The organism is Microbacterium sp. 2MCAF23 (assembly GCF_052115565.1).
Lineage (GTDB): Bacteria > Actinomycetota > Actinomycetes > Actinomycetales > Microbacteriaceae > Microbacterium.
Genome location: NZ_JBFRGY010000009.1, coordinates 57,672 through 171,465 on the forward strand (window position 1 = coordinate 57,672; position 113,794 = coordinate 171,465).

Here is a 113,794-nt window from a genome sequence, read left to right on the forward strand (position 1 = left end):
TCATCGCCGCCGCACTGGTGTGCGTGGTGTGGGTGCTCATCGGCGACCAGCAGGGGCTGATCGGACGTGCCTTCCTCACGATCGTGCTGCTCGCCGCCTTCGCGGCGATCGCGATCCTCGAGGCCAGCCTCGCTCCGAACCGCCAGGACTGGCTCGCGCTGCTCAGCATGATCACCTGGATCCTGGCGCTGCTGGTCGGCGCGGTGAAGATCTGGCTGCCCGAACAGACCGTCGGCTACTCCTCCTCAGCCTTCGAGGGCCCCGAGCGCTTCTTCCAGTTGATCCTCGTGGTCGGCATCCTGCAGCTCGCGCTGCTGCACGTGCGGCTGTTCCAGAAGGCAGCGGCCCGTCACGACACGGCGTTCACCCGGGGGATCGTCTGGGCGACCTATGCATTCCTCGCGTCTCTGGTCGCGATGCTGGTGTTCTACCTGACCTTCCCGCACACGTTCGACTACCAGGAGCTGTACTGGCGGATCGTCGTCGCGCTCACGATCCTCACCGCAGTCGGCACGATGCTGGTTCCGCTGCTGAACGCGTTGTTCGCCCCGAAGCGGCCCGCGCCCGGCGCGCCGGCCCTCGTGGCTTACGCCGCTCCGGCCGCGGTCGCGTACCCGGCGGCCGAGCCGCAGCCGTGGCCCACCTACGCCGACGGCCGCACGCCGCTGCCGATCTTCGCCGACGGCAGCCCCGACTGGAACGCCTACTACACGGGCGTGCCCTCGCCGGGGGCGACGATCCCGGGCCAGCCGGCCGCGGCCACTCCGTCCCAGCCCGTCCCGCCCACTCCGGCTCAGCCCGCGACGCCGACTCAGCCCGCGATGCCCGCGCAGTCCGCGGCGGAGGCTGCCGCGGCGGCTCCCGAGTCCATCGCGGGTGGCCATGGCCTGACGGGCGCACTGCACTCGGAGGTGCCCGCGGCTGAGACGGATCCGGCTGCTCCGTCGGCACCGGCGACTCCGGCGTTCCCGCCCGCTCCGCCTGCGCCGTCTGCCGGGTCGACGCCGCCGGCCGCCTCGTGACCGCGGTCGAGCTCCGAGATCTCGCGATCGACATCGCGCGCGAGGCGGGGGAGCTGGCCCGGCGTCGCCGGGCCGAAGGCGTGTCGATCGCGGCGAGCAAGTCGACGCTGGCCGACATCGTCACCGAGGCCGACCGCGAGGTGGAAGCGCTGATCCGTGCGCGGCTGGATGCCGAGCGTCCGGGTGACGGCTTCCTCGGCGAGGAGACCGGCGGTGGCGAGGGGACCACTGGTATCACCTGGGTCGTCGATCCGATCGACGGCACGGTCAACTACGCATCGGGGATCCCGCTGTACGCGGTGAGCATCGCCGTCGTCGAGGGCGGCAGCGATCCCGACCGCTGGACGCCGCTTGCCGGCGTCGTGCAGTCGCCGGTGCTGGGGGAGACGTTCTCCGCGGTTCGCGGTGAAGGTGCATACCTGAACGGCGAACGTCTCCGCATCGCCGAGCCCGGTCCCGCCGGCGCCCTGCTCGCCACCGGCTTCGGGTACGACCCGGGCACGCATGCGGGGGACCTGGCCACGGTCGGCCGTGTCATGCCCGTCGCTCGCGATCTTCGCCGCGGAGGCAGCGCCGCCACCGACCTCGCGTACGTGGCGGCGGGACGCCTCGATGGCTACTTCGAGCGTGGCCTGAGCCCGTGGGACTTCGCCGCGGGAGGGCTTCTCGTGCAGGAGGCGGGCGGCGTGTTCGCCCGCCCTGAGGGGCCCGATGTCGCACGCCGTCTGAACCTCGCGGGCAGTGTGGATCTCGTCGCGGAGCTGCAGCGACGGATCCTCGAACCCCGCTGAGATCGGTCTCTGCGGACGCGGACACGCCCGTGTTACGGCGGGGGCGCCTCGATTCGGCCACGCGCCGATTCTTTGGTATTCTCGTCTGGTTGCCCTCTGAGGGCAGCACGCCCCGATAGCTCAGTGGCAGAGCACTTCCATGGTAAGGAAGGGGTCGTCAGTTCAATCCTGACTCGGGGCTCGCAGTATCCATCGGATGCCGTGCGGCAGGGTAGCTCAGTTGGTGAGAGCGCACGACTCATAATCGTGAGGTCGCGGGTTCAAGCCCCGCTCCTGCTACAGACAAAAACCCCCGGTTGCCCCGGGGGTTTTCGCGTACTCGGCCACGCGGCTCGGCTGCGCGGGGACGGCTGGTCGCGCTAATGGGAGATCACGCCCGCCGCGCCGTCGACGGTCACCTCATCTCCGGTCGAGATCAGTTCGGTCGCGCGGGCGACGCCGACGACCGCGGGGATGCCGTACTCGCGGGCGACGACCGCGCCGTGGCTGTTCGCGCCCCCCATCTCCATGACCAGGCCGCCGGCCGTGAGGAAGAGTGGCGTCCAGCCGGGGTCGGTCGACGGCGCGACGAGGATCTCTCCCGGCTGCAGCTCGGCGCCGACCGGATCCACGATGACGCGGGCGATCCCCGTGACTGTTCCTGCCGATGCGGGCGTGCCGCTCAGCGCGCCCTCCGCGACCGCTGCGGCGGTGCCGACCGCTTCAGGCTCTGTCCCATCCGACAGCAGCACGCGCGGCACATGCCTGCGCTGCAGTTCAGTGTCGTAGCGGGCGCGACGCTCATGGATCACGGCGCGCAGATCGTCGCCCGCGGCGACGCGCTTCGTCTCCTCGAAATCGAGGAAGAACACGTCCTGAGGGTTCGCGAGCGTACCGGTCGCCGCGAGCTCGCGCCCGATCCCGAGCATCGTCTCGTGCGCCCGCCGCAGCGCCAGGATCACCAGATACTTCGGCGCTTCCCGCATCCCCACGAGTGCGCGCGCCCGCCGCAGGCAGCCGCGCGCGACGCGGGCGCGAATCCGCCGGTGCGGGCGCGCACGACGGTACAGCGTCTCGATCATGGCTGTGGCCTCGGCTGCGCCCTCGGCGAAGTGCTGGGCCGGGGTGTCCGCGTCTGCACCGAGGCGGAGATAGCCGGACAGCACGCCGAACAAGTGCGCGGGATCGTCGGCCCATCGCGGCATCCCCAGGTCGATCTCGGCGACCGCGCGATGACCGAAACGATCGAGGAAGGCGGCCATCGCGTGCTGCAGCACGGGTGGCAGCACGCCGTCGAGGAAACCGTCGGCGAGTTCTCGCGCAGAACTGGTCTCCAAGGCGACGGCCGAGTCGGCGTCAGCACGCGCGCGCACGGCGAGTTCCCACAGGTCGAGATCCATCTGCGTCGTCACGTTGTCCGGTGCACTGCGCAGTACGGCCTGGATGTCGCCCGGCCGGATCGCCGGGCCCAGCAGGCGCTGTGCGAGGCCCAGCATCGCGAAGCCGGCGGCTGCGCCGGGAAGGCTGCGCGGTGCGTACGGCATCGCCCGGAAGATGAGGTCGACCACGCCGTCGACACGATCCGCGATCGTGCCCGATGGGGCGTCGAACGCGCGCACTTCGGCCTCGAGACGGCGCACGCGACGCTGTGCCGCACGCGGTTCGGCGAGCGCCTGTGCGACCACGAACGGAGCACGGATACGGGCGGCGGCATGGAGGAACGCGCGCAGGAAGCGCCGGCGCGAACCGGGGGCGACGGCGAACCGCGGATCCTCGAACAGGCCGCGCAGCACGACCGCAGACCGCGCCTCCATGACGTCGAGGGCCCGCGGAAAGATCGCGCGCCCCGCCGCAGAGCGGACGATCGGGGTCGCGTCGACGAACAGGCGATCGCCGCCCACGGCGAGGCCTCCGGGGCCGTCGACGATCCGTGCCGGACGGCGGCCGATGAGGTCCAGGAAGCCGGCACCGATCACGCGGAACGCCGCGATCCCCATCGGCGTGATCGGCCGACGCAGCCCTTGGGCCAGGCTGATGCAGAAGAAGGCGCGGATCTCATCCGGCGGCTTGGGCGCATCGCGCACCGGAACCGGATACAGAGTCGTGATCGGCCGCGACTGCGTGAGCCACAGCTTGCCGTCGCCGTCGGTGGCCCACTCGATGTCCTGCGGTGCCCCGAACGCGCGCTCCACGCGATCGCCGAGGGACGCGAGCGCCACGACCTGCGCGTCGGTGACGCTCACGGCATCGCCGCCACCGCGCCGGCGTTCGAGGATACGGCCCGTGGCGGTGTCGATCACGAAGTGATCCGGATCCACGGATCCGGAGACGACCGACTCGCCGAGCCCGCGCGCCGCATCGAGCACCGCTTGGCGATGCCGGCCTGTCACGGGGTCCGCGGTGAAAAGCACTCCGGCGGACTCGGCCTCGACCATCGTCTGCACCACGACAGCCAGGGCAATGCCCGCGCCGCCGATGTCGTGCGCATTGCGGTACGCCACGGCGCGGTCGGTCCAGAGCGATGCCCAGCAGCGCTGCACGGCGCTGAGCACGTCGTGGATGCCCGTGACGCCGAGGTAGGTGTCCTGCTGGCCGGCAAAGCTCGCGCCGGGGAGGTCTTCAGCGGTGGCGGACGAGCGCACCGCGACCGCCCCGGCACCGAGCCGTGAGTACGCCGCGCGGACGACGCTCTCCACATCCGCCGGCATCGGTGCCGCCATGACGGCGGCGCGTGCCGCCGAGGCGTCGGTCATCGTTCCCTCCTCGACGACGGTGCCGCGCACCGCGCGGCGATACGCCTCGGTGGTGATGCAGAACCCCGGGGGTACGTCGAAGCCGGCCCGGATGAGTTCGCCGAGATTGGCCGCCTTCCCGCCCACCGCGACGAACTCGGCGGCCGAGAGCTGCGCGAGATCGAGGATGAGGGATGCGCCCCGCTGGGCTTCGTCGCGGTCCACAAGCGATCCTTCCATTAATTCATCAGATGAGGAATTAAATGAAGGATCGCACCTCGCGGGCCGGACCGCAAGACACCTGGAGCGCTGATCCTACTTGCGACCGCCCGCTGGGGAATCTCGGCGGTCGATGCGTCCTCGTCGGCTATGACGAGCTGCTGCTGCGTTCGGGCGTCGGTGCCGCGGGATCTCCGTCCTGGGATGACAGAGCGGCTGAGGGAATGTCGCTGGGGAGCGCTTCGTCCACGATCACCTCTTCTGGCTTGCGCAGGCGCGGTGGGGCCGCGGACCAGTCCTTGAGATGCTGCCCAATGAGGTCATACGAATTCACGACTCCCTCCATCACGGAATCGATCAGGCCGTTTCTGCCTGCGAGCCTGTGCGTTCCCATCTTGCCGATGAGCGTGACGGTGAAGGACTTGAGTTCCTTGCTGGGGTCGGTGACGAGGACGTTCGGGTTTTCGCGCACTGTTCGCAGCAGCTCGGCATTGCCACCGCGCTGGCGCGCCGCGAACGCTTCGATGCGGAGGCTGTCGGGTGCTTCTTTGAGCTGGCGGAGTAGCCAGTTGACCCGCGTGGTGGGCTTCCCTTCGCCAGGCGCCGCGATTGTGAAGGAGCCGGTGACCTGGCTTGCTCGAACGTCGATGGTCAGCGTCAGGGGCGAGACAGTATTAGGGATGCGAATGGCGCCGGAGAGCTTGCCCTCGTTCACGAGCATCTCCGTCAGCGTCGTGATGCGAAGCGCGGGGTTCGTGGTCTCCGCCTTGCTGAGAGCGTGGGTTACGTCTGCGCCGAGACGTTGCCCGAGCTTGAGAGTGGCGAATCGCAGAAGGGCATCGAATCGAGCTGCGAGCTGGGCGGCGTCCTTGTCGGTTCGTCGAAGGGTCCCTGCGACGACGGCCTCGCGGACGGGGACCCAACTCGGCCCCATGTCGCTGAGCTCCACAGCACCGGACTTCGGGTGCTCAAGGTAACGAATCAGCTCACCCAGAATCCAGGCCTGGTCAGGGTCTGCAACCCCTCGGACTTCCTTTTGCATGACTGCCGCGACGAGAACTTCGGTCCACGAGAGGTGATGAAGCGAGACGGACTTGAGCTTGCGCTTGTCGACGACCGTCGGATGGACGCCGGCAGCCGGAGGAATCTCGTTCGAGATTGTGATCAGCGCGTCGAACCGATGCTCACGCGCGACATCGAGGTAGTTCTCCAACTGCTCGCGCTGCAATTCGTTGCCGCCTGTCTTGACCTCGACAAGGGCGGTCCAGAGCTTCTTGCCCCATTTCACTCGGATCAACCCATCGGGGAAGATCTTCTTCTCACCGAGTATGAAGGGGACTTCGATGAACGTCTCCATCCCGCCAGACGGTGCGCCGAAGCGGGCAGTGATCGCGCGACCATATTCCTTCACCGAACTCATCACCGCTAGAAGTGCCGACGTGGCTCGGCGCTCTTGCTCTTCGGCTCCGTTAATGCCGGACGTCGGGATGAGCCGGGCCGCGTTCCACGGATTCTCTTCTGCCATTTGCGACTCCATCGTCGAGTGTTCTTGCACGAACGCTATCGGCAAGACACGATCGGGCCGGACGACACGGCCCTCGGCGTTGCGCCAGCTTGCTCCTTGATGGCACCGGTGCCGCGACGGTCACCGGTGCGCGGTCGCCACGAACGCACGGATCGGCGTGCGGATCGGACCGGTGCCGAAACGTCGTTCCAGAAGCTCCGCCGCGATCGCCTCGATGCGGTCTCGGATCTCGTCCCCGTGCGGCTCGAGCTCTGCGCGCATCGGTGAGCCCTGCGGGATCGCGGCGGCCGCAGCTGCAGCCGACTCCGCCGCGCCGATCAGGTCGACCGCCTCCACGGCGTCGATGGTGAGGCCGCCGGCTTCGGCATCTCGGCGGATGGTCTCCGGGTCGTGATAGCCGTGCGCGACGCGCGTGATCACGTTCGGCGGTGCATCCGGGAGCACCTGGCGGTAGGCCTCGTCGACTGCGAGGGCGACGGCGTTGGTGGCGATCGAGTCCCAGGTCGAGAACAGATATGTGCCGCCCGGTCGGAGCACGCGCCGCGCCTGCGCGTGTGCGGCCGGCCGATCAGGGAAGAACATGACCCCGAACTGGCACACGACGAGGTCGAAGGACGCGTCGTCGAAGGGGAGCGCCTGCGCGTCGGCCAGCTGCCAGGCGACGTCCGGCGCGCCCGCGGACCGGGGCGCGCCGTGCGCCTCGGCGACGGCGAGCATGCCCGGATTGAGATCCGTGGCGACCAGCGTGGTCGCGCTCGGCAGTGCGGCCGCGAGCCCGCGGGTCACCACCCCCGTCCCCGCGGCGAGCTCGAGCACCGTGGAGGGTCTCCGAGCCACTGCCCGGGCCACCATGTCGTCGGCATAGGGCTGGAACATGAGCGGAACCATGAGCTGCTCGTAGGCGTTCGGAACCCCGCCCTGGAACAGCTTCGCCGCGGCGTCGTCGGCCATGTCGGCCCCCATCCTCTGCCGACCGTTGTACGCCGCTTGCGCGGTGCTGTCCAGCGCGGGCGAAAGGCTCCGGCGCTCCTCAGCTCTGCCAGCTCTTCCCGGCCCAGGGGTCGTAGTCGGCGAGCAGCGGCTCCTGCGCCGGACGCTGGTCCTCGGGCACGTGCTGCAGATTGACCCGCACGCGGTACCAGAGCGAACTCGACCCCCGCATCCCATCGACCAGGACGTCGGCGGGGTGCAGCATCGACGCCACGGGCGCATGCGTCTCGCGCCATTGCTCGAGCGCGGCGAGCGCCTCGGGCTTCGTCTTCGTGCGCGCGATCTCGATGAGCGGCATGCTCGAGGCGCGCCGGCCGGATCCGTCGGATCCGCGCGGCGGCTTCTCGGCCGGGCCCAGCTTCTCGGCCAGGGCGAGCAGCGCCGACAGCGATCCCACCGCATCGTCGATGCCTTGATGCGGGTCGCCGATCTCGGCGAAGCGGGCGCGCACGGTCGGCACCGTGAACTCCTCCGGGCGGCGCAGGCGCACTTCGTCCCAGGCGAGCGGCGTCGACACACGCGCGTCCGGCAGAGGTCGGACCGAGTACGCGGAGGCGACGGTGCGGTCCTTCGCGTTCTGGTTGAAGTCGACGAACACGCTCTCGCCGCGCTCCTCCTTCCACCAGCGCGCAGTCGCGAGCCCGGGCGCCCTGGCCTCCACCTCGCGCGCCAGCGTCTCGGCGGCAAGACGCACGGCGGCGAAGTCCCACTCGGGCCGGATCCGGACCAGGATGTGCATGCCCCGGGATCCACTCGTCTTCGGCCAGCCGACCAGACCGCAGTCATCGAGGACCTCGCGCACGACGAAGGCGGTGTCGACGATCTGCGACCATTCGACGCCCGGCATCGGATCCAGATCCACCCGCAGCTCGTCGGGGTGCTCGAGGTCGGCGGCGCGCACGGCATGCGGGTTGAGATCGAGACAGCCGAGGTTCACGATCCAGGCAAGCCCCGCGGCATCGGTGAGGACCGCCTCCTCCGCGGAATTGCCGGACGCGTACCGCAGCACCGCTGTGCCGATGTAGTCGGGATGCTCGGGCACCCGCTTCTGGAAGAACGGTTCGGCGTCGATGCCCTTCACGAACCGCTTGAGCACCATGGGACGCCCGCCGGCTCCGCGCAGCGCGCCATCCGCCACCGCGAGGTAGTACTCGACGAGATCGAGCTTGGTCAGCCCCGCCTGCGGGAAGACGACCTTGTCGGGGTGCGACACGCGCACCTCGGCGCCGTCGATCTCGAGGAAGGTCTCGGCTCTGCCTGCCATGGGTCCACGTTAGATCGTGAGTGTCGTCGCGGCGAGAGCACCGGACGATCCGAGGCCCGTCGATGTGCTCTTGCGGTTCTTCCTCACGCGCCGTAATCTACAACCAATCAGTTGTATTTAATCTCGAGGAGGAAGCATGTCGGACAGCGCAGCACGGACCGTCGTCACCCGCACGGTCGGCGAGGGCGATGACGCGATCACGTACGACATCCACGGCGATCTCGCCACGGCGACCGTCGAGCGGCCGGCGCTGTTCCTGTTCGGCGCGCCGATGGATGCGACGGGATTCCAGATCCTCGCCTCGCATTTCGGCGATCGCCCGGTCATCACCTACGACCCGCGCGGCGCCGGGCGCAATCCGGTCGGCACCGCGGACATCGCGGTGCAGCGGCATGCGGACGACCTGCACCGCGTGATCGCCGCGCTCAGTGTCGGACCGGTCGACGCGTTCGGCAGCAGCGGCGGAGGCGTGAACCTGCTCGCCCTGGTCGCTGCGAATCCCGACGATGTCCGCGTCGCCGTCGTGCACGAGCCGCCCGTGGCGGACTTCCTGCCCGACCGGGATGCCGTGCTCGCGGTGACGGCCGACATGAAGCGCACCTTCGCGGCGGAGGGGAGCGGTCCGGCGCTGGCGAAGTTCATCCAGTTCGTGATGCTCGACGGCCCGGTGCCGCAGGGCTACCTCGACGGCCCGGCCCCCGACCCCTCGATGTTCGGACTGCCGACGGCCGACGATGGCAGCCGGACGGATCCGCTCTTCCGCAACATGCCGGCGACGCTCGCCTACCTGCCGGAGATTGCGGCGCTCCAGGGCCTCGGTGAACGCCTCGTGATCGCTTTCGGTGCCGAATCGGGTGAGACGATGCCGGCGCGCGCGGCCCGGTCGGTCGCTGCGGCGCTCGGGATCGAGGCGACCGTCTTCCCGAGCAACCACGGCGGCTTCACCGAGCAGCCGGGGTTCCCCAGCGATCCGGCAGGGGTCGCCGCGCGCCTGCGCGAGGTGCTGGACCAACGAGGCTGACGTCGCGGAACGGCGCGCGATCGCGGGGCCCGCGATTGCGCGCCATTCCCGTGTCAGGAGGCCTGGGGCAGGATCCGCAGTGCGACGAGCATCTTGGTGAGCGCGCCCTCGCGGCGGGCCGGGATGTGGAAGTCGGGGTCGACGTCGATGAGCGGGTAGATCGCCGCGCGTCGTGCGACGTCGCCCTGGCGCTCGGGGCGGTGGTTCTGCGTGCCGGGGGTCTGGGGCATCATCGCCTCTTCTCTCGCTCTTGATTCCGAATGGTGGAATTGATCTATCGAATAATGAAAGAATATGATGATCCGGCTCGAGGGTCAAGAGTTTTCCGCCTGGATCCGTCGGAATGTTGCTCCGGTTCCCAGCTGATTGACAGGAACCCGGTATTCTGGCTCGGCAATCCAGGGTGCGCCGGCCGGCGTGCGGGAGACTCCGCCCTCACCCTCGACCTGACAGAAAAGGCATTCAAAATGACTGGTACTGCTGGAAAGGCGCTTACTGAGGCGATCTCGACGTTCCTCTTCGTGTTCAGCATCATCGGCGCGGTCAACAGCAAGAGCCCGCTGACGCCGCTGGCGATCGGCCTCGCGCTGACGGTTCTCATCTACGCCTCGGGGCACATCTCCGGCGGCCACCTCAACCCCGCCGTGTCGTTCGGCGCCCTCATCCGTGGTGCCATCGGCGTCACGGACTTCGTCGCCTACATCGTCGCCCAGTTCATCGGCGGCGCACTCGCAGCACTGGTGAGCTTCGCGGTCTGGCCGCACGCCGACAAGGCGACCGAGATCAAGGTCGGCCCGGCCTTCCTGGTCGAGGCGCTGTTCACCCTCGTCCTCGTCTGGGTCGTGCTGAACGCCGCAACCTCGAAGGACAACGACAACAACTCCTTCTACGGCCTGGCCATCGGTGGCACCGTCTTCGTCGGCGCCGTCTCGGTCGGCGGCGTCTCCGGCGGCGGGTTCAACCCCGCCGTCGCACTCGGCCTCTCCATCAGCGGCCAGTTCGCCTGGAGCAACCTGTGGCTGTACATCGTGGCTCCGCTGGTCGGCGCGGCGATCGCGGCACTGCTGTTCCGTGTGCTGAGCAGCAACGACAAGAAGGCCGCTGCCTGACCCGCACTCCTTCTGGAACGCCCCGCGCTCGGTGAGCGCGGGGCGTTCTGCTGTCCGAGGTCGAGTCGATCGAGCCCGGGCGATCTGTGCTTGCGGGGTGGGCTCTGCAGGACGATTGCAACTTGGCAGGACGATCCTGCGGATCCTGTCCTGCAGAGTTGCAGGGATCCTGCAGAAGTTGGGCGAGACGAGCTCGAGCCCGCGACCCTCAGTGCGCGCGCAGGCCGTCGAAGATCACGCGGGTGACGTCGTCGACCAGTTCCTCGGGGGTGAGCGAGGTGTGCGCGGGGCGGTACCACTCGATGATCGAGTTGATCATGCCGAACATGAGCCTCGTCGTCACCGAGGGGCGGATGTCGCGGCGCAGGGCGCCCTCCTGCTGCGCTTGGCCGACCAGGTGCGCGACGCGCTGATCGAAGATGCGGCGGCGCTCGAGGGCGGCGCGCTCGATCTCGCTGTTGCCGTGCACGCGCAGCAGCAGCGTCACCTGCGGCAGCTTGCTCGTGAGCACGCGCACGGCGCCCGCGATCACTGTCACCAGCCGCGTGGCGGCCGTGCCCTCGTCGGCCAGCGCCCCGTCGAGCACCGACTCGAGCCCTCCGAGTGCGTCGTCGAGGGCGATCTCGAGGATCTGCTCCTTGGATGTGAAGTGGTGATACAGCGCGGCCTTGCTGAGGCCGAGCGCGGTCGCCAGCGATGACACGCTCGTGGCGTCGTAGCCCTGCTCATTGAAGAGGCGCACGGCGATCTCGAGCACCTGCGCGCGGTCGTAGCCGGGGCGTCCGCGGCGCGCACGCGGTGCGGCCTCCTCGGCGCTCGCGACCTCGGGCGCATCGGCGACACTCGACTCGTCGGCGGCGTGCGCGGATCCGGTGCTCATCCGCAACATTCTCCCTCATCGGCCTCGCTGGCGGACTTGCCCGCCCGGGATCCGTCTGACATCCTTTTACTGAACGATCGGTCGGGAAACTGTTGGATTCTGACCCCGAAGCACCCTGTCGACGACGACCCCGGGAGGACGAGCATGTCGGAGGCCTACCTCATCGGCGGTACGCGCACGCCGGTCGGACGCTACGGCGGCGCTCTCGCCGGTGTTCGTCCCGACGATCTGGCCGCGCTCGTCATCCGCGAGGCCGCGCAGCGCGCCGGCGTGCCCGATGACGCGTTCGACGAGGTGATCCTCGGATCCGCGAACCAGGCGGGGGAGGACAACCGCAACGTCGCGCGCATGGCCGTGCTGCTCGCCGGCTTTCCCGACGCGTTGCCGGCCTTCACGGTGAACCGGCTCTGCGCCTCGGGGATGACGGCCACAGCCCTCGCCGCGCAGGCGATCCGAGCCGGCGACGCCGACGTGATGATCGCGGGCGGAGTGGAGTCGATGACGCGCGCTCCCTGGGTGCAGGCGAAGCCCGAGCGCGCCTGGGCGAAGCCGGGCGAGGCCTTCGACACCTCGATCGGCTGGCGCTTCACGAACCCGCGCCTCGCCGCGCGGGACAAGGCCACCTACTCGATGCCGGAGACCGCGGAGGAGGTCGCGCGCGTCGACGGCATCACCCGCGAGGACGCCGACGCCTTCGCCCTGCGCAGCCACCAGCGGGCGATCGCCGCGATCGATGCCGGCCGCCTGGCTCCGGAGATCGTGCCGGTGCCGACGCCGCGCGGTGGGCTCGTCGACACCGACGAGGGCCCGCGCCGCGACACCACGCTCGACGTGCTCGCGGGTCTGCGGCCCGTGGTCGCCGGCGGCAGCGTGGTCACCGCGGGCAACGCCTCCTCGCTGAATGACGGCGCCTCGGCGATCGTCGTCGCCGGATCCGCCGCGATCGAACGGCACGGGCTGACCCCGCGGGCGCGCATCGTCGCCTCCGCCTCGGCCGCACTCGCCCCGGAGATCATGGGGCTGGGGCCGGTGCCGGCGACGGAGAAGGCTCTCGCGAAGGCGGGGCTCACCGTGGCCGACCTGGGCGCGGTCGAGCTGAACGAGGCGTTCGCCACGCAGTCGCTCGCCTCGATCCGAAGGCTCGGCCTCGACCCCGAGATCGTGAACGCCGACGGCGGCGCCATCGCACTCGGCCACCCACTCGGCTCCAGCGGCAGCCGGATCCTGATCACGCTGCTCGGCCGGATGGAGCGCGAGGGGGTCCGGTACGGGCTGGCGACCATGTGCGTCGGCGTCGGACAGGGCACCGCGATGATCGTGGAGCGGGTCTGATGGCTGACGCATCGACGGCTCGACGGCTGCGCATCGAACGCACGGAGACGCGGGTCACCGCGATGCTCGACCGGCCCGAGACCCGCAACGCGATCGACCAGGCCATGATCGACGAGCTGCACGCGCTGTGCGCCGAGCTCGAGGAGGATCCGCGGACTCTGATCCTGACCGGATCCGGCGGGACCTTCGCCTCCGGCGCCGACATCGCCCAGCTGCGCGACCGCCGTGCGCAGGACGCGCGGGCCGGCATCAACACGACCGCCTTCCGGCGCATCCGGCAGCTGCCGATGCCCGTGATCGCGGCGATCGACGGCTACGCCCTCGGCGGCGGTGCGGAGCTGGCCTACGCGGCGGACATCCGCATCGGCACCCCGTCCGCGCGCATCGGCAACCCGGAGACCGGGCTCGGCATCCTCGCCGCGGCCGGAGCGACCTGGCGGCTGCCGCAGATCGTCGGCGAGGCGCGCGCGTCGGAGCTGCTGCTGACCGGACGTCAGCTCGGAGCCCAGGAGGCGCTCGCCTGGGGGCTGCTGTCCTCGCTGCACGAGTCGGAGGATCTGCTCGCGGCGGCGCACGCGATCGCCGACCGCATCGCCGCGAACGATCCGCTCGCCACCCGGCACACCAAGGCTGCCCTGCTCGCCCCGGCCGACCGGCATCCCGCGATCGAACTGGAGCTGCAGGCCGAGCTGTTCGAGAGCCCGGAGAAGCACCGTCGGATGACCGCCTTCCTGGAACGGAGGAGCCGCCGATGAGCGGACAGGATCCCCGCGCGCTCGAGCTGACGGCGGCTCCCGACCGGGTCGGCGTGCTCGGCGGTGGACGGATGGGCGCCGGCATCGCGCACGCGTTCCTGCTCGCCGGATCCCAGGTCGTCGTGGTCGAGCGGGACGAGGCCGCAGCGGCAGCGGCGGGGGAGCGGATCCGCACGAGCCTGCAGCGCTCCGTCGACCGCGGGAGCACCGAACGCACGATCGCCGCGCTCGAGGGAGCGCTCGAGACGAGCACCGACGCCGCCGCGTTCGCCGATGCCGGACTCGTCGTCGAGGCCGTTCCCGAGGACCGCGCCCTCAAGGCCGAGAGCCTGCGCCGCATCGAGGCGATGGTCGAACCGCGCGCCGCGATCGCGTCCAACACGTCCTCGATCTCGATCGACGACCTCGGCGCGGAGCTCGCCCACCCCGAGCGGTTCCTCGGCCTGCACTTCTTCAACCCCGTGCCCGCCTCTTCGCTCGTCGAGGTGGTCGTGGGAGCGTCCACGAACCAGGAGCTCGTCGACGACGCCCGGGGCTGGGTCGCCGCCCTGGGAAAGACCGCGGTCGTGGTCGCCGACGCACCGGGGTTCGCGTCGAGTCGGCTGGGCGTGGCGATCGCGCTGGAGGCCATCCGGATGCTCGAGGAGGGCGTGGCGACCGCCGCCGACATCGACGCTGCGATGGAGCTCGGCTACCGGCATCCGACCGGCCCGCTGCGCACCACCGACATTGTCGGCCTCGACGTGCGGCTCGGGATCGCCGAAGAGCTCGAGGCGAAGCTCGGGGCGCGGTTCGCGCCGCCGCAGCTGCTGCGCGACCTGGTCGCCGATGGACACCTGGGCCGCAAGACCGGCCGCGGATTCTACGAATGGAGCGAATGACATGACCGAGCTGCTGCCCAGCTATCTGCAGGGAGCCTGGTGGACCTCTGCGTCCGAGGCCGGCACGATCGTGCGCGACGCCTCGACGGGCGAGGAGATCGTCCGCGTCGACTCTGCGGGCATCGACCTCGCCGGCGCCGTGGAGCACGCGCGCACCGTGGGGCAGCAGAACCTCGGCGCGCTCACGTTCCACCAGCGGGCGATGCTGCTCAAGCAGATGGCCGTGGAGCTCACCGCGCACAAGGAGGAGCTGTACGAGCTCTCCAAGCGCAGCGGATCCACGGTCCGCGACTCGTACGCCGACGTGGACGGCGGCATCGGCGTGCTGTTCACGTACTCGTCCAAGGGGCGTCGCGAGTTGCCGAACGCGAAGGTCGTCCTGGACGGCCCGGTCGAGCCGCTCTCCAAGGACGGATCCTTCCTCGGCCGGCACGTCTACACGCGCCTGCCCGGTGTCGCCGTGCAGATCAACGCCTTCAACTTCCCGATGTGGGGTGCGCTGGAGAAGTTCGCCCCGGCCTTCCTCGCCGGCGTGCCCTCGATCGTGAAGCCCGCGACCCCGACGGGCTACATCGCGGAGGCATGGGTGCGGATCCTCGTCGATTCCGGACTGCTGCCGGACGGCTCCCTGCAGCTGGTCAGCGGATCCCTCCCCGGGATCTTCGATCTGCTGCGCCTCGGCGACCTCGTCGCCTTCACCGGAAGCGCCTCGACCGCTGCGGGCCTGCGCGCCCAGACCGCCGACGGGGTGCGCTTCACGAGCGAGACCGACTCGATCAACGCCTCGGTGCTCGGTCCCGATGCGACGCCGGACACCCCGGAGTTCGAGGCCTATGTGAAGCAGCTCATGATCGAGCTCACCACCAAGGCCGGGCAGAAGTGCACGGCGATCCGTCGGGCGATCGTGCCCGCCGCCTCCGTCGGCGCCCTCGTGGACGCGCTGCAGGCGAAGATCGCCGAGCGCGTCGTGATCGGCGACCCGCACGCCGAGTCCGTCACGATGGGTCCGCTCGTCTCCACCGCGCAGCGCGACGAGGTGCTGCGCCAGGTCGCCGCCCTGCGCGAGGCCGGTGGCGAGTTGCTCCTCGGGTCCGTCGACGCACCGGACGTCGTCCACGCCGACGGCACGACCGGGCCCGCCCCGGAAGGCGCCTTCATCGCGCCGATGCTCGTGGGCTTCGCGGACACGACGTCGCCTGCCGTGCACGAAGTCGAGGCGTTCGGCCCGGTCTCGAGCGTGCTCGGGTACACGACCGTCGCGGAGGCCGCGGATCTCGTCGGACGGGGTGGCGGATCGCTCGTGACCTCGGTCGCGACCAGGGATCCGGAGGTGGCGACCGAGCTGCTCACCCGTATCGCCGCGTACAACGGACGCGTGCTGTTTCTGAACCGCGACGACGCGAAGACCTCGACCGGGCACGGCTCCCCAGTGCCGCACCTGGTGCATGGAGGGCCGGGGCGCGCCGGCGGCGGCGAAGAGCTCGGCGGGATCCGCGCGGTCATGCACTTCATGCAGCGCACCGCGATCCAGGGCACTCCGGAGATCCTCACCGCGATCACGGGCGTCTGGCACACGGGTGCTGGCACCGACCGTGCTGTGCATCCGTTCCGGAAGTCGCTCGCGGAACTGCGTCTCGGCGACCAGGTCGAATCCGGGCTGCGCGAGCTGTCGCTCGAGGACATCGAGGCGTTCGCGTCCTCGACCGGCGACACGTTCTACGCGCACATGGACGAGGAAGCAGCCGAGGCGAACCCGTTCTTCGGCGGCAGGGTCGCGCACGGCTACCTGCTGGTGTCGTGGGCGGCCGGGCTGTTCGTCTCGCCCGAGCCGGGGCCTGTGCTCGCGAACTACGGGCTGGAGAACCTGCGCTTCGTGGCGCCGGTGAAGCCCGGCGATGCGATCCGGGTGACCTTGACGGCGAAGCAGATCACCCCGCGGGAGACCGACGAATACGGCGAGGTGCGCTGGGATGCGGTGATCCACAACCAGCGCGACGAGATCGTCGCGACCTACGACGTGCTGACCCTCGTGGAGAAGGAGCTGGCCCCGGCCTGACGAGGGTTTCCCCCCCGGGGTCGTTGAGCGAGGACGGCGGAGCCGACCGAGACGAGACGCGGTGCTCTCACGAGGGCGCCGCGTTTCGTCTCGCTTCGCTCGCTCAACGACCCCAGGTGGGGTGTCCGTGGCTCGGGCTAACTTTCGCTGGATGACGGGTTACGCGTACATCCTGAGGTGCAGTGACGGCACCTTCTACGCGGGCAGCACGAACGATCTCGAGCGCCGAATGGAGCAGCACGCCGCGGGGGAGGGCGCCGCATACACACGCAGACGACTGCCCGTGACCTTGGTCTGGCACGCCGAGTTCGAGCGCGTCGACGAAGCATTCGCCTGGGAGAAGCGGATCCAGGGGTGGAGTCACGCGAAGCGTGCCGCCTTCATCGAGGGCGGTCTGGATGCGATCCGCGGCTGGAGCGCCAGAACCCGGGGTCGTTGAGCGAGGACGGCGGAGCCGACCGAGACGAAACGCGGTGCTCTTGCGAGGGCGCCGCGTTTCGTCTCGCTTCACTCGCTCAACGACCGGGGGTGTGGTGTCCTTGCGGGGTGCCGCGTTTCGTCTCGCCTTCGGGTCGCTCAACGACCCGGGGGGCTCAGCGCAGGTCGTACAGGCGCTTGTACTTGCCCTCGCTGCGGGGGAGGGATCCGGGCTCCTCGACCTGCACGTCCACCGACGTGCCGATCGACGTCTTGATCCGCAGCTTCAGCACCTCGGCGGCTGCGACAGCGCTCGTCGCATCGATCTCCGGATGACGCTCGATGCGCACCTTCAGCGCATCGAGGTGGCCCTGCCGGGTCAGCTCCAGGATGAAGTGCGGCGTGAGGGTCTCGATGCCGAGGGCGATCTCCTCGATCTGCGTCGGGAAGAGGTTCACGCCGCGCAGGATGATCATGTCGTCGTCGCGCCCCGTGATCTTCTCCATCCGCCGCATCGCCGGGAACGCGGATCCGGGCAGCAGCCGGGTCAGATCCCTGGTGCGGTAGCGGATCACGGGGAAGGCCTGCTTGGTGAGCGAGGTGAACACCAGCTCGCCCGGCTCGCCGTCGGCGACGGGCTCGCCCGTTTCGGGGTCGATGATCTCGGGCAGGAAGTGGTCCTCCCAGATGTGCGGGCCGTCCTTCGTGGCCGCCGCCTCCATCGCGACGCCCGGGCCCATGACCTCGCTGAGCCCGTAGATGTCGACGGCGTCGATGTTCAGCCGCTGCTCGATCTGGTGGCGCATCTCATTGGTCCAGGGCTCTGCGCCGAGGATTCCGACCTTGAGTGACGTGGAGCGCGGATCGATCCCCGCCGCCTCCATCGCATCCGCGATCGTGAGGAGGTAGGTCGGCGTGCACATGATCGCGTCGGGCTCGAAGTCGCCGATGAGCTGCACCTGCTTGGCGGTCTGCCCGCCCGACATCGGGATCACCGTCGCGCCGAGGCGCTCGATGCCGGCGTGCGCGCCCAGGCCGCCGGTGAACAGGCCGTAGCCGTAGGCGTTGTGCACCTTCCAGCCGGGCTGGACTCCGGCGGCGCTCAGCGAGCGGGCGATGAGATCGGCCCAGTTGTCCAGGTCGGTCTCGGTGTAGCCGACCACCGTCGGACGGCCCGTGGTTCCCGATGAGGCGTGGATCCGCCGCACATCGGCCATCGGCACCGCGAACATGCCGAACGGGTAGTACTCGCGCAGGTCGTTCTTGGTGGTGAACGGGAGACGCGCGATGTCGGCGAGGGTGCGGACGTCATCGGGATGGATCCCGGCGCTCTGAAAAGCCAGGCGGTAGAACGGCACGTTCTCATACGCGTGGCGCACGGACCACTGCAGGCGCTCGAGCTGCAGCGCGCGCAGCTGCTCGGGATCCAGCCGTAGCGCGTCGGCGTTCGTGACCCGGTCCGTCGCGATCTCGGTCATGCGTTCTCCTTCGGGAAAGGACGGTTCGTAGTGAGGGAGCGGCCGCGGAACTCGGCGACGATGTCGCCGGTCTCGTCGGTCACCGTGATGTCGTACAGGCCCGTGCGGCCGTTGCGCGCGCGGCGCGACCCCGTGGCGGTGAGCACCTGGCCCTCCCTCGTGGACTTCAGGAACGTGATGTCCGCACCGGCGGCGACGGTCACCTGCTCGTCCTCGTTGCAGACGATCGCGAATGTCGTGTCGGCGAGCGCGAAAACCAGCCCGCCGTGCGTGATGCCGAAGCCGTTCAGCATGTCGTCGCGCACGGTCATCGAGACCACGGCGCGGCCCGGCTCATCCACCTCCACGCGCATGCCGAGAGCGGTCGACGCGCGATCGCGTCGCATCATCGGGCGAAGTTCGGTGACGGGCTCTGCCATCGGTTCTCCTTCGAACGGGCGGGCATGGATCCGGTTCGAGAAGAGCCGTTCTTCTGCGAACGTTTCGAGTGTGCCATAATTACTGTACGAACGGTAGGTAATTCACACACTGTTGAACCAGCACAGGGAGTCGACGATGACTGTTCCACCGGTGGCCGAGGTGCGGGACCTCGACGCGCAGGCCCTCTTCGACGAGCTCGTCGAGAACGAGCAGCGCATCGAGCCGCGCGACTGGATGCCGGAGGCGTACCGCAAGACGCTGATCCGGCAGATCTCCCAGCACGCGCACTCCGAGATCATCGGGATGCAGCCCGAGGGCAACTGGATCACGCGCGCTCCGAGCCTCAAGCGCAAGGCGATCCTGATGGCGAAGGTCCAGGACGAGGCGGGGCACGGGCTCTACCTCTACTCCGCCGCCCAGACGCTGGGCATCACGCGCGATCAGATGATGCAACAGCTCATCGACGGCAAGGCGAAGTACTCCTCGATCTTCAACTACCCGACGCCGACCTGGGCCGACATGGGCGCGATCGGCTGGCTCGTCGACGGCGCAGCGATCTGCAACCAGGTGCCGCTGTGCCGTGCGTCGTACGGGCCGTACGGGCGCGCGATGGTGCGCATCTGCAAGGAGGAGTCCTTCCATCAGCGGCAGGGGTTCGAGATCCTGCTCACCCTCATGCAGGGTTCCGAGGAGCAGCGCGCCATGGCGCAGGACGCGGTGAACCGCTGGTACTGGCCGGCGCTCGCGATGTTCGGCCCGCCCGACGACCAGTCGCCGAACTCCGCGCAGTCGATGCAATGGAAGATCAAGCGCTTCTCGAACGACGACCTGCGCCAGCGCTTCGTCGGCATGCTCGTGCCGCAGGCCGAGATCCTGGGCGTGACGCTGCCGGATCCCGAGCTCCGCTACGACGAGGAGACCGGGCAGTACGCGATGGGCGAGATCGACTGGGACGAGTTCTTCGAGGTGGTGCGCGGCAACGGCCCGTGCAACGCCGAACGGCTGCAGCGTCGCCGCGACGCGCACGAAGAGGGCGCGTGGGTGCGCGAGGCAGCCGCGGAGTACGCCCGCAAGCAGGCCCTGCGGCAGGAGGTGGCGGCATGACCACTCCCGGAGCATCCCCCGAGGAGACCTGGCCCATGTTCGAGGTCTTCGTGCGTGCGAACCGCGGACTCAGCCACGTGCACGTCGGATCCCTGCACGCCCCCGACGCCGACATGGCGCTGCGCAACGCGCGCGACCTGTACACCCGGCGCAACGAGGGCACGTCGGTCTGGGTCGTCCCGGCCGACGCGATCACCACCAGCGACCCCGACGACAAGGGCGCGTTCTTCGAGAGCCCCGCCGGCAAGAACTACCGCCACGCCGTGTACTACACGGCCTCCGAGGGGGTGCCGCACCTATGAGCGCCCTTCGACAGGCTCAGGGACCGGATCTGGACGGCGCGATCGACCCGCACGGCGACGTCTCGGTCGACGAGCTCGCGCTCGCCGAAGAGCTCGCCGGTTCGGGGGAGCGCGCCGGATCCGCCGACATCGCGGAGTACGCGCTGTGGCTGGGCGACGACGCGCTGATCCTCTCGCAGCAGCTCGGCGCGTGGATCACCTACGCGCCCGAGCTCGAGGAGGACGTGGCTCTCGGCAACATCGCCCTGGACCTGCTCGGGCACGCCCGCTCGTTCCTCCGGTACGCCGGATCCTGGGACGGGCGCAGCGAGGACGACCTCGCCTACTTCCGCGACGAGGCGGAATTCCGCAGCTGCTGGCTCGTGGAACAGCCCAACGGCGACTTCGCGCAGACGATCGCCCGGCAGCTCCTCGTCAGCACGTACATGCTCGAGCTGTACTCCGCTCTGCGTGCCAGCACGGATCCGACGTTCGCCGCGATCGCAGAGAAGGCGGTCAAGGAGGTCGACTACCACCGTGACCACGCCGTGCAGTGGACGCTGCGCCTGGCCGGTGGCACCGACGAGTCGCGCGCGAGGATCATCCGCGCGGTCGCGGACGTCTGGCCCTACGCCGCCGAGCTCTTCCGCGACGATGCGCTGACCGACCGCCTCGGCGACGCCGCGGTGCGGCCCTCGTCCCTGCGGCCGGGCTTCGACGCGGTCATCGATGCTGTCTTCGCCGAGGCCGAGCTGGAGATCCCCGAGGGGTCCGCCTCGGCCGGCGGCGGACGGCACGGATCCCACGCCACGCCGCTCGGGCACCTGCTGTCCGAGATGCAGGTGCTCGCACGCCGCCACCCGGGGGCGACATGGTGACCACCTCCGCCCCTCGCTCCACTCCGCTCGCTGGTCGCGAATTGTCGCCATCGGTGCAGAATGACGGCAATATGCGACCACCGAGCGGACGCGGCGGCCCCGGACTCGGCGACCCCGGACTGCGCGAGCGCGCCTGGGAGGCGGCGGCCGCGGTGAAGGATCCGGAGGTGCCGGTGCTGACCATCGAGGACCTCGGCGTGCTGCGCGATGTCGTCGTCGACGGCGACCGGATCCGCGTCGACATCACCCCGACCTACAGCGGCTGCCCGGCGATGGATGCGATCCGGGATGACGTCGAGCTCGCCCTCGTCCGCGCGGGTTTCGACAGCGTCGAGGTGCGCCTGGTGCTGGCTCCCGCCTGGACGACGGACTGGATGAGCGATGAGGGCAAGCGGAAGCTGACCGAGTACGGCATCGCGCCGCCCAGCGGCCGTGCAGCCCTGCGACAGGCTCAGGGACCGGTCCGCATCACCCTCGGCGTGCGATGCCCGCGCTGCGGATCCCTGGACACCCGTGAGATCTCCCGCTTCGGCTCCACGTCGTGCAAGGCGCTCTATGAGTGCGGCGCATGCCTCGAGCCCTTCGACCACTTCAAGGTGATCTGATGACGCTCTGGCACCTCGACACCCCGTCGCCCGCCCGCGCCACCGATGCCGCCGCCACCGAGCGGGTCGCCGGCGCGCTCCTCAACAGCGTGGTCGGCGGCTCGTCAAGCTCAGGGGCCGCGGCAGCGCCCCGCCGCCGCACCCGCTTCCACACTCTGGCCGTGCAAGAGGTGCGACCGCTCACCGATGAGGCCGTCGAGGTGACCTTCGCAGTGCCGGAGGAACTGGCAGGTGAGTTCGACTACCTCGCCGGACAGCACGTCGCCCTGCGCGCCGCGCTGGATGGGCACGAGGTGCGACGCTCCTACTCCTTGTGCCGACCGCCGGCGCCGGGCCCTTCGACAGGCTCAGGGACCGAGATCAGCGTCGCCATCAAGCGCGATCGCGGCGGCCGCTTCTCCACCTGGGCCCAGAGCGAGCTGCACGCGGGCGACCGGATCGACGTGATGAGCCCGCAGGGCACCTTCACCTCGGCGCTCGCCGCGCTCGACGAGGCGCACGTCGTCGGCATCGCCGCGGGGTCGGGGATCACGCCGCTCATGGCGCTCGCGGCCACCGTGCTGGCGCGCTCCGACACCAGCCGCTTCACCCTCGTCTACACGAACCGGCGGGCGACCGACGTGATGTTCCTGGACGACCTCGCGGACCTCAAGGACCGCTACCCGGCGCGCTTCGCGGTGCACCACGTGCTCACGCGCGAGCAGCGCTCCGCTCCGCTGCTTTCCGGCCGCATCGACGAGGAGCGCCTGCGCGGTATCCTCGATGCGCTCGTGCTGCCGGCGACCGTCGACGAGTGGTTCCTGTGCGGCCCGTTCGATCTCGTGCAGCTGTGCCGCGACACCCTCGCCGACATCGGCGTCGAGTCCGCGCACGTGCGCTACGAGCTGTTCACCACGGGCGAGCCGGGGCAGGAGCGGCCCGAGGCCGGGCGCCCGATCGAGGTGCGCGAGGACGAGCCGGTGCGCACGATCGAGTTCACCCTCGACGGCCAGTCCGGATCCGTGGACACCCCGGTGTCGGCCAACGAGTCGATCCTGAACGCCGCGCTGCGTGTGCGCCCCGACGTTCCGTTCGCCTGTGCGGGCGGCGTGTGCGGCACCTGCCGTGCGCGGCTCGTCGACGGATCCGTCACGATGACCGAGAACTATGCGCTCGAGCAGGAGGAGCTCGACCGCGGCTACGTGCTCACCTGCCAGTCCCACCCCACGACGGAGCGGGTCGTCGTCGACTACGACGTCTGAGCGCCGCCGCCCAGACCCTTCGACAAGCCCAGACCCTTCGACAAGCTCAGCGACCAAGGAGGAACCATGATCGACCTCGCGATCGACGGCGCCGTCGCGCACATCACGCTGAACAATCCCGACAAGCTCAACGCCCTCGACGAGCAGGCCGTGCGCGACCTCGGAGACGCGTACGCCGAGGCGGAGCGCGCCCAGGTGCGCTCGCTCGTGCTGACCGGCGAAGGCAGGGCCTTCTGCGCGGGGCGCGACATCTCGGGCGTCGACCCGCGCGACGACGATGTGATGGGCTACCTCGACGGGATCGTCACGCCCGTGCTGCAGCGCATGTCCTCGTTCCCCGCGCCGACTTTCGCGGCGGCCCAGGGCGCCTGCCTCGGGGTGGGCCTCGGCCTGCTCATCGCTACGGACGTCGTCTATGTCGCCGATACCGCGAAGATCGGATCCCCGTTCGCCGCCCTCGGCGCGACGCTCGACTCGGGCGGGCACGCGCTGTTCGTGGAGCGGCTCGGCGCCCATCGCACGCTCGACCTCATCTACTCCGGCCGCCTCATGAGCGGATCCGAAGCCGTCGCCGCGGGGCTGTTCTCGCAGGCGATGCCACCCGAGATGGTGCACGAGGCCACGCTCGAAGCCGCCGCGCGCGCGGCCCGGGGTGCGACCGCGGCTTTCGTCGCGAGCAAGCGCCTCGTCGCCGCCCTCCGGGACGAGCGGCTGGGGCTCTGGGACTCGATGCGGCAGGAGAACGCGGCCCAGGCGGCGCTCTGCGACACGGACGACTACCGCGAGGGCTTCGCCGCGTTCCAGGAGAAGCGACCGCCGCTGTTCGAAGGGCACTGAGCCGGGCCCATCCGCCGTGGGTGCGACGATCTGCACGCAGTGCGACGATCAGCACACGTGTTGACGTGGATCCACAGGCGGATCGTCACGACGTGTGCAGATCGTGGCGCGCGGTCAGCGGTCCGGCCCGTCCGACTACGCTGGACCGTGCTGCTCCGCCTGGAACGGCGGACAGGAGCGAGTGTGGGCGAGGGCGCCGTCGAGCGGATGCGAGGGCCGCGCGCCTACGCGTCGTTCGTCGGGATCGGCCTGGCCGCGGGCCTCCTCTCCGGGCTGTTCGGCGTCGGCGGCGGGACGATCATCGTCCCCTTGCTCGTGCTGCTGCTCGGCTTCAATCAGCGCCTCGCGGCGGGCACCTCGCTCGCGGCGATCGTCCCCACCAGCATCGTCGGCGTGACCAGCTACGCGCTGCACGGAGCCGTGGCATGGATCCCCGCGCTGATCCTCGCGGCGGCGGCTGTCGTCGGTGCGCAGGTCGGCACACGGGTGGCGACGCGGATCTCGCAGCCGGTGCTGCGCTGGTGCTTCGTCGGGTTCGTGGTGATCGTGGTCGTGAGCCTGTTTCTGGTGATCCCCTCCCGTGACTCGCGGTTCCTGCTGAGCTGGTTCGCCGGCGTGGGCCTGGTGGTTCTGGGGTTCGGCACCGGCGTGCTGGCGGGTCTCATCGGGGTCGGCGGCGGGGTGATCGTCGTACCGATCCTGATGCTGCTGTTCGGGTTCAACGATCTCGAGGCCAAGGGCACGTCGCTGATGATGATCATTCCGACGGCCATCTCCGGAACGGTCGGAAACCTGCGCCACCGCAACGTCGATCTCCTCGCCGCGACGATCATCGGGCTCTCCGCGTGCACCATGACCGCGCTCGGCGCCTGGCTCGCGACGCAGTTCGATCCGAAGGTCGGGAACATTCTCTTCGCCGTCTATCTCGCCGTCATCGGCGTTCAGATGGGGCTCAGAGCCGTTCGAGACCGCCGGAAGGCCTGAACCGCGGTGCGTTGCGGTTTCCTCCCGGCTGGGCCGGGACGACAGTGCGGCGATCGCATGCTTCCGGCGGCATACTGGCTCCATGGCGTTGGATGAGATCGACCGCCGAGTGATCGGCGCATTGCAGGTCGACGGTCGCGCCTCGTGGCGGCGCATCGCCGGCATCATCGGCGTTCCCGTCAGCACAGTGGTGCGCCGCGGCAACGCTCTGCTGGAGTCGCAGGCTGTTCGCATCGGCGTGGTGCGGTCGACGCGCACGGTGCTGCTGGAGGTGCAGGCGAACGCCGCCGATGTCGACGCGATCGCGCGCGCTCTCGCCGCACGGGAGAGCAGCATCTTCGTGTACGTGCTGGGATCCCCGCTGCGCATCCTCGTCGAGGAGCAGGCGCCCCCCGAGTACGCCGATCTGATCCTGCGCGACATCCCGTCGATCCCCGGCGTGACCGGCATGGCCGTCATCCCCATGCTGGAGTACTACCGCACCCTGTCGGGCTGGATGCCGGGCCAGCTGACCGGGGACGAAGCGCACGCGCTGAACCCGGACTTCGGGCGCCCGCCGCTGATCGATCAGCCTCTCCTCGAGCTCGACGACGGCGACGAGGCGATCCTCGCCGCGTTGGAGCGGGACGCCCGTGCGTCGGCGATCGACATCGCCGAGATCGTCGGACTCAGCGAGTCGGCCGTCCGGCGGCGGTTGAGCGTGCTGATCGGCGGCGCCGTCGACGTGCGCGCGATCATCGCCCCGTCCACCCTCGGGCTCCCGATCGCAGGGTTCGTCTGGCTGCGCGTCCCTCCCGCCGCGGTGGCGTCCGTGTCCGCCGCGCTGCAGGCCTCGCCGTTCGTGCGGTACGCGGCGTTCATCCTCGCCGACGAGCAGATCCTGGTCGACGTCGCGGTTCCCACGGTGACTGAGCTGCGCCGATTCCTCACCGAGAGCCCGTGGTCGACCCAGGTGGACGGCATCCGCGCGGCCTCCGTCGTCGCTGCCTACAAGCGCAGCGGAGTGCTGGTCCGCGAGGCCTGATCGCCGCTCCGCCGGATACGACGATCGCACCGGCGTGCGATCGTGCGCGGATGACGCATTCCGTGCGTCGAGATCGATGATCTGGTGCGTTCCGGTCGTTATTTTCCGATCTCTTCTTTACTTCGCTCGTCGAGTCCGTTACTTTGGCCCAAACGATGCATCAAGGCATCGAATCTGGCACAGAGCGGTGCGAAATGGAGTTGAAGTGGTTGAATCCGGCGAGCTCGTGGGGCTCAGTGCCAATGAGCAGGCCCGTCTGACACGCAGCGGCGAGCTCACGGCGGTGGAGTTGCTCGACGCGCACCTCGCCGAGGTGTCCAGGCGCAACGGTGAGATCAACGCCGTCGTCGCCCTCGACGAGGAACTGGCGCACGAGCATGCCCGCCGCGTGGACGGCCTGGCACCGGAGCGTCGCGGCGTGCTGCACGGTGTGCCGACCGCGGTGAAGGACTTCGGGCACGTCACCGGTTTCCCGAACACCCTCGGACACCGCCATTTCGCCGGCAGCATCTCGGACCATGACGATCTGCACATCGCACGGATGCGCGAAGCCGGAGCGGTGTTCTACGGCAAGACGAACATCCCCGAGCTCGCGGCCGGATCGCACAGTTCCAACGAGGTCTACGGTGTCACCCGCAATCCGCATGATCCGTCCCGGTCGGCCGGCGGTTCGAGCGGCGGAGCCGCCGCCGCGCTGGCCGCGCGGTTCACGGCGATCGCCGACGGCAGTGACATGGGCGGATCCCTGCGCAATCCCGCCGCGTTCTGCGGCGTGGTGGGTATGCGTCCGACGCCCGGGGTCGTCCCGAACGCGGACAGCCCGAACGTCTTCGACCCGCTGGCGACCGCGGGGCCGATGGCGCGCACCATCGACGACACCGCACTGCTCCTGTCGGTCATGAACGGCGAGACGCGGGACGTGCCGTGCGCTCCGGAGCTCGATCGTGCCCGCCTGCGCGAGCTCCGTGAGCGCGATCTCGCCGGTGTCCGCATCGCCTATGCCGCCGACCTCGGCGGTCGCGTGGTCGTGGAGCCCGCCGTGCGCGCAGTGCTCGACGAGGCGGCCCGTGCACTGGAGGCGGCCGGGGCGATCGTCGAGATCGGCTGTCCCGATCTGAGCGGCGCGGATGAGGCGTTCCGCACCCTGCGCGCCGCGGCGTTCAACGCCGGCTGGGGCGCGCTGCTGGAGGCCGAGCCCGAGAACTTCAACGACTTCGTCGCCGGCAACATCCGCGAGGGCGAGAAGGTGAGCGGACCGGACGTGATGCGCGCCTACGGCGAGGTCACGCGTCTGACCAGGGCCGCGGCGCGTTATTTCGCCGACACGGATGTGGTCCTCGCCCCCGTCACGCAGATGCTTCCGTTCCCCGTCGAGCGGGACTGGCCCCGTGAGGTCGCGGGCACGCCGATGACCGACTACCTCGACTGGATGCGCGCCGCCTGGCTGTTCACGCCGCTCGGCGTTCCTGCGCTGTCTCTCCCGGCCGGCTACGCCGGTCGCCTGCCGGTCGGCGCCCAACTGCTCGCGGGCCCCCGCCAGGACGTCGAGCTGCTCGAACTCGCGAAGGCCATCGAGACGCTGCTCGCGGTTCCCGCCGCAGCATCGGCATCGCACGCCGCCTCCTGACGTCCGACTCATCCCGATCCCTCAGATCCTCAACCCCACCCGACCGTTCCACCGTTGTTCGAAGGAGAACACCCATGACCCCGTCTACCTCCGGCGCTGAGACGCCGGATACGCCCACCGGCGCGATCCGCGTCACCGGGCGCATCGCGACCCCCGCCCGCGTGGCGGTCGCCGGCATCCCGGTCCTGCTGATCCTGATCACGCCGTTCCTGCCGTTCGCCGTGACGCCCACGCTGTGGTGGGGTGTGCCCGCCGTACTGGTGTGGATGGCCTTCAACGTCGTGCTCACCGTCGCCCTGCTGAACGTGGTCGACGCCGGCATCCGGCGTCAGGTGCGCGAGCACGGTGAGTCGACGCCCGTCGAGTCCGCGATCGGTGGTGAGCACGCATGATGACCGTCATCATCGTCGCCGGCATCGTCTTGATCGGTCTCATCGGCGTCGCCGGGCGCCGCCGGGAGAAGAGCATGTCCGGGTGGTTGGTCGCCGGGCGCAAGCTGCCGGTGTGGACCTCGTGGTTCCTGCAGGCGGGAGAGTCGCTGACGACGTTCAGCTTCCTGGGCCTGGCCGGGCTCGCGTTCGTCGGCGGCGTGAGCGCGACCTACGCGATCGGCTACCTCACCGCGTGCCTGTCGATCCAGTACTTCGTCTCACCGCGGATCCGCAACATCGCCGCGTCGCGCGGCTATCTCACGATGGCCGACTTCTTCCGCGACCGTTTCCGCTCGCGGACGCTGAGCGTGATCGTCGCCGTCGTCGGTGCGCTGTTCCTGATCCCGTACCTGGAGCTGCAGCTCACGGGTCTCGGACTGATCGTCCAGCTCGCGACCGGCTCCGCCTCGGCCCGTGGGCTCAGCATGGTGCTCGCCAGTGCCCTGGTGATCGTGTTCGTGCTGTGGGGCGGCATCCGCGGCATCGCCCGTGTTTCGATCTTCAAGGACTTCGGGATGCTGATCGCGCTGGTCGTGGTCACGGTCGGCGTGGTCGCGGCAGCCGGCAGCTTCCCCGAGGTGTTCGCGCAGGTCGCGAAGGCGAACGACACCCTGCTCACCACGCACGCGCCCGGCTTCGACGCGATCTGGTGGGTCACCTCGGTCGCGATCACGGTGATCGGTGCCGGCTTCCAGACCTTCCCGCACCTGTGGCCGCCGATGCTCGCGGCGAAGAGCGGCAACGTCGTGCGCAGCAACGCCAAGTGGCTCGCCGTGTACCAGCTGCTGCTGTTCCTGCCGGTCACCGTCGGCATGGTCGCGGTGCTGAAGATCCCGGCCACGACGATCCCGAACCAGGTGCTGTTCACCGCCGCGCAGCAGGCGTTGCCCGAGTGGCTCGTGGCAGTGGTCGCCGTGTTCGGAGCTGCTGCCGCGATGGTGCCCGCTGCTGCGATCTCGATGGGCATCGGCTCCCTCGTCGCCAACAACGTGACCTACCGCCTCTCCGAGCGCGGCCGGTTCATCACCACTCGGGTCGTGATCGTCGCGGCGATGGGGCTCGCTCTCGCCTTCGGCTTGATCAAGAGCGACATCGGCGCACTGCTGCTGCTCACGTACGGAGGGCTCGCGCAGATGGCTCCGGCGGTGGCCGCCGGTCTCGGCCGACGGGTGCGCGTGAGCACCGTCGCGGTCTCGTCCGGTCTCGTCGCCGGCACCCTGTTCGTCGCCGTCACCACGTTCGCGAACATCCCGCTGGGCTCCTGGGACAACGGCTTCCTGGGCCTCGTACTCAACGTCGTCGTGTTCGGCGTCGTCGAGGCGATCGTACGGATCACTCGTGGGCCGCGTGCGGGCATCGCGACCGACGAGATCCCGGCGGAGGAAGTCGAGGTCGGTTCGTGAGCGGTCCCCTGGACGGGATGCTGGTCGTGGATCTGTCCCGTGCGCTCGCCGGACCGCACGCGGGCATGATGCTCGGCGACCTGGGCGCTCGGGTGATCAAGGTGGAGCGGCCGGACGGCGGCGACGACTCCCGGGCCTGGGGTCCGCCGTTCGTCACGGCAGGGGAGGAGCAGGTGTCCACCTACTTCCTCTCCTGCAACCGGAACAAGGAGTCGGTGGCCCTCGATCTCAAGGACGACGCCGATCGGGCGATGCTCACCGAGCTGGTCCGACGCGCCGATGTCCTGATCGAGAACTTCCGGCCCGGAACGCTGGACCGGCTCGGCTTCGATCCGGCCCGGCTGGAAGAACTGAACCCGCGGCTCGTGCTGCTCTCGATCAGCGGATTCGGCCACGACGGCCCCGAGGCGCGTCGTGCCGGGTACGACCAGATCCTGCAGGGGGAGGCGGGGCTGATGTCGCTGACCGGTGCAGACGCCGCGACTCCGCAGAAGGTGGGTGTACCCATCGGGGATCTCCTCGGCGGGATCCACGGCGTGGTCGGCGTGCTCGCCGGCCTCGTCGAGCGCGAGCGCACCGGCCGGGGGAGTGTCGTGCGCACCTCGTTGCTGTCGTCGATCGTCGGAGTCCTGGCGTTCCAGGCGACCCGATGGACCGTGGGCGGGGAGTCTCCCCGAGCGATCGGCAACCAGCATCCGTCGATCGCGCCGTACGGCGCCTTCCGCTGCAACGACGGCGTCGTGCAGATCTCGGTCGGATCGGACGCGCTGTGGCGGGCGTTCGCACCGATCGTCGGCGTGGATCCCGAAGAGGAGCGCTGGGGGACGAACGGCCGGCGGGTGGCCGACCGGGACGCCCTGATCGCCCACATCGAGGCCGCGTTCTCGAGCCGCTCGCGTGATGAGCTGCTCGAGACGCTCGGCGCCGCGGGCGTGCCCGCGGGCAAGGTGCGCACGGTCGACGAGGTGTTCGCCTGGGATCAGGCGCTCAGTCAGGGCCTCGCCCTGGGCGTGCACCACGACGTCCTGGGGGACCTCACCCTGCAGGGCGGGCCGTTGCGGATGTTCGACTTCGACGGCACCGAGACCGGGCGCGTTCAGCACGATGCGCCGCCGCTGCTCGGCGAGCACACCCAGTCGATCAGGGAATGGCTCGCGTCGTGAGCACGGCGGACGGCTGGCTCGACGACGTCCTCGACCCCGGGTCGTTCCGCTCCTGGGATATCGCGATCGGCGTGCCGGCCGACGCGGATTACCGCGACGTGCTCGCGCGGGCAGCCACGCGGACCGGCGCGGACGAGGCGGTGCGCACCGGCAGCGGATCCGTCCGGGGCCGCGCGGTCGCGGTGATCGTGAGCGAGTTCGGGTTCCTCGGCGGCTCGATCGGCGTCGCGACGGCCGAGCGCATCGTCGCGCTGTTCGACCGCGCGCGCCGAGAGCGGATCCCGGTGCTCGCCGGGCTCGCGTCGGGTGGCACCCGCATGCAGGAAGGCGCCGCTGCCTTCCTGACCATGCGCACGATCACCACCGCGGTCGGGGCCTACCGCGCCGCAGGCCTGCCCTACCTCGCTCATCTGCGGCACCCCACGACGGGCGGCGTGTACGCGTCCTGGGCGTCGCTCGCACACGACGTGAGCGCGGAGCCCGGCGCGCTGGTCGGGCTGCTCGGCCCCAGGGTCGTCGCGGCACTCGCCGAACACGGCGGTGCGCCGCCGATCTCCGAGGGCGTGCAGACCGCGGAGAACCTCCGGGCGCACGAGCGCCTCGACGCGGTTGTGGACGCCGCCCGGTTCCGCGACCGCGCCGCGCGCCTGCTCGCGGTCTTCGAGACCGCGGACGGTGCGGTCGCACCAGACCCTGTCGGCGCCGCCGTCTCGCCGGCCGCAGCCACGAGGACAGGGGTCCCGTCCGGCGCGGATTGGGCGGCGGTGCAGAACGCAGCGCGTCCCGGCCGGCCTGCGCTGGGGGAGTTCATCGCGGCCTGCGACGAATTCGTCGGCCGCCGCGGCGGACCGGGTGAACTCATCACCGGGTGGGCGCGATCGGGGAAGGCAGCCTTCCTCCTCATCGGGCAGGATCGCACCCGCCGCACGGCGACCACGGTCGCGGACGTCGTCGCCGCACGCCGGGCCATGGCGCTCGCCGCCGCCCTGGGCGTCCCGGTGGTCGCCGTCGCCGACACATCCGGTGCCGAAGTGTCCACCTCGGCAGAGGAGGAAGGGATCGCCCAGGAGATCGCGCTGACCCTCGCCGCATCCGCATCGCTGCCGGTGCCCTCGGTCACGCTTCTGCTCGGCGAAGGCACAGGGGCGGCCGCCATCGCGCTCTGCGGAACGGATGCGCTGGTGGCCGTCGAGGACTCCTGGCTCGCCCCGCTCCCGCTCACAGGGGCTGCGGCCCTCCTCGCCGGGGACCGGGCAGGCGGTGAGCAGGCCGTGCGTGCGCAGGTCGCCGGGCAGCAGCGGATCGGCGCGGCGTCGCTGTTCGCAGACGGCCTGATCCAGGGGATCGCCGGTCGTGACGGCGTCACGATGTCGGCGCTGCTGGACGGGTGCAGGGCGCGTCCGCTGGCTGCGCGCGTGCTGGCGATCGCGGCCGGTCTCGTCTCGTCCGAGCCTCAGGCCACGCCGCGTGGTGCTCCGATCTCGCCTGCGCTCATCGGCGGCCGCGGCTGAGGCGCCCCTGCTCGGCGAGGGATCAGCCCCGCTCGGTAGGATCGAGGGGTGCCCGTGAATCCTGAACTGGTCGGCCGGGAGTTCCCGCCGACGGCCCCGTACCTCGTCGGTCGTGAGAAGGTGCGCGAGTTCGCGCGCGCCGTCTTCGCCGATGCTCCGCAGCACACCGACGTCGACGCAGCTCGGGTGCTCGGGTTCGCCGACGTCGTCGCTCCGCCCACCTTCGCGATGGTCATCCAGGACCTCACGCTGCAGCAGCTGCTCGGTCTGGAGGACTCCGGGATCGTGCTATCGCGCACGATCCACGCCGAGCAGCGCTTCTCCTACACGCGTCCGATCGTCGCCGGGGACGAGCTCACCGCGCAGCTGACCGTCACCGGGATCCGTGCGATGGGCCCTGCGGCGATGATCACCAGCGACGCCGAGATCCGCGACGCCGCGGGCGAGCATGTCGTCACCGCCACGTCGGTGCTGCTCGTGAGCGATGCGCCCGCCGAGGAAGAGGAGGCCGCCGCGTGAACGTCGGAGACATCATCGCGGAGCGCACCGTGCACCTCACGCGCGAGTCGCTGGTGCGCTACGCCGGCGCATCCGGCGACTTCAACCCGATCCACTACCGTGACGACGTCGCCGCCGAGGTCGGTCTGCCGGGCGTGCTCGCACACGGCATGCTCACCATGGGCGTCGCCTCGTCCGTCGCGATCGCCGCGCTTCCCGGCACCGCACGCGTGCTGGATTACGGTGTGCGCTTCGCCCGCCCTGTCGTGGTCGACCCGCAGGACGGTGCTGACGTCGCGATCACCGCGAAGGTCGGTGCGCTCGACGAGACCGCAGTGCGGATCGACCTCGTCGTCAAGCACGCCGACACCACGGTGCTCGTCAAGGCGCAGCTGCGCGTCGCGGCGGACTCGCTCTGACATGGCGGAGATCGATCCGATGCGTCTTGCCGAGCTGACCACGCTGCAGACCGGTGCGGCGCCGGCGCGGATGATCGATGCCGCCACCGAGGACGAACTGGTCGCCGTGCTCCGCGACGTGTGGGCGACCGGTGACGCATGGTTCGTGCTGGGCGGCGGATCGAACCTCTTCGCGGGGGACGCGCCCTTCGACGGCACCGTGATCCGCATCCGCACGAGCGGCATCGAGGAGCTCCCGTCTCCGCATCCCGGTCGGATCCGGCTGCGCGCGCAGGCCGGGCACGACTGGGACGCGCTGGTCGCCTATGCGGTCGAGCACGGCTACGCGGGCGTCGAGGCGATGTCCGGGATTCCCGGCACCGTCGGCGCAGCCCCCGTGCAGAACATCGGCGCGTACGGCCAGGAGATCCAGGAGACCCTCGTCGAGGTCGAGCTGCTCGACGAGCACTCGGGCGAGGTCGTCGTGACTCCGGCCTCCGAGCTCGGTCTCGGCTTCCGCACCTCGGTGCTCAAGCACCACTACGGATCCGTCGCCGAACGCCGCGCCGTGATCCTCTCCGTCACGCTCGATCTCGCGGTCACGGGCGACGCCGGACGCGAGGTGCGCGGCGAACAGCTGCGCCGCGCGCTGCAGCTCACGAGCGACGAGCCGGTGCCGCTGGCGTGGGTGCGGCAGCGGATCCTCTCCACTCGTGCGGCCAAGGGAATGCTCTTCGACCCCGCGGATCCGGATACCCACGGCGCCGGATCCTTCTTCCAGAACGCGATCGTCTCCGAGGCGACGGCACGCACGCTTCCGCCCGAGTGCCCGCGCTGGCCGGTGACGCCCGACCTCGACACGGTCACGGTGATCCCCCTGGACTCGTACTACGGCCTCGCCCCCAAGCCCGAGGCGCCGCCGAGCGATGTGAAGGTGAGCGCGGCCTGGCTCATCGAGCACGCCGGCATCCGCAAGGGATTCAAGCTGCCGCGTTCGCGTGCCGGGGTCTCCACGAAGCACGCACTCGCGCTCACGAACCGCGGCGGGGCGACGGCGGAGGAGATCGCCGAGCTCGCCCGGTTCATCCAGAATCGGGTGCATTCCGAGTTCGGCCTGCTGCTGCAGCCCGAGCCGGTGCTCGTCGACGTCGAGCTCTAGGCGCGACGGGTGCTCGCGACCCTCACCGGCTTCGCCGTCGTCGGCCTCGCGATCCTCGTCGGGTACGTGATCGGTCGCATCGACCTGCTGGGTCCGCATGCTCGCGAAGTGCTGAGCCGGCTGACGTTCTTCGTGCTGTCGCCGTTCCTGCTGTTCTCGGTGCTGGCCCGCGCCGACGCCCATGTGCTGTTCTCCGCCCTGCTGCCGGTGTCCGCGATCGCTGCGGCGGTTGTGATCGCCGTGTATACGTTGGTGGCGAGGACGGTCTGGAAGCGCAGCGTGGGCGAGACGGTGATCGGAGCGCTCTCGGCGGGGCAGGTGAACTCGAACAACATCGGCATCCCGCTGTCGCTCTACCTGCTCGGCAGCGCCGCGTATCCGGCGCCGGTGATCCTCATGCAGCTGCTGGTGTTCACCCCGATCTCGCTGACCATCCTCGACACCGTCACCGCCGGCCGCACGTCGGTGTGGCGCACCGTGGTGCGCACCGCGACCAACCCGATCATCCTGGGATCCGCGCTCGGCACCCTGGTCTCCGTGCTGGGGATCGAACTGCCCCCGATCGTCATCGAACCGATCACCCTGCTCGCGAACGCCTGCGTGCCGGTGCTGCTGATCAGCTACGGCATCTCGCTGCATGGGCAGAGGGTGCTCGGTGCGGCCGGACATCGCAGGGACGTGCTGCTGGCGAGCGGGCTGAAGCTGCTCGTCATGCCCGTGCTCGCCTGGCTGCTGGCGCAGTTCGTGTTCGGCCTTTCCGCGCATGCGGTGCTGATCGTGGTCGTGCTGGCGGCGCTGCCGACCGCGCAGAATGTGTTCAACTACTCCCAGCGCTACGGCGTCGGCGAGGCGACGTCCCGTGACACGGTGTTCCTCACGACGATCGGATGCGTCCCTGTGCTCCTCGGCGCCGTCCTGCTCCTCGGCTGAGGTCGACGCCGGGGCGTACGCTCGCAGGATGACCGGACTCGTGCCCTACATCCTGTTCCCCGGCACCGCCGTCGACGCGCTGCCCTTCTACCAGGCGATCTTCGGCGGCGAAGCGGTGATGCACACCTACGCCGAATTCGGGCGTGCGGACGGCCCGGGGGATGCGATCGCGCACGGCATGCTGGTCCGTGGCCCGGTCGAGCTCGCCGGCGCCGATGCCGCGCCGGACGAGGACGCGGTGCACATGAACGGGATGTACTTCTCCCTGCTCGGCACGGCGGATCCCGAGACGCTCACCCGCTGGTTCGCGCAGCTCGGCGACGGCGGTCGAGTGATCGATCCGCTGCAGGAGCGGCCATGGGGTGCGCACGACGGCACGCTCGTGGATCGCTTCGGCGTGCGCTGGCTCATCGGCTACGAGGACTGAGCGCCCCGCGTGCGTCTTCGCCCCCTCTGAACGTCTTCGCCCCCTCTGAGGCGCGCTGCTCAGAGGGGGCGAAGACGGTGCGAGGGGGTGAATCGGGCTGACCGCAGACGCCGCGGACGCCCACCGAGGCTCAGGAGGCGAACAGGCGCTGCAGGCGCTGCACGCCCTCGAGCAGCTGGTCGTCGCCGAGCGCGTACGACATGCGGATGTAGCCGGAGGGGCCGAACGCCTCGCCCGGGACCACGGCCACCTCGGCCTGGTCGAGGATGAGATCGGCGAGCTCGAGCGAGGTCGTCGGTGTCACCCCGCCCCAGGTGCGCCCGAGCAGGCCCTGCACATCGGGGTACACGTAGAACGCGCCGGTCGGGTTCGGCACCACGAGGCCGTCGATCTTGGACAGCTCGGAGACGATGAGCTTGCGGCGGCGGTCGAACGCCTCGCGGAACTGCTCCGCCTCGGTCTGCGGGCCGTTCAGGGCGGCGATCGCGGCGCGCTGGGCGACGTTGTTCACGTTGCTCGTGAGGTGCGACTGCAGGTTGCCGGCGATCTTGATGGCGTCGGCAGGACCCACCATCCAGCCCACGCGCCAGCCGGTCATGGCGTACGTCTTCGCGACGCCGTTGACCAGGATGGTCTGACCGGCGACCTCGGGCAGCGCCTCGACGACGGAGGTCGCCTTGACGCCCTCGTAGGTGAGGTTCTGGTAGATCTCGTCCGAGATGATCCAGATCCCGTGCTCGAGCGCCCAGGCGGCGATCGCCGCGGTCTCCTCGGGGGAGTAGACGGATCCGGTCGGGTTGGACGGCGACACGAACACCAGCACGGTCGTTCGGTCGGTGCGCGCGGCCTCGAGCTGGTCGACGGTGACCTTGTACTCCTGGTCCGCGCCGGCGAAGACCTCGACCGGCACGCCGTCGGCGAGGCGGATCGCCTCGGGGTAGGTGGTCCAGTACGGAGCGGGCAGCAGCACCTCGTCGCCCGGGTTCACCACGGCCTGGAACGCCTGGTAGACCGACTGCTTGCCGCCGTTGGTCACGATCACCTGGCTGGGGGAGACCTCGAGGCCGGAGTCGCGCAGCGTCTTCGCGGCGATCGCTTCGCGCAGCTCGGGCAGGCCGGCGGCGGGGGTGTAGCGGTAGTTCGCCGGGTTCGCGAGGGCCTCGGCCGCCGCGTCCACGATGAACTGCGGGGTGGCGAAGTCGGGCTCGCCCGCGGCGTACGAGACGACGGGCTTGCCCTCGGCCTTGAGGGCCTTGGCCTTGGCGTCCACCTTCAGCGTGGCGGACTCGGCGATGGCGGAGAGTTTGCGGGAGAGAGGCGCGCGTTCGGTCACGCCACCAGCGTACCCGCGCGCCTGTCGTGAGAAATGGCCATGACGTACAAAGCGCAGGCATCGTTCTCCGCCATGGCGAACAGGTGCGTATGTCGGATCGGGCATACGTGAGCGACGGCCGCATCCGGCATCCGTCAGCGTCCGAGAAGCGGATCCGGCCGCCGTTCAGGTCAGGAACGACGGCGGGACGGCGCAGTAGTCGGCCAGGCGCCGCGTGGGCGCGTCGGGATCCGTCACGTCGACCAGCGCGGTCGCCGCCGTGTGTGGCACCTCATCGCCGTCGATGAGCCACACCGAGAAGTGCCAGAGTCCGCGGGTGCGCTCGGCGAGCAGGCCGGTCGTGCCCGAGACGATCTGGACGGCGTCCGCCTGCGCGTCACGAAACGGTGTCACGATGTCCGACCGCAGGCCGGCCTCATCGCGATCCTGCTGCGCGACGACGGCCACCTCGACTCCCCGGGCTCGCAGCACGTCGCCGAGTTCCTCCGCGAAGGCGGCCGAGCGTTCCGCCGACGGGCTGCCCACGGCGAGCAGCCGCGCTCCACGGGGATAGTCGCGGAGGAATTCCTCGGCGAGGTCATCGAAGACGGGGCGCGTGGCGGGCCGGGCGGTCATAGCCCCAGCGTAGGCGCGGTCACCGGCCGTGCGGCGCGATCCGGGCGATCCGGATCCGCGGATCCCGGCACGCGAGTACGGGCCCGCACGGAGGATCCGGCCGGGCCGATCAGGTGACGGCGTCGCGCTCCTGGAACTCGGGAGCGCGCCACAGCTCCTCGTCGAGCACCCGGCGCAGGATCTCCACGGCGTCCCACACGTCGGCGTGTCCCAGATACATGGGGGTGATCCCGAATCGCAGCACCTCCGGTTCGCGGTAGTCGCCGATCACGCCATTCGCGATGAGCGCCTTCATCACCGCGTAGCCCTCGGGGTGGCGGAAGGAGACGTGGCTGCCGCGCTGGGCGTCGTCGCGCGGCGTGATGAGCGTGAGCGGGTGGTGCGCGAGCCGGGTCTCCGCCAGCCGGATGAAGAGCGTCGTCAGCGCGAGGGACTTGCGGCGCAGCGCCTCCTGGTCGACTTCGAGGTGCATGTCGAGCCCGACCTCCATAGTGGCCATCGACAGGATCGGCTGGGTGCCCACGAGGAAGCGCCGACCACCCGGAGCGGGGGCGTAGGAGTCGGTCATCGCGAACGGGCGATCGTGCCCCCACCAGCCGGTGAGCGGCGTCTCGACCCGGTCGAGGTGGCGTTCGGCGACCCAGAAGAACGCAGGGGAGCCGGGGCCGCCGTTGAGGTACTTGTAGGTGCAGCCGACCGCGAAGTCCGCGCCGGCATCGGCGACGGCGACGGGCACCGCGCCGACCGAGTGGCAGAGGTCCCAGACGGCCAGGGCGCCCGCATCGTGGATCTGCGCCGTCGCCCCCGCCATGTCCCACAGGTGGCCCGTGCGGTAGTTGACCTGGGTGAGCAGCACCACGGCGACGTCCTCGTCGAGCGCCGCGTCGAGGTCCTCGGGCGCGTCGATCAGCCGCAGGGAGTAGCCGCGGTCGAGCAGGGCCATCAGTCCCTCGACGATGTAGAGGTCGGTGGGGAAGTTCTCCCGCTCCGACACGATGACCCGGCGCTCCGGGGCGTCCTGCTGCTGCAGCCGGATCGCGGCCGAGACCGCCTTGAAGACGTTGATCGAGGTGGTGTCGGTCGCGACGCACTCACCTGCGCCACCGCCGATGAGCCGGCCGATCTTCTCTCCGATCCGGAGGGGCAGGGCGAACCAGTGGTTCTTGTTCCAGCTGCCGATGAGGTCCGCGCCCCACTCGCGGCTGACCACGTCGGCTGCACGGGCGACGGCGTCGCGGGGGAGCGCGCCGAGCGAATTGCCGTCGAGGTAGACGATGCCCTCGGTGAGGGCGAAGCGCTCGCGGAGGGATGCCAGTGGGTCGATCCGGTCGGCTTCCTGGCACTGCTCGCGGGTGATCGGCGCGGTATCCGTCATCGTGGAATCCTCCTCGGTCGTGGATCCGGCTCGGGCAGCCGGGATCCGGAGATCACGTTCCATGATGACGAATCGTCGACACAGCACCTAGGATTCCGACAGATATCCGAGATTCCCGTTGAATTGCGATGGATCACCGGATCGATGACGCCTCAGGAGGCACGATGGCGGACGGAATCCGGCTCACTGCGACGGATCGGCGGATCCTCGAGGAGCTGTCCCGTGACGGGCGGCTGTCGAACAAGGAGCTTGCCGCGCGGGTCGGCCTGCCCCGCTCGACCTGCCACGGACGGGTGCGCGCGCTCGAGGAGGCCGGCGTGATCCGGGGCTATCACGCCGAGCTCGACCCCGTGGCGGCCGGCGCCGGCGTCGAGGCGCTCATCATGGTCGCGGTCAAGGAGGACGCGCGGGATCAAGTGCCCGCCATCACGGCCCGCCTCCGCACGATCACCGGTGTGCAGCGCGTCTACCTGATCGGAGGCGTGCACGACCTCGTCATCCACGTCGCCTGCGAGAGCGTCCCGGGGCTGCGCGACTTCCTGCGCACGCATCTCGGATCCGTGCCGGCGCTGGGGCAGACCCAGACCCAGCTCATCTTCGAGCAGCACGCCGGTGCCGCGGTCATTCCGGGGTGAGCAGCGAGCCGCTGCGCCGCCGCACGGCCGGACGCAGCCCCGGCACGAGCGCGGGCGTGCGCTCGGCGTAGCGCGCGTAGGGCTCGCCGAGCTCCGCACGCAGATCGCGCTCCTCGAACCGGATCCCGATCGCGATGTAGCCGCTGAACGCCGCAGCGAACAGCGCGTGGCCCCAGGTCATGATCGGCGTGGCCCAGAACGCCAGGAGCAGGCCCAGCATGAGCGGGTGCCGCACGAGCGCATAGAGCCAGCGAGCCTGGAAGGCGGAGGCGGGCGGACGCCCCGACACGGCCTGACGGAGCCCGACGAAGCCCAGGTGGTCGATCAGGAACGTGGAGCCGATCGCGATGAGCCATCCCAGTGCGCAGACCGCCCACAGCGCGGTGCGCCAGGGCTCGGCGCCCACGTCCCAGATCACCGTCAGGATCGGCCGCCATTGCCACAGCACGAGCGCCAGCAGCGCACTCGCCGCCAGCACGTACGTCGAACGTTCGACTCGCACGGGGAGCATCCGGGCGAACCGTCGCTTGGTCGAGGCGCGGGCGAACACCGAGTGGTGCAGCGCGAACACGGCCACCAGCAGCAGGTCGATGGCCGCCGCGATCGGCCAGGCCGTGGCGGGCCCGCGGTCGACGGCGGTGGCGGGTCCGATATCGGAGAGGAACGCGACCGCCCAGACGATCACGGCCAGGAAGGCAAGATAGGCGACGGTGGCGTAGGCCGTGGCGAATACTCGCGTCATGACATCCCCGATCCGCGGTTGCTCACACCGGACGGCCGATGAAGCCGTGATCGATCGCGAACAGGCTCGCCCCGACCCGGTTCGCGACGCCGATCTTCGCGTAGGTGTGCTCGACGTGATTGCGTACGGTCTTCTCGCTGAGCGTCAGAACCGCGGCGATCTCGCGGTTGCTCCGCCCCTGCGCGACGAGCGTCAGGATCTCCGCCTCGCGAGGGGTGAGTCCGGCGGGAAGGGGCGGTCGTGTCCTCCGTGCACCGGTGCCGCCCGTCGCCGCCGCCGCGACCGCGGCGACCGCCTCCCCGTCGAGGTGCCCGGCGGCCACGCGCCGGCGCAGGCGCTCGATCGCCTCACCCGGTTCGAGCGCGGCACGGTACGGGCGCGGCTCGATCGCCGCCCGGAACGCGACGGCGGCGGCGAGCAGGCGGTCGGACCGGGTGAGGCTCGTCCCGGGCACTCCGGCCGGATAGCCGCTGCCGTCCAGGTGCTCGTGATGCGCGCGCACCAGGGCCGATTCGGCAGCGAGGCCCGGGATGCGCGCGAGCACGCGTCCCCCGAGGTACGGATGCATCCGCACCCGCTCCCAGTCGCCGTCGTCGAGCACGTCCGGCTTCGACCAGATCAGGTTCGACACGCCCAGTCGCCCGATGTCGTGCAGATGCGCCGCCCGCCGGAGGGTCGCGACCTCGTCGGCGGGCACGCCGATCTCCCGGGCCGCCGCACCCACGATCTCGGCGACCCCGCGCGAGTGCCCCAGCAGGAACGGGCACTTCAGGTCGGCGAAGTCGCCGATGGCGGCGACGGCGGCGTCGAGCGCATCGCCGTGCAGCACGTCGTCCCGATCGGGCGCGCACTCCAGGGCGGCGCGCCACGCGGCGGATCCGTGGGGGATGTCGAGCAGCGCGGCCGCATCGGCGGTGAACGCATCGACGATCAGGGGATCGAACTGTCCGCCTCGGCGCTCGCGGGCCATGCGGACCGCCGCTTCCGCTCCGCCGAGTCGATCGTGCACCTCGGCCGTGTCGGCGAGCTGCGCGATCCGCATCGCGATCGGGATCTCCTCACCTGCGAGCCCGCGCGGCAGGCCACGACCGTCGTATCGTTCGAAGGCCGCGGACACGGCCTCCTGCACCGCGCGCGGGAGGCCCAGGCGCTCGGCCAGCAGCGCAGCCGAAAGGCAGTGCGAGTGCAAGAGCGCGCCGAGTCGTCCGCGGGAGTCGATCATCAGCTCGGCGAGCGTGGCCGCGCGCCGGACGGGGGAGCGCCCCTCGGCGACGTGTTCGACGAGGAAGCGCAGGAACGGCAGCCCCGACCAGTCCACGAGGTAGGAGGCGCTGCGCACCGCGATGTCGTCGCCGAACCAGCGCGCGTACTCCTGCGAGTCGGCCGTGCAGCCGATCCACATGAGCAGCGTCGCCTGATAGGCGGTGCCGCGCTGCCCGTCGTCCAGGCCCAGGCGCGCGGCGAGGCGATCGGCGAGGAGCGCGGCGCGCATCATGTGCTCCGCCGGCTGGCCGAGGCCCAGGTCGATCGCGACGGAGACCGCCGCGATCATCTCGCCCCGGGTCGGAGCACCGGCTGTCGCGCCCACAGGTCCATTGTCGGCGACGCGGTCCTGCAGGGCCAGAGACATCAGCGCGGCCGCGCATCCTCGGTGCGGCCGTCCTCGGGCACGATCACGGCCGTGTGCTCCGCGGGATCGAAGGCGCTGAACCGCGCGTCCCCGACGTAGAACAACCCCCGCTGCGGCATCCAGAAGTCGCCGAGACTGCTCTGCCGGTCCAGCGCCCCGATCGGGCCGAGGTCCCGGCCCTGGATGGACGCCGTGCTCGCCGCGACGCGCCAGATCCTCGTCGGAACGACCTGGAAGCGCTGCCGGTTGGGGGCGGCTCCGGCCATCCGCATGCGGCCGGCGCGCAGCATCGGACGTGCCATCGGCCCCATGGCGCGCAGCATCGGGTCGCTGCGGCGTGCGGCCGCGGGAAGAGCGGATCCGAGCGCGGACATCGTGCGGGTCGCCGGCGTCGCCCGCAGCGTGAGCTCCCACTCCAGCACCCCGGGGATCCGCACGTGCAGATGCCTCGGATCGGGCCAGTGCAGGTCGATCTCGGGCACGCGCTCGAACGTCGCGGCCGAACTGAAGTAGCGCGGGCAGCTGTGCACCGGATCGGTGGTGGTGAACATGTGCCAGGCGCCGTCCGGAGTCCGGTGCCAGACCGCTCGGTACGCGGGACCGATGCTGGTCCGGGTCATCACCCGCAGCGCAAGGCAGTCGCCGCCGCGGAACGCCAAGCCGAGCACGCCGAATCCGGTGAACCGCTCGTCGTCGCCCTCGGGAAGGCGAGGGTGGCCCGTCACCTGGACTGAGGCGGCCTGAGGAGTGCTGGGGGTGGACATGGATCCACCTTCGCGCGGCGGGTGTGCCAGCGCATGAGGCATCCGCCCCGACTTCCGGCGCGGATGGAGCCGACCCACGCGGGACGCGTCAGCGCTCGACGAGCACGCCGTCCTCGTCGGCGTAGAGCCGCGCGCCGGGGCAGAACTCCACGTCGCCGAACCGCAGCATCACGTCGACCTGCCCGGTCCCTGCCTTGGCGCTTTTGCGAGGGTTCGTGCCGAGCGCCTTGACGCCCAGCGGGAGCCGGCCGATCGCCGCGCTGTCCCGGATCGCGCCGTGGACCAGCACGCCCGCCCAGCCGTTCGCGACCGCGCTCGCCGCGATCATGTCGCCCATGAGCGCGGTGCCGAGGGATCCGGATCCGTCGATCACGAGCACGGCTCCGGCGCCGTCGGTGGCGAGCAGGTCCTTCACGAGCTGATTGTCCTGGAAGCAGCGCACCGTGCGAATCGGACCTTCGAAGGCCGTGTGCCCGCCGAAATCGCGCAGTTGCAGGGCGAGGGACTGCAGGGTGTCTCCGTGCTCGTCGAAGAGGTCGGCGGTGGAGGTCATGCGGTGGGTCCTTTCATGTTTCTCTGGGGCCGTTGAGCGACGACGCGCGGAGCGCGACGGAGACGAAACGCGGTGATCCGACGAGCATGTCAGATCACCGCGTTTCGTCTCGGTCGCCTTCGGCGTCCTCGCTCAACGACCCCTGCGGGGTGTCAGCTGAACTGGTTCATCGTGTTGTGCTGACCGCCGGCCTTCAGGGCCGCGTCGCCGGCGAAGTACTCCTTGTGGTTGTCGCCGAGGTCGGATCCGGCCATGTTCTGGTGCTTGACCGTGGCGATCCCGCCGCGGATCTCGCGGCGCTGCACACCCTTGACGTAGGCGAGCATGCCCTCGTCGCCGAAGTAGCCCTTCGCGAGGTCATCGGTCGACAGCGCGGCCGTGTGGTAGGTCGGCAGGGTGATGAGGTGGTGGAAGATGCCGGCGCGGGCGGATCCGTCGCGCTGGAACGTGCGGATCTTCTCGTCCGCGAGACGCGCCAGCTCGGTGTCGTCGTACTCGACGCTCATCAGCTTGTCGCGATCGTATGCCGAGACGTCGGCACCCTGCGCGGCGAGGAGGTCGTACACCTGCTGACGGAAGTTCAGCGTCCAGTTGAACGACGGGCTGTTGTTGTAGACGAGCTTCGCATTCGGGATCACCTCGCGGATGCGGTCGACCATGCCGGCGATCTGCTCCACATGCGGCTTCTCCGTCTCGATCCACAGCAGGTCTGCACCGTTCTGCAGCGACGTGATGCAGTCCAGCACGCAGCGGTCCTCTCCGGTCCCCGGGCGGAACTGGTAGAGGTTGCTGGCCAGGCGCTTCGGGCGCAGCAGCGTGCCGTCGCGCTTGATGACCACGTCGCCGTTGCCGAGCTCGCTCTCGGAGATCTCCTCGACATCGAGGAAGGAGTTGTACTGGTCGCCCAGGTCGCCCGGCTCCTGCGTCACGGCGAGCTTCTGGGTGAGCCCGGCGCCGAGCGAGTCGGTGCGGGCGACGATGACGCCGTTGTCGATGCCGAGCTCGAGGAACGCGTAGCGGACGGCGTTGAGCTTGGCGATGAAGTCCTCGTGCGGCACCGTGACCTTGCCGTCCTGGTGACCGCACTGCTTCTCGTCCGACACCTGGTTCTCGATCTGGATGGCGCACGCGCCCGCCTCGATCATCTTCTTGGCGAGAAGATAGGTCGCCTCGGGATTGCCGAAGCCGGCGTCGATGTCGGCGATGATCGGGACGACGTGGGTCTCGTAGCCGTCGATCTGGGACTGGATGAACTCCGCAGCGGTCTCGTCGCCGGCCGCGCGGGCCGCGTCGAGCTGCGTGAAGAGCAGGTCCAGCTCTCGGGCGTCCGCCTGGCGCAGGAACGTGTAGAGCTCCTCGATCAGGGCGGGCACCGCCGTCTTCTCGTGCATCGACTGGTCCGGCAACGGCCCGAACTCGGAGCGGAGGGCGGCGACCATCCAGCCGGACAGATAGAGGTAGCGCTTGTTCGTCGTCTTGAGGTGCTTCTTGATCGAGATGAGCTTCTGCTGTCCGATGAAGCCGTGCCAGACGCCGAGCGACTGGGTGTACAGCGACGAGTCGGCGTCGTACTCCGCCATGTCGCGGCGCATGATGTCGGCGGTGTACTGCGCGATCTCGAGTCCGGTGCGGAAGCGGTTCTGCGCCCGCATGCGGGCCGCGGCCTCGGGGTCGATGGCGTTCCATCCGGATCCGGCCGCCGCCTTCAGCGCCTGGATGGCGTCGATGTCGTCCTGGTAGCGAGTCATGGTCATTCCTTCGTTCGTGGGCGATGGGTCGGGCGTCGAGCGGATCAGGCGGTCTCGACGAGGAAGCGGGAATAGGCGGGCAGCGTCAGGAACGCCGGGAACTCGGGCTGCAGCGCCACCTCGCGGAACACCGCGGCGGCGTCCTCGAAGCGGTCGCCTTCGGTGCGGGGGATCTCGGCGAGCACCTCGGAGATCAGGCCCTCGACGTACTCGGCCGTGATGAGCACGCCGTCCTGGGTGGACTGGCCCTGGTGGATCCACTGCCACACCTGCGAGCGGCTGATCTCGGCCGTCGCTGCGTCCTCCATGAGGTTGTCGATCGCGACGGCGCCCAGGCCGCGCAGCCAGGCCTCGATGTAGCGGATGGCCACGGAGACGTTGTCGCGGACGCCGGACGCGGTGATCGGACGACCGATGTGCACGTCGAGCAGTTCCTCGGCGCGCACCTGTACGTCGTCGCGCTGCCGGTCGAGCTGGTTGGGTCGGTCGCCCAGCACGGCGTCGAACTCGGCCTGCGCCGTGGGGATCAGGTCGGGGTGCGCCACCCAGGTGCCGTCGAAGCCGTCGCCGGCCTCGCGCTTCTTGTCGGCGGCGACCTTCTCGATGGCCCGGGCGGTCACCTCGGGGTCGCGCCGGTTCGGGATGAAGGCGCTCATCCCGCCGATCGCGAAGGCGCCGCGCTTGTGGCAGGTCTGCACGAGCAGCTCGGTGTAGGCCCGCATGAACGGCACCGTCATGGTGACCTCACTGCGGTCGGGCAGCACGAACCGGGCGCCGCGACCGCGGTAGTTCTTGATGATCGAGAAGATGTAGTCCCAGCGTCCGGCGTTCAGGCCCGCGCAGTGCTCGCGCAGCTCGAACAGGATCTCCTCCATCTCGAATGCAGCCGGCAGCGTCTCGATCAGCACCGTCGCGCGGATCGTGCCGCGCGGGATCCCGAAGTACTCCTCGCTGAAGGTGAACACGTCGTTCCAGAGCTTCGCCTCCTCGCTCGACTCGAGCTTGGCGATGTAGAAGTACGGCCCGCGGCCGGCCTCGATGAGGGCCTGCGCGTTGTGGAAGAAGTAGAGGCCGAAGTCGACCAGCGAGCCCGACGCGTCCATGCGGCGGCCGGTGCGGTCGGTGAACTCGAGGTGCTTCTCCGCGAGGTGCCAGCCGCGGGGCCGCATCACGATCGTCGGGGTCCGCTCCGCCGTGACGCGGTACTCCTTGCCGTCCTCGCTGGTGTGGGTCAGGCGTCCGCGGATCGCGTCGCGCAGGGACAGCTGTCCGCCGATCACGTTGCGCCAGGTGGGGCTCGTGGCGTCCTCCTGGTCGGCCAGCCACACCTTGGCGCCGGAGTTCAGCGCGTTGATGGTCATCTTCGGGTCGGTCGGGCCGGTGATCTCGACACGGCGGTCCTCGAGTCCGGGTCCGGCGCCCGCCACGCGCCAGTCGGCGTCCTCGCGGATGTGCCGCGTGTCGTCGCGGAAGCGCGGGTCGTGCCCGTTGCCGATCTCGAAGCGGCGGCGCATCCGGTCGGCGAGACGGTCGTGCCGGCGGCCGCCGAAGCGGTGGTGCAGCTCGGTGAGGAAGGCCACGGCGGCGGGGGTGAGGATCTCGCCGAAGCGCTCGTGCATCGGTCCGGTGATGCGGATCGCGGGGCCCTCGGTGCCGGGGACGGCTGCGCCGACGGTCCGGATCGGGGCGGTCGGCGACGCGGTGGGAATGGTCATGATCTGTCTCCTCCGTGAGTGGATCCGGTCCGGCGTCTGTGCCGGGGTGGCTTGAGACCACTCTGAGTGAAGATCTGGATCCGTCCTGACCAAAACGGGGGAGAAGTTTGGTCAGATTTCTGTTTTCGTGACAGAATCAGCGCCATGGTCACCGTAGACACCGCAGAAGAGGTCGACGCTCTCACGATCGGGCGTCGCATCCGCCAGCTCCGCACGGCGGCCGGGCTGACGCTCGAGCAGCTCGCGACGGCGATCGACCGGGCGCCGAGCCAGGTGTCCATGATCGAGACCGGCAAGCGCGAGCCGAAGCTCACCCAACTGCAGCTGATCGCCCGCGCGCTGGACACGACGATCGACCAGATCCTCGCCGAGCAGCCCCTCGACGAGCGCGCCGCGATGGAGATCGCGGTCGAGCGCGCGATGAAGGGGCAGACGTTCCAGGCGCTCGGCATCGCCCCGTTCCGGATCTCGAAGACCGTGCCGGATGAGGCGCTGCGGGCGCTGCTCGCCCTGCACGGCGAGATCGACAAGCTCCGCGACGAGCGCGCGGCGACTCCCGAGGAGGCCCGCCGTGCGAACGTGGAGCTGCGCCATCTCATGCGCCGTCAGGACAACCACTTCGCCGACCTGGAGAAGAAGGCGGCGGCGATCCTCGCCGCCGTGCACCACCCTGGCGGCCCGCTGACGCAGCGCAGCGCGAGCGATATCGCCGCGCACCTCGGCTTCACCCTGCACTACGCGCCCGACCTGCCCCAGTCCACGCGCAGCGTCGCCGACCTCGCGCACGGGCGGCTGTACCTCTCCAGCCGCGTGCCGGGCAAGGGCGACGCCCGTACGGCCGTGCTGCAGGCGCTCTCCAGCCGCATCCTCGGGCACTCCGAGCCGCGCAGCTACGCCGAGTTCCTGCGGCAACGCGTGGAGACCAACTACCTCACCGGTGCGCTGCTCATGCCGGAGGAGCACCTCGCGCCCGTGCTGAAGGACGCGAAGGAGCGCCGCGCGATCTCGATCGAGGACCTCCGCGACGCCTACTCGGTGTCGTACGAGACGGCGGCGCATCGGTTCACGAACCTCGCCACCCGGCACCTGGACATCCCGGTGCACTTCCTCAAGGTGCACGAGTCGGGCACCATCACGAAGGCCTACGAGAACGACGACGTGAACTTCCCGACCGACCGGCTCGGATCCATCGAGGGGCAGATGTGCTGCCGGCGGTGGACCAGCCGAGTCGTGTTCGAGGAGGAGGACCGGTTCAACCCGTACTACCAGTACACCGACACCGGCAACGGCACGTACTGGTGCACCGCCCGCGTGGAGGCGTCGAGCGAGGGCCTGCACTCGGTGAGCGTGGGCGTGCGCTTCGACGACACGAAGTGGTTCATCGGTCGTGACACGCCCAACCGCGGCGTCTCGAAGCACTCGGTCGAGGTGTGCTGCCGGCGCGCTCCGGCGGATCTCGAGAAGCGCTGGCGGGAGCAGTCCTGGCCGAACGTGCGCACGCCGCGCACCCTGCTCGCCACGCTGCCGACCGGAGCGTTCCCCGGTGTCGACACGACCGACGTGTACGAGTTCCTCGAGGCGCACGCCCCGGACTGAGGCGCGCCATCCGCGACGAACAAGCTGCCGGGCATCGCCCAGCGATATCCGGCTGTGTCCGCCGCGAGCTGAGCTGAGCTGAGCTGAGCTGAGATGAGCACCGGGAAGAGTTCACCCTCCGCGAAATCGCCCGTCGTCTCATGCTCCGGCGGTTCGCATCGCAGCGCACGGGAACGGTGGCGAACGCGGGACTCACTCGACTCCCGATCGAGCCATCGGCTGCATTCCGGAGGGATCCGGTCCCATCCGACGATGCGGCGGCGCGTGCGTCCTCGACGAAGAGGAAGAAATGTTATCGCTCACGGCTTGAAGGCCATGAGGCGACGGCTGCTCGATGCAAAGCGCCCATGCTGACAGCCTTGTTATCAAATTGTGATCGCTCACAACGTGGCGCTGGGAGAAATGTGAAGGCTAACATTTCGGCACAGGCCTCCCAGGCCCACACGAGACTCCGGCGAGGATGCCGGATTGAACAAGGAGGTTCCAGTGAAGAAGGGCATCATCGCGGGCATCGCGCTGCTCGGCGCCGTGGCCATGGCGGCCACCGGTTGCTCCGGAGGATCTTCGGCCGCATCCGGCGGGTCGAAGGGGGACGGGGTCGTCACGGTCGGCTTCGCGCAGACCGGGTCGGAGAGCGGATGGCGCAGCGCCAACACGGAGTCGATGAAGGACGCGTTCTCCGCCAAGAACGGCTTCAAGCTGATCTTCAACGCCGCCGACAACAAGCCGGAGAACCAGATCGCTGCCGTCCGCAACTTCATCAACCAGGGCGTGGATGCGATCGTCATCGCCCCGGTCGTCACCACGGGATGGGACGACGTGCTCAAGGAGGCGAAGGATGCGAACATCCCGGTCATCCTCGAGGACCGCACGATCGATGGCTCCAGCGATCTGTACAAGGCATGGATCGGCGACGACTTCAAGAAGGAGGGGGAGACCGCGGGCACCTGGGCGAAGCAGACTCTCGGCGACAAGGCCACCAACATGGTCGTTCTCGAGGGCACCACTGGTTCCGCCCCCGCCATCGATCGCGCCACCGGCTTCGATGACGCGATCAAAGGCAGCCAGATCAAGAAGCTGGACTCGCAGACGGGCAACTTCACGCGCGCCGATGGCAAGACGGTCATGGAGGGGTTCCTGCAGAAGTACGGCAAGAGCATCAACCTGCTCTTCGCGCAGAACGATGACATGGGCCTCGGCGCCCTCGACGCGATCAAGGCCGCGGGCCTCACGCCGGGCAAGGACATCCAGATCGTGACGATCGATGCGACCCACGATGGTCTTCAGGCCGCCGCCAACGGCGAGTTCAACTACGTGGTGGAGTGCAACCCGCTGCTCGGTCCGACCGTCGCCAAGACCGTCAAGGACGTGCTGGCCGGCAAGGACGTCGAGAAGAAGCAGACCGCCGTCGACCAGTCGTTCACCCCGGAGCAGGCGAAGACGGCCTTGCCCGACCGCAAGTACTGAGGATCCGAGGGGAGGGCGCCTCGCGTCCTCCCCTCGCCTCGTGAGAAAGGCAATCATGGTCACTGGCGACCACCGCAGCGTCATCGAGATGCGCGGCATCAACATCTCCTTCCCGGGCGTGAAAGCACTGCAAGATGTCGACTTCACCCTCAGGGCCGGCGAGGTGCACACCCTCATGGGCGAGAACGGCGCGGGCAAGTCCACCCTCATCAAGGCGCTCACCGGGGTGTACCGGATCGACACCGGCCTCATCCGGGTCGACGGAACGGACAAGGTGTTCGGCGGCACCGCCGACGCGCAGGATGCGGGTGTGTGGACCGTGTACCAGGAGGTCAACCTCTGCGCGAACCTCTCCGTCGGTGAGAACGTCATGCTGGGGCAGGAGATCCGCGGTCCGTTCGGCATCGACTGGCGGCGCACGCACGATTCAGCGAGCAGGCACCTGCGCAGCCTCGGTCTGACGATCGATCCCCGTTCGCCGTTGTCGTCGCACTCGATCGCCGTGCAGCAGCTGGTCGCGATCAGCAGGGCCATGGTCTCGGACTGCAAGGTTCTCGTGCTGGATGAGCCGACTTCGAGCCTGGACCGCGACGAGGTCGACCAGCTCTTCGCCGTCATGCGCGATCTGCGCGATCGGGGCGTCGCGATCCTCTTCGTCACGCACTTCCTCGATCAGGTATACGAGATCTCCGACCGCCTCACGGTGTTGCGCAACGGTTCGCTCGTGGGCGAGTACGCGGCGTCCGAAGTGGACCGCACCGAGCTCATCGGGCTCATGCTCGGCCGCGAGCTCCAGGAGCTGGAGTCCATCGACACCGCAGAGCGGCATGTGGATCGCTCCGGCATCCCCGTGCTGCGCGCGACCGGCATCGGCCGTCGCGGAGCCATCGAGCCGGTCGACCTCGAGGTCTTCGACGGCGAGGTCGTGGGGCTCGCCGGTTTGCTCGGGTCCGGTCGTACCGAACTAGTGCGACTGCTCTCCGGCGCCGACACCGCCGACAGCGGGCAGATCGCGGTGCACGGCGAACGGGTACGCATCTCCGCGCCCCGCGACGCGATCGATGCGCGCATCGCGTTCACCTCCGAAGACCGCAGGGAGGAAGGGATCGTGGGAGACCTCACGGTCGCCGAGAACATCGTGCTCGGCATCCAGGCGCGCCGCGGCTGGATGCGCAAGGTGCCCCAGGCCGAACAGGACGTCGTGGTGGGCGAATACATCACGGCGCTGGGCATCCGGCCTGCGGACCCGAATGCTCGCGTCCGCAACCTCTCCGGGGGCAACCAGCAGAAGGTCGTCCTGGCGCGCTGGCTCGCCACGGCACCTGAGCTGCTCATCCTGGACGAGCCGACCCGCGGCATCGACGTGGGCGCCAAAGCGGACATCCAGCGTCTCGTCTCACGGTTGTCCTCGGAGGGGCTGTCGGTCGTCTTCATCTCCTCCGAGCTGGAAGAGGTCCTGCGCCTGTCGCAGCGCATCGTGGTGATGCGCGATCGCCGTAAGATCGGCGAACTGACCACCACCGCCGACACCGAGGTCGACGAACTCGTCGGCATCATCGCCAGGGGATCGACGGACGCCGCGGATGTCCTCGACGAGATCACGAAGGAGCACGCGGCATGACCGATGCGGCACGCGGCATCTCGCTGAAGAAGATCCTGACGCACCGACTCGCGCTGCCCATCGGCGCGTTGCTGGCGCTGGTGCTGCTGAACACCATCGCACGGCCATCCTTCCTGGCCGTCTCCCTGCGGGACGGCCAGCTGTACGGCTCGCTCATCGACATCATCCGCAACAGCGCGCCTCTCATGCTCGTCGCGCTCGGCATGATGATCGTGATCGCCACCCGCGGCATCGATCTTTCGGTCGGCGCGATCATGGCGGTCTCGGGCGCAGTCAGCCTCACCATCATCAAGGGATCGCCGAACCCGAACGACCTCGGCGTCATCGCCCTGGCGATCCTCGCGGGCCTGATCACGACCCTGCTGTTCGGGGCCTGGAACGGATTCCTGGTCGCGGTGCTCGGGATCCAGCCGATCATCGCGACTCTCGTCCTCATGCTGGCCGGGAGAGGCATCGCCTTCCTCATCACGCAGGGCAACATCACCACGATCAACAGCGCGCCGTACCAGTTCATGGCACAGGGCTACGTGATCGGACTTCCCTTCGCGTTCCTCGTCGCGGTCGTGGCGATCGTCGTGGTCGCGCTCGTCGAACGGCGCACCGCCCTCGGCATGCTCACGGAGGCGGTCGGCATCAACCCGACCGCGAGCCGGATCGCCGGCGTGCGAGCGCGCGGCATCATCTGGGGTGCCTACGCGGCCAGCGGGCTCCTCGCCGGCATGGCAGGCGTGCTCTACACGTCCAACATCATGGCGGCTGACGCGAACAACGCCGGCGTGAACATCGAAGTGGACGCGATCCTCGCCGTCGTGCTCGGCGGCGCATCGCTCATGGGCGGGCGCTTCACGATCGCCGGCACGGTGATCGGCGTCTACACGATCCAGACGCTCACCTCGACCATCACCTTCCTCGGCGTCCCGCCGGCTGTCACGCCGGTGTTCAAAGCTGCGGTGATCGTGATCGTCTGCCTGGCGCAGTCCACCCGCATGCGCGCCTGGTTCCGGGGCCGGGCATTCCGATCCGCCGGATCGGGACCGATCCGGCGCGAGTCGGCAGAGACGCCCGCCCTCGTCGGCGCGGGGGAGGGGAAGGCGTGATGAGCGCCACTGTCACGGGGCTGTCCCCCGAAAGCGATCTGACCGGCCGCCTGCGCGCCTTCGCCGTACGACACAGCGGATGGGTGCCGGTGCTGGCCGCAGCCGCGATCTTCGTCGCGATGCTGATCGGCGGGCAGGTGTACTTCGGCACCTTCGTCTCGCCGCGGCTGCTGTCCTCGCTGCTGCTCGACAACGCCTACCTGCTGATCCTCGCGGTCGGCATGACGTTCGTGATCCTCAGCGGCGGAATCGACCTCTCGGTCGGGGCGGTCATGGGCTTCACGGGCATCCTGGGCGCCAAGCTCCTGCTCTCCGGTGTACCGCCGTTCATCGCGGTACCCGTCATGATCGCCGCCGGCGCCGTGATCGGCCTGTTCATCGGGGTGCTCGTGCAGTACTTCGACGTGCAGCCGTTCATCGCGTCTCTGGCCGGGATGTTCCTGGCCCGTGGCCTGGCGTTCGTGGTGAGCCTGGACACCCTGCGCGTGTCGGATCCATTCCTCGGCGCTCTGCAGTCCTCCCGGTTCCGCCTGCCCGGCGGCTGGTACATCACCCCGACCGTCATCATCGCGCTCGTCGCCGTCGTGATCGCGGCGTGGGTGCTGGGCTGGACCCGGTTCGGTCGCACCGTCTACGCGGTGGGCGGCAACGAGCAGTCGGCGCCTCATGGGCTTGCCGGTTGCGCGCGCCAAGCTGCTCGTCTACGCCATCAGCGGCACGTGCGCGGGCCTCGCCGGGGTCGTCTTCACCGCCTACACGAGCTCCGGGTACAGCCTCAACGGTATCGGTACCGAGCTCGACACGATCGCGGCGGTGGTCATCGGCGGGACGCTGCTCAGCGGTGGCAGCGGCTATGTGCTCGGCTCGCTGTTCGGTGTGCTCGTCTACGGTCTGATCAAGACCGTGATCAGCTTCCTCGGTGTCGACACCTCCTGGATGCGGATCACGATCGGCGCCCTGCTGCTGGTCTTCGTCGTGGTGCAGCGCTTCCTGGTGATGAGGGCGCGCCGACGGTGAGCCCGAATGCGGAAATCGGGCGACGACATCGGACACGATAGGAACATGTCGAAGCCCGTCGAGCCGCTCGTCGAGATCCGGGGCGCCACCGTGCGCTTCCAGGGCTCGACGGCGCTCGCCGACGTCGATTTCCGGATGTTCCCCGGCGAGGTGCATTCGCTCATGGGGGAGAACGGGGCGGGCAAGTCGACGCTGATCCGCGCGCTCACCGGTGCGCTCGCCCTGGACGCCGGCATCATCCGGCTGGACGGGACCCGGGTTCGCTTCGCCACCCCGGCCGATGCGTTGCGTCACGGGATCAGCACGGTGTACCAGGAGATCGATCTGCTGCCGAACCTGTCCGTCGCAGAGAACATCTGGCTCGGCCGGGAGCCGCGCCGGTTCGGGGGGATCGACTTCCCGCAGATGCGGCGCCGCACGGCGACGGTCCTGGACGACCTGGGGGTGGCGATAGATCCGGCCTCTCCGCTGGGAGCGCATCCGCTCGCCATCCAGCAGCTGGTCGCGATCGCGCGGGCGATCGCGACCGACGTCAGGATCCTGGTACTGGACGAGCCGACCTCGAGTCTGGATCTCGACGAGGTCGCCGAGTTGTTCCGAGTGATCCGCAAACTCAAGAAGCGCGGAGTGGCGATCCTCTTCGTGTCCCATTTCCTCGACCAGGTGTACGAGATCTGCGACCGGGTGACCGTGCTGCGTGGTGGGCGTCTCGTCGGCGAGTATCTGACGACAGAGCTGCTGCGGATCGACCTTGTCGAGAAGATGCTCGGCCGGTCCCTGCCCGCCCACCTCGCGTCCCCGCCGGAAGTGGTGGAAGATGACGAGGTCGCTCTCCTCGCCGCCGAGGGGCTCACGGTCGGCAGAGGCATCGTGGACGCCGACCTGCGCATCGGGGAGGGCGAGGTGCTCGGCGTCGCCGGGCTGCTCGGCTCCGGGCGGACCGAACTTGCCCGGGCGCTCTCCGGCGTCGACCGCCTGGATGCCGGGATTCTGCGCGTCGAGGGCACGGCGAGGACGTGGCGTTCTCCGCGGCAGGCGATCGATCTCGGCATCGTGTACTCGTCCGAGGACCGTCGGACCGAGGGAATCGTGGGCGGCCTCAGCGTCCAGGACAACATCACGCTCGCGGTGCAGGCGCAGCGCGGCATACTGCGCCGTATGCGCCGGTCCCGTCAGCGCGAACTGGCGATGAGCTGGATCGAGGCGCTCGGGATCCGCCCCGCTGATCCGGATCTGCCCGCCGGAATCCTGTCCGGAGGCAATCAGCAGAAGGTGCTGCTCGCGCGCATGCTGGCGCTGTCTCCGCGCGTGCTGGTGCTGGACGAGCCCACCCGCGGCATCGACGTCGGCGCTAAAGTCGAGATACAGAAACTCGTGGGCGAGTTCGCTGACAACGGGCTGTCGGTCGTGTTCATCTCCGCCGAACTGGAGGAGGTGCTGCGCGTGGGCCATCGCGTCGTGATCCTGCGCGGGGGGCGCGTGGTCGACAGCGCCGCCACGGCTGACCTGACGGTGGATTCGCTGCTCGCTCTCGTTGCGCGCCCCGAGGACGAGGAGTGACGTGACCGACGACATTCCCGCCCGCGCTGCGAACATCTTCGACGTCGCGCGGCTTGCCGGCGTCTCGCACCAGACCGTGTCGCGTGTGATCAACGACCTGCCCAATGTGCGGCCTGCGACGAAGGCCCGCGTCGAGCATGCGATCGCGCAGCTGCGCTACAGCCCGTCGCCTGCGGCCAGGGCGCTGGTCACCCGACGCACCAGGACGATCGGGCTGGTGACGCCCGGGGTGCCCGACTTCGGCCCGTCCGCGATCGCGATGCATTTCAACGCCGCCGCCCGAACCGCCCGGTACACGGTGGACTCGGTTAGTCTTCTCGATGAGGACCCGGCGATCGGCGTGCGCTCGGCGGTCGAGGGCCTGCTGCGCCAGCGGGTGGATGCGATCGCCCTCGTGGTCGTCGATCTTGCGGCGTTGGAGACGGTGCGCAGCATCGAGCTGTCCATCCCAATGGTCGCCTCGGCGGCCACGCCTCGCCGGCACGCACGGCTGGTCTCGATCGATCAGTATCGCGGGGCGCGGCAGGCGGTGCGGCATCTCGCCGAACTCGGCTACACCCGGATCCTGCATCTCGCCGGTCCCCAGCAAGCGCCGGACGCCGTGGAGCGGGTGCGGGGCTGGCGTGATGAGCTCGCCGAGCGTCGTCTGGAGATCGTCTCGCCGGTCGCCGGGGACTGGAGCGCCGCGAGTGGATACCGCCTCGGGTCGAACCTGGACATCGCGCAGGGCATGGCCGTGTTCGCCGCGAACGATCAGATGTCGATCGGGCTGCTCTCCGCGCTGCGGGAGCGGGGCCTGCGCGTCCCCGAGGATGTCAGCGTGGTGGGCTACGACGACGTCCCCGAAGCGGCCTTCCTGTATCCGGCGCTGACCACGGTGCGGCAGGACTTCGCGGCCCTCGGCGAACTCATGATGCAGAAGCTGCTTCTCGCGTTCGAGGAGCCCGATCGCATGACCGAGGACACCCCGATCCCGACCAGGCTCATCGTGCGTCAGTCCACCCGCGCGGCGCACGCACCGGACTGAGGCTTCGGGTGGCCGCGGTGCGCTGACCCCGTCCGACACACGGATGGCGCCGGCCCCGAAAGGCCGACGCCGTCCGGCGTTTTCGAGCGCGTTACGCGCGCCGGATCCTGGCGCGCGCGAGCAGCAGGCCGCCCGCGATCAGTGCGAGGGCGACGAGCGCCGCCGCGCCGATCGTGCCACCCGTGAGCGCCAGGCTGCCGCCGTCGTTCCCGCTGCCCGGCGGGAGCGCGACGGCCGGAGCGGTCGGGCTCGGCGACGCGGTCGGGGTGGTCGGTGCGCCCTCCGCGACCGTGAACGTGACGCTCAGGGCCTTGCCGGTCTGTTCACCGGTCACGGCGACCGTGTACTCGCCCGGCTCGGTCGGCGCGGTCAGCGGCACCGCCACGCCCCCGTCGATGACATCCGTGCGGCCGATCGTGGTGGCGGCGGCGCGTGCGGTCGCCCCGGACGCCGAGACGGATCCGTTCACCTGCCGGTCGCCGTTCAGGCCTGCGGCCGTGATGGTGAGCGTGCCGCCGGGGGCGACCTTCTCTGGTGCCGTGAGGGTGCCGCCGGCCGACAGCGCGACGAGATCCCGGTTCAGTTGCAGGGCGCCCGCGATGGTGAAGAAGTTGTCGGTCTGGTCCGTGAGTCCCACGACGTTCGCCGCCCCCGGACCGTAACCCGCGATGCGCACCTGGGTGCCCGTGTGCTGCTGCGAGCCGCCCGCCCCTGCGGTGCCGTAGGAGACCCTCATCGTGGAGCCCTCCGTGGTCTTCAGTACGATCGAGAGCGAGGTCGGCGGGGTGCTGTCCACGATCTGCGAGGTGTGCGCGTGATCAGCGGTGACGATCACGAGCGTGTTGCCGTCGGCCTTCGCGAAGTCGAGCGCGACCTGCACGGCCTCGTCGAGATCGATGGTCTCGCCGATCTGGCCGCAGGCGTTGGCGGCGTGGTCCTGCTTGTCGATGGACGCGCCCTCGACCTGCAGGAAGAAGCCCCTATCGCCCTTGAGCAGGTCGATCGACTTCTGGGTGAGCGCCGCGAGCGAGAGCGACGACCCCAGCCGGTCGGCGCTCTCGGTGCAGGCGACAGGCGCCGCGTCGGCGCCGCCGACGGTGGCGGTGGTCTCGGCGAAACGGGTCGGGAAGTTGCCGGGGGTGAACGTGCCCAGCACCGGACGGGCCTGGTCCGCGGCGCTGATCGCGGCGAGATCGGCAGCCGTGCGGGCGACCTGGTATCCGCGGGTCTCCGCCTGCTGGAACAGGGTCGCGCCCGGCCAGGCGCCCGCCTTCGCGGTCTGCTCGAAGGATTCGGATCCGCCGCCCAGAGTGACGTCGGCGCGGGTGTCCAGGATCTGCTCGCTGATCGAGCCCTTGCCGCCGTTCTCGAGCAGGTCGGCGCCGCACTGCTTCACCGAGTCGGGTCCGTAGCACTTGCGGCCGGCGACGTGCGCGGCCTGCACGGCCGGGGTGGCATCCTGCAGCTCGGCAGTGGAGACGTTGCCCGTCTTGCGCCCGTTCGCCTTGGCCAGCTCGATCAGGGTGTCGTGCCCCTTGCCCGCGATGTCGACGGAGATCGCGCCGTCGTAGGTCTTGGTGCCGGTCGCCCAGGCGGATCCGGTCGCCCCCGAGTCCGGCACGTAGTCCGCCGAGCCGTCCTTGTTCAGCGAGTAGGTCGTGTACGAGCCGGTCAGCGGCAGTGCATCGATGCCCGGCAGATGTCCGCCCGCGCCGTACTGGTAGTCGCGGGCGACCGAGATCTCGGAGTCGCCCATGCCGTCGCCGATGAGCAGGATCACGTTCTTCGCGGGGCCGTCGACGATCGCGTCGCGCAGGGCCGCGGTGCGGTCGCCGTCGTTGCGGGTGGCGCCGCCCGGCGCGGACGGGTCGACGGGCGCGGCCGCGTAGGCGGCAGGTGCGGCCAGCGCGGCGCCGGCGACGAGGGTGAGCGCGATCGCAGAGCGCGCGATCGTGGTTCTGGCAGTCATGGCTGTCTTCCTCTGGGGAGCGGGGGGACGGCCCGGCGGCTCGCAGGTGCGCGTGCCGGATCCGAGCTCCCCCAGCCCACCAGCGCGGGCGGTACGGCGGGTGACGGCCAGGTGACGAATCGATGAATCCGCTGAGTGGCGACTATGAGAAAGCTGGATCCGCAAATGGATCCGGATCGGACTACGCCGTGGATCAGGCGGCGTTCCAGCGCAGACGCGACGCAGCGTCGTCGAGCTCTCGACGGATCGACTCGGCCTGTGCCACGGGCAGCAGAGCGACCAGAAGCGGCGACGTCCCCGGGGCCGGCGCCACGGCGTAGGCGAGAGCGCGGGATCCGTCGTGCTCGTGGCTCAGCACGGCGCGGGTCGCCCTGCCCTCGGCGAGCGAGTACCAGGAGAACTCCCCGCCCGAGGCGAGCAGGACGGAGGCGGCGTGCGTCGCGCGGGCGAGCAGCGTGCCGGATCCCTCCCACGGGATGAAATGCGCGCCGTCGAGACCCAGCCCCGTTGCCAGGTCCGAGCCGAGCCAGCGTTCGCGGTTCCGGTCGGCATCGACGGCCGACAGCAGAGATGCGTAGGTCTGCAGCAGTCCGGCGTTGCCGATCGGCCACGCCGCCTCCAGCCCCGCCCGCTCGTGCAGGGCCTCGAACAGCGCCTGCGGGACGAGCGCCTCGCCCGTGCGCGCATCGATCACGGTGGCCGCACCCCAGCGGCCGAAGAGCCCGTCGGCACGGTCCGCGTCGATCGTGGCGATGAGCCAATCGATCGTGGTGAGCGCCTGGGCGGCCGCCTCCTGGGCGGAGCCCGAGGCTGCGGCTGCCGCCCGGTCCAGCTCCTCGATGCGTCCCATGCCGCCACCCTACGCCGGTGCGCAAGGGCATGGGCAGGGCCGTGGCAGGGGAAAGCCGTGCCGCGGGACAGGGGTCAGCGGTGCGCGGTGAGCGCGTCCGCGAGCGTGGTCAGGCCGAACTCGAACGCCTCGTCCACGTCGCCGCCGAGCTGGAACGCGCCGGCCTGCTCCATGGTGCAGAAGCCGTACGCCCAGGCTGTCAGCGTGCGTGCCGCGGGGAGTGGGTCGCCCGGCGCCGCGGCGCGCACGGCGTTCAGTAGCGTCCGGGTCAGCGCGACCATGCCGTCGGACTGCGGCTCGGCGCTGAGCGCGGCGCCCGAGAACAGCAGCGAGGCTGCGTGAGGGGAGCGGGTGCTGAACGCCCGGAATGCGCGGGCGATCGCGGCGAGCGACGCGGCGGAGTCGGTCGCGGATCCGGCCAGAGCCGTGACATCCTCGTCGAGCTCGCGGGCGGCGTCGTCGGCGATCAGCCGCAGCAGATCGTGTCGGTGCGCGACGTGCTTGTACAGGCTCGGTGGGCGCACCCCGACGGCGGTGGCGACCGCGCTGATCGTGACGGCGTCGATGCCCTCGTCCTCGGCGATGGCGCGCGCGGCGGCGGTGAGCGCGACGCGGGTGACGCGTTGCGGTGCGGGCATCGGGTCCTCCTCTGCGTCGACCGCAGATGCGGGTCGGCGCTTTTCGATCATAAGGCTATTGACAGTAGCCATGATAGCTATATAGCGTAGCCATCATGAACGCAGAGCTCATCCGGATCGGCGACGACATCGTCGCCATGCACGCCGTCGTCACCGACGAGGGCATCACGCTGATCGACGCGGGCCTGCCGGGTGACCGGCGGATCCTGCAGCAGGCGCTCGCCGCAGCGGGCCGCCGCCCCGAGGACATCCGCGGCATCGTGCTCACCCACGGCGACAGTGATCACATCGGCATCGCCGAGTGGCTGCGCACCGCCTACGGCGTGCCGACCTTCGTGCACGAGGCGGACGCAGGCAGGGCGCAGGGGGAGAAGACGCCGAGCGCCTCGGGCGGCGCCATGCGGCTCGGACCGGCGTTGCAGTTCTTCGCGGCGGCGCTGCGCCGCGGCGGCCTGCGCACGAAGCACCTCGGCGCCGTGCGCACGATGAAGGATGGGGATGTGCTGGACCTGCCCGGGGCGCCCGCGATCATCGGCCTGCCGGGGCACTCGCCCGGGTCTGTCGCCATCCGCGTCCCCGCGGTCGACGCGATCTTCGTCGGCGACGCCCTCACCACCCGGCACGTGCTGAACGGGTCCACCGACGTGCAGCTCGGCCCGTTCAGCGATGCGCCCGAGGAGACGCTGCAGAGCCTCGAGCGCCTCCGCGCACTGCCCGAGCGCACGATCGTGGTCGGGCACGGGCCGATGTTCCGCGGCACCGCAGCCGAGATGATCGCGGCCCGCACGCGCTGAGCGGCCCGCACGCGCTGACGTCGGTGCGCCGGCACGGACTTCGGCGGGCTGGCTGCCTGTTGCGATGCTCGGGCGACAGCTGCCTTGTTCAGGTCGCAGTTGCCTTCTTCAGGTCGCAGTTTTCGCTGCTTCGGGACTGTTGTCGGAGCACATTCTGCGACCTGAACGGATCCGATCCGCTCGCTGGTCGCGAAATGCGACTTAGGGAGGCCCTTGGCCGCAGTTTGCGACCACTGGGCGGGGATGGGGTGCGCGGGTCCGGCCCGGGGCGGATCCTCCCGGCGCGGATCCGGCCCGGCGCGGATCCGATCCGCTCGCTGGTCGCGAAATGCGACTTAGGGAGGCCCTTGACCGCAATATGCGACCACTGAGCGGGATGGGGTGCGCGGGTCCGGCGGGCGCGGATCCTCCCGGCGCGGATCCGGGCCGGGAGTCAGTCGCCGGCGGTGCGCAGGGCAGCCCAGAGCTCGGCGCGCGCGGGGAAGGATCCCAGGTCCGCGCCGAGGATCGACGCCGCCTGTGAGATCCGGGTCCGCAGCGTGTGCCGGTGCACGCCGAGGACGGCCGCGGCGGATTCCAGGCGGGTGTCGTGCTCGAGCCACACCCGCAGCGATCGCTCCAGCTCCGCGCCCTCCTGTGCGTCGTGCTGGCGCAGCGGGGCCAGCAGGGACTCGGCGATCAGTCGCGCCTCGTCTGTCGCGAACGCCGCCAGAACACTCGACTCCGCGCTGTCCGCGTAGTGGGTCACGCCGTCGTCGCCCCGACGCAGCGCCGTGAGCGCCTGCGCGTGCGCCCGCGAGAATCCGCTGTACTCCTCGGGTGCCGAGACGCCGATGCGCACCTCCGTGCGCGCGGCGACCTCGTCCAGCACCCCCGCGTCGGCGACGCTCAGGCACATGACGAGCCCGTCGTCGGACTCCGCGAGGAACGCCGACGGGGCGGCATCGCCGCGCTGCCGTTCCCACCACTCGATGACCGTGCCCTGGCGCTGTCCCGCGGCGACGGCGACCACCACGGGTGCCGGCGGCAGGGCGCCGAGCACGCGCCGGGCCAGGGTCGGATCGTCCGAGAGCAGGGAGGTGAGCAACTGCCGATGCAGGCGTCGGCGGCTGCGCGCGAGCTGCTCGCTCTGTTCCAGCGACAGCCCGGCCATCGCGATGACCGAGGTCACCACGGTGCGCGTCTCGGGATCCAGTGTGTCGCTCGCGATCGCGACGACCCCGCGCAGGTGCCCCGCGCGCCCCACGGTGAGCAGCGTGTGCGCGGTCTCGCCGTCCTGCACCACGCGGTTCGCGGATCCACCACGGGCGAGGAGATCGGCCGCGGCATCGGCGACGACGGGGGACGCGCCGCCCGCGGGATGCTCGTGCACGAGCTGCCCCGCGGCGTCGTACATGCCCACCCTGCAGCCGAGACGGCGTGACAGCTCGGTGAGCGTCGACTCGAGCCCGTGGGGACGGAGGGCTGCGACCGAGAGTGCGCGCTGGGTCTCCAAGGCCCAGGTGCGCCGGGCGTAGGCCTGTGCGGCGATCGCCTCGGCGTGCGCCCGCGCGACGGCCAGGAACGGCGTGCCGTAGGGCACCTCGAACAGGGGCAGGCTCGCGGCGGCGCAGGCGTCGGCGAGGTCGGCGGGGATGCCGCTGCGATGCACCTCCGTGCCGAAGCCGAGCGCCACCACCCCGCGATCCACGAGCCGGTGCACGTAGGCGCGTACGCCTGCCGCGTCGTCGTCGGCGAACTGCGTGCCGGTCGTCAGCAGGGCCAGGTCGTCGGTGAGGAACGGGGTCGGATCCACGAGGTCGGAGTTGTGCACCCAGCGCAGCGGGTGATCGAGGGATCCCGTGGGCAGCGCCGATTCGTCGCCGACCAGGCGCAGGTGCAGGTCGCGCCGGCGCAGCAGCGTGCGGAGGGTGGGATCCTGGTCCACGGGTGCTCCTTCCGCGCCGGCATCGTCATGGCCGCACCGGCGAAATCGTGATCCAGATTGTACGCCACGGCGAATGCTCTCGAGCGGTCGCCTCCGTAGTCTCGACGCCATGACCACCATCGACGCGCAGGCTGACACCCTTCCCCTCGGCGGCCCCTCCCTTCCCCAGGAGCGCCGCCTCGTCACCGAGCTCCCCGGCCCGCGTTCGGCCGAGATCCTCGCCCGCAAGGCTTCGGCCGTGCCCGCCGGCGTGGGTCACACCGTGCCGGTCGCCGCGGTCGCAGCCGGTGGCGGCGTCGTCGTCGACGCCGATGGCAACTCGCTCATCGACCTGGGCTCCGGCATCGCCGTGACCACGGTCGGCAGTGCGCACCCGAAGGTCGCCGCGGCCATCGCCGCGCAGGCCGCGCAGTTCACGCACACCTGCTTCATGATCTCCCCGTACGAGTCCTACGTGGAGGTGGCCGAGGCCCTCAACCGCCTCACGCCCGGTGCCTTCGCCAAGAAGACCGCGCTGTTCAACTCGGGCGCCGAGGCCGTCGAGAACGCGATCAAGATCGCGCGCAAGCACACCGGTCGTCAGGCCGTCGTCGCCTTCGACCACGGCTACCACGGCCGCACCAACCTGACCATGGCGCTCACGGCCAAGGCCATGCCCTACAAGAGCGGCTTCGGCCCGTTCGCCCCCGAGGTGTACCGCGCGCAGGCCTCCTACCCGTTCCGTGACGGCCTCTCCGGCGCCGAGGCGGCGGCACGCACGATCCTGCAGCTCGAAAAGCAGATCGGCGCCGACAACCTCGCCGCAGTCATCATCGAGCCCATCCAGGGCGAGGGCGGTTTCATCGTCCCGGCCGACGGCTACCTGCCCGCGATCGTCGAGTGGTGCCGCGCGAACGGCGTCGTCTTCATCGCCGATGAGGTGCAGACCGGCTTCGGCCGCACCGGCGCGATGTTCGCCAGCGAGATCTTCGGCATCGAGCCCGACCTCATCACCACCGCCAAGGGTATCGCCGGCGGCATGCCGCTGGCGGCCGTGACCGGCCGTGCCGAGATCATGGACGCCTCGCACTCCGGCGGACTCGGCGGCACCTACGGCGGCAACCCGGTGGCGTGCGCTGCGGCACTCGCCGCGATCGACGCCTACGAGACCGAGGGCCTGCTGGAGCGCGCGGTCGAGATCGGCGCGCTGCTCAAGGACCGCCTCGCCGTCATCCAGGCCGCGGATCCGCGTCTGGGCGACATCCGCGGACACGGCGCGATGATCGCGGCCGAGTTCGTGGACCCGGCCACCGGCGCCCCGGATGCCGCGCTCACCGGTGCGGTCGCCAAGGCTGCGATCGCGCAGGGCGTCATCGTCCTCACCTGCGGCACGTTCGGCAACGTGATCCGCTTCCTCCCGCCGCTGACGATCGGCGACGACCTCCTGAACGAGGGTCTCGACGTCATCGCCGCCGCACTCGCGGCCTACCCCGCCGGGGCCTGATAAACGTCCGGGCGCGATCGGGATCGGGGGATGCTGGATCGCGCCCGGCAACTTTCTGCATGAAAACCGCAGGGGAACCTGCACAGCGCACCAGACGGTGCGAGACCGATGAAGGAGTCGAAATTGGCCGATATCACCCGTGACGTGCTCATCGTGGGAGCGGGCGCCGCTGGCACCACCGCCGCGAACGAATTGCGCAAGGCGGGCTTGTCGGTCGTGGTGCTGGAGGCCCGTGACCGGGTCGGCGGCCGGCTCTGGACCGACGTGATCGACGGCGCCATGCTCGAGATCGGCGGCCAGTGGGTCTCGCCCGACCAGGATGCGCTGATCGAGACCATCGACGAGCTGGGCCTGGAGACCTTCAGCCGGTACCGCGAGGGCGACAGCGTCTACGTCGGACCCGACGGCGCCCTGCACCGCTTCACGGGCGAGATGTTCCCGGTCGCCCCGGAGACCGAGAAGGTCATCGCCGAGATCACCGAGCGTCTCGACGCCATGGTCGCCGAGATCGACCCCGACCGCCCCTACGCGCACCCGAAGGCCGCCGAGTGGGACTCGATCACCTGGGATGCATGGCTGCGCGAGCAGAGCGACGACGACGAGGCCGTGCGCAACCTCGCGTTCGCGACCGGATCCGCGATGCTCACCAAGCCGACGCACGCGTTCTCGCTGCTGCAGTCGTTGCTGATGGCGGCATCCGCCGGCTCGTACTCGAACCTCGTCGACGCCGACTTCATCCTCGACAAGCGCGTCGTGGGCGGGCTGCAGCAGGTCCCGCAGCTGCTCGCCGAGCGCCTCGGCGATGATGTGCTGCTGAACCAGCCGGTGCGCACCCTCGAGTGGGACGAGCACGGCGTGACCGCGACCACCGACTCGCTCACCGTGCGCGCACGCTACGCGATCCTCGCGCACGCCCCGGTGCTCTACGACCGGATCTCCTTCGTGCCGTCGCTGCCGCGCCGCCAGCACCAGATGCACCAGCACCTGTCGATGGGCTTCGTGATCAAGGTGCACGCCGTCTACGACCGTCCGTTCTGGCGTGAGCAGGGCCTGTCAGCCACGGCGTTCAGCCCCTACGAGCTCGTGCACGAGGCGTACGACAACACCAACCACGGCGACGAGCGCGGCACCCTGGTCGGCTTCGTGAGCGACCAGAACGCCGACGACGTGTTCGAACTGAGCGCCGAGGAGCGCAAGGAGCGGATCCTGGAGTCCCTCGCGCACTACTACGGCCCCGAGGCGAAGAACACGGTCGTCTACTACGAGAGCGACTGGGGCTCCGAGGAGTGGACCCGCGGCGCCTACGCGGCGAGCTTCGACATGGGCGGTCTGCACCGCTACGGCAAGGACCTGCGCACGCCGGTCGGCCCCATCCACTTCGCCTGCTCCGACCTGGCCGGCGCCGGGTATCAGCACGTCGACGGCGCGATCCGCATGGGTCGCCTCGCCGCGTCGCAGATCCTCGACGCGGACCGCGGCGAGGAGGCCGGCGAGCTCATCGCCGCAGAGGCGGCCGAGGTCTGATGACCACCTCCATCGTCGTCGGCTACACGGCGACGGAGACCGGTTCCGACGCGCTGGCGCTGGGCGTGCGACTCGCCCGTGCCACGCGGCGGCACCTGCACGTGCTCATCGTCCTGCCCGGCCACGGCGAAACCGCCGGCGCGGAGCAGGACAGCCCGGCCCAGGGGCAGGCGGCACAGTGGCTCGACGAGGCGCAGGAGATGATCCCCGCGGACGTCGCGCACACGGCGCACGTGCGCGTGCACGACTCCTTCGCGGAGGGGCTCGTGCTGGCGAGCGAACAGCTCGAGGCTGCTCTGATCGTCGTCGGTGCGGCGAACGGGGCGACCATCGGTCTGCACCGGATGGGCAGTATCGCGCAGGCGCTGCTGCACTCCTCGCCGATCCCGGTGGCGCTGGCGCCGGCCGGCTTCGCGCACAGCGTCGACGTGCAGGCACCGATCTCGCGGATCACCGCCGCGATCGGCAATCGCCCCGGCGCCGACGCACTGCTGGAGACGGCGGTGGCGCTGTCCGGCGCGACCGGCGCGACGCTGCGACTCGTCTCGCTCGTCGCGTTCGACGTGCCGCGCGGGTTCGACCCGAACTCCATCCGCCTGGTGAGCGCGGCGCACGGTGACGACGTGCTCGCCCGTGCGGAGATGGAGCTGCCGCGGGGCGTGCGCGCCGAGCTCGAGCGGGCTCCGGGGGACACGGTCGAGGAGGCCGTGGCGCAGCTGGCATGGCTGCCGGGGGAGCTGATCCTGGTCGGATCCAGCCGGCTCGCGCAGCCGCGGAGGCTGTTCCTCGGCTCGACCGCGGCGAAGATGCTCGACATCATCCCCGTACCCATGATCGTCGTTCCGCGCACACGCCTGGACGACAGCGCAGACTCTGGGTCCTGACCGGACCCGCACCACCCGATTGCATGAGAATCGAAGCATCTGACAAGGAGGATCGTATGACCGATCTGGAGAAGACCCTGCTGGAGAGCGTGCCCACCGGGCTCTACATCGCCGGCGAGTGGATCGCCGCCGAGGGCGACAAGACCTTCGACGTGCGCGACCCCGCCACCAACGAGGTGGTGCGCACGATCGCCGACGCCTCGCCGGCCGACGGCATGCGGGCCCTCGACGCGGCCGTCGCCGCACAGGACTCGTGGGCCGCGACCCCGCCGCGCACCCGCAGCGACATCCTCCGCCGCGCGTTCGACCTCGTGCAGGCGCACAAGGAGGACCTGGCGCTGCTGATGACCGTCGAGATGGGCAAGCCGCTGGCCGAGGCCCGTGGCGAGGTCGTCTACGGCGGCGAGTTCCTGCGCTGGTTCAGCGAGGAGGCGGTGCGCATCTCCGGCCGCTACGGCTTGAACCCCGAGGGCACCGGCCGCATGGTCGTCTCGCAGCGTCCCGTGGGCCCGTCGTTCTTCGTCACGCCGTGGAACTTCCCGTTCGCGATGGCCACCCGCAAGATCGCGCCCGCGCTCGCCGCCGGCTGCACCGTGGTCATCAAGCCGCCGGCACTGACCCCGCTCACCACGATGTACTTCGTGAAGCTGCTCGAGGAGGCGGGCCTGCCGGCCGGCGTCGTGAACGTCGTTCAGACCTCGCGCTCGTCGGCCCTGTCGGCGCCGATCATCGCCGACCCGCGTCTGCGCAAGCTGTCCTTCACCGGATCCACCGAGGTCGGCCGCAAGCTCATCGCCCAGGCGGCGGAAGGCGTGCTGCGCGTGTCGATGGAGCTCGGCGGCAACGCCCCGTTCGTGGTCTTCGAGGATGCGGATCTGGACAAGGCCGTGGAGGGTGCCCTGGCGGCGAAGTTCCGCAACATCGGCCAGGCGTGCACTGCGGCGAACCGCTTCATCGTGCACCAGGACGTTGCGGACGAGTTCGCCCGCCGCATCACCGAGCGCGTGAACGCGATGAAGATCGGGCGCGGCACCGAGGACGGCGTCTCGATCGGCCCCCTGATCGACCACGACGCTGTGGCCAAGGCCCAGGAACTCGTCGGCGACGCCGTCGAGCGCGGCGCGACGCTGCTCTCCGGCGGCAAAGCGCTGGAGGGTGTCGGATCCTTCTACGAGCCCACCGTTCTCGCGAACGTGCAAGCCGGCAGCGAGATCCTCCGCGAGGAGATCTTCGGCCCGGTGCTCGCGATCGCGACCTTCGCCGACGAGGCCGAGGCCGTGCGCCTCGCGAACGACACCGAGTACGGCCTGGTCTCCTACGTGTTCACGCAGGACCTCGCGCGCGGACACCGGATGATCGACGCTCTCGAGACGGGCATGATGGGGCTGAACGTGGGCGTCGTCTCCAACGCGGCCGCTCCCTTCGGCGGAGTCAAGCAGTCCGGCGTGGGGCGCGAGGGCGGCTTCGAGGGCATTCACGAGTACCTCTCGACCAAGTACACGCTGATCCCGGTCGACTGAACGCCAGCATCGGCGGGCTCGGGTTCCGCACGGATCCCGAGCCCGCCGGGACACCCCACAATGATGTGACACCGAAAGGAACGACATGACCGATTACGCCGTCGTCAACCCGGCAACGGGCGAGACCGTCGCCACCTACGAGACCTTCACCGATGCGCAGATCGAGGATGCCGTCGCGCGTGCGCACGGCGCCGCTGCGGTCTGGGGGCGCACTCCCGTCGCCGAGCGCGCGGCCGTGATCCGCCGCATCGCCGAGGGGCACCGCGCCCACCGCGACGAGCTCGGCGCGATCATCACACGTGAGATGGGCAAGCCCCTCGCCGCTGCTGTCGGCGAGGTCGACTTCGCCGCCGACATCATCGAGTTCTACGCCGACAACGCCGAGAAGATCAACGCCGACCAGCCTCTGGACATCCTGGGCGACGGCACCGCGGTGATCCGCAAGGCTCCGCTCGGCGTGCTCTTCGGCATCATGCCGTGGAACTTCCCGGCCTATCAGGTCGCGCGATTCGCCGGCCCGAACCTCGCGGTCGGCAACACGATCGTGCTCAAGCACTCCGAGCAGTGCCCGGAGTCGTCGGCCCTGCTCGAGAAGATCTACGAGGAGGCCGGGCTCCCCGACGGCGGCTACGTCAACGTCTACGCATCGATCGAGCAGGCGGCCACCATCGTCGCCGACCCGCGCGTGCAGGGCGTGTCCGTGACCGGATCCGAGCGCGCCGGTGCGGCTGTCGCGGAGAACGCCGGCCGCAACCTGAAGAAGGTCGCGCTCGAGCTCGGCGGATCCGACCCGTTCATCCTGCTCTCCACCGACGACCTCGACGCGACCGTGCAGGCCGCCGTCGACGCGCGCCTGGACAACAACGGCCAGGCCTGCAACGGCGCCAAGCGATTCATCGTCGTCGACGGGCTCTACGACGCGTTCGTGGAGAAGGCCGTCGCCGCGCTGTCCGCGGTCACGCCGGGCGACCCGACCCAGGAGGACACCGTGCTGGGCCCGCTCGTCTCGGAGGCGGCCGCGGTCAACCTGCAGAATCAGGTCGACACCGCGGTGGCACAGGGAGCGACCCTGCTCACCGGCGGCACCCGCGACGGCGCGTTCTACACGCCGACGCTGCTCGCCGATGTCACGCCCGAGATGGACGTGTACCGCCAGGAGCTGTTCGGCCCCGCCGCCGTGGTCTATCGCGTCGCGGACGAGGACGCGGCGGTCGCGCTCGCGAACGACACCTCCTTCGGTCTCGGCTCGTACGTGTTCACCACCGACGACGCCCAGGCCGAGCGAGTGGCGAACGGCATCGACGCGGGCATGGTCTACGTCAACGTCGTGCTCGCCGACAGCCCGGAGCTGCCCTTCGGCGGCGTGAAGCGCAGCGGCACCTCGCGCGAACTCGGTCTGCTCGCTGCCGACGAGTTCGTGAACAAGAAGCTCGTCCGCGTGGCCTGATTCCGGCAGCTCGGATTCGTCCCGCCGCACTCAGCGGGAGAGAAGGGGCGGGCGTCGCATATCCTGCGGCGCCCGCCCCTTCGTCATGCCAGGGAACTCGGCGGGAGCGTCAGGATCCGCTCTGCGCGCGGGCGGCGAACACGGTCAGCGCTTCGGCGTAGCGCTCCGGATCCGCCCGCGTCTCGGCCGTCACGAGCAGCGCGGAGGAGCCGGCGATGCGAGTGAACTCGCCGCGGCACGGGATCTCGATCACCCGGACGAGCCCGGCCCTCCACGCCGGGATCAGGGTGTGGAGGGCGCGCCGCTCCGGGTGCTCGTGCAGCGGCGCGCGGTGTCCGGCGACGCGCTCCTGGACGCGACGCGAGACCCAGTCTGAGAAGGACGCGTCGAACGCCTCTGCGCCGAAGCGATCGCGCCACGTGGGGCCTCTCAGCTGCTCGAGCAGTGCGCGCCGCTCGTCCGAGCCCGGCGCGGTCGATTCGATCTTCGCGATCAGCGGCAACGGGTCCAGATCCGCGAGGTGGGTCAGGGCGCCGCGCCACAGCACGGACCACGCGTTCGACGATGCGGTCGCGTCCCTCGGGGAGCGGCGTGCCGTGGGCGGATCCGCCAGCGGAGGCGGCACATCGCCCGGCGGCCGCAGCCCGTAGACGTCACGCACCCAGAGCAGCTCGAGCAGGGCGTGCGGATCGTCCTCCACGCTGATCGACATGTCATGCGGCCAGGGGTTGCCGGGGATGGGGCGGGCGGAGCGCATGCCCTCAGGGTGCTCGTCGCGCCGGGCCGGGTCAAGCCCCCGCCCCGGCGCACCGGGTGGGGTCAGCCCGCCACAGGAAGGAGTCCGGAGAGCACCACGTCCACGATCCCTGCCGCGATGAGCTCGGCGTCTGGCACGGCGTCGAGGCCCTCGAACGCCGCGAGGAAGCCCCGGTGGAATGCGGCCCCGACCAGCAGTCGCGCGGCCGACTCCGTGTCGGCGTCCGCACGAAGGTGCCCGGCTTCACGCTCCGCATCGAGGTGGGCGCGCACGCCGTCGACCACGTGCGCGGGCCCGCTCCCATGCGCTGCGACACCCTCGCGATGCTCGGCGAGCAGCGCGGGCGAGCCGAAGATCGATGCGGCGATCGGGAACGTGCTGGTGAAGAACGCCATGAGGCTCACCACGAGCGCCGCGAGCCCCGCGGCCAGATCCCCGGGGTCGACCGGCAGGGGATCGAGCTGCGCGCGGGGCGTCCGCTCCTCGAGCACGCTGAGGAACAACTGCTGCTTGTCGGCGAAGTGCTTGTAGAGCATCGCCTCGGACAGGCCCGCCTGCGCGGCGATCAGTTTCGTCGTGGTGTTGGCGAGTCCGCGTTCGCGCATTACGAGGAGTGCGGCGTCGAGTATCCGCTCGCGGGACGACGCGTGAGGTGTGGCCGAAGGCATCCTCCGAGTATAGTGAGTGAGTAATTACTAACCTCTTGACTGAAGGAGAAGCGGATGCGTGTCGTCATCGTCGGAGCATCGGGTCGATCGGGCAGAGCCGCGGTCGCGCACGCCCTCGCCGCCGGGCTCGAGGTCGTCTCGGTCGTGCGCAGGCCCGCCTCGGCGCCGGAGGGGACGATTGTGGCGACCGCGGACGCGCGGGACGTCGCCGCGCTCACGACGGCCCTGCGCGGCGCCGATGCGGTGATCTCCACGATCGGGCACGTCCGCGCCGACGGCGATGTCGTGCTGCTGCAGGAGGGCATGGCGGCACTCCTCGCGGCGATGGAAGCCGCCGGGGTGTCCCGCGTGATCGCCGTCTCCGCATCCGGGGCCTACGTGGCCCACGACGACCCGCTCTCCCGCTTCGTCGCGAAGCCGATCCTCGAGCGCGTGCTGAAGGCGAACAACACCGACACCCGCGCCATGGATGCGGCCCTCGCCGCCAGCGCCACGGATTGGACGAGCCTGCGTCCCTCCCGGCTCATCCCCGGCGCGGGCGCCGCTGACTACCGTGTGGGCATCGATCGCACCGTGCGCTGGCACTACAGCACCCGTTTCGACACGGTCGGACGTGCCGCGGTGGATGCCCTGTCCCGTCCCGAGTGGATCCGGCACGCGGTCTACATCACCGAGTAGCGGGCGGCCCTGGGCAGGGATGGCCGGGCGTAGCCTCGAGATGTCCTGTTGCTTTCACGAGAGGCCGTCATGACTACCGTCGCCGAGAACATCGTCAGCACCCTCCGCGCGAACGGGGTGAAGCGCGTGTACGGGATCCCGGGGGACTCCCTGAACGGCTTCACCGACGCCCTGCGCAAGGACGGCGCCATCCGCTGGGTGCACGTTCGTCATGAGGAGACGGCCGCGTTCGCTGCGGCCGCGGAGGCCGCGCTCACCGGGGAACTGGCGGTCGCGGCCGGATCCTGCGGCCCGGGCAACCTGCATCTCATCAACGGGCTCTACGACGCCAACCGTTCGCGTGTGCCGGTGCTCGCGATCGCCGCGCACATCCCGACCAGCGAGATCGGCACCCAGTACTTCCAGGAGACCCATCCGCAGGAGCTGTTCCGCGAGTGCAGTGTCTACGTCGAGTATGTGTCGGATCCGGCCCAGATGCCGCGGTTGCTGCAGATCGCGATGCGTCAGGCGATCGAGAAGCGCGGGGTGGCGGTGCTCGTCATCCCCGGCGACATCGCGCTCGCGCCGGCCGAGGACGACCGCGTCACCGTGATCGAGCGCAGCCGGCCCGTGGTGGTCCCGAGCGGTGCGGAGCTCGAGCGCGCGGCGACCCTGCTGAATGCGGCGTCCAAGGTCACCATCCTCGCCGGCGCCGGAGCGGAGGGAGCACACGACGAGATCGTGGCGCTCGCGGATCGGCTCGCCGCGCCCGTCGTGCACGCCCTCCGCGGCAAGGAGTTCGTGGAGTACGACAACCCCTTCGACGTGGGCATGACCGGCCTGCTCGGCTTCGCGTCCGGCTACCGGGCGATGGACGGCGCCGACGCCCTGCTGATCCTCGGATCCGACTTCCCGTATCCGCAGTTCTACCCGGCGAACGCGACGACGATCCAGGTCGACATCCGCGGCGAGAACCTGGGGCGGCGCCATCCTCTGGATCTGGGTCTGGTCGGAGACGTCGGCGCGACCGCTGCGGCGCTGCTGCCGCGGCTCAAGGCCGACCGTCGGCGCACCCACCTCGACGATGCCACCGCGCACTACCGCAAGACGCGCGCCAAGCTCGACGAGCTCGCGGTGCCCTCGCGCGGCAAGGCGCCGATCCACCCGCAGTACCTGGCCCGGCTGCTCGACGAGGCCGCCGCGGACGACGCCGTGTTCACCGCCGATGTCGGCTCGCCCACGGTCTGGGCAGCGCGCTATCTGCACATGAACGGCCGGCGCCGGCTCATCGGATCCTTCAACCACGGATCCATGGCCAACGCCCTGCTGCACGGCATCGGCGCGCAGGCGACCGAGCCGGAGCGTCAGGTGGTGGCGCTCGCGGGCGACGGCGGGCTCACCATGATGCTCGGCGAACTGATCTCCCTCACCCAGAACCGGTTGCCGGTGAAGACGATCGTGGTGAACAACTCCTCGCTCAACTTCGTGGAGCTGGAGATGAAGGCGGCGGGGTTCGTGAACTACGGCACCGACCTGCGCAACCCCGACTTCGCGGCTGTTGCCGAGGCGATGGGCATCTTCGGGCGTCGCGTGGAGCGGAGTGAGGATCTTCCCGGCGCGCTCGCCGAGGTGCTCGCGCACGACGGGCCTGCGCTCCTCGACGTCGTGACGGAGCGGCAGGAACTGTCGATGCCGCCGGCCGTCAACGCCGAGCAGGTCAAGGGCTTCGCACTGTACGCGATTCGCACCGTGCTCTCCGGGCGCGGCGACGAACTGCTCGACCTGGCGAAGGCCAACTGGCGCCAGCTGTTCTGAGCGGCGCCGGATCCGATCCCGCGGCCTTGCGCCGGGATCGGATCCGGATCCGTCTCAGTCCTCGGCGAGCCGACGCACCTCCGCGGCCTCGGCATCGCGACCGAGGCCCTGCAGCACGTCGCCGAGCTCGAGGGCGGCGATCTGGCGCAGGGGCGGGATGTCCGCCGCCTGGTCGAGCACCGCGCGGTAGGCGGGGACGGCATCGGCTGAGCGCTCTGCGCCATTCAGCGCCCGCGCGGCGAGCAGCGCGGATCCACCCGCCGACGGCGCGTCGCCGGCGGCGGCGAACGCATCCGAAGCGGTGAGCGCCGCCGCGACGCCCTCGTCCACCCGCTCGGCCGACAGCAGCGCCCGCGCGCGGGAGTCGGTCACATCGGCGATCACCCAGGCCGCGTCGTTCGCCCGCGCGACGGCCTCGACCTCGTCGAACAGCGCGAAGGCGCGAGGATCCTGCTGCACGCCGTACGATTGGCCGAGGTTGTGCAGCACCTCGACCACGGCAGCTGGCGCATCCTCTGCGGTGCGGACGATCATCGCGGCCTCTTCGAGGGTCTGGACGGCCTGCTCCCGCTCGTCGTACTGGGCGAGGATCTGCGCGCGGTTCATCAGGGCGAGTGCCTGATCGGCGGGGTTCTCGGCCTCGCCGAACAGCTCGGCCGCATAGCCGAAGGCGCCGTACGCCTGCCCGCCCTCGCCCGCGGCTCGCAGCGACCGCGCCAGCATCAGCGCGGTCATCGCCCTGCTGCCCGCGGGGACCTCGTCCGCCTCCTCGAGCTGCAGCACCTCGCCGAACAGCTCCGCCGCCTCCTCCACGGCTCCGGAGTTCAGCATGCTGCGCGCCACGCGGTATTTCGCTCCTGCGATGTCGCCGTCGATCTGCTCCAGCAGGCGAGCGCCGACGCGATAGCGCGCGAGCGCCTGCTCCGGCTCCTCCGCGTCCTCCCAGAGCGCGCCGGCGAGCATCTGCGCCCCCGCGAAGCCCGGCCTGCTGCCCAGCTCCGCCAGGATGCGGCCGGCCTCGTCGGCGTCGGCCGCGCCTTCGGCGAACGCACCGCGTCCGCCGTGGACGCGCGCACGCATCTCGAGCGTGCGTGCACGCACGCCTCGGGTGATCGCCGCGTCGGCCAGCAGGGCGTCGATCCGAGCGAGCGCCTCGTCGCCGCGGTCCGCCCGCAGCAGCGCCATGGCCGCAGCGATCTCCGCGCCGTGCCCGAGGCGGGCGTCTCCCGCTTCTCGGAACAGGGTGGCCGCCTGTTCCGAGAGCGCGAGGGCCGCGGCCGGGTCGTCGCCGAGATCGAATGCCAGCGTCAGTGCGATGTCGCCGCGGGTCGCGGGCGGCAGCGCGCGGGGGCCGGACGGATCCGCGGACGCCGCGAGCAGGTCGGCGAGGGCCGCGTTGTCGGCCTCGGTCGCGGTGCCGAACAGAGCCAGCCCGAATCGCTCCTCGACGCCGGCCTGAGCATCGAGGCCGGCGGCGCGCAGGGACTGGATCCGGTCGGGCAGGAGCGCCGTCGCCTCGTCGATGCGCTCGAGGTTCACCAGCGCGGCGAGCCGCTGGCCGGTGAGCACCGCGCGGCGTTCGGCGTCGACGCGGTCGATCACGTGCGCCAGTGCGTCCAGCGTGTCCGCGGCCGCACCGTAGCCGGCGAGGTCGAGCACGCGACGGTACCAGCCCTCGTCGTCGGTCGGGGCGGCGTCGACCGGGGGCGCGGCGAACACATCGCTGCGGATCGGCACGTCGTAGCGCTCCGCGGCGGTCTGCCGGGCGAGGCGCAGGCGCTGCGCATGGTTATCGGTGCCGTCGCGCTCGTCGAAGCGCGCCCCGATCCGCTCGGCCGCGGCCCAGGCCGCCGCCGCGAGCCCGCCGGCGGACCACGACCCGCCGTCCGCGCCGTCGCGCACGCCGAAGAAGCGCTCGAGATCGGGGGAGTCGGCCCCGCGCACCGGCGTGGCTCCGTGGCCTGCCGCCGTGACTGCGTCGAGAGCCGTGCCGATCGCGGTGAGCATGCGGAAGTGGCCCTGTGCGTTGAGCGCGTCGTGGGCGAACCAGGGCAGATGCCGCTCGACGAGCGTGAGCGCGCGGGCCTCGTTGCCGCTCAGGGCGCAGAACCGGATGCTGTTCGCGATCGCCGTGAGCAGATCCGGGTTGTCCTTCGCCAGCCGGTAACTGCGCAGATGGGCCGCACGAGCCTGCTCGCCGCGGCCGAGGCGCAGGTACGGCAGCAGGGACACCGACAGCGCGTGCTCCGGCTCCTCGCCGCAGGAGAAGCCGCCCTCGAGCATCTCCCCGACGAGGCGGATCGCGTCCTCGTCGCGGTCCGTGTCGGCGAAGAACCCGGCGACCTGGCTCCGGCCGCAGGCATCGCAATGGCTGTGCGAGTCGCGCGGCGTGGCTTCCAGCTGCACGCGCAGCCGCTCCGCGTCGTCCATCCGCCCCGCCGCGTGCGCATCCTCGAACCGCGCCATCAGCACGCCGCTCATGCCGAGCCCTGCGGTGCGGTAGTGCGCCTCCATGTCGTCCAGCACCGCCGCGATCTGCTCCGGCGCGAAGGCGGGCGAGCTGCGCAGCGAGGAAGCCATCCACTTGAACTGCCACATCAGATCGGCCGCGCCGTTGTCGATGTCGGCGGGGAACCGGACCGGATCCGCGTCGTGGTGCGCGAGGCACCAGGCGAACGAGCTCAGCATCAGGTCGGTGAGCCCGCCCATGTTCGCAGAGGCGGTCTGCCGCATGCGGGCCTGGTACTCGAGCTGCTCGTCGCCGATCTCCTGCGCGAGCGCGACGGCCTCGGCGACAAGGGCGCGCTCCTGAGGTCCCCAGGGCGTGCGGTCGATCTCCTCGAGGAGACGGTCCAGCTGCTTCTTCGGTCCTGCCATGTCGTCCTCCGGGTGTGTGCGGCCCCGCGGTCTCCGCGAGGGAAGTGCTCCCGCCGTCGTGCGGGATCCTGGCCCCCGTCATCAGGACGGGGTGAGGGGATCGGGTTCGTCGGCCAATGGGGGCAGCTCGAGGCCGGTCACTCCGGCCGACAGCGCGACGAGATCGGACAGTGCGCCGGTCATCAGGGCCCGGTCGGCGTCGCCGAGCGGACGGTGCCCGGCGAGCAGCGCCTGGATGTACAGCAGCTGCACGGTGCGCGCGAACACCGCGTCGTCGGCGACCGCGCTCAGCGAGCGCACCACACGATTGCCCCAGTTCAGGCACAGCCGGGCCGTGAGGTCGTCGTTCCGGTCCTCGCCCACCGCGCCGTCGATGCGGTCCAGCACGCCGCCCCAGAGGGAGCCCGTGATGCCCTTGGTCCTGGTGCGGTCGATGCGCCGCAGGACGGCGGGGTCCGCGACGTACAGCGAGGGCAGCTCTGGCTGGTCGATGGTGCGCACCACGACGGCGCACCCGACGTCGGCCAGCACGGCGCCCGCACGATCCTCCAGCGCGACCGCGGCGGCCCTGTCGTCCAGCGGAGGCGGGTCCAGCCGGTCCAGTTCGCTCACGACGTCGACCCGCTCGACGGTGACCGCCGGAAACAGCTCCGGGAGGCGGCGGATCAGATCCGCGTCGTACAGATAGCCGCCGTTCACCAGGATCTGCTCGGCCCGGCTGATGCCGGCGACCTGGCGGAATTCGTCCACGGTCTCCGCGTAGCGGATCCGCTCGTAGCGTTCGACGAGGTCTCCGACGCTCAGCGTGCCGTGCGTCGTCTCCACGGTGAGCCAGCGCGTGATGAACCGGGCGAGCTCGTCGTCGTGCCGGATGAGCGACTTGAGCCCCACCTCGTGCACCGCGACGAACTGCGCGAGCCGGTGCGGTTCGCGCAGTCCCAGCTCCAGCACCCAGCGCCGCAGCGCCGCGCCGAGCTGCTCCCGCACGAGGGCGAGCGCCTCGTCGTCGACCAGCGACTCGCGGCTGGCCGTGGGGTTCAGGCCGTTGGAGTCGATCACGGCGCGCACGAAGAACGCCCAGTCCGGCAGCACGTCGTCCGCGCGCTCGGACAGCAGCATGCGGCCGAGGTACATCCGCGTCGCCTGCCGGGCGCCGGGCGGGGGAGCGAAGGGCAGCACATAGGCGACACCGCGCGTCCCGGTGGCGGGCTCGGTGAGCTCGATGATGTCGAGCGGAGCGGATCCGATGATCTCGCGGCCGTAGGCGGCCGTCGCGGCCGGATCCTGCCGCGGGTCGAGGAACGGCGCCTCGTGCGTGATCCGCACGTCGCCGCCGGGCAGCTCCAGCAGCACGGTCGTGGGCAGGAACTCGGCGAAGGTCGTGGCGAGCTCGCGCACGGCATCCGCGCGCAGCAGGTCGCCGGCGTCGAAGCGCGGCACCAGGTGCACGCTGGTTCCGATGGGCAGGTCCTCGTCGAGCTCGCGTACCCGGAATGTGCCGTCGGCGGATCCGATCCACTCGACCGCCCGACCGCCACGGGCGCTGCGGGAACGGATCACGATCTCGTCCGCCACCATGAAGCAACTGAGCAGCCCGATGCCGAACTGGCCCAGGTAGTCGCTGCGGGGCAGGTCGAAGATGTCGCGCTTGGAGCTGCGTCCGACCGTCGCGAGCAACTCGGCGACCTCGTCGGCGGTGAGGCCGACGCCGTCGTCGCTGAGCACGAACTCGCCGCCCTCGGCAGGGAGCGGACGGATCCGGATGGTGCCGCCGAGCCCGTCGACCTCGCGCCGCGCGGCGAGGGCGTCCCGGGCGTTCTGCAGCAGCTCGCGCAGGTAGACCCGGGGTCCGGAGTAGATGTGGCGGCTGAGCAGGTCCACGACGCCGCGCAGGTCCACCTGGAACTGCTGCGCGTCCGCGGGTGCCGGATCCTCCGCCGCCATCGACTCTCCCTCCGCGGGCGCCGATCCGTGGAGGCTCGTCGACCGCATGCCGAGCCTAACAAGCACCGCTCGGGGTCGACGGGCGTCCGCCGCGCGGGGGAGCCCGGTGCCCATGTGCCGCGCCCGGGATGCAGCCCCGGTTCGGAGGGCCGGTGCGGATGCCGTACACTGGACGAGCAGTTGTTGTCTGCATTCTTTCGCCGTGCCCGGGTCTCCCGGAACGCGGAGAAGATGCGGACAGAGATCCTCGGATCTCTAGGGCGGTAGCTCAATTGGCAGAGCAGCGGTCTCCAAAACCGCAGGTTGCAGGTTCGATTCCTGTCCGCCCTGCGCGTCGGCGCGCAGCCGGCACACGAAAGGTACTCCAGGATGGTTCAAGACGCATCGGGCGCCGTGGTTCCCACGGCGAACGGCGGCGCGAGCCGCGACAAGAAGCTGGGCTTCTTCGGTCGCATCGCGCTGTTCTTCCGTCAGGTGATCGCCGAGCTCCGCAAGGTGGTCACCCCCACGCGCAAGGAGCTCGTCAAGTACACCCTGGTCGTATTGGGCTTCGTGATCGTGATGATGGCCCTCGTGTACGGGCTCGACATGGCCTTCTCGTGGCTGACGACGCAAGTCTTCGGGGTTCCCGGGAAAACCGCGTGATCCCGCGGCCCGGTGGCAACTGACCCCGGGCCGAACCTGAAGGAGAGAAGAACCAGTGTCCGAACGCGAACGATACCTCGGAGACGACGTCGACTGGGCGACCGCCGCCGAGCAGTCCAGTGAGGACGACGAGGCCCAGGAGGGCGACGTGCTCGCCTCCGAGGAGCGCGCCGTCACCGCCGCCGAGCGGGTCGCCCTGCACATCGAGGGCGACGAGGACGACGTGGACGACGAAGACATCGAATTCGAAGATGACCCGGAGGCAGACGCGATCGTGAACGACGCTCTCAACCTGGACCAGGCGGCCGAGTCCGAGGCCGCCGCAGAGGTCCTCAACGACTCGGTGGCCGAAGAGGCCGCAGACCGCAAGGCCGCTGCTGCTGACGAGGTCACGCCGTACGACGGCCCCGACGTGAACGGCGAGGAGGACGCCCCCGTCCTCGACCCCGAGGAGGTCGCAGAGATCGACGCGGCCGCCGGTGTCGTGGACGCGGTCGAGTCCGAACTCGATCCTGCCGACGCAGCGAGCGCGCCGAGCGACGTCGACGAGGCCGATGCGGAGGAGGACCCGTACGAGGCCTTCCGCATGGACCTCCGGATGCTCCCCGGCAAGTGGTACGTGATCCACTCCTACGCCGGCTTCGAGCGCAAGGTGAAGGCCAACATCGAGCAGCGCAAGTCGACGCTCGAGGTCGAGGACGACATCTACCAGATCGAGGTCCCGATGGAGGACGTCGTCGAGATCAAGAACGGCCAGCGCAAGATGGTCACGCGCGTCCGGATCCCCGGCTACGTGCTCGTGCGCATGGAGCTCAACGAGGACACCTGGTCCGTCGTGCGGCACACGCCCGGCGTCACCGGCTTCGTCGGCAACGCGCACAACCCGACCCCGCTGCGCTTCGAAGAGGCGTTCAACATGCTGAAGTCCCTCGTCGAGGTCAAGGACGTCCCGACCGCCAAGGCCGTCGCAGCCAAGGGCGGCGTCGCCGTGGCCCGCCCGCTCGCGGCCGAGGTCGACTTCGAGATCGGCGAGACCATCACGATCAAGGAGGGCTCGTTCGCGGGCCTTCCCGGTTCGATCTCCGAGATCAAGCCGGAGAGCGGCAAGCTCACCGTGCTCGTCTCGCTGTTCGAGCGCGAGACCCCGGTCGAGCTGTCGTTCGACCAGGTCACCAAGATGATCTGACGCTTCCCCGGAAGCGCACGCGGAACGGCCGTCCCCTCGGGGGCGGCCGTTCTCGCTTCGTCATCGGCGTGGTCGCGGGCCCCATGTCGCGCCGGCGTCCCGACCCGGTGGCTGCCTGTGCGCGGACGCGCCCGGGATCCGGTAGACTTCTATGGTTTGTGCGCCGCCTCGTCGTGCGCGCGAACGCCACCGCGTTCCGGAGATGCCGGATCCGCGGGAGAGGGATGCCTCCGGCATCCGCTCGAGAAAGGAATCACTATGGCACCGAAGAAGAAGGTGACCGGCCTGATCAAGCTCCAGATCAACGCCGGCGCTGCCAACCCGGCGCCGCCGATCGGCCCCGCGCTCGGTCAGCATGGCGTCAACATCATGGAGTTCTGCAAGGCGTACAACGCGGCGACCGAGTCGCAGCGCGGCAACGTCATCCCCGTCGAGATCACCGTCTACGAGGACCGCAGCTTCACGTTCATCCTGAAGACCCCGCCGGCCGCCGAGCTGATCAAGAAGGCTGCGGGCGTGCAGAAGGGCTCTGCCACTCCGCACACCGTCAAGGTCGCGAAGATCACCGCCGAGCAGGTCCGTCAGATCGCCGAGCAGAAGCAGGCCGACCTGAACGCGAACGACATCGACGCCGCGTCCAAGATCATCGCCGGAACCGCCCGTTCCATGGGCATCACGGTCGAGGGCTGAGGGAGATAACAATGGCTACCAAGTCCAAGGCTTACAACGCTGCTGCCGCGAAGATCGAGGCAGACCGCTTCTACACTCCGACCGAGGCCGTGGTCCTCGCGAAGGAGACCGGCTCCGCGAAGTTCGACTCGACCGTCGAGGTCGCGCTGAAGCTCTCGGTCGACCCGCGCAAGGCGGACCAGATGGTGCGCGGCACCGTCATCCTCCCGCACGGCACCGGCAAGACCGCCCGCGTCATCGTCTTCGCGACGGGTCCGGCCGCTGAGGCCGCGATCGCCGCGGGTGCGGATGAGGTCGGCGGCGCCGAGCTCATCGAGAAGGTCGCCGGCGGCTGGACCAACTTCGACGCCGCGGTCTCCACCCCGGAGCTCATGGGCCAGGTCGGCCGTCTCGGCAAGGTGCTCGGCCCGCGTGGTCTGATGCCGAACCCGAAGACCGGCACCGTGACCCCGAACCCGGCCAAGGCCGTCGAGGAGATCAAGGGCGGAAAGATCGAGTTCCGCGTCGACAAGCACGCCAACGTGCACTTCGTCGTCGGCAAGGCATCGTTCTCGGCCGAGCAGCTCGACGAGAACATGAAGGCCGCGCTCGAGGAGATCGTTCGCCTCAAGCCGTCCAGCTCGAAGGGCCGCTACATCCAGAAGGGTGCGGTGTCGACCACGTTCGGCCCCGGCATCCCGCTGGACGTCAACGCCATCTGAGCCTGACGCTCATCACGAAGACCCTCGCCCCTCGGGGCGGGGGTCTTCTGCGTTGCTGATCGTTTCGCGGGTGGCGCTGACCGTCGCGGTCGCCGTTCAGCGCACCACCAGCGCGACGCACAGCAGCACCAGGGCGAGTCCCTGCAGCGTGGCCCGCAGGGGGATGATCGACTCCCACCGATCCTGCAGGGCCCGGACGTCGGTCGGCACGGTGCCTCCGAGTGCAGCAGCGGTGAGCGTCGTGTTGATCGGTTTCGCGATCGTGCCGAACAGCACGAGCCAGAGCAGCAGGGCCACGAGCGCGACGGTCGCGAGGGCGGCGGCGGCGAGGCTGCCCCAGAATGCCGAGAGCGCGGCGGTCGCCACCGTGAGCACCACGCCCGCGATGCCGACGCCCGGCAGCCGGCGATCCCCGTAGTAGTGCCCGCGGCCGACTACCTGCACGAGGGTCGTTTCATCGACCTCGGCGTAGACGGGACGCAGCACGACGGCGGCGAGCACGTCGGTGCCGAAGATGACGGCGATGGTCGTGATCGCACCGATGGCGGTGGCGATGATCGCAAGGGACATGGCTTCTCCTTCTTTGAGTTAGCGGTGCTAACAGTTAGCGATGCTAACATCGTGCCATGACCCCGTCAACGCCCCCGCGCGCCGATCCCGCGGAGCGCTCCCGTGCCATCGTCGACGCCGCCCGACGCGTCGCCGAGACGGAGGGGTGGTCGGCCGTGACCGTCCGGCGGCTGGCGGCCGAGATCGGCTTCAGCCAGCCGATCCTGTACCGCAACTTCCCCGGCGGGCGGGACGAGATCGTCGAGCAGGTGATGATCGAGGGGTTCGCCGCGATGGCGGACGAGCTTGCGGACCCAGTCGGCGAGGGCGACCGTCTCGCGCATGTGGTGCACACGTATCTTGCGTTCGCCCAAACGCATCCGGCGCTCTACGAGGCGATGTTCGAGGCACGCACCCGCATCGTCTTCGCGACTGTGCAGACCCCGGAGCCGTTGCGTGCGGCGTTCGGGGCGTTCCTCCGCGCGGTGTCGGCCGCGGGCATGGCCGAGCAGGAGGCCGTGGTGCGTGCGGAGCTGCTGTGGAGCACGCTCCACGGTGTGGCGAGGCTGGCGGCGTCGGAGAGGCTCGACCCTGCGCTGGAACAGGCGCGTCTCGGCGCGATCATCGCGCTGTTCGTGTCCTGACGCCTGAAGCGGCCCCGCTCAGAACGCCGCACCGCCCTGGGCCGCCCACCAGATGAGCAGCATGGTGGCGAGGAAGCCGCACACGTAGTTCAGCAGGAGGAAACGGCGCCATCCTCGGTTCGTCGCTTCCGATCCCTCGTCCGAGACCGAGCGGAACGGCCAGACGGCGCCGATGTACGGCAGCACGAGGACGGCCCCGAGCGGGCCCGGCCACGACGTGAAGAGCATGAGCGCGCCAGCGAGCGCCCACATCGCCGACGCGAAGCGCACGGTCCGCGTCGCGCCCAGCACGGTCGCGATCGAGGCGATCCCTGCCGCTCGGTCCGGGACGACGTCCTGCACCGCGCCGAACGCGTGGCTCGCGACGCCCCACGCGAAGAAGGCGAGTAACAGCACCACGAGCGCCGGCGTCGGTGTCGCGCGCGCCAGCACGAGCCCGTAGACGGCGGGAGAGACGAAGTGGAGGCTCGACGTCGCCGAGTCCAGGAAGGGGATCTCCTTGAACCGCAGCCCTGGCGCGGAATAGGCGATCACGGCGAACAGGCTGATCGCCAGCACGAGCCAGGACACCGGATCCCCGATCGCGACGAGGAAGACGATGAACGGCACCGGGAGCAGCAGTGACCATGCCATCACCACGCGGTGCAGAGTCGGAGAGAGCACGGCGCCCTCCGCACCGCCCTTGCGCGGGTTCGCGAGGTCCGACGCGTGGTCGAAGACGTCGTTGATGCCATACATCGTGAGGTTGTACGGCACGAGGAAGAACAGCGTGCCGATCGCGAGGGTAGCGTCCACGCGGCCGGTCGTCAGGATGTAGGCGGCCGCGAAACCGAAGGCGGTGTTGATCCAGCTCAGCGGGCGCGAGGTCAGCAGCAGATCGAGTGGCAGGGATCGTGCTGTGGTCATGCTCATCGTGGTCGGTCCTCAGGGGTGCGGGCGTCGGGATCCGGTTCAGCCCTCTGCAGCCGCTCCTCGGGTGACGAGCGGCGCAGGTTCCACGCGGCCGAGCCGAGCAGAGCGGCCGCGATGGGATACGCGAGGTCCTCGATCGGGGCCAGGCCGATCCTGATCCCGCTGATCAGGCGCGGCGCGTACGTGAACAGGCCTGCGGCGATCATGAGCGAATCGAAGACGGCGGTGAGCAAGACGAGGCCGAAGGTCGCGAGGACGAGCGCCGCGCCGTGACCTGCAGGCGCCCGACGCCAGGTGAGCCACTGCATCACGATGCAGGGGACGAGGAAGGTCGCGTCGACCATCAGATACGTGCCGTTCATCGACGGTGCTCCTCGCGTGCACGCAGGATCCGCAGTGCGCCCGTGTAGAGCACCATGGTCAGCTGTATCAGGAACACGAGGAACACCGGCTCCTCGATCGGCAGATGAGGCAGGAGCAGGACGCCGGTGGAGAGCGGGTTGGTCTCACGCGTGAATATGCCGGTCGCGATCCCGACGACATCCCAGAGCAGCAGCACGCCGGCGCCTGCGGCCAGGATGAGCAGCGCTCGCCTCGGCTCCGCCCAGAGGAACAGTCGCCAGCGCCGATCGATGACGCCGACGCCGGCGATCGACACCAGCAGCAGCGCGAGATGGAGGAAGCCCATCACGTCTCCGCCGGCACGGGCAGCGGTCCGCTCGTGCGATCGTCGCGGAACGCCTTCAGCACGAGCTCTGCACTGATGAGGCACATGGGCAGACCGATCCCCGGCAGCGTCGTCGCGCCCGCGTAGAACAGTCCGCGGGTCGTGCGGGAACGCGTGCGACCCCGTAGGAAGGCACTCTGCCGCAGCGTGTGCGCGGGGCCGAGCGCCGACCCGCGGTAGGAGTGCAGGTCGCGGGCGAAGTCGGCAGGACCCACGGTGCGCCGTACGACGATGCGCTCCGCGAGATCGGGCGCGCCCGCGTGCGCCGCGAGCTCGGAGATCGCCCGATCGGCGATGCGTTCCACCGCGGCGGCGCCGCGGCCGTCGAGACCTCCCGCACCGATCGCCGGATCCGCGGGCACGGGGACGAGCAGGAACAGGTTCTCGTCACCCTGCGGCGCGACCGTGTCGTCGGTGGCGCTGGGCATGCACGCGTAGAACGACGCCGGTTCCGGCACCCGCGGGGCGGATCCGAAGATCGCGTCGAAGTTCGCGTCCCAGTCCTCGGTGAAGAACAGGTTGTGGTGGGCGAGCCCCGGCAGGAGTCCGCGGACGCCCAGCATCGCGAGCACCGCGCCGGTTCCGGGGTTCATCCGCCGCCAGCGCCGGGGCGAGCGTTCGCGGGCCGCCGAGGGCAGCAGCGCCGTGTCGCTGTGGTGCATGTCGACCGTGCTCACGACGCGATCGAACGGCTCCTCCCGGACGACGCCGTCCGTGGCCACGGCGATGCCGTGCACGGCTCCGCGTTCGATCAGGATCCGGCGCACCTGTGCACCGGTGTGCAGCCGGGCCCCGGCGGCGCGCGCTCGCCGCGCGAACGCGTCGATGACCGTGGTGAAGCCGCCCTGCGGGTACTGCACGCCGTCCTCCAGATCGAACGTGCTCATCAGATGGAACAGCGCGGGGGCGATCGAGGGCGCCCCGCCGAGGAAGACCGCGGGATACTGCAGGATCTGTCGCAGCCTCCGGTCCGAGAAGGAGGACTCGACCATGCTCTGCAACGAGGTGCCCAGCAGCGTGGCCAGACGCGGCAGCTCGCCGACGTCGCTCCCAGGGAGGAACGCCCGCGGGTGCGAGAAATCGGTGTACAAGAAGCGGTCGGTGGCGATGCGGGCGGTGCGCGCCGCGGAGTCGAGATGGCGGGCGAGGGCGGCCCCGGCGCCGGGCTCGAGTGATTCGAACAGGGCGAGTGAGCGGTCGCGGGCGGAGTGCATGTCGAGCGGAGCCTCGTCGTTGGAGAACACCCGGTAGGCGGGATCGAGGCGGATGAGATCGAGCTCCTTCTGGGCGCTCGTGCCCAGAAGGCGGAAGCAGTGGTCGAACACCTCGGGCATGAGGTACCACGAGGGGCCCGTGTCGAACCGGAAACCCTCCCTCTCCCAGCTCCCCGCACGTCCGCCGAGTCGGTCGGACTGCTCGAAGAGGGATACGTCGTGGCCGTCCGTGGCGAGCAGCGCCGCCGCCGCGAGGCCGGAGATCCCCCCGCCGAGAATCGCGACGCGGCTCACCGGGCGCCCCCGCCGCGGAGCATCGCGCGGCCGAACAGGGCGGCCTTGCGCGAGCCGGGTACGCGGATCCGTCGGACGACCAGTTCCTGCGCGGGCGTGCGCCGCAGCCGGGTGGAGAGATCCGCATAGAGCAGGTGCGCGGCCGCCACTGCCCGGCGCGAGGACGAAGGCAGCTCGCCGATCACGGCGTCGGCGATCGAGAGATCCGCGTCCACCCGATCCAGGATGCTGTCGCGCTGCGCGTCAGTGAACGAGTGCGGGTCGACGCCGGGGAAGTAGGCGCGTCCGAGCGCGTCGACATCCTCGCCGAGGTCGCGGAGGAAGTTCACCCGCTGGAACGCCGATCCGAGGGCGATCGCTCCTCGATCCCAGCGCGCATCGCGCACAGAATCCGGCTCCAGCCCGCGGCGGAACGAAGCCAGGCACATGAGTCCGACCACTTCGGCGGATCCGTACACGTACTCGTCGAGCTCGCGCTCGTGCGTGAAGACGACGGGGGTGAGATCGCGCCGCATCGATGCGAAGAACGGGCGGGTCAGGTCGGTGCCGATCCCGGTCGCGCGTGCGGTGGCGGCGAACGCGTGCACGACGAGGTTCGCGCTGTATCCGGCGCGCAGTGCGGTCTCGAGCTCGCGTTCGAGCCCGTCCAGCACCGCACGGCACTGCGCAGCGGAGAGCCCGGCACCGGCGGCGCAGCCGTCGACGATCTCGTCGGCGACCCGCACCAGCGCGTAGATCGCGGCGAGGTCCGCGCGCACGACGGGTGAGCACAGCCGGCTCGCGAGCCGGAAGGACGTGGAGTAGCTCACCAGGATCTGGGCCGATCCGCGCGCGGCGGCTCGATCGTAGAGGGCCAGCCCCGTGTCTGCGGTCATCGGCGGCGCTCCGTCGCGCCGACGATCAGGTGCTCCAGGTCGTCCCTCAGGCGTGTGGGAAGGTCGGTGAGCAGCATCGATGCGCGCGCCTCGACGACGAGGCTCGAGATCACCGCTTCGGTGCGGGCGAGCCCGCCCGAGCACTCGATCGCGGTGCGGATCGCGGCCGCACCCCGCTCATCGAGCTCGGGATCGCCGAAGAGATCCGCCACGGCCCGCAATGCCGGATGGGTTCGCGAGTGCGCGATGAGCAGGGTCAGCTTGCCCTCCCGGAGGTCGGAGAGGACGGACTTGCCGGTCTGGCGAGGGTCGCCGAAGACTCCGAGCACATCGTCGCGTGCCTGGAAGGCCAGGCCGATGGTCGTGCCGATGAAGCCGAGCGCCTCCACGGTGGCGGCCGGGGCACCGCCCAGCAGCGCTCCGATCCGCAGGGGTGCGCTGAACGAGTAGCGGGCGGTCTTGTGCTCCATGGTGCGCAGGATCGCCGCCTCGCCCGCCTCGCCCCGGATGCCGAGCCGGATGTCCGCATGCTCGCCGACCGCAGCGGCGTCGATCGCATCGGCCAGGATGCTCGGGAGCGCACCGCGCGGCGCTGCGGAGGCCTCGAGGCCGGCGATGAGACGGTGCGCGGCGGACAGGAGCAGATCCCCCGCCAGGATCGCGCAGCTCTGGCCGTATCGGAGAGCGGTCGCCTCGTCGGCGCCGTCGGCGAGGGCCGCATCACGGCGCAGCRCGATCAGGTTGGGTCCGCCGCGGCGCACGAGGTCGCGGTCGATGACGTCGTCGTGCAGCAGGAACGCCAGATGGAGCAGTTCGACGGCGGCCGCGGCGCGGATCGCGTCGTCGGAGGGCTCGTCGGCGAAGGCGCGATACGCGGCGAGCACGAGCCGTGGGCGCAACATCTTGCCGCCCTGTGCGCCGCGGCGGGCCTCACCCCACACCGTGTCGAAACCTTCGATTGCGCCGATGCGCTCGGCAACGTCGTGGAAGCACTCGTCGACGACGGCGCCGACGTCGGCGAGCACGTCCGCCGAGAGCATGCGGTCGCTCACGATGCCAGCTCCTCGAGCCCTCTGCCTCCGCCGAGGAACGGGAGCAGCTCGGCCTGGAGGACGAGCCAGGGGCTGAACGCCCACGGGGTGCGGCGCACGGACGCGGCGAGATCGTCAGGGTCGACCCAGCGGTGCTCGATCACCTCGTCGGGGTGCGCGCGGGGCGGCTGCGTGGTCGTCGCGATGTACACCGGGCAGATCTCGTTCTCGACGATGCCGGACGCGTCCGTCGCGCGATAGCGGAAGAACGGCAGCACCGGTTCCACGGAGTCCAGGTGCAGTCCGAGTTCGTGCTCGGCTCGTCTGCGCACGGCATCCACGAGCCCCTCCTCCGGGGCGGGGTGTCCGCAGAACGAGTTAGTCCAGACGCCCGGCCAGGCGGTTTTCGTCAGCGCGCGGCGGGTGACGAGCAGGCGCCCTCGCGTGTCGAACACGTGGCAGGAGAAGGCGAGGTGGAGCCGGGTGGCGGCACCGTGGATGCTGCTCTTCGGCGCGACGCCGATCCGGGTGCCGTCGGCGTTCAGGAGCACGACCATGTCGGCGTCAGGGATCACGATCATCCTTTTGCTAACTAAGAAACTAACTAACCAAGTTAGCGGTAACTCTATGGCATAGAGTCCTCCCGTGGAAGTCCCCGAATCCGAACCCCGCCTCGATCGAGCGATGATCGATCCTCGGCTCATCGATCCCGCCGCGGAGCTCGTGCGGCGCGACCACCTGGCGGACGGGGAGGTCGACGAGATCGTCGAGCTGATGGCGGCGCTGCGCGCGTGGCACGGCGCGGCCGAGCGCATGAGCGCGGCCTCCCGGCGGTACATGAACCTCAATCAGAACGACATGCGCGCCGTGCGCTTTCTCATTACGGTGGAGAACGCCGGGCAGGTGGCGACCGCCCGCGCAGTGGCCGACCATCTCGGGGTCAGCACCGCGGCCACGACGAAGATGCTCGATCGACTGGAGCGCGGCGGGCACATCATCCGGCGGCCGCATCCAGCCGACCGGCGATCGATCGTGCTGCAGGTCACCCCTGCGACGCGTCAGGCGGCCCGGGAGGGGGTCGGGCGTCTGCATGCGCGGCGCTTCGACGTCGCTGCCCGGATGTCGTCAGCCGACCGCCGCGTCGTCACCGGCTTCCTGCGTGATCTCGCCGCCACGGAGGGGGAGACCACGGGCGGCGAGGAGTAGCGCCCGGACGTCGCCGTCGCCGACATGTCCCGCGGCCCGACGCGGATCAGCGCTCAGCCGAGGAAGACCGGCAGCACCAGGCTGACCCCCATCACCACCAGCAGCGCGGCGATCACGGTGTCCAGGATCCGCCAGGCGCGCGGCGTGCGCAGCCATCGGCCGAGATGGCGCGCGCCGAAGCCGAGCGCGAAGAACCAGGTGACGCTCGCGATGATGGCGCCGGCCGCGAACAGCCACCGGCCATCGCCGTGCGTTGCGGCGATGGATCCGATGAGCAGCACCGTGTCGAGGTACACGTTGGGATTCAGCCAGGTGAAGGCGAGCGTCGCCAGGATCACGGGCGCGAGCGGGGCCGTGCGGGCCAGGGTGGTGGTGCCGCCGGATCCGTTCTCCGGAGATGCCGCGGAGGTGACGCGGGCATCCGAGGCGACAGCGGTGGCAGGCTCGGCGAGCAGTGCTTCGCCGCCGGCCCTCCACGCACGGCGGGCCGCCAGCACACCGTACACCACGAGCGAGATCGCCCCGGCCCAGCGCGCGACCACGATGAGCCAGGGCAGGGTCTTCACGAGGTAGCCGAGCCCTGCGGTGCCCGCCAGCACGAGGGCCGCATCGGAGGCCGCGCAGATCAGTACGACGGGCAGCACGTGCTCGCGGCGCAGTCCCTGGTGCAGCACGTACACGTTCTGTGCGCCGACGGCGATGATGAGCGAGAACATGAGACCGAGGCCGGAGAGCAGGATGAGCACGGATCGAGAGTATGGCCGGGATCCGATTCAGCACCAGTGAAGATTCCTTAAGTCAGATTAGAATCGCTCATGTGCAGGTGGACCCGGAATCCGCGCGGACGGTGGCCGCGGTGCTCGACGAGGGAAGCTTCGAGGCGGCAGCCCGTCGGCTGCTGCTGACGCCCTCGGCGGTGAGCCAGCGGATCAAGACCCTGGAGCAGCAGCTCGGCCGGATCCTGCTGGTGCGCAGCAAGCCCGTGAGAGCCACCGAGGCGGGGGAGGCCGTCGCCCGGTTCGGCCGTCAGATCGCTCTCCTCGAGCGCGATGCGATCGCCGGCTTCGGCCTGTCCGCGGAGGGGGAGGGCGCGCGCATCAGGATCCCGCTCGCGGTCAACGCCGACTCGATGGCGACCTGGTTCCTGGCCCCGCTCGCCCGGCTCGCCGAGCGCTACGACGTCGAGTTCGACCTGCATCGCGACGATCAGAACTTCACCGCACGGCTGCTCGAATCGGGCACCGTGATGGCGGCGGTGACGAGCGAGTCGGAGCCGGTCGGCGGGTGCAGGGCCGAGGCGCTCGGCGCGCTGCACTACGTGGCCGCGGCGTCTCCGGGCTTCGCTCGACGCTGGTTCCCTGACGGCGTGACCGCCGAGTCGCTCGCACACGCGCCGTTCGTCGACTTCGACCGGCGCGACCTGCTGCAGCAGGACTGGCTGCGTGAACGCGGTGTCGACCCGTGGCCGGTTCCACGGCACCATGTGCCGGCCTCTGCGGACTTCTCGGTCGCCGTGGAGCTCGGGCTGGGCTGGGCCCTGCTACCGGTCCCGCATGCGCAGGCGGGCCTCGCGGACGGGCGCCTGGTGCGGCTCGATGACGAGGAGTTCTCCTCGCCGCTGTTCTGGCAGCAGTGGAACCTGCGCTCCGAGCTTCTGGACGCGATCGCGGCGGAGATCCGCGCGGAAGCCGATCGCGTGCTGCGCTGACGGCGAGCTGCTCGCGGTTTCTCACGGATCCGTGGCGCAGCGTCGACGGCGCGCCCTAGGGTCGAGTCATGGCATCCGAGCGCATCAGGCTGACCGTACCCGGACCCGACGGCGACCGGACCCTGGACCTGTCCAGCCCGAATCGCGCGGTCTGGCCGGCTGCGGAGGGCGGCCCGATCACGAAGGGCGAGCTCGCCGACTATGTGCAGACGGTGTCGACGCCGTTCCTCACCTCGACCGGCAACAGGCCCGTCTCGCTCGAGCGGTACCGGGACGGCATCGACGGCGAGAGCTTCTTCTCGAAGAACCCGCCCAAGGGCACGCCCGACTTCGTGCAGAGCGTGATGTGCACGTACAACAGCGGACGCAAGCATCCGCAGATCGTGCTCACCGAGACCGCCGCGATCGTCTGGGCGGTGCAGATGAACACCGTCGTGTTCCATCCCTGGGCCTCGCTCGCGTCGGACACCGACAATCCGGTGGAGCTGCGCATCGACCTCGATCCGCAGCCGGGCACGGGCATCGCCGAAGCGATCCCCGCGGCGCATGAGCTGCGCGCCGTGCTCCGTGAGGCAGGACTGGAGGCGTTCATCAAGACCAGCGGCAACCGCGGGCTGCACGTCTTCTGCCCGATCGTGCCGGAATGGGAGTTCCTCACGGTGCGACACGCGGTGATCGCCGCGGGCCGCGAACTGGAGCGGCGGTTGCCCGATCGCGTCACCACGGCGTGGTGGAAGGAAGAGCGCGGGGAGCGCATCTTCGTCGACTTCAACCAGGCCAATCGCGACCGCACGATGGCCGGCGCCTACAGCCCGCGTGCGCTGCCGGCTGCGACGGTCTCGACGCCGATCGAGTGGGACGAGCTGGACGACGTGGATCCTACCCGGTTCACGGTCCGCACCGTGCCGCAGCGTCTTGCCGATCTCGGGGACCCCTGGGCGCGCATGCAGGAGAGCCCCGGACGCATCGACACGCTGCTGAGCTGGTGGGATCGCGACGTGGAGAACGGTCTCGGCGAGATGCCGTTCCCGCCGGAGTTCCCCAAGATGCCCGGGGAGCCCCCGCGCGTGCAGCCCTCGAAGAAGGTCGCCGCGAACTGGGACGAGAACGGCGAGCGCGTCGGGGAGTGAGCCCCGTCGTCAGTCGATGACGTCGGCGAGGTCGTAGCCGGCCACGGTCTCCAGCTGCTCATAGCTGCAGGAGCGCGCATCCCGGTCGTCGCGCCAGCGTTCGAACTGCACGGTGTGCCGGAACCGCCAGCCCTCCAGCTGGTCGTAGCGCACCTCGAGCACGCGCTCCGGACGCAGCCGCACGAACGAGGTGTCCTTCGCGCCGCTGAACCGCGAGCGCTCGCCGTCGCCCGTCAGGGCGGCGCCGGATTCGTCGCGCTCCACGAGGGGCGCGAGGTCCTCGACGAGCTGCTGGCGCATCGCGTCGCTCCACGCGGCGACGCCGCCGACCTGGCGCAGCACGCCGTCGTCGCCGTACAGACCCACGAGCAGGGATCCGACTCCGGATCCGCTCTTGTGGATCCGGTAGCCGAGCGCGACGACGTCGGCGGTGCGGGCGTGCTTGACCTTGATCAGGGTGCGCTTGTTGGGCGCGTAGGGCTGATCCAGCGGCTTGGCGACGATGCCGTCGAGGCCGGCGCCTTCGAACTCGGCGAGCCAGCGCCGGGCGGTGCCGGGATCCGTCGTCGTGCGGGTCAGGTGCAGGGGATGGGGCACTTCGGCGAACAGGCGCTCGAGCCGTGCGCGGCGCTCGCCGAACGGCAGGGCCTGCAGGTCGTCATCGCCCTCCGCGAGCAGGTCGAACGCGATGAACATCGCAGGGGTCTCCGCCGAGAGCTTCTGCACCCGTGAGGCGGCGGGGTGGATGCGCTGGCTCAGAGCCTCCCAGTCCAGGCGCTGCGATCCCGCAGGTCCGGTGGCGACCACGATCTCGCCATCGAGTAGGCACGGACCCGGCAGCAGCCGCGGGATCGCCTCGACGAGCTCCGGGAAGTAGCGGGTCAGCGGCTTCGCCCCGCGAGAGCCGATCTCGACGTTCTCGCCGTTCCACGACACGAGTCCGCGGAAGCCGTCCCACTTCGGCTCGTACAGCAGGCCGTCGGGGAACTTCGCCGGATCCGGCACAGCGGCGGCGGCCTTCGCGAGCATCGGTGCGGGGATCTCGTAGCGCATGGATCCCATCCTGCCGCCCGACGGCCCTCCATGGCCATCGTCAGCCCGCCGGCATGGATCCGAACAGGTCTCCCAGATCGACGCGCTCGCCGGCGTCGGCCAGCGCGGTGCGGGCGGCGTGCCAGCCCGCCATGAAGTTCACTCCGGGCCCTGGCGGTGTCGCGGCCGAGGCGAGGTAGACGCCCGGCATCGGCGTGCGCCACGGCGCGGGGGAGAGTACGGGGCGCACCACGGCCTGGCGCATCGTGAACGCGCCGCCGAAGATGTCGCCGCCGATCTCGGCCGGGTTGAGATGCGCGCGCTGGCGCGGAGTGACCGCGTGGGTGGCGAGGATGCGGTCGCGGAAGCCGGGGGCGTATCGCTCGATCTGCCGCACGACCAACTCGGTCGCGTCGACGTCGGAGTTCGCAGGGGCGTGGATGTAGGCCCACAGCACCTGCTTGCCGGCCGGGGCCCTGGTGTCGTCCAGTACCGAGTGCTGCGCGACGAGCGCGTACGGCCGCTCGGAGACGCGCCCCTGGGCGACGGCATTCTCGCTCGCCCACACCTGAGCGCGGGTTCCGCCGACGTGCACGGTCGGGGCGAGGGCGACCTCGGGATTGGCCCACGGCACCGGCCCGTCGAGGGCGAAGTCCACTTTCGCCGCCGCCGCGCCGTAGCGGTACGCGCGCACCGCCCTCGCGTAGTGCGGCGGCACGTCGCACAGCGTGAGGGCCAGCCGTGGCGACGTGTTCAGCAGCAGCAGATCGCCGCGGTGCGGATCCCCCCAGTCCAGTGCGGAGAGGTCGACCACGCGCGTGCCGGTGCGGATCGTGCCGCCGTGCGCACGCAGATCCTCGGCGAGCACGTCGGCGATCCGCTGCGCACCCCCGCGCGGATACGCCCAGCCGCCGGCGTGCGCCTGGGCCATGAGCAGCAGGCCCGCCGCGGCGCCGCTCAGCGCCGGCAGAGCGGTGTTGGCGTGTGCGACCACGCCGGCCACGAGCGCCGCCGCCTCCGGGGTGCGGAAGGTGCGCGTCGCCATTGCGGAGCCCTGCTCGAGCGCGCGCAGCCCGTAGCGCACCGCGGTGACCGGGTCGCGGGGCAACCGCAGCAGCGAGCCGCCGGTGAAGTCCAGCACACCCTCGATGTGCGAGCTCAGCGGACGCAGCATTGCGCGCCAGGCGCGGGCGTCGGGGCCGAGCCCATCGGCCGTGCGCTCCAGGTCGTGCCAGCCGATCCCCGCCCGCCCGCCGTCGAGGGGATGCGCATATGCCGCTTCGGGAATGATCCAGTCGATCCGGTCGCGGCCGAAGGCGCGCAGGAACGGGGAGGAGTATGCGGCGGGATGCACCGCCGAGCAGACGTCGTGCACGAAGCCGGGCAGGGTGACCTCGGCGCTGCGCACCCCGCCGCCGATCGTCGCGCCGGCCTCGACCACCTCGACGACGTAGCCGGCCCGGGCGAGCGAGACGGCCGCGGCGAGCCCGTTCGGCCCGCTTCCGATGACGGTGGCGCGGGGCATGCCGCCAGTCTTTCACGCACGCAGGTCGCGCAGAGCAGAACGTGGGATGCTTGGAGCAATATGAATGAAGTCCAGGGTCCCACCCCTACTGGCACCTCCCGTCCTTACAAGTCCCTCGCGGACGCCCTGCGCGCGCACCGCATGTACTCCGCGAACTACGACTTCATCCGTGCGATCGTGGAAGCGGTCGGCATCAGCAGCCTCATCGATCGCGGCCGCTACATCGAGGCGATCCGCCTCGGCGAGGGCGCGGCCCTGCACATCGGGCGCACCTACACCAACGGCTTCGCCGAGGGCGAGCAGGTCGTCGTGGCCGGACGTGTGCTTCCCCTCGCTCCGAGCGAGGGCAGGGCGCCGTACTTCTACGTCACCCACCCCAGCGAGCTGCTCGGTGGACCGGCCGGCGTCTCGCGCCCGGCGCGCTCCGCGGGCACCCGCACCCCGGCGAAGCCGAAGCCGGAGCCGCGCGCCCCGAAGGCGACTGCGCGCGAAGATCGCGACTACGGCATCTGCGACGTCTGCTTCATGGTGAAGACGCCTTCCGGAGGCTGCGGCTGCGACTGAGTCGCAGCGCGGGCCGTGCGTCTGGGACGAGCGGCCCGCTCGTCAGGCGAAAGCGCTCACCCCGGTGATGTCGCGGCCGATCAGCAGGGCCTGCACGCTCTCGGTGCCCTCATAGGTGTGGATCGCTTCGATGTCGGCCATGTGCTGCATGACGCCGTTCTCGAGCAGGATCCCATTGCCGCCGAGCAGATCGCGCGCCGTCGACGCGATACGTCGTGCGGCACGGGTGTTGTGGAACTTCGCCAGGGACGCCTGCGTGGGGCGGAGCGTGCCGGCCTCGTCCATGTCCGCCATGCGGCGGCAGTACAGCTGCATCGAGGTGAGCTCCTCAAGCATGTGCGTGAGCCGCTCCTGGACCATCTGGAACTTCGCGAGCGGCTTGCCGAACTGCACCCGGGTCTTCGCGTAAGCGAGGGCGGCCTCGTAGCAGGCGGTGGCGTGCCCGAGCGCCGACCAGGCGACGCCGGAACGCGTGGCGTACAGCACGATCGAGGCGTCCTTGAAGCTGCGCGTGCCGGGCAGCACCGCGTCCAGCGGCACGCGCACGTCGTCCAGGCGGATGTGCGCCTGGTGGATGCCGCGCAGCGACACCTTGCCCGTGATGACCGAGCCGAGGTATCCGGGGCGCTCCTGCTCGACGACGAAGCACCGCACGGATCCGTGCTCGGCCGCGCCCTCGTCGTCGATGCGCGCCCAGACGAAGGTGATGCCGCCGGAGGCGCCGTTGCCGATCCATTTCTTCGCGCCGCGCAGGACCCACGCGTCGCCGTCGCGCCGCGCGACGGTCTCGAGCGAGACGGAATCGGATCCGTGATCGGGCTCGGTGAGCGCGAAGGATCCGAGCACGGATCCGTCGGCGAGCGGGACGAGCCAGCGGTCCTGCTGCTCGGGGCTGCCGAACAGGGCGAGCGTGCGCAGGGCGAGCCCGCCCTGCACGGCGAGGACGGTGCCGAGGGAGCCGTCGCCGCGGGAGATCTCCATGTTCACGAGCCCCGCCGCGAGAGGGCTCATGCGAGTGAGGGCGGGGTGGACGATGCCGTCCACGACGAGGTCCATCTCGCCCATGCGGCGCGCGACGGCGAGCGGGTACTCGGCACGATCCCACGCGTCCTGCATCTGCGAGCCGACCTCGTCGACGTAGGCCTGCGCCCGCTCCCAGTGCGCACGGTCGGCGGAGGGGATGTCGGAGAAGACCTCGTAGTAGTCGGTGCCGCAGCGTCCGGTCACGTCGTAGGAGGTGACGGCTTCGCCGGGGAAGAGGGCGTCGTTGCTCATGGGGTCTCCATCCGGGGAGTGAGACTCAGTCTCAAGATTCATGAGACAGCGTACCGTCTATCGACTGCTTTCGCGCACGCCGACGGCGCCCCGCTGCGGCGGGCGGGAGGTGGGCCGACTGCGGGTCAGCCCAGCTCGTCGCGCAGGCGACGGGTGATCTCCGCCATGGGCATCGAGCGTGGGAACACGGCGACGACCACCGAGTCCTCGCCAGGATCCGCCGCGGCGTCGGGATGCACGCCGTAGCGGCGCAGCACGTCGTCGAGTGCGCGACGCAGAGCTGCGGCCGAGGTACGGGATCCGCGCAGCAGCCGGCGCAGCACGTGGTTGTGCACGGCCGTCACGAGCGCGGCGAACCCGACCGCGTCGAGCGGATCCAGATCCGGCATCGAGCGGCGCAGGTACTCGTCGAACAGGCGCTCGTAACGGAACACCGTCACGATCTCGCGGTCGCGCAGCGTGGGAACGTCGCGGACCACCTGGTAGCGCAGCCGTGCCATCTCCGGGTCGGCGGCGAAGGCGCGGAACACCATCAGCGACCCATCGCACACCGCCGTCCAGGGGTTGGCGTGCGGGCGCTCGAGGTAGCGGCGCAAGCCGTCGAGGAGCTCCTCATGATCGGCGAAGACGACGTCGTCCTTGCCCCCGAACTGCCGGAAGAAGGTGGAGCGGGAGATGCCTGCGGCCTTGGCGATCTGTTCGACCGAGGTCGAATCGAAGCCCTGGGCAGAGAACAGCTCGAGCGCAGCGCGCACCACGGCGGTGCGAGCGGGGGACACGTCGGCGTGCTCGGTCATAGAAGGAGAGCCTAGTTGTCAGGATCCTGCGCCGGGAATGCTGAGTCATCGGACGTCGCGGGGGCCCGACCGATGGCTGGGTGCGCGGTCAAGAAGCGCGATTCCGCGGTAGTAGGCTGGCCTATCGGGTCGACTCACATCGACACCCGACAGAATTCCTGTCGCGTCCCATTCGTCGCAACCAGCGAAGGACTGCACGTGGACCTCTACGAGTACCAGGCACGAGACCTTTTCGAGAAGTACGGGGTGCCGGTTCTCGCCGGCATCGTCGCCGACACCCCTGAGGAGGTGAAGGCAGCAGCGGAGAAGCTCGGTGGCGTGGTCGTCGTCAAGGCGCAGGTCAAGACCGGTGGCCGCGGCAAGGCAGGTGGCGTCAAGGTCGCCAAGAACCCCGACGAGGCGTACGAGGCCGCCAAGGCGATCCTGGGTCTGGACATCAAGGGCCACGTCGTCAAGCGCGTCATGGTCGCCGCCGGCGCCCGCATCGCCCGCGAGTTCTACTTCTCGGTGCTGCTGGACCGCTCCAATCGCTCCTACCTGAGCCTCGCCTCGGTCGAGGGCGGCATGGAGATCGAGCAGCTCGCGGTCGAGAAGCCCGAGGCTCTCGCCCGCGTCGAGGTCAACCCGCTCGAGGGCATCACCCTCGACAAGGCCCTCGAGATCGCCAAGGCCGGGAACTTCGAGCCGGGCCTGGCCGAGAAGGTCGCCGACGTCTTCGTGAAGCTGTTCGAGGTCTACAAGGGCGAGGACGCGACCCTGGTCGAGGTCAACCCCCTCGTGCAGACCGAGGAGGGCGACATCATCGCCCTCGACGGCAAGGTCACCCTCGACGACAACGCCAGCGAGGTGCGCCACCCCGAGCACGAGGAGCTCGCCGACAAGGCGACCGAGAACCCGCTCGAGGCCAAGGCCAAGGAGTCGGGCTTGAACTACGTCAAGCTCGACGGCCAGGTCGGCATCATCGGCAACGGCGCGGGCCTGGTCATGTCGACCCTCGACGTGGTGGCCTACGCCGGCGAGAACCACGGCGGCGTGAAGCCGGCGAACTTCCTGGACATCGGCGGCGGCGCGAACGCGCAGGTCATGGCCAGCGGTCTGGACGTCATCCTGAACGACGAGCAGGTCAAGAGCGTGTTCGTGAACGTCTTCGGCGGCATCACCAGCTGCGTGGCCGTGGCAGAGGGCATCGTCAAGGCGCTCGAGATCCTCGGCGACGCGGCCACCAAGCCGCTTGTCGTGCGCCTCGACGGCAACCAGGTCGAAGAGGGGCGTGCGATCCTCGCCGCCGCCAACCACCCGCTCGTCACGCTCGCCGCCACCATGGACGAGGGCGCGGACAAGGCCGCCGAGCTGGCGAACGCCTGATCCGGCTTCCGAGACAAGGACAACGAACATGTCGATCTACCTCAACAAGGACTCCAAGGTCATCGTCCAGGGCATCACGGGCGGCGAGGGCACCAAGCACACCGCCCTCATGCTGAAGGCAGGCACGAACGTCGTCGGCGGCGTGAACGCGCGCAAGGCCGGCACCACGGTCTCGCACACCGACAAGGACGGCAACGCCGTGGAGCTGCCGGTGTTCGCCTCCGTCGCCGAGGCCATCGAGAAGACCGGTGCCAACGTGTCGGTCGCCTTCGTGCCGCCGGCGTTCACGAAGGACGCGATGGTCGAGGCCATCGACAGCGAGATCCCGCTGCTCGTGGTCATCACCGAGGGCGTGCCGGTCGGCGACTCCGCCGAGGCGTGGGCGTACGCGACCGAGAAGGGCAACAAGACCCGCATCATCGGTCCGAACTGCCCCGGCATCATCACTCCGGGCGAGGCGCTCGCGGGCATCACCCCGGCGAACATCACCGGCAAGGGCCCGATCGGTCTCGTCTCGAAGTCGGGCACGCTGACCTACCAGATGATGTTCGAGCTGCGCGACCTGGGCTTCTCCACCGCGATCGGCATCGGCGGCGACCCGGTCATCGGCACCACGCACATCGACGCGCTCGCCGCGTTCGAGGCCGACCCCGAGACCAAGGCGATCGTGATGATCGGCGAGATCGGCGGCGACGCCGAGGAGCGCGCGGCCGAGTTCATCAAGGCCAACGTCACCAAGCCCGTGGTCGGCTATGTCGCAGGCTTCACCGCGCCCGAGGGCAAGACCATGGGCCACGCCGGCGCCATCGTCTCCGGCTCGGCGGGCACGGCGCAGGCGAAGAAGGAGGCCCTCGAGGCCGCCGGAGTCAAGGTCGGCAAGACGCCGTCCGAGACCGCCGCGCTGCTCCGCGAGGTCTACGCCGCGCTGTAAGCATCACGACGAGGGGCTCCGGGCGATCTGCTCGGGGCCCCTCGTCGATTCCCGTCGCTCCGCCGGGTTCAGACCGGATCCGCGAACGCGCGCCGGTGCGCGCCCGGGGTGGTGCCGAAGCGCGCCCGGAAGTGATGGCGCAGGGTCACCGCACCGCCGAAGCCCGTGCGCGTCGCGACGGCCTCGATCGGCAGACCGGACGTCTCGAGCAGTCGCCGCGCCTCGTCCAGGCGGCGCTGCAGCAGCCAGTCGCCGGGGCTGGTGCCCGTGCGGTCGCGGAAGCGCCGGGTGAACGTGCGCCGGGAGAGGTGCACGGAGCCGGCCCAGGCGTCGATAGGCGGGGGTTCGGCGATCCGTCCCAGAGCCCAGGTGATGGCCCGGTCGATCTCGTCCCCCTCGGGGTCGGCGGCGAGGGGGCGGGACAGGAACTGGGCCTGCGAACCCTCCCGGTGCGGGGCCATCACGAGTGAGCGTGCGAGGTCGGCGGCGACGGCGCTGCCGAGCTCGGTGCGGACGATGTGCAGGCAGCAGTCCAGCGCCGCCGCCACCCCGGCCGAGGTGACCACGTCGCCGAGGTCGGTCCACAGCGCCTCGCAGCGCACGGTGAGCTCGGGATGCCGGGCGGCGAGCTGAGGCCCCGCCGACCAGTGCGTGGACACCTCCCTGCCGTCGGCGATGCCGCTCGCGGCGACGACGAACGTCCCGAGGCACAGGCCCAGGATCCGCGCACCGCGGGCGTGCGCTTTGCGGACGGCGTCGAGCAGCGCGGCACTGGGCGCGACCTCCGGATCCCAGCTCGGAATCACGACGAGGTCGGCGGACGCGAACGCCTCGAGCCCCTCCGTCACGACGAGGTCCAGCCCCGCGGCGGTGCGCACCGGACCGGGCGTCTCCGCGACGGTCACCGTGCGATAGGCGGCCTCGACCGAACGCACTCCGACGCCGCCGAAGACCATCAGCGGCACGGACAGATGGAACGGGCTGATCCCGGGGAAGGCGAGGACGGCGGCGCGGCGCATGGCCCGATCTTATCGAAGAGTGTCGTCAGGGCCACTCCCGCGGCCGAACGGACGTCGCCACGATGGATCCATGACCGAGAACTCCGTGACCCTGACCCTGGTCGGTGGGCCGACCGCGATCATCGAATACGCCGGCTTGCGCCTGCTGACCGATCCGACTTTCGACGCACCGCGCAGCTACGACGGCGGCATCGCCCTGCACAAGCTGAGCGGGCCCGCGCTCGGGGCTGATGCGGTGGGTGCGATCGACGCCGTGCTGCTCTCGCACGATCAGCACCCCGACAACCTCGACGAGGCCGGGCGGACCTTCCTGCCGCGCGCGGGCGCCGTGCTCTCCACCCCGGAGGCGGCCGGCCGCATCGACGGCGTGACGGGGCTCTCCGCGTGGCAGACTCATCGCTTCGGCGATGTCGAGGTGACCGCGGTGCCGGCGCTGCATGGACCGGAGGGCGCCGAGGCGCTGTCCGGCACCGTGACCGGTTTCGTGCTGCGTGCGCCGGAGCGACCGGTCGTCTACGTTTCGGGCGACAACGCCTCGGTCGAACTCGTCGCAGACATCGCGGCGAGGATCGGACGGATCGACATCGCCGTGCTCTTCGCCGGAGCGGCCAACGTCGGGCGGTTCGGCGACGCCGACCTCACCCTCAACGCGCGCACCGCGGTCGCCGCCGCGCGCGAGCTGGGCGACGCCGTCATCGTGCCCATGCACGCCGAGGGCTGGCACCACTTCTCCGAGACCCGCGAGCGCCTGGTGCGCGAGTTCGGCTACGCAGGGCTGGCCGATCGCCTGCGCGTGCCGGAGGCCGGGGTGCCGCTCGTGCTCTGACGGCGTGGCGGTGGTCCGACGGCGCGGCGGCGCGAGACCGTCCAACCACATCGAGACCCCCTCTCAGGATCGAGGCCCCCTCCCAGGAGCGTTCCCGGAAGGGGGCCTCGACGCCGCGAGGGGGCCTCGAGCGGATCTGCGGATCCGGCGGGTCCGGCGGGTCCAGAGGGTCCGGTCAGGCGCCGAGCAGCGCCTCGATCGGCCCGCGGGCGAAGAACAGCACGAATCCGACACCGACCACCCACAGCAGCGGGTGGATCGTCTTGATCCGGCCGGTGAGCGCGTTGACGACGATCCAGCTGACGAAACCGGCGCCGATGCCGTTGGCGATCGAGTAGGTCATCGGCATGACCGTGACCGTGAGGAACACCGGCAGCAGCACGCGGAAGTCGCCGAGGTCGATGTTCTTGATCTGTGAGAGCATCATGGCGCCGACGAGCACGAGCGCGGCCGCGGCGACAGCGCTGGGCACGAGGGCGGTGAGCGGCGTGAAGAACATCGCGAGCAGGAACAGCGCGCCCGTGATCGTCGTCGCAAGGCCTGTGCGCGCACCTTCGCCGATGCCCGCGCCGGATTCGACGAACACCGTCGCGGACGAGGAGGACGTGCCGCCGCCGACGATCGCGCCGACGCCCTCGACGACCAGGGCCGCCTTGATGCGGGGGAAGTCGCCCTTCTCGTCGGCCAGGTCGGCCTCCTTCGCCAGGCCGGTCATCGTGCCCATCGCATCGAAGAAGTTCGAGAACAGCAGGGTGAAGACGAACATGACCAGGGCGACGCCGCCGACCTTGGCGAGGTCGAAGCCGAAGTCGACCCGGCCGATCAGGCTCAGGTCGGGGATGCTCACGATGCTGCCCGTGAAGCCGAAGTCCTGGCCGAACGGCCAGATGAGGTTCACGATCGCGGCGAGCACGGTGCCGCCCACGAGCGCGATGAGGATGGCCCCTTTGACGCGCAGGGCGATGAGCGCCCCTCCGATCAGGAGGGTGAGGACGAACAGCAGCGTGGGGATCGAAGCCACGGATCCGCCGACGCCGAGGTCGACCGGGGGAGAGGCCTGCTTCGTCGAGGTCACGAAACCGGCGTTCACGAACCCGATGAAGGCGATGAAGAGGCCGATGCCGACCGTGATGGCGAGCTTGAGCTGCACGGGCACGGCGTCGAAGATCAGCTTGCGCAGGCCGGTCGCGGCGAGCAGGACGATGATGACGCCGTTGATCATGACGAGGGCCATGGCCTCGGGCCAGGTGATCGATTTGACCACCGTGAACGCGAGGAAGGCGTTGATGCCGAGCCCGGCCGCGAATGCGAACGGCAGGCGGGCGATCAGTCCGAACAGGATCGTCATGACGCCGGCGGTCAGCGCCGTGGCGGCCGCGACGGCTGCGCCGGGCAGCGTATGGCCCGCGACATCGGCGGTGGACAGGATGATCGGATTGAGGATCACGATGTAGGCCATCGTCACGAACGTGACAATGCCTCCGCGGATCTCGGTGCCGAGGGTGGATCCGCGCTTGGTGATCTCGAAGAAGCGGTCGACGGCGTTCTTCGGCTCGGTTGCGGTCGGGTCGGACACGGGCGGGGGGACTGTTGTCATGGGAGACCTCCGCGGAAGACCGTATCGCGTCGCGGATGCGGTCCGTGCGCCGGGCGGACGATCTCGGCCGCGGCGGCCATTCACGGCAGGCGTTCGACGCTCCGTTTCCGCGCGCCCGTCGGGGCCGCCGAGGCGGAGCACGTAGGCTCGAAACCGTCATGCAACGCCTCCTCATCGTGCTCCTGGCGGCGGTCGATGCGATCGTCGCCGCGGCCATCGGCCTCGCCGTGCTGCTCGCTCCGCTCACGGTGATCTGGGCGATCGCATTCGGTGCGAGCGCCGACTGGGGAGCGCTCTGGCCGACTGCCGCGACGCTCTGGCAGTTCGGGCACGGCGTGCCCCTCGCGGTCGCACTGCCTGATGCGCTGGTGCGGGCGGTCGGGCTGGATCCGTCCGCGGCGTCCTTCGCCCTCTCGGTGCCTCCGCTTCTCTTCCTCGGGTTCACCGCGATCTTCGCAGCGCGCTCGGGGCGCCGAGCAGCGCTCGCCGGATCCTGGCTCACCGGCGTGGCGAGCGGCACGGCGGTCTTCGCCGTGGTCTCTGCGTTCGCGGCGCTGACGGGCGGGCTCGGGGTGCTGAAGGCGCCGCTGTGGCTCGCGATCCTGTTCCCGCCGCTGGTGTTCCTGTGCGGCGCTCTCGCCGGGGCGGTCGCCACGGCGTGGGGCGAGGGCGACGGCGGCCTCGTCGACCGTCTGCAGGACGCGCTGGACCGCTGGCCCGACTGGGCGCACGTCCCCGGTGACATCGTGCGCGGCGCCGCGGCGGCCGTGGCCGGCGTGGTCGGTGCGGCGGGGCTCGCCGTCGCCGTCACGGCGCTGTTCCGCGGCGGTCAGATCGTGGCGCTGTTCGAATCACTGCGTGCCGACCCGCTCGGCGTGGTCGTGATCGGGCTCGCTCAGCTGGCCTACCTGCCGACGCTCGTGGCATGGGCCGTGGCATGGATCGCCGGCCCCGGCTTCGCGATCGGTGCCGGAACCGCGGTCTCACCCGCGGGCACCGTACTGGGCGTGGTGCCCGGTGTGCCCGTGCTGGGCCTCGTGCCCGACTCGTCCTCGCCGTGGCTCCTCATCGTCGTGCTCGTGCCGGTGGCCGCGGGTGCTTTCGCGGGGTGGCTGATCCGCTCGCGGCAGGTGTCGGCGGGGGCGGAGGCCGGGATCGGCTCCCGCCTGGCGACCGCGGTCGGGATCGCCGTGCTCGCGGGCGGCTTCGGCGCGCTGCTGGCGGCGCTGTCCTCCGGATCCCTCGGCCCCGGCCGGCTGGCGGTCGCGGGACCGGATCCGGGTCCGGTCGCGCTCGCCCTCGGGCTGGAGGTGCTGGTCGGTGCCGCGATCCTGCTGCTCGCACCCCGTCGGCACGGCGATGTCGACGCCGCGTGGATCGACGACGATCGGGTCTGAACGGCGGGTGCGTCTCGGGGACGGCGCCCTCTTGGCTCCCGGCTAGACTGTCTGGGTGCTGACGGTCGCCGTTCTCATCTCGGGCACCGGCTCGAATCTTCGTGCCCTCCTCGACGCGGCCGCCGACCCCGGATTTCCGGCTCGCATCATCGTTATCGGCGCCGATCGGGAGGCCGACGGTCTCGCCCACGCCGAGGCGTACGGGATCCCCTCCTTCGTCGTGCCCTGGGAGGCATTCGACAGCCGCGAAGCGTGGGGCGCCGAGCTCGATGCCCAGCTCAAGGTCTGGCGACCGGACCTCATCGTGCTCAGCGGGCTCATGCGGCTGCTGCCGCGCGACGTCGTCGCGGCCTGGTCTCCGAACATCATCAACACGCACCCGGCATTCCTGCCCGAGTTCCCCGGAGCGCACGGCGTGCGCGACGCGCTCGCGGCCGGGGTGAGCGAGAGCGGGGCCAGCGTGATCGTGGTCGACGACGGCGTCGACAGCGGGCCGATCCTGGCGCAGGAGCGCGTACCGGTGCACGAGGGCGACACCGAGTCCGCCCTGCATGAGCGCATCAAGCCCGTCGAGCGGCGCCTGCTGATCGACACCGTCCGCCGTATCGCCGAAGGATCCCTGGATCTCGGCGCCCGCCCCCACGATCTCGGATCCTCATCGGCCCAGGCCGCTGACGAGAACTGACGCCTACCCGGAAGGAACCCCGATGGCCGGTCCCGCCCACGACCCGTCCCTCTACCGCCCCCGTGACGCTGTGCGCATCCGTCGCGCACTGGTCTCGGTCAGCGACAAGACCGGCCTGGTGCCGCTCGCGCAGGCTCTCGCGGCAAGCGGTATCGAGATCGTCTCGACCGGATCCACGGCCCAGACCATTCGTGATGCGGGCCTGGAGGTCACCGACGTCGCGACCGTGACGGGCGTCGCCGAGATGCTCGACGGCCGTGTGAAGACGCTGCACCCGTCCATCCACGGCGCGGTGCTCGCGGATCTCCGCCTGGAGGACCACGAGCGCCAGCTGGCCGAACTGGGGATCAGCCCGTTCGAGCTCGTCGTGGTGAACCTGTACCCGTTCGTGCAGACCGTGGCCTCTGGCGCGGTCGGCGACGACGTGGTCGAGCAGATCGACATCGGCGGCCCCGCCATGGTGCGCGCCGCGGCGAAGAACCACGCCAACGTCGCCATCGTGGTCTCGCCCGAGTCCTACCCCTCGCTCATCCGCTCGATCGACGAGGGCGGCACGACGCTCGTGCAGCGCCGCGAGCTGGCTGCACGAGCGTTCGCGCACACGGCGGCCTACGACACCGCCGTCGCGCAGTGGTTCTCGGACGGCACGCTGTCGAGCGATGGCGAACTGCCCGAGCAGCTCACGATCTCGGCCTCCCGCCTCGCAACGCTGCGCTACGGCGAGAACTCGCACCAGCGCGCCGCGATCTACACGCGCGCCGGCGGGCACGGCATCGCCCAGGCGACGCAGCTGCAAGGCAAGGAGATGTCGTACAACAACTACGTCGACGCCGACGCCGCCCTGCGTGCGGCCTATGACATGGTGCACCCGGCGGTCGCGATCATCAAGCACGCCAACCCCTGCGGGATCGCGACGACGGCACCCAACGCTCTGGATCCGATCGCGAGCGCGCACCTGCGCGCCCACGAATGCGACCCCGTCTCGGCCTACGGCGGCGTGATCGCGGCCAACGGCACTGTGACGCTGAAGATGGCGGAGAACCTCAAGGACATCTTCACCGAGGTCATCGTCGCCCCGGCCTTCGAGCCGGCGGCGCTCGAGGTGTTCAAGGCGAAGAAGAACCTGCGTCTGCTGCAGCTGCCGGACGACTGGCAGCAGGAGCGCATGGACGTGCGCCTCGTCTCGGGCGGCCTGCTGCTGCAGGATGCGGACCGGTTCCCCGACGACATCCAGTCCGTCGCGAACGGCTGGGAGCTGGTCTCCGGCGAGCGCCCCGATGAGCTCGAGATGGAGAACCTCATCTTCGCGTGGAAGGCGTGCCGCGCCGTGAAGTCCAACGCGATCGTGCTGTCGAAGGGCAACGCCACGGTCGGCGTCGGCATGGGCCAGGTCAACCGCGTCGACTCGTGCCGTCTCGCGGTCGAGCGTGCGGGCGACCGTGCGGCCGGATCCGTCGCCGCCTCCGATGCGTTCTTCCCGTTCGCCGACGGCGCGCAGGTGCTCATCGACGCAGGCGTCACCGCGATCGTGCAGCCGGGCGGATCCGTGCGCGATGAGGAGGTCGTGGCCGCTGCCCGCAAGGCCGGCGTCGCGATGTTCTTCACGGGGGAGCGCCACTTCTTCCACTGAGTCCGAGCGGTCCTGCGAGGCCGACAGGCTCCTACTGTCATGTCCGATTTCCGCGAGCCTGCGGGATTCGGACGTGTCAGAGTGGAGGCATGAGCTTCCCCGGTATGACCTTCGACGAGCGGTATCGCGCGATCGATGCGCGCGACACCCGCTTCGACGGGCAGTTCGTCACGGCCGTGCGCTCGACCGGTATCTATTGCCGTCCGAGCTGCCCGGCCCGCACGCCTAAACCCGAGAACGTCACGTTCTTCCCGACCAGCGCCGCCGCGCATGAGGCCGGCTACCGCGCCTGCAAGCGCTGCCTGCCGGAGGCCGCCCCTGGCTCACCCGAGTGGAACCTGCGCGGCGATGTCGCGGCCCGGGCCATGCGCCTCATCGCGGATGGGGTCGTCGAGCGGGAGGGCGTGCCGGGGCTCGCCGCGCGGCTCGGCTACTCCTCGCGCCACCTCACCCGGCTGCTCGCCGGGGAGCTCGGTGCGGGTCCGCTCGCCCTCGCCCGCGCCCACCGTGCGCACACCGCCCGGATGCTCCTGGTCGGCACCGACCTGCCGATCGCCGACGTCGCATTCTCCGCAGGGTTCGCGAGCGTGCGCCAGTTCAACGACACCGTGCGCGAAGTCTTCGGCCTGGCGCCGGGGGAGTTGCGCGCCCGGCGCCCTTCGACAGGCTCTGGGCCCGGACGAGATGCGACGGCTGCGGCGACCGCGGTGCCCGGTGAGATCGACCTGCTGCTGCCGTACCGCAGGCCGTTCGACGCGGAGGGCCTGTTCGCGTGGATGCGTGCACGGGCACTCCCCGGGGTCGAGGAGGTGGGCGAGCGCCGTTTCTCCCGCCACCTGCGATTGGACGGCGGGCCGGGCTGGTTCGAGCTGAGTCTCGATGACGCCGACCGGCTGCACCTGCGCGCCCGGCTGGCGCAGCTCGCCGACCTCGCGCCCGTGGTCGCCCGCGCCCGTCGCCTCTTCGACTTGGACGCGGATCCGCTGGCGGTCGATGCCGCCCTGTCCGCGCATGAGCGGCTCGCCCCGTTGGTGGCGCGCGTCCCGGGCATCAGGGTGCCAGGGGCCGCGGATCCGCATGAGATGCTCATCCGCGCCATGATCGGGCAGCAGATCACGGTCGCCGCCGCGCGCACCGCGCTGACACTGCTCGCCCAGGAGCTGGGAGAGCGGGTCGGATCCGCCGATGACGCGCAGGGGGAGGGGATCCTGTTCCCCACCATGGCCGCGATCGCCGAGCACGGGCACGAGGTGCTGTGCGGGCCGGCGGCGCGGATCAGGGCGGTCACCGGAGCCGCCGCCGCCCTCGCCGACGGCTCGCTGTGGCTGACGCTCGGCGATGACGGCGAGGCGCAGCGCGCCGCGCTGCTGGCGATGCCCGGGATCGGGCCGTGGACGGCCGACTACGTGCGGATGCGTGTACTCGGCGATCCCGACGTGTTCCTGCCCGGCGACGTCGCGGCCCGCGCGGGAGCGGGTGCAGCTGGCCTGCCCTCGGAGGCGGGGCCCCTGGACGCGTGGGCCGCTCGCACGGCGCCCTGGCGCAGCTACCTCACCGCGCACCTCTGGCGCGCGGTCCCGCCGAAGGCTGTCAAGAACGCCAGGAACGCCACGACGGCTGCGACCGGCGCCGGCGCATCGAGCGCCGTCGACGCCGTCCGCTCCGACACCACCAAGACCACTCAGACCATCTCGATCACGGAAGGCTCGAAATGACTGCCATCATCCAGACCATCGACACCCCCGACGGCCCGTTCACGATTCTCGCCGACGAGCAGGACCGCGTGCTCGCGTCCGGCTGGACCGCCGATCACGAGGCGATCCTGCACCGCCTCGCGGAGAAGAACCGGCCCGCGGACGTCGTCGAGGGCCCGACTGCGGCGGCCGACGCGGTCGCCGCGTACTACGCCGGCGACGTCACCGCCATCGACGCCGTCGAAGTGCACCAGTTCGGCACCGACATGCAGAGCGCGGGCTGGGAGGCGCTGCGTCGGATCACCCCCGGGGAACCGCTCACCTACACCGAGTTCGCCGTCGCCCTGGGCAAGCCGGGCGCCGTGCGCCCCGCCGCCTCGATCTGCGCGCGCAACGCGCCCGCCCTGTTCGTGCCCTGCCACCGTGTGCTGCGCACCGACGGCACCCTCGGCGGCTTCGCCTGGGGCGAAGACGTCAAGCGCCGCCTGCTGGATCGGGAGGCGGCGCACGCGATCGTGGCGTGAGCGGATCCGTATCCTGGGCCCACTCCTCCTGTCCTCCGCGCCCCCTCCTGCTATCCGCGCCCCTCGTGCCGGCGAACGCAGGAGAGGGCGCGGAGGCGCAGAGGGGGCTCGCCGTACCGACGGGAGCCAACCGGATCCGGCGGATCGGGAATGGATGCAGCACGCCGGATGCTGCCCTCAGTACCGGAGAGCCGTGCGAGGGCGACGGCCCGGGACGGGTCCACGGTGACCGTGAGATCGGTTTCGGGAAAACGCTTGCGTTCAGGCGGTTCACAAACATAGGCTGGACGGCTGTCGCGTCAACCGACCGGCGGCCGTCGAACCGAGGAGGACACCATGCCCACGATCACCACTGCATCGTCGATCAGCGCTGTCGCCGGTTCGCCCCTCGCCCCGGCCGAGGACTGACTCGGAGCCACCCGCTCACGGCGGAACCTCTGCGTCTTCTCGGACGTCCGGCGGCTCAGGGCCGCTGAACCGCTCCGACCCCCTCAGGCCCCACCGGCCGCTCATCGCACGGATGTCTCGCATCCGCTCCTTCTCGTCCCCTGTCGTCCCTCCTGTCACGTAACTGCTGAGAATCATGTCTGAAGAATCCACGTCGTCCTCATCCGCTTCCACACTCTCCACGCCCCGCGCGCTCGCGCGCCTGGCGCCCTTCGTGAAGCCCGTCGCCTGGCGCCTCGTCGGGGGCGGGGCGTCCGCTCTGGCCGCTGCCGTGATCGCGCTGTGCGTGCCGCTGCTGCTGCAGGTCGTGCTCGAAGGCCCCATCGCCACCGGCGAGATCGGCGCCATCATCTGGGGTGCGGTCGCCGTCACGGTGCTCGCCCTCGGCGAGGCGATCATGGTGTGGCTGCGTCGCCAGTTCGTGCTGAACCCCGCCACGCAGGTGGAGTACCGCATGCGTACGCAGCTGTACTCGAACCTGCAGCGCCTGCCCGTCGCCTTCCACGACCGCTGGCAGTCGGGCCAGCTGCTCAGCCGGATGATGCAGGACATCGGCCTCATCCGCCGCTGGCTCGCCTTCGGCCTGGTGCTGCTCGTCGTCAACCTGCTCACGATCGTCATCGGCGCGGCCCTGCTGTTCCGCTGGCACTGGCTGCTCGGCACGATCTTCCTGATCACCGCCGTGCCGCTGTGGATCTCGGGCTTCCTGTTCGAGAAGCGCTACGGCGTGCTCACCCGGCGCAGCCAGGATCAGGCCGGCGACCTCGCCACGAGCGTCGAGGAGAGCGTGCACGGCATCCGCGTGCTCAAGGCGTTCGGCCGCGGCAAGCACGCGCTCGTGAAGTTCGCGCGCCAGGCCGAGTCGCTCCGCGAGACCGAGCTGAGCAAGGCGCGCTCGGTGGGCTGGATCTGGTTCTGGCTCGTGCTGATGCCCGAGATCGCGTTCGCGCTCAACCTCGTGGCCGGCATCTGGCTGATCGCCCAGGGCGCCCTGAACGCGCCGGAGCTGTTCGCCTACTTCGCGATGGCGACCGTGCTGCGCTGGCCGATCGAGTCGATCGGCTTCCTGTTCTCGTTCATGCTCGACGCGCGCACGGCCACCGATCGCGTGTTCGAGATCTACGACGAGCAGAACACGATCACGGATCCGGAGAGCCCGGTGAGCATCGCCGAGCCCCGGGGCGAGCTCGCGTTCGAGGGCGCCCGCTTCCGCTACCAGGACGCCCGCCCGCACGAACGCGACCTGCTCGACGGCATCGACCTGGTGCTGCGCCCGGGCGAGACGATGGCCCTGGTCGGCATCACCGGATCCGGCAAGACGACGCTCACGACCCTCCCGACGCGTCTGTACGACGTGACCGGCGGGCGGGTGACGCTCGACGGCGTGGACGTGCGCGACCTGACGCTGGCCGAGCTGCGCACGCACATCGCGATGGCGTTCGAGGACGCGACGCTGTTCTCGGCCACCGTGCGCGAGAACGTGCTGCTCGGCCGGGCGGACCTCGACATCCACAGCCCTGAGGCCGAGCGCGTGCTCCGGGAAGCGCTCGATGTGGCGCAGGCCGCCTTCGTCGACACGCTCCCCGAGGGCGTCGAGACGATGATCGGCGAGGAGGGGCTGAGCCTGTCCGGCGGACAGCGTCAGCGCCTCGCACTCGCCCGTGCCGTCGCGGCCAAGCCCAAGGTGCTCGTGCTGGACGATCCGCTCTCCGCGCTCGACGTCGACACCGAGGCGCTCGTCGAGGAGGCGCTGCGCCACGTGCTCGCCGAGACGACGGCGCTCATCGTCGCGCACCGCCCCTCGACCGTCGCCCTCGCCGATCGCGTCGCGCTGCTGCAGAACGGCAGGGTGACGGCCGTGGGCGCGCACTCGGAGCTGCTGCGCACGAGCGCGCATTACCGGCATGTGATCTCGAGCCTCGAGGCCGAGGAGGCCGCGCGCACGGGGGCGATCCCCGTGATCCGGGAGGCGGTCCCGGGGGTTGCGCCCGCCGCCGAGGCGCTCGACGAGATCGCCCCCGATACCCACGCCCAGAACGAGGAGGTGCAGGCATGAGCGTCATCGGAACTCAGGACGAGGACCGCTCCGACCTCACGCACGAGGAGAGCCGCGCGATCCGCCGCCGCTCGCTGCGGCTGTTCGGATCCCTGATCGCGCCGCTGAAGGTGCAGATCACGCTCACCGCGCTGGTGCTGGTGGTCTCGACGGCTGCCCAGGTCGCGGGCCCCGCGCTGATCGCGTACGGGCTCAACACGGCGCTGCCGGCGGTGCTGAAGCACGCGGACTGGGTGCCGACCATCGTGGTCGGCATCGCCTTCCTCGTGATCGGCGCACTCGGATCCGCCCTGATCGGCTGGTACGCGGTGCTCACCGCCCGTATCACGCAGGCGGTGCTGCTCGATCTGCGCAAGCGCATGTTCCTGCACACGCAGCGGCTGAGCCTCGAGTTCCACGAGAGCTACACCTCGGGCCGGATCATCTCGCGTCAGACGAGCGACCTGGACTCCATCCGGGAGCTGCTCGACGGCGGTCTGAACCAGCTCGTGTCCGGGCTGCTCTACGGCCTGTTCACGTTCATCGCGCTCGTCCTCGTGGACTGGGAGTCGGGCGTGGTGCTGGTGCTCGCCGGCATCCCGCTGGTGTACCTGATGCGCTGGTTCTACCAGCGCTCGCAGCTCGTGTACCGCGAGTCGCGCGTGATCAGCGCGAAGGTCATCGTGCAGTTCGTGGAGACGATGACCGGCATCCGCGCCGTGAAGGCGTTCCGCAAGGAGCCCCGCAACGACGTGTCGTTCCAGGAGGTCGCCGGCGACTACCGCGATGTGAACCGCCGTTCGATGCTGCTGTTCGGCACGTTCGAGCCGGGACTCATGGCGGTCGCGGCGCTCACCCTCGGCGTGGTCGTGGTGTGGGGCGGCGTGCGGATGGCGAGCGGCGAGATCCAGGTCGGCATCCTGCTGGCTGCGGTGCTGTACGTGCGCAACTTCTTCGCGCCCATGCAGGAGATCGCGATGTTCCTGAACTCCTTCCAGTCCGCCACGGCGGCGCTGGAGAAGGTGTCGGGAGTGCTCGACGAGGTGCCGACCGTTCCGGACCCGGTCAAGGCCGTCGACCTCTGGGAGTCGAAGGGGCACGTGCGCTTCGACGACGTCGAGTTCGGCTACGCCCAGGACCGGGTGATCCTGCCCGACTTCTCCCTGGACATCCCGGCGGGGCAGACGATCGCGCTGGTCGGCACGACCGGTGCGGGAAAGTCGACCCTGGCGAAGCTCGTGTCGCGCTTCTACGACCCGACCGCGGGCGCGGTGACCCTCGACGGTGTGGATCTGCGTGATCTGCATCCGAAGGACCTGCGTCGGGCGATCGTCATGGTCACGCAGGAGGCCTACCTGTTCAGCGGCACGGTCGCCGACAACATCGCGCTCGGCAAGCCCGACGCGACGATGGAGGAGATCCGGGCCGCCGCGCGGGCCGTGGGCGCCGATGCGTTCATCGACTCGCTTCCCGACGGGTACGAGACCGACGTGAACAAGCGCGGCGGCCGCGTCTCGGCGGGTCAGCGTCAGCTCATCTCGTTCGCGCGGGCCTTCCTGGCCGATCCAGCCGTGCTGATCCTCGACGAGGCGACCGCCTCGCTGGACATCCCGTCGGAGCGGCTGATCCAGGACGCGCTGCAGACGCTGCTCGCCGACCGCACCGCGATCATCATCGCGCACCGCCTGTCGACGGTCGCGATCGCCGATCGAGTGCTGGTCATGGAGCACGGCCGGATCATCGAGGACGACGCCCCGGATGTCCTCATCGCCGGCACGGGCAAGTTCGCGCAGTTGCATGCCGCGTGGCAGCAGACGCTGGTGTAGTCGCTCGAGCGCCGCGACTCTGCAGGACGTCTGCGTCTCTGCAGGACGGATCCGGATGGATTCTCCTGCAGAGACGCAGTCGTCCTTCTTCGTTGTCTGCTGATCGGAGTGCATGGTCGGAGCAATTCGATTCACGCGTGGAACGGGGCGAGATGCGCGCCGCGGGCGATCGCTGCAATGAGGATCCGCTCGACGTTGTGCCAGTCGTACAAGATCTGCGCGTAGGAGAAGCGGAGCACGGTGTAGCCGCGCAGGCGCAGCTCGGCGTCGTGCGCGATGTCGCGTGTGCGGTCCGCCGATGACGAGTGGTACGCCCAGCCATCGACCTGGACCACGAGGTGCGTCCCGATGACGAAGTCCACATCGTGGCCGGCGAGGTGTACTTGGAAGCGCAGGCGTACGCCCCAACCGCTCAGCCGCACGTGGAAGATCGTCTCGAGCGAAGACCCTGTGTCCCCGCGAACGTGCTCGAGGACGCGACGCGCGGCTGAGCTGCGCCAGCCCACCTGTCTCAGCGATTCCAGCGTCATGGCCTCCCTGCGGATCGCCGACTCCCAGATGGCCGTCGCGTGGTCGAGGTCGAAGCACTCCGCGGCGTGGGCGAGTGCGTCTTCGAAGGACGCTTCCAATGATCGAGGCCGGCGGGGGCCGAGTGGCTTCGTCCAGTGGGCCCGCAACCCGACATCCCGGATCGATTCATGTGCGGGAAGGTGCAGATGCAGCATCTCCTCGGTGTCGGGCGGCACCCACCATCCCCGTCGTCGTGCAAGGGACACGCACGTGACCGCGCCTCCGGCCTCGGCCGCTCGCACCAGATCCACCGGAGCCGAGGGGATGGCGATCCACCGGGCGCGGATGCGCTGCACTCCGCCCGCGCGGATGGCGGCTCGCACGCGGGGAGGGGCGAATCCCGCGGCCGCGGCATCGTCACGGTGCCCGATGCCATCACGATGAGAGAGCCAGGTGAGCAGGTCCATGCCGACAGCCTGCAATGCGGCTTCAGTGCGGGAGAGCCGGTCTGCGGAACCGGGGTGGAGATCGCGTCCGCACGCAGTTGTGGAGGATGAGCTCCCACTCGGCAGACGGAACGAGATCCGCCGCACGTTTTGCAGGACGCCCGCAACTCTGCAGGATGGATCCGGAGGATCTGACCTGTGGAAATGCAAATGCCCTGCGGAGTTGCGAACGCCGCGTTCCCGAGCGGAGAGCTCGGGGCGGCCGGATCCGGGGGTGCCGTGCGCGGATCGCGGATCTGTAGGCTCGAGGCGTGGATCCGTTCTGGGCCTTCGCCGCGGAGTTCTGGTGGACCGCACCGGTCGTCGCCGGGGCGGGGGCGGTGAGCGTGCTCGGTGCACGCCGCGGGGCCGCCGGGGGACGCCGGCTGGGCTACGACGCCGCGCGCCTCGACCTGCAGGCCGCGCAGCGGGTCGCGACGGAAGCGCGCCTCCGGGTGCGGGTCGCGCGGGCCGAGCTCGCGGGCCTCGTCGCGGGG

At 70.3% G+C, this 113,794-nt stretch carries 102 protein-coding genes, 3 tRNA genes and 2 pseudogenes (1 of these 107 running past the window's edge); 66 read left to right on the top strand and 41 right to left on the bottom strand.

All coding sequences use genetic code 11. The features are described from left to right. The 4 genes from AB4078_RS10675 to AB4078_RS10690 all read left to right on the top strand — a co-directional run. Positions 1-1,022, top strand: partial view of a hypothetical protein gene (locus AB4078_RS10675; protein WP_441977120.1) — the 3' portion only. 82 nt of this gene lie to the left of the window's left edge; 1,022 of the gene's 1,104 nt are visible here — the last part of the coding sequence; the start codon falls outside the window, past its left edge; it ends in the stop codon at positions 1,020-1,022. Next, positions 1,019-1,813 carry an inositol monophosphatase family protein gene (locus AB4078_RS10680; RefSeq protein WP_441977121.1) on the top strand — a complete coding sequence of 265 codons (795 nt, stop codon included), beginning with the start codon at positions 1,019-1,021 and terminating at the stop codon, positions 1,811-1,813. The genes AB4078_RS10675 and AB4078_RS10680 overlap by 4 nt, the downstream gene beginning before the upstream one ends. A gap of 109 nt (positions 1,814-1,922) precedes the next feature. Next, positions 1,923-1,994 (top strand) — tRNA-Thr (locus tag AB4078_RS10685). 24 nt (positions 1,995-2,018) lie between these two features. Continuing rightward, positions 2,019-2,092, top strand: a tRNA-Met gene (locus tag AB4078_RS10690). An 80-nt stretch (positions 2,093-2,172) separates the two neighbouring features. Here AB4078_RS10690 and AB4078_RS10695 read toward each other — a convergent pair. From AB4078_RS10695 to AB4078_RS10710, 4 genes are all read right to left on the bottom strand, one after another. Further along, complete coding sequence (locus tag AB4078_RS10695) at positions 2,173-4,749, bottom strand: PEP/pyruvate-binding domain-containing protein (protein ID WP_441977122.1); 2,577 nt, start codon at positions 4,747-4,749, stop codon at positions 2,173-2,175. A gap of 142 nt (positions 4,750-4,891) precedes the next feature. Next, positions 4,892-6,268 carry a hypothetical protein gene (locus AB4078_RS10700; RefSeq protein ID WP_441977123.1) on the bottom strand — a complete coding sequence of 459 codons (1,377 nt, stop codon included), beginning with the start codon at positions 6,266-6,268 and terminating at the stop codon, positions 4,892-4,894. Between the two features lie 120 nt (positions 6,269-6,388). Then, positions 6,389-7,219 (bottom strand): class I SAM-dependent methyltransferase, encoded by an 831-nt coding sequence (locus AB4078_RS10705; RefSeq protein WP_441977124.1) that lies wholly within the window; start codon positions 7,217-7,219, stop codon positions 6,389-6,391. Between the two features lie 79 nt (positions 7,220-7,298). Continuing rightward, a complete protein-coding gene (locus AB4078_RS10710) occupies positions 7,299-8,522 on the bottom strand; it encodes a DNA polymerase domain-containing protein (RefSeq protein ID WP_441977125.1) in 1,224 nt (407 codons plus the stop codon). Between the two features lie 136 nt (positions 8,523-8,658). On the opposite strand from AB4078_RS10710, the gene AB4078_RS10715 reads away from it, so the two are divergent. Continuing rightward, on the top strand, positions 8,659-9,543 hold the full coding sequence (locus AB4078_RS10715; RefSeq protein ID WP_441977126.1) for an alpha/beta fold hydrolase: 885 nt from the start codon (positions 8,659-8,661) through the stop codon (positions 9,541-9,543). Between the two features lie 53 nt (positions 9,544-9,596). Here AB4078_RS10715 and AB4078_RS10720 read toward each other — a convergent pair whose 3' ends face one another. After that, a complete protein-coding gene (locus AB4078_RS10720) occupies positions 9,597-9,776 on the bottom strand; it encodes a hypothetical protein (protein WP_441977127.1) in 180 nt (59 codons plus the stop codon). 234 nt (positions 9,777-10,010) lie between these two features. Between AB4078_RS10720 and AB4078_RS10725 the strand changes: the two genes are divergently transcribed. Beyond that, positions 10,011-10,652, top strand: coding sequence for an MIP/aquaporin family protein (locus AB4078_RS10725; RefSeq protein ID WP_441977128.1), 642 nt, complete (start codon positions 10,011-10,013; stop codon positions 10,650-10,652). A gap of 208 nt (positions 10,653-10,860) precedes the next feature. On the opposite strand, the gene AB4078_RS10730 is transcribed toward AB4078_RS10725, so the two are convergent. Next, positions 10,861-11,532, bottom strand: a complete 672-nt coding sequence (locus AB4078_RS10730) for a TetR/AcrR family transcriptional regulator (protein WP_441977129.1) — start codon at positions 11,530-11,532, stop codon at positions 10,861-10,863. Between the two features lie 144 nt (positions 11,533-11,676). Here AB4078_RS10730 and AB4078_RS10735 point away from each other — a divergent pair, with 144 nt between their 5' ends. From AB4078_RS10735 to AB4078_RS10755, 5 genes are all read left to right on the top strand, one after another. Next, positions 11,677-12,864 carry a thiolase family protein gene (locus tag AB4078_RS10735; RefSeq protein WP_441977130.1) on the top strand — a complete coding sequence of 396 codons (1,188 nt, stop codon included), beginning with the start codon at positions 11,677-11,679 and terminating at the stop codon, positions 12,862-12,864. Continuing rightward, entirely contained in the window at positions 12,864-13,619 is a 756-nt protein-coding gene (locus tag AB4078_RS10740) for an enoyl-CoA hydratase/isomerase family protein (RefSeq protein WP_441977131.1), read from the top strand. The genes AB4078_RS10735 and AB4078_RS10740 overlap by 1 nt, the downstream gene beginning before the upstream one ends. Next, positions 13,616-14,500 (top strand): 3-hydroxyacyl-CoA dehydrogenase family protein, encoded by an 885-nt coding sequence (locus AB4078_RS10745; RefSeq protein WP_441977132.1) that lies wholly within the window; start codon positions 13,616-13,618, stop codon positions 14,498-14,500. The genes AB4078_RS10740 and AB4078_RS10745 overlap by 4 nt, the downstream gene beginning before the upstream one ends. 1 nt (position 14,501) lies before the next feature. Further along, a complete protein-coding gene (gene paaZ / locus AB4078_RS10750; RefSeq protein WP_441977133.1) occupies positions 14,502-16,556 on the top strand; it encodes a phenylacetic acid degradation bifunctional protein PaaZ in 2,055 nt (684 codons plus the stop codon). 151 nt (positions 16,557-16,707) lie between these two features. Beyond that, positions 16,708-16,995, top strand: coding sequence for a GIY-YIG nuclease family protein (locus AB4078_RS10755; protein WP_440733583.1), 288 nt, complete (start codon positions 16,708-16,710; stop codon positions 16,993-16,995). Between the two features lie 154 nt (positions 16,996-17,149). Here the strand turns inward: AB4078_RS10755 and paaK are convergent, their stop codons facing one another. Beyond that, positions 17,150-18,451 (bottom strand): phenylacetate--CoA ligase PaaK, encoded by a 1,302-nt coding sequence (gene paaK / locus AB4078_RS10760; protein ID WP_441977134.1) that lies wholly within the window; start codon positions 18,449-18,451, stop codon positions 17,150-17,152. Further along, positions 18,448-18,870, bottom strand: a complete 423-nt coding sequence (paaI, locus tag AB4078_RS10765; RefSeq protein WP_441977135.1) for a hydroxyphenylacetyl-CoA thioesterase PaaI — start codon at positions 18,868-18,870, stop codon at positions 18,448-18,450. The genes paaK and paaI overlap by 4 nt, the downstream gene beginning before the upstream one ends. 136 nt (positions 18,871-19,006) lie before the next feature. Between paaI and paaA the strand changes: the two genes are divergently transcribed. The 18 genes from paaA (at position 19,007) to AB4078_RS10855 (ending at position 35,372) form a co-directional block, all read left to right on the top strand. Next, positions 19,007-19,975, top strand: a complete 969-nt coding sequence (gene paaA, locus AB4078_RS10770) for a 1,2-phenylacetyl-CoA epoxidase subunit PaaA (RefSeq protein ID WP_441977136.1) — start codon at positions 19,007-19,009, stop codon at positions 19,973-19,975. Continuing rightward, on the top strand, positions 19,972-20,277 hold the full coding sequence (gene paaB, locus AB4078_RS10775; protein WP_233310351.1) for a 1,2-phenylacetyl-CoA epoxidase subunit PaaB: 306 nt from the start codon (positions 19,972-19,974) through the stop codon (positions 20,275-20,277). The genes paaA and paaB overlap by 4 nt, the downstream gene beginning before the upstream one ends. Then, complete coding sequence (paaC, locus tag AB4078_RS10780; protein WP_440733579.1) at positions 20,274-21,134, top strand: 1,2-phenylacetyl-CoA epoxidase subunit PaaC; 861 nt, start codon at positions 20,274-20,276, stop codon at positions 21,132-21,134. Before paaB ends, paaC begins: the two co-directional genes overlap by 4 nt. A gap of 71 nt (positions 21,135-21,205) precedes the next feature. Next, positions 21,206-21,739 carry a 1,2-phenylacetyl-CoA epoxidase subunit PaaD gene (gene paaD / locus AB4078_RS10785; RefSeq protein WP_441977137.1) on the top strand — a complete coding sequence of 178 codons (534 nt, stop codon included), beginning with the start codon at positions 21,206-21,208 and terminating at the stop codon, positions 21,737-21,739. Further along, entirely contained in the window at positions 21,739-22,980 is a 1,242-nt protein-coding gene (paaE, locus tag AB4078_RS10790; protein ID WP_441977138.1) for a 1,2-phenylacetyl-CoA epoxidase subunit PaaE, read from the top strand. The genes paaD and paaE overlap by 1 nt, the downstream gene beginning before the upstream one ends. 66 nt (positions 22,981-23,046) lie before the next feature. Then, the gene (locus AB4078_RS10795) at positions 23,047-23,817 is read left to right on the top strand and encodes an enoyl-CoA hydratase/isomerase family protein (protein WP_441977139.1); all 771 of its coding nucleotides are present in this window, start codon (positions 23,047-23,049) and stop codon (positions 23,815-23,817) included. Between the two features lie 207 nt (positions 23,818-24,024). After that, complete coding sequence (locus AB4078_RS10800; RefSeq protein ID WP_441977202.1) at positions 24,025-24,801, top strand: sulfite exporter TauE/SafE family protein; 777 nt, start codon at positions 24,025-24,027, stop codon at positions 24,799-24,801. Between the two features lie 82 nt (positions 24,802-24,883). Then, the gene (locus tag AB4078_RS10805) at positions 24,884-25,825 is read left to right on the top strand and encodes an Lrp/AsnC family transcriptional regulator (RefSeq protein ID WP_441977140.1); all 942 of its coding nucleotides are present in this window, start codon (positions 24,884-24,886) and stop codon (positions 25,823-25,825) included. 205 nt (positions 25,826-26,030) lie between these two features. After that, entirely contained in the window at positions 26,031-27,452 is a 1,422-nt protein-coding gene (locus AB4078_RS10810; protein ID WP_441977141.1) for an amidase, read from the top strand. 74 nt (positions 27,453-27,526) lie between these two features. Next, entirely contained in the window at positions 27,527-27,844 is a 318-nt protein-coding gene (locus tag AB4078_RS10815) for a hypothetical protein (protein WP_441977142.1), read from the top strand. Further along, entirely contained in the window at positions 27,841-29,286 is a 1,446-nt protein-coding gene (locus tag AB4078_RS10820; protein WP_441977143.1) for a sodium:solute symporter family protein, read from the top strand. The genes AB4078_RS10815 and AB4078_RS10820 overlap by 4 nt, the downstream gene beginning before the upstream one ends. A 17-nt stretch (positions 29,287-29,303) precedes the next feature. After that, positions 29,304-30,449 carry a CaiB/BaiF CoA transferase family protein gene (locus AB4078_RS10825; RefSeq protein WP_441977203.1) on the top strand — a complete coding sequence of 382 codons (1,146 nt, stop codon included), beginning with the start codon at positions 29,304-29,306 and terminating at the stop codon, positions 30,447-30,449. Further along, positions 30,446-31,960: a carboxyl transferase domain-containing protein gene (locus AB4078_RS10830; RefSeq protein ID WP_441977144.1), complete on the top strand. Its 1,515-nt coding sequence runs from the start codon at positions 30,446-30,448 to the stop codon at positions 31,958-31,960. The genes AB4078_RS10825 and AB4078_RS10830 overlap by 4 nt, the downstream gene beginning before the upstream one ends. 48 nt (positions 31,961-32,008) lie before the next feature. Further along, on the top strand, positions 32,009-32,479 hold the full coding sequence (locus AB4078_RS10835) for an FAS1-like dehydratase domain-containing protein (RefSeq protein WP_441977145.1): 471 nt from the start codon (positions 32,009-32,011) through the stop codon (positions 32,477-32,479). Beyond that, a complete protein-coding gene (locus tag AB4078_RS10840; RefSeq protein WP_441977146.1) occupies positions 32,476-32,877 on the top strand; it encodes a MaoC/PaaZ C-terminal domain-containing protein in 402 nt (133 codons plus the stop codon). Before AB4078_RS10835 ends, AB4078_RS10840 begins: the two co-directional genes overlap by 4 nt. Position 32,878: 1 nt before the next feature. Beyond that, entirely contained in the window at positions 32,879-34,015 is a 1,137-nt protein-coding gene (locus AB4078_RS10845; protein WP_441977147.1) for a UDP-N-acetylmuramate dehydrogenase, read from the top strand. 9 nt (positions 34,016-34,024) lie between these two features. Then, entirely contained in the window at positions 34,025-34,945 is a 921-nt protein-coding gene (locus AB4078_RS10850) for an AEC family transporter (RefSeq protein ID WP_441977148.1), read from the top strand. 28 nt (positions 34,946-34,973) lie between these two features. Beyond that, positions 34,974-35,372, top strand: a complete 399-nt coding sequence (locus AB4078_RS10855) for a VOC family protein (protein ID WP_440733566.1) — start codon at positions 34,974-34,976, stop codon at positions 35,370-35,372. 130 nt (positions 35,373-35,502) lie between these two features. Here the strand turns inward: AB4078_RS10855 and AB4078_RS10860 are convergent, their stop codons facing one another. From AB4078_RS10860 to kynU, 3 genes are all read right to left on the bottom strand, one after another. Further along, positions 35,503-36,705: a pyridoxal phosphate-dependent aminotransferase gene (locus tag AB4078_RS10860; protein WP_441977149.1), complete on the bottom strand. Its 1,203-nt coding sequence runs from the start codon at positions 36,703-36,705 to the stop codon at positions 35,503-35,505. Positions 36,706-36,870: 165 nt separating this feature from the next. Beyond that, positions 36,871-37,320 (bottom strand): hypothetical protein, encoded by a 450-nt coding sequence (locus AB4078_RS10865; protein WP_441977150.1) that lies wholly within the window; start codon positions 37,318-37,320, stop codon positions 36,871-36,873. A 109-nt stretch (positions 37,321-37,429) separates the two neighbouring features. Beyond that, on the bottom strand, positions 37,430-38,695 hold the full coding sequence (gene kynU / locus AB4078_RS10870) for a kynureninase (protein WP_441977151.1): 1,266 nt from the start codon (positions 38,693-38,695) through the stop codon (positions 37,430-37,432). 164 nt (positions 38,696-38,859) lie between these two features. On the opposite strand from kynU, the gene AB4078_RS10875 reads away from it, so the two are divergent. Further along, positions 38,860-39,330 (top strand): Lrp/AsnC family transcriptional regulator, encoded by a 471-nt coding sequence (locus tag AB4078_RS10875; protein ID WP_441977152.1) that lies wholly within the window; start codon positions 38,860-38,862, stop codon positions 39,328-39,330. Here AB4078_RS10875 and AB4078_RS10880 read toward each other — a convergent pair. The 6 genes from AB4078_RS10880 to aceB all read right to left on the bottom strand — a co-directional run bounded on the left by AB4078_RS10880 (position 39,317) and on the right by aceB (position 46,482). Continuing rightward, positions 39,317-40,072: a methyltransferase family protein gene (locus AB4078_RS10880; RefSeq protein WP_441977153.1), complete on the bottom strand. Its 756-nt coding sequence runs from the start codon at positions 40,070-40,072 to the stop codon at positions 39,317-39,319. The genes AB4078_RS10875 and AB4078_RS10880 overlap by 14 nt on opposite strands. Positions 40,073-40,094: 22 nt before the next feature. Further along, the gene (locus AB4078_RS10885) at positions 40,095-41,702 is read right to left on the bottom strand and encodes an HD domain-containing phosphohydrolase (RefSeq protein ID WP_441977154.1); all 1,608 of its coding nucleotides are present in this window, start codon (positions 41,700-41,702) and stop codon (positions 40,095-40,097) included. Further along, positions 41,702-42,466, bottom strand: a complete 765-nt coding sequence (locus AB4078_RS10890; protein ID WP_441977155.1) for a hypothetical protein — start codon at positions 42,464-42,466, stop codon at positions 41,702-41,704. Before AB4078_RS10890 ends, AB4078_RS10885 begins: the two co-directional genes overlap by 1 nt. 88 nt (positions 42,467-42,554) lie before the next feature. Then, positions 42,555-43,019: a ribonuclease E activity regulator RraA gene (gene rraA / locus AB4078_RS10895; protein WP_441977156.1), complete on the bottom strand. Its 465-nt coding sequence runs from the start codon at positions 43,017-43,019 to the stop codon at positions 42,555-42,557. 152 nt (positions 43,020-43,171) lie between these two features. Next, a complete protein-coding gene (locus tag AB4078_RS10900; RefSeq protein ID WP_441977157.1) occupies positions 43,172-44,767 on the bottom strand; it encodes an isocitrate lyase in 1,596 nt (531 codons plus the stop codon). 44 nt (positions 44,768-44,811) lie between these two features. After that, complete coding sequence (gene aceB, locus AB4078_RS10905; RefSeq protein WP_441977158.1) at positions 44,812-46,482, bottom strand: malate synthase A; 1,671 nt, start codon at positions 46,480-46,482, stop codon at positions 44,812-44,814. Between the two features lie 144 nt (positions 46,483-46,626). Here aceB and AB4078_RS10910 point away from each other — a divergent pair, with 144 nt between their 5' ends. The 7 genes and pseudogenes from AB4078_RS10910 to AB4078_RS10940 all read left to right on the top strand — a co-directional run bounded on the left by AB4078_RS10910 (position 46,627) and on the right by AB4078_RS10940 (position 55,867). Then, the gene (locus AB4078_RS10910) at positions 46,627-48,078 is read left to right on the top strand and encodes a helix-turn-helix domain-containing protein (protein ID WP_441977159.1); all 1,452 of its coding nucleotides are present in this window, start codon (positions 46,627-46,629) and stop codon (positions 48,076-48,078) included. Positions 48,079-48,564: 486 nt separating this feature from the next. Then, complete coding sequence (locus tag AB4078_RS10915; protein ID WP_441977160.1) at positions 48,565-49,545, top strand: ABC transporter substrate-binding protein; 981 nt, start codon at positions 48,565-48,567, stop codon at positions 49,543-49,545. Positions 49,546-49,600: 55 nt separating this feature from the next. Continuing rightward, positions 49,601-51,166, top strand: coding sequence for a sugar ABC transporter ATP-binding protein (locus AB4078_RS10920; protein WP_441977161.1), 1,566 nt, complete (start codon positions 49,601-49,603; stop codon positions 51,164-51,166). Continuing rightward, entirely contained in the window at positions 51,163-52,263 is a 1,101-nt protein-coding gene (locus tag AB4078_RS10925) for an ABC transporter permease (RefSeq protein WP_441977162.1), read from the top strand. Before AB4078_RS10920 ends, AB4078_RS10925 begins: the two co-directional genes overlap by 4 nt. 221 nt (positions 52,264-52,484) lie before the next feature. After that, a pseudogene (locus AB4078_RS10930) lies at positions 52,485-53,280 on the top strand (ABC transporter permease subunit). Between the two features lie 45 nt (positions 53,281-53,325). Continuing rightward, positions 53,326-54,840, top strand: coding sequence for a sugar ABC transporter ATP-binding protein (locus tag AB4078_RS10935; protein ID WP_441977163.1), 1,515 nt, complete (start codon positions 53,326-53,328; stop codon positions 54,838-54,840). A gap of 1 nt (position 54,841) precedes the next feature. Further along, positions 54,842-55,867, top strand: coding sequence for a LacI family DNA-binding transcriptional regulator (locus tag AB4078_RS10940; protein WP_440733549.1), 1,026 nt, complete (start codon positions 54,842-54,844; stop codon positions 55,865-55,867). Positions 55,868-55,958: 91 nt separating this feature from the next. Here the strand turns inward: AB4078_RS10940 and phoA are convergent, their stop codons facing one another. The 3 genes from phoA to AB4078_RS10955 form a co-directional block, all read right to left on the bottom strand. Next, positions 55,959-57,836 carry an alkaline phosphatase gene (phoA, locus tag AB4078_RS10945; protein ID WP_441977164.1) on the bottom strand — a complete coding sequence of 626 codons (1,878 nt, stop codon included), beginning with the start codon at positions 57,834-57,836 and terminating at the stop codon, positions 55,959-55,961. A 193-nt stretch (positions 57,837-58,029) separates the two neighbouring features. After that, positions 58,030-58,686 (bottom strand): amino acid deaminase, encoded by a 657-nt coding sequence (locus AB4078_RS10950; protein ID WP_441977165.1) that lies wholly within the window; start codon positions 58,684-58,686, stop codon positions 58,030-58,032. A gap of 74 nt (positions 58,687-58,760) precedes the next feature. Further along, entirely contained in the window at positions 58,761-59,324 is a 564-nt protein-coding gene (locus AB4078_RS10955) for a TetR/AcrR family transcriptional regulator (protein WP_441977166.1), read from the bottom strand. Between the two features lie 95 nt (positions 59,325-59,419). On the opposite strand from AB4078_RS10955, the gene AB4078_RS10960 reads away from it, so the two are divergent. Beyond that, a complete protein-coding gene (locus AB4078_RS10960; RefSeq protein WP_441977167.1) occupies positions 59,420-60,118 on the top strand; it encodes an MBL fold metallo-hydrolase in 699 nt (232 codons plus the stop codon). Positions 60,119-60,551: 433 nt separating this feature from the next. Here AB4078_RS10960 and AB4078_RS10965 read toward each other — a convergent pair whose 3' ends face one another. Continuing rightward, a complete protein-coding gene (locus AB4078_RS10965; protein WP_441977168.1) occupies positions 60,552-62,045 on the bottom strand; it encodes a PucR family transcriptional regulator ligand-binding domain-containing protein in 1,494 nt (497 codons plus the stop codon). 109 nt (positions 62,046-62,154) lie between these two features. Here AB4078_RS10965 and gabT point away from each other — a divergent pair, with 109 nt between their 5' ends. From gabT to AB4078_RS10990, 5 genes are all read left to right on the top strand, one after another. Next, the gene (gabT, locus tag AB4078_RS10970) at positions 62,155-63,528 is read left to right on the top strand and encodes a 4-aminobutyrate--2-oxoglutarate transaminase (RefSeq protein WP_440733543.1); all 1,374 of its coding nucleotides are present in this window, start codon (positions 62,155-62,157) and stop codon (positions 63,526-63,528) included. Between the two features lie 123 nt (positions 63,529-63,651). After that, a complete protein-coding gene (locus AB4078_RS10975; RefSeq protein WP_440733542.1) occupies positions 63,652-65,052 on the top strand; it encodes a flavin monoamine oxidase family protein in 1,401 nt (466 codons plus the stop codon). Further along, positions 65,052-65,936, top strand: coding sequence for a universal stress protein (locus AB4078_RS10980; protein ID WP_441977169.1), 885 nt, complete (start codon positions 65,052-65,054; stop codon positions 65,934-65,936). Before AB4078_RS10975 ends, AB4078_RS10980 begins: the two co-directional genes overlap by 1 nt. Before the next feature lie 56 nt (positions 65,937-65,992). Then, on the top strand, positions 65,993-67,456 hold the full coding sequence (locus AB4078_RS10985) for an NAD-dependent succinate-semialdehyde dehydrogenase (RefSeq protein ID WP_440733540.1): 1,464 nt from the start codon (positions 65,993-65,995) through the stop codon (positions 67,454-67,456). A gap of 85 nt (positions 67,457-67,541) precedes the next feature. Beyond that, positions 67,542-68,903, top strand: a complete 1,362-nt coding sequence (locus tag AB4078_RS10990; protein ID WP_441977170.1) for an NAD-dependent succinate-semialdehyde dehydrogenase — start codon at positions 67,542-67,544, stop codon at positions 68,901-68,903. Positions 68,904-69,012: 109 nt separating this feature from the next. Here AB4078_RS10990 and AB4078_RS10995 read toward each other — a convergent pair whose 3' ends face one another. Continuing rightward, positions 69,013-69,660 carry a hypothetical protein gene (locus AB4078_RS10995; protein WP_441977171.1) on the bottom strand — a complete coding sequence of 216 codons (648 nt, stop codon included), beginning with the start codon at positions 69,658-69,660 and terminating at the stop codon, positions 69,013-69,015. 62 nt (positions 69,661-69,722) lie between these two features. Then, the gene (locus AB4078_RS11000; RefSeq protein ID WP_441977172.1) at positions 69,723-70,328 is read right to left on the bottom strand and encodes a TetR/AcrR family transcriptional regulator; all 606 of its coding nucleotides are present in this window, start codon (positions 70,326-70,328) and stop codon (positions 69,723-69,725) included. A 54-nt stretch (positions 70,329-70,382) separates the two neighbouring features. Between AB4078_RS11000 and AB4078_RS11005 the strand changes: the two genes are divergently transcribed. Continuing rightward, entirely contained in the window at positions 70,383-71,006 is a 624-nt protein-coding gene (locus AB4078_RS11005) for an NAD(P)-dependent oxidoreductase (RefSeq protein ID WP_441977173.1), read from the top strand. 69 nt (positions 71,007-71,075) lie between these two features. Beyond that, on the top strand, positions 71,076-72,800 hold the full coding sequence (poxB, locus tag AB4078_RS11010; protein WP_441977174.1) for a ubiquinone-dependent pyruvate dehydrogenase: 1,725 nt from the start codon (positions 71,076-71,078) through the stop codon (positions 72,798-72,800). A 54-nt stretch (positions 72,801-72,854) separates the two neighbouring features. Here the strand turns inward: poxB and AB4078_RS11015 are convergent, their stop codons facing one another. Both AB4078_RS11015 and AB4078_RS11020 read right to left on the bottom strand, forming a co-directional pair. Continuing rightward, positions 72,855-75,677 (bottom strand): hypothetical protein, encoded by a 2,823-nt coding sequence (locus tag AB4078_RS11015; protein ID WP_441977175.1) that lies wholly within the window; start codon positions 75,675-75,677, stop codon positions 72,855-72,857. An 81-nt stretch (positions 75,678-75,758) separates the two neighbouring features. Next, complete coding sequence (locus AB4078_RS11020) at positions 75,759-77,621, bottom strand: HSP90 family protein (RefSeq protein ID WP_441977204.1); 1,863 nt, start codon at positions 77,619-77,621, stop codon at positions 75,759-75,761. Positions 77,622-77,878: 257 nt separating this feature from the next. On the opposite strand from AB4078_RS11020, the gene AB4078_RS11025 reads away from it, so the two are divergent. The 5 genes from AB4078_RS11025 (at position 77,879) to rplA (ending at position 80,843) form a co-directional block, all read left to right on the top strand. Continuing rightward, positions 77,879-77,951, top strand: a tRNA-Trp gene (locus AB4078_RS11025). Positions 77,952-77,990: 39 nt separating this feature from the next. After that, the gene (gene secE, locus AB4078_RS11030; protein WP_045250801.1) at positions 77,991-78,266 is read left to right on the top strand and encodes a preprotein translocase subunit SecE; all 276 of its coding nucleotides are present in this window, start codon (positions 77,991-77,993) and stop codon (positions 78,264-78,266) included. Positions 78,267-78,321: 55 nt separating this feature from the next. Beyond that, positions 78,322-79,452, top strand: coding sequence for a transcription termination/antitermination protein NusG (gene nusG / locus AB4078_RS11035; protein WP_440733533.1), 1,131 nt, complete (start codon positions 78,322-78,324; stop codon positions 79,450-79,452). A 258-nt stretch (positions 79,453-79,710) separates the two neighbouring features. Next, positions 79,711-80,142, top strand: coding sequence for a 50S ribosomal protein L11 (gene rplK, locus AB4078_RS11040; protein ID WP_045250755.1), 432 nt, complete (start codon positions 79,711-79,713; stop codon positions 80,140-80,142). Between the two features lie 11 nt (positions 80,143-80,153). After that, positions 80,154-80,843, top strand: a complete 690-nt coding sequence (gene rplA, locus AB4078_RS11045; RefSeq protein ID WP_440733532.1) for a 50S ribosomal protein L1 — start codon at positions 80,154-80,156, stop codon at positions 80,841-80,843. Between the two features lie 96 nt (positions 80,844-80,939). Here the strand turns inward: rplA and AB4078_RS11050 are convergent, their stop codons facing one another. Next, entirely contained in the window at positions 80,940-81,413 is a 474-nt protein-coding gene (locus tag AB4078_RS11050; protein ID WP_441977176.1) for a DUF1772 domain-containing protein, read from the bottom strand. A gap of 56 nt (positions 81,414-81,469) precedes the next feature. On the opposite strand from AB4078_RS11050, the gene AB4078_RS11055 reads away from it, so the two are divergent. Beyond that, positions 81,470-82,036, top strand: coding sequence for a TetR/AcrR family transcriptional regulator (locus AB4078_RS11055; RefSeq protein WP_441977177.1), 567 nt, complete (start codon positions 81,470-81,472; stop codon positions 82,034-82,036). Between the two features lie 18 nt (positions 82,037-82,054). Here AB4078_RS11055 and AB4078_RS11060 read toward each other — a convergent pair whose 3' ends face one another. The 7 genes from AB4078_RS11060 to idi are packed head-to-tail and all read right to left on the bottom strand — an operon-like array spanning position 82,055 to position 87,661. Next, on the bottom strand, positions 82,055-82,948 hold the full coding sequence (locus AB4078_RS11060; RefSeq protein ID WP_441977178.1) for a prenyltransferase: 894 nt from the start codon (positions 82,946-82,948) through the stop codon (positions 82,055-82,057). Continuing rightward, positions 82,945-83,310 carry a lycopene cyclase domain-containing protein gene (locus AB4078_RS11065; protein ID WP_441977179.1) on the bottom strand — a complete coding sequence of 122 codons (366 nt, stop codon included), beginning with the start codon at positions 83,308-83,310 and terminating at the stop codon, positions 82,945-82,947. The genes AB4078_RS11060 and AB4078_RS11065 overlap by 4 nt, the downstream gene beginning before the upstream one ends. Continuing rightward, on the bottom strand, positions 83,307-83,636 hold the full coding sequence (locus AB4078_RS11070; protein WP_441977180.1) for a lycopene cyclase domain-containing protein: 330 nt from the start codon (positions 83,634-83,636) through the stop codon (positions 83,307-83,309). The genes AB4078_RS11065 and AB4078_RS11070 overlap by 4 nt, the downstream gene beginning before the upstream one ends. Further along, a complete protein-coding gene (gene crtI / locus AB4078_RS11075; RefSeq protein WP_441977181.1) occupies positions 83,636-85,183 on the bottom strand; it encodes a phytoene desaturase family protein in 1,548 nt (515 codons plus the stop codon). The genes AB4078_RS11070 and crtI overlap by 1 nt, the downstream gene beginning before the upstream one ends. Beyond that, complete coding sequence (locus tag AB4078_RS11080; RefSeq protein WP_441977182.1) at positions 85,180-86,058, bottom strand: phytoene/squalene synthase family protein; 879 nt, start codon at positions 86,056-86,058, stop codon at positions 85,180-85,182. The genes crtI and AB4078_RS11080 overlap by 4 nt, the downstream gene beginning before the upstream one ends. Then, a complete protein-coding gene (locus AB4078_RS11085) occupies positions 86,055-87,110 on the bottom strand; it encodes a polyprenyl synthetase family protein (protein ID WP_441977183.1) in 1,056 nt (351 codons plus the stop codon). The genes AB4078_RS11080 and AB4078_RS11085 overlap by 4 nt, the downstream gene beginning before the upstream one ends. Further along, the gene (idi, locus tag AB4078_RS11090; protein ID WP_441977205.1) at positions 87,107-87,661 is read right to left on the bottom strand and encodes an isopentenyl-diphosphate Delta-isomerase; all 555 of its coding nucleotides are present in this window, start codon (positions 87,659-87,661) and stop codon (positions 87,107-87,109) included. Before idi ends, AB4078_RS11085 begins: the two co-directional genes overlap by 4 nt. A gap of 73 nt (positions 87,662-87,734) precedes the next feature. Between idi and AB4078_RS11095 the strand changes: the two genes are divergently transcribed. Further along, positions 87,735-88,295 carry a MarR family winged helix-turn-helix transcriptional regulator gene (locus AB4078_RS11095; protein WP_441977184.1) on the top strand — a complete coding sequence of 187 codons (561 nt, stop codon included), beginning with the start codon at positions 87,735-87,737 and terminating at the stop codon, positions 88,293-88,295. 53 nt (positions 88,296-88,348) lie between these two features. Here the strand turns inward: AB4078_RS11095 and AB4078_RS11100 are convergent, their stop codons facing one another. Further along, positions 88,349-89,041: a LysE/ArgO family amino acid transporter gene (locus AB4078_RS11100; protein ID WP_441977185.1), complete on the bottom strand. Its 693-nt coding sequence runs from the start codon at positions 89,039-89,041 to the stop codon at positions 88,349-88,351. Positions 89,042-89,118: 77 nt separating this feature from the next. On the opposite strand from AB4078_RS11100, the gene AB4078_RS11105 reads away from it, so the two are divergent. Both AB4078_RS11105 and ligD read left to right on the top strand, forming a co-directional pair. Then, entirely contained in the window at positions 89,119-90,003 is an 885-nt protein-coding gene (locus tag AB4078_RS11105; protein WP_441977186.1) for a LysR family transcriptional regulator ArgP, read from the top strand. A gap of 68 nt (positions 90,004-90,071) precedes the next feature. After that, positions 90,072-91,133, top strand: a complete 1,062-nt coding sequence (gene ligD / locus AB4078_RS11110) for a non-homologous end-joining DNA ligase (protein ID WP_441977187.1) — start codon at positions 90,072-90,074, stop codon at positions 91,131-91,133. A 9-nt stretch (positions 91,134-91,142) separates the two neighbouring features. Here the strand turns inward: ligD and AB4078_RS11115 are convergent, their stop codons facing one another. Both AB4078_RS11115 and AB4078_RS11120 read right to left on the bottom strand, forming a co-directional pair. After that, positions 91,143-92,186: an ATP-dependent DNA ligase gene (locus AB4078_RS11115; protein WP_441977188.1), complete on the bottom strand. Its 1,044-nt coding sequence runs from the start codon at positions 92,184-92,186 to the stop codon at positions 91,143-91,145. Positions 92,187-92,226: 40 nt separating this feature from the next. Further along, a complete protein-coding gene (locus tag AB4078_RS11120) occupies positions 92,227-93,690 on the bottom strand; it encodes a phytoene desaturase family protein (RefSeq protein ID WP_441977189.1) in 1,464 nt (487 codons plus the stop codon). 60 nt (positions 93,691-93,750) lie between these two features. On the opposite strand from AB4078_RS11120, the gene AB4078_RS11125 reads away from it, so the two are divergent. Further along, the gene (locus tag AB4078_RS11125; RefSeq protein ID WP_441977190.1) at positions 93,751-94,254 is read left to right on the top strand and encodes a hypothetical protein; all 504 of its coding nucleotides are present in this window, start codon (positions 93,751-93,753) and stop codon (positions 94,252-94,254) included. Between the two features lie 42 nt (positions 94,255-94,296). Here AB4078_RS11125 and AB4078_RS11130 read toward each other — a convergent pair whose 3' ends face one another. After that, positions 94,297-95,529, bottom strand: a complete 1,233-nt coding sequence (locus AB4078_RS11130; protein ID WP_441977191.1) for an acyl-CoA dehydrogenase family protein — start codon at positions 95,527-95,529, stop codon at positions 94,297-94,299. Between the two features lie 125 nt (positions 95,530-95,654). Then, positions 95,655-96,326 carry a TetR/AcrR family transcriptional regulator gene (locus tag AB4078_RS11135; RefSeq protein WP_440733516.1) on the bottom strand — a complete coding sequence of 224 codons (672 nt, stop codon included), beginning with the start codon at positions 96,324-96,326 and terminating at the stop codon, positions 95,655-95,657. 198 nt (positions 96,327-96,524) lie between these two features. On the opposite strand from AB4078_RS11135, the gene sucC reads away from it, so the two are divergent. Both sucC and sucD read left to right on the top strand, forming a co-directional pair. After that, positions 96,525-97,691 (top strand): ADP-forming succinate--CoA ligase subunit beta, encoded by a 1,167-nt coding sequence (gene sucC / locus AB4078_RS11140; RefSeq protein ID WP_440733515.1) that lies wholly within the window; start codon positions 96,525-96,527, stop codon positions 97,689-97,691. A gap of 28 nt (positions 97,692-97,719) precedes the next feature. Further along, positions 97,720-98,622, top strand: coding sequence for a succinate--CoA ligase subunit alpha (gene sucD / locus AB4078_RS11145; protein ID WP_440733514.1), 903 nt, complete (start codon positions 97,720-97,722; stop codon positions 98,620-98,622). A 68-nt stretch (positions 98,623-98,690) separates the two neighbouring features. On the opposite strand, the gene AB4078_RS11150 is transcribed toward sucD, so the two are convergent. Then, on the bottom strand, positions 98,691-99,641 hold the full coding sequence (locus tag AB4078_RS11150) for a GlxA family transcriptional regulator (RefSeq protein WP_440733513.1): 951 nt from the start codon (positions 99,639-99,641) through the stop codon (positions 98,691-98,693). Positions 99,642-99,711: 70 nt separating this feature from the next. On the opposite strand from AB4078_RS11150, the gene AB4078_RS11155 reads away from it, so the two are divergent. Beyond that, a complete protein-coding gene (locus AB4078_RS11155) occupies positions 99,712-100,467 on the top strand; it encodes an MBL fold metallo-hydrolase (RefSeq protein WP_441977192.1) in 756 nt (251 codons plus the stop codon). A 175-nt stretch (positions 100,468-100,642) separates the two neighbouring features. Here the strand turns inward: AB4078_RS11155 and AB4078_RS11160 are convergent, their stop codons facing one another. Further along, complete coding sequence (locus AB4078_RS11160; RefSeq protein ID WP_441977193.1) at positions 100,643-102,064, bottom strand: NCS2 family permease; 1,422 nt, start codon at positions 102,062-102,064, stop codon at positions 100,643-100,645. A 158-nt stretch (positions 102,065-102,222) separates the two neighbouring features. Between AB4078_RS11160 and AB4078_RS11165 the strand changes: the two genes are divergently transcribed. The 7 genes from AB4078_RS11165 (at position 102,223) to AB4078_RS11195 (ending at position 112,302) form a co-directional block, all read left to right on the top strand. Then, the gene (locus AB4078_RS11165; RefSeq protein ID WP_441977194.1) at positions 102,223-103,461 is read left to right on the top strand and encodes a cell division protein PerM; all 1,239 of its coding nucleotides are present in this window, start codon (positions 102,223-102,225) and stop codon (positions 103,459-103,461) included. 55 nt (positions 103,462-103,516) lie between these two features. Next, positions 103,517-104,146: a phosphoribosylglycinamide formyltransferase gene (gene purN, locus AB4078_RS11170; RefSeq protein WP_441977195.1), complete on the top strand. Its 630-nt coding sequence runs from the start codon at positions 103,517-103,519 to the stop codon at positions 104,144-104,146. 22 nt (positions 104,147-104,168) lie between these two features. Next, on the top strand, positions 104,169-105,776 hold the full coding sequence (purH, locus tag AB4078_RS11175; RefSeq protein WP_441977196.1) for a bifunctional phosphoribosylaminoimidazolecarboxamide formyltransferase/IMP cyclohydrolase: 1,608 nt from the start codon (positions 104,169-104,171) through the stop codon (positions 105,774-105,776). An 89-nt stretch (positions 105,777-105,865) separates the two neighbouring features. Further along, on the top strand, positions 105,866-107,491 hold the full coding sequence (locus AB4078_RS11180) for a DNA-3-methyladenine glycosylase 2 family protein (RefSeq protein WP_441977197.1): 1,626 nt from the start codon (positions 105,866-105,868) through the stop codon (positions 107,489-107,491). Continuing rightward, a complete protein-coding gene (locus tag AB4078_RS11185) occupies positions 107,488-107,994 on the top strand; it encodes a methylated-DNA--[protein]-cysteine S-methyltransferase (RefSeq protein ID WP_440733506.1) in 507 nt (168 codons plus the stop codon). The genes AB4078_RS11180 and AB4078_RS11185 overlap by 4 nt, the downstream gene beginning before the upstream one ends. A gap of 583 nt (positions 107,995-108,577) precedes the next feature. Then, positions 108,578-110,497, top strand: a complete 1,920-nt coding sequence (locus tag AB4078_RS11190) for an ABC transporter ATP-binding protein (protein WP_440733505.1) — start codon at positions 108,578-108,580, stop codon at positions 110,495-110,497. Beyond that, positions 110,494-112,302: an ABC transporter ATP-binding protein gene (locus AB4078_RS11195; RefSeq protein WP_441977198.1), complete on the top strand. Its 1,809-nt coding sequence runs from the start codon at positions 110,494-110,496 to the stop codon at positions 112,300-112,302. Before AB4078_RS11190 ends, AB4078_RS11195 begins: the two co-directional genes overlap by 4 nt. A gap of 131 nt (positions 112,303-112,433) precedes the next feature. Here AB4078_RS11195 and AB4078_RS11200 read toward each other — a convergent pair whose 3' ends face one another. Beyond that, positions 112,434-113,279: an endonuclease domain-containing protein gene (locus AB4078_RS11200; protein WP_441977199.1), complete on the bottom strand. Its 846-nt coding sequence runs from the start codon at positions 113,277-113,279 to the stop codon at positions 112,434-112,436. A 290-nt stretch (positions 113,280-113,569) separates the two neighbouring features. Between AB4078_RS11200 and AB4078_RS11205 the strand changes: the two are divergent. Continuing rightward, positions 113,570-113,794, top strand: a pseudogene (locus tag AB4078_RS11205) (hypothetical protein); the annotation flags it as partial.

Coding starts and splice junctions, on each gene's coding strand:
- AB4078_RS10995 (WP_441977171.1), bottom strand. CDS start 69,660: ATGCGCTCCGCCCGCCCCATCCCCGGCAACCCCTGGCCGCATGACATG.
- paaK (WP_441977134.1), bottom strand. CDS start 18,451: ATGACCGAGATCGCGACGGACCGGGTCACGAACGCCGACGCGCTACGG.
- AB4078_RS10745 (WP_441977132.1), top strand. CDS start 13,616: ATGAGCGGACAGGATCCCCGCGCGCTCGAGCTGACGGCGGCTCCCGAC.
- sucD (WP_440733514.1), top strand. CDS start 97,720: ATGTCGATCTACCTCAACAAGGACTCCAAGGTCATCGTCCAGGGCATC.
- AB4078_RS11200 (WP_441977199.1), bottom strand. CDS start 113,279: ATGGACCTGCTCACCTGGCTCTCTCATCGTGATGGCATCGGGCACCGT.
- AB4078_RS11195 (WP_441977198.1), top strand. CDS start 110,494: ATGAGCGTCATCGGAACTCAGGACGAGGACCGCTCCGACCTCACGCAC.
- AB4078_RS11165 (WP_441977194.1), top strand. CDS start 102,223: ATGCAACGCCTCCTCATCGTGCTCCTGGCGGCGGTCGATGCGATCGTC.
- AB4078_RS10925 (WP_441977162.1), top strand. CDS start 51,163: ATGACCGATGCGGCACGCGGCATCTCGCTGAAGAAGATCCTGACGCAC.
- ligD (WP_441977187.1), top strand. CDS start 90,072: ATGGCATCCGAGCGCATCAGGCTGACCGTACCCGGACCCGACGGCGAC.
- aceB (WP_441977158.1), bottom strand. CDS start 46,482: ATGACCATTCCCACCGCGTCGCCGACCGCCCCGATCCGGACCGTCGGC.
- AB4078_RS10855 (WP_440733566.1), top strand. CDS start 34,974: ATGACCGGACTCGTGCCCTACATCCTGTTCCCCGGCACCGCCGTCGAC.
- AB4078_RS11155 (WP_441977192.1), top strand. CDS start 99,712: ATGACCGAGAACTCCGTGACCCTGACCCTGGTCGGTGGGCCGACCGCG.
- AB4078_RS10815 (WP_441977142.1), top strand. CDS start 27,527: ATGACCCCGTCTACCTCCGGCGCTGAGACGCCGGATACGCCCACCGGC.
- kynU (WP_441977151.1), bottom strand. CDS start 38,695: ATGACGGATACCGCGCCGATCACCCGCGAGCAGTGCCAGGAAGCCGAC.
- AB4078_RS11190 (WP_440733505.1), top strand. CDS start 108,578: ATGTCTGAAGAATCCACGTCGTCCTCATCCGCTTCCACACTCTCCACG.
- paaE (WP_441977138.1), top strand. CDS start 21,739: ATGACGCTCTGGCACCTCGACACCCCGTCGCCCGCCCGCGCCACCGAT.
- purH (WP_441977196.1), top strand. CDS start 104,169: ATGGCCGGTCCCGCCCACGACCCGTCCCTCTACCGCCCCCGTGACGCT.
- AB4078_RS11000 (WP_441977172.1), bottom strand. CDS start 70,328: ATGCCTTCGGCCACACCTCACGCGTCGTCCCGCGAGCGGATACTCGAC.
- paaC (WP_440733579.1), top strand. CDS start 20,274: ATGAGCGCCCTTCGACAGGCTCAGGGACCGGATCTGGACGGCGCGATC.
- AB4078_RS11135 (WP_440733516.1), bottom strand. CDS start 96,326: ATGACCGAGCACGCCGACGTGTCCCCCGCTCGCACCGCCGTGGTGCGC.
- AB4078_RS10795 (WP_441977139.1), top strand. CDS start 23,047: ATGATCGACCTCGCGATCGACGGCGCCGTCGCGCACATCACGCTGAAC.
- AB4078_RS11020 (WP_441977204.1), bottom strand. CDS start 77,621: ATGGCGGCGGAGGATCCGGCACCCGCGGACGCGCAGCAGTTCCAGGTG.
- AB4078_RS10880 (WP_441977153.1), bottom strand. CDS start 40,072: ATGACGCGAGTATTCGCCACGGCCTACGCCACCGTCGCCTATCTTGCC.
- AB4078_RS10910 (WP_441977159.1), top strand. CDS start 46,627: ATGGTCACCGTAGACACCGCAGAAGAGGTCGACGCTCTCACGATCGGG.
- AB4078_RS10755 (WP_440733583.1), top strand. CDS start 16,708: ATGACGGGTTACGCGTACATCCTGAGGTGCAGTGACGGCACCTTCTAC.
- paaI (WP_441977135.1), bottom strand. CDS start 18,870: ATGGCAGAGCCCGTCACCGAACTTCGCCCGATGATGCGACGCGATCGC.
- AB4078_RS11080 (WP_441977182.1), bottom strand. CDS start 86,058: ATGACCGCAGACACGGGGCTGGCCCTCTACGATCGAGCCGCCGCGCGC.
- rraA (WP_441977156.1), bottom strand. CDS start 43,019: ATGACCTCCACCGCCGACCTCTTCGACGAGCACGGAGACACCCTGCAG.
- AB4078_RS10885 (WP_441977154.1), bottom strand. CDS start 41,702: ATGTCTCTGGCCCTGCAGGACCGCGTCGCCGACAATGGACCTGTGGGC.
- AB4078_RS10950 (WP_441977165.1), bottom strand. CDS start 58,686: ATGGGACGCATCGAGGAGCTGGACCGGGCGGCAGCCGCAGCCTCGGGC.
- AB4078_RS11115 (WP_441977188.1), bottom strand. CDS start 92,186: ATGCGCTACGAGATCCCCGCACCGATGCTCGCGAAGGCCGCCGCCGCT.
- AB4078_RS11055 (WP_441977177.1), top strand. CDS start 81,470: ATGACCCCGTCAACGCCCCCGCGCGCCGATCCCGCGGAGCGCTCCCGT.
- secE (WP_045250801.1), top strand. CDS start 77,991: ATGGTTCAAGACGCATCGGGCGCCGTGGTTCCCACGGCGAACGGCGGC.
- phoA (WP_441977164.1), bottom strand. CDS start 57,836: ATGACTGCCAGAACCACGATCGCGCGCTCTGCGATCGCGCTCACCCTC.
- gabT (WP_440733543.1), top strand. CDS start 62,155: ATGACCACCATCGACGCGCAGGCTGACACCCTTCCCCTCGGCGGCCCC.
- AB4078_RS11125 (WP_441977190.1), top strand. CDS start 93,751: ATGAATGAAGTCCAGGGTCCCACCCCTACTGGCACCTCCCGTCCTTAC.
- paaD (WP_441977137.1), top strand. CDS start 21,206: ATGCGACCACCGAGCGGACGCGGCGGCCCCGGACTCGGCGACCCCGGA.
- AB4078_RS10825 (WP_441977203.1), top strand. CDS start 29,304: ATGCTGGTCGTGGATCTGTCCCGTGCGCTCGCCGGACCGCACGCGGGC.
- paaB (WP_233310351.1), top strand. CDS start 19,972: ATGACCACTCCCGGAGCATCCCCCGAGGAGACCTGGCCCATGTTCGAG.
- AB4078_RS10705 (WP_441977124.1), bottom strand. CDS start 7,219: ATGGCCGACGACGCCGCGGCGAAGCTGTTCCAGGGCGGGGTTCCGAAC.
- AB4078_RS10920 (WP_441977161.1), top strand. CDS start 49,601: ATGGTCACTGGCGACCACCGCAGCGTCATCGAGATGCGCGGCATCAAC.
- AB4078_RS10725 (WP_441977128.1), top strand. CDS start 10,011: ATGACTGGTACTGCTGGAAAGGCGCTTACTGAGGCGATCTCGACGTTC.
- AB4078_RS11070 (WP_441977180.1), bottom strand. CDS start 83,636: ATGGGCTTCCTCCATCTCGCGCTGCTGCTGGTGTCGATCGCCGGCGTC.
- AB4078_RS11185 (WP_440733506.1), top strand. CDS start 107,488: ATGACTGCCATCATCCAGACCATCGACACCCCCGACGGCCCGTTCACG.
- poxB (WP_441977174.1), top strand. CDS start 71,076: ATGACTACCGTCGCCGAGAACATCGTCAGCACCCTCCGCGCGAACGGG.
- AB4078_RS11050 (WP_441977176.1), bottom strand. CDS start 81,413: ATGTCCCTTGCGATCATCGCCACCGCCATCGGTGCGATCACGACCATC.
- AB4078_RS10820 (WP_441977143.1), top strand. CDS start 27,841: ATGATGACCGTCATCATCGTCGCCGGCATCGTCTTGATCGGTCTCATC.
- AB4078_RS10980 (WP_441977169.1), top strand. CDS start 65,052: ATGACCACCTCCATCGTCGTCGGCTACACGGCGACGGAGACCGGTTCC.
- AB4078_RS10990 (WP_441977170.1), top strand. CDS start 67,542: ATGACCGATTACGCCGTCGTCAACCCGGCAACGGGCGAGACCGTCGCC.
- AB4078_RS11120 (WP_441977189.1), bottom strand. CDS start 93,690: ATGCCCCGCGCCACCGTCATCGGAAGCGGGCCGAACGGGCTCGCCGCG.
- AB4078_RS10875 (WP_441977152.1), top strand. CDS start 38,860: ATGGCGGACGGAATCCGGCTCACTGCGACGGATCGGCGGATCCTCGAG.
- AB4078_RS10735 (WP_441977130.1), top strand. CDS start 11,677: ATGTCGGAGGCCTACCTCATCGGCGGTACGCGCACGCCGGTCGGACGC.
- paaZ (WP_441977133.1), top strand. CDS start 14,502: ATGACCGAGCTGCTGCCCAGCTATCTGCAGGGAGCCTGGTGGACCTCT.
- AB4078_RS11005 (WP_441977173.1), top strand. CDS start 70,383: ATGCGTGTCGTCATCGTCGGAGCATCGGGTCGATCGGGCAGAGCCGCG.
- AB4078_RS10730 (WP_441977129.1), bottom strand. CDS start 11,532: ATGAGCACCGGATCCGCGCACGCCGCCGACGAGTCGAGTGTCGCCGAT.
- AB4078_RS10805 (WP_441977140.1), top strand. CDS start 24,884: ATGGCGTTGGATGAGATCGACCGCCGAGTGATCGGCGCATTGCAGGTC.
- AB4078_RS11160 (WP_441977193.1), bottom strand. CDS start 102,064: ATGACAACAGTCCCCCCGCCCGTGTCCGACCCGACCGCAACCGAGCCG.
- AB4078_RS11060 (WP_441977178.1), bottom strand. CDS start 82,948: ATGAGCATGACCACAGCACGATCCCTGCCACTCGATCTGCTGCTGACC.
- AB4078_RS10800 (WP_441977202.1), top strand. CDS start 24,025: ATGCGAGGGCCGCGCGCCTACGCGTCGTTCGTCGGGATCGGCCTGGCC.
- AB4078_RS10715 (WP_441977126.1), top strand. CDS start 8,659: ATGTCGGACAGCGCAGCACGGACCGTCGTCACCCGCACGGTCGGCGAG.
- AB4078_RS10710 (WP_441977125.1), bottom strand. CDS start 8,522: ATGGCAGGCAGAGCCGAGACCTTCCTCGAGATCGACGGCGCCGAGGTG.
- AB4078_RS10845 (WP_441977147.1), top strand. CDS start 32,879: ATGGCGGAGATCGATCCGATGCGTCTTGCCGAGCTGACCACGCTGCAG.
- AB4078_RS10960 (WP_441977167.1), top strand. CDS start 59,420: ATGAACGCAGAGCTCATCCGGATCGGCGACGACATCGTCGCCATGCAC.
- rplK (WP_045250755.1), top strand. CDS start 79,711: ATGGCACCGAAGAAGAAGGTGACCGGCCTGATCAAGCTCCAGATCAAC.
- AB4078_RS10955 (WP_441977166.1), bottom strand. CDS start 59,324: ATGCCCGCACCGCAACGCGTCACCCGCGTCGCGCTCACCGCCGCCGCG.
- AB4078_RS10985 (WP_440733540.1), top strand. CDS start 65,993: ATGACCGATCTGGAGAAGACCCTGCTGGAGAGCGTGCCCACCGGGCTC.
- AB4078_RS10740 (WP_441977131.1), top strand. CDS start 12,864: ATGGCTGACGCATCGACGGCTCGACGGCTGCGCATCGAACGCACGGAG.
- AB4078_RS11065 (WP_441977179.1), bottom strand. CDS start 83,310: ATGAACGGCACGTATCTGATGGTCGACGCGACCTTCCTCGTCCCCTGC.
- paaA (WP_441977136.1), top strand. CDS start 19,007: ATGACTGTTCCACCGGTGGCCGAGGTGCGGGACCTCGACGCGCAGGCC.
- AB4078_RS10890 (WP_441977155.1), bottom strand. CDS start 42,466: ATGTCCACCCCCAGCACTCCTCAGGCCGCCTCAGTCCAGGTGACGGGC.
- AB4078_RS10865 (WP_441977150.1), bottom strand. CDS start 37,320: ATGACCGCCCGGCCCGCCACGCGCCCCGTCTTCGATGACCTCGCCGAG.
- AB4078_RS11015 (WP_441977175.1), bottom strand. CDS start 75,677: ATGGCAGGACCGAAGAAGCAGCTGGACCGTCTCCTCGAGGAGATCGAC.
- AB4078_RS10700 (WP_441977123.1), bottom strand. CDS start 6,268: ATGGCAGAAGAGAATCCGTGGAACGCGGCCCGGCTCATCCCGACGTCC.
- AB4078_RS10900 (WP_441977157.1), bottom strand. CDS start 44,767: ATGACTCGCTACCAGGACGACATCGACGCCATCCAGGCGCTGAAGGCG.
- AB4078_RS11130 (WP_441977191.1), bottom strand. CDS start 95,529: ATGAGCAACGACGCCCTCTTCCCCGGCGAAGCCGTCACCTCCTACGAC.
- AB4078_RS10935 (WP_441977163.1), top strand. CDS start 53,326: ATGTCGAAGCCCGTCGAGCCGCTCGTCGAGATCCGGGGCGCCACCGTG.
- AB4078_RS10720 (WP_441977127.1), bottom strand. CDS start 9,776: ATGATGCCCCAGACCCCCGGCACGCAGAACCACCGCCCCGAGCGCCAG.
- AB4078_RS11150 (WP_440733513.1), bottom strand. CDS start 99,641: ATGCGCCGCGCCGCCGTCCTCGCCTTCCCCGGGATCAGCCCGTTCCAT.
- rplA (WP_440733532.1), top strand. CDS start 80,154: ATGGCTACCAAGTCCAAGGCTTACAACGCTGCTGCCGCGAAGATCGAG.
- AB4078_RS11180 (WP_441977197.1), top strand. CDS start 105,866: ATGAGCTTCCCCGGTATGACCTTCGACGAGCGGTATCGCGCGATCGAT.